The 115,343-nt window shown below is 71.5% G+C and carries 95 protein-coding genes and 4 pseudogenes (2 of these 99 cut by a window edge); 55 read left to right on the top strand and 44 right to left on the bottom strand.

Annotation, left to right across the window (positions count from 1 at the left end; all coding sequences use genetic code 11):
• Positions 1-910, top strand: the 3' portion of a protein-coding gene (locus tag RCR19_RS03580) for a phosphatase PAP2 family protein (protein ID WP_331263720.1). It extends 692 nt beyond the left edge of the window; only the last 910 of its 1,602 coding nucleotides appear in the window; its start codon lies off the left edge, out of view; the stop codon is at positions 908-910.
• Here the strand turns inward: RCR19_RS03580 and RCR19_RS03575 are convergent, their stop codons facing one another.
• Entirely contained in the window at positions 911-2,410 is a 1,500-nt protein-coding gene (locus RCR19_RS03575) for an MFS transporter (protein WP_331263719.1), read from the bottom strand.
• Between the two features lie 228 nt (positions 2,411-2,638).
• On the opposite strand from RCR19_RS03575, the gene RCR19_RS03570 reads away from it, so the two are divergent.
• On the top strand, positions 2,639-2,980 hold the full coding sequence (locus tag RCR19_RS03570) for a metalloregulator ArsR/SmtB family transcription factor (protein ID WP_331263718.1): 342 nt from the start codon (positions 2,639-2,641) through the stop codon (positions 2,978-2,980).
• Between the two features lie 6 nt (positions 2,981-2,986).
• Positions 2,987-3,514 carry an SRPBCC family protein gene (locus tag RCR19_RS03565; RefSeq protein ID WP_331263717.1) on the top strand — a complete coding sequence of 176 codons (528 nt, stop codon included), beginning with the start codon at positions 2,987-2,989 and terminating at the stop codon, positions 3,512-3,514.
• Positions 3,515-3,518: 4 nt separating this feature from the next.
• On the opposite strand, the gene RCR19_RS03560 is transcribed toward RCR19_RS03565, so the two are convergent.
• The 5 genes from RCR19_RS03560 to RCR19_RS03540 form a co-directional block, all read right to left on the bottom strand.
• Positions 3,519-6,335, bottom strand: a complete 2,817-nt coding sequence (locus tag RCR19_RS03560; protein WP_331263716.1) for an NHLP bacteriocin export ABC transporter permease/ATPase subunit — start codon at positions 6,333-6,335, stop codon at positions 3,519-3,521.
• Position 6,336: 1 nt separating this feature from the next.
• Entirely contained in the window at positions 6,337-8,571 is a 2,235-nt protein-coding gene (locus RCR19_RS03555; protein ID WP_079050326.1) for an NHLP family bacteriocin export ABC transporter peptidase/permease/ATPase subunit, read from the bottom strand.
• Positions 8,568-9,374: an HlyD family efflux transporter periplasmic adaptor subunit gene (locus tag RCR19_RS03550; protein ID WP_331263715.1), complete on the bottom strand. Its 807-nt coding sequence runs from the start codon at positions 9,372-9,374 to the stop codon at positions 8,568-8,570. Before RCR19_RS03550 ends, RCR19_RS03555 begins: the two co-directional genes overlap by 4 nt.
• A 90-nt stretch (positions 9,375-9,464) precedes the next feature.
• On the bottom strand, positions 9,465-9,680 hold the full coding sequence (locus RCR19_RS03545) for a hypothetical protein (RefSeq protein ID WP_059128011.1): 216 nt from the start codon (positions 9,678-9,680) through the stop codon (positions 9,465-9,467).
• A gap of 487 nt (positions 9,681-10,167) precedes the next feature.
• Positions 10,168-10,575 carry a PaaI family thioesterase gene (locus tag RCR19_RS03540; protein WP_331263714.1) on the bottom strand — a complete coding sequence of 136 codons (408 nt, stop codon included), beginning with the start codon at positions 10,573-10,575 and terminating at the stop codon, positions 10,168-10,170.
• A gap of 190 nt (positions 10,576-10,765) precedes the next feature.
• Between RCR19_RS03540 and RCR19_RS03535 the strand changes: the two genes are divergently transcribed.
• A complete protein-coding gene (locus tag RCR19_RS03535; protein ID WP_331263713.1) occupies positions 10,766-12,052 on the top strand; it encodes a S1 family peptidase in 1,287 nt (428 codons plus the stop codon).
• A gap of 85 nt (positions 12,053-12,137) precedes the next feature.
• Here the strand turns inward: RCR19_RS03535 and RCR19_RS03530 are convergent.
• Positions 12,138-14,194 (bottom strand): annotated as a pseudogene (locus RCR19_RS03530) (SpoIIE family protein phosphatase).
• A 203-nt stretch (positions 14,195-14,397) separates the two neighbouring features.
• Positions 14,398-15,360 (bottom strand): helix-turn-helix transcriptional regulator, encoded by a 963-nt coding sequence (locus RCR19_RS03525; protein WP_331263712.1) that lies wholly within the window; start codon positions 15,358-15,360, stop codon positions 14,398-14,400.
• 156 nt (positions 15,361-15,516) lie between these two features.
• Here RCR19_RS03525 and RCR19_RS03520 point away from each other — a divergent pair, with 156 nt between their 5' ends.
• Together RCR19_RS03520 and RCR19_RS03515 are read left to right on the top strand one after the other, a co-directional pair.
• Positions 15,517-17,967, top strand: coding sequence for a SpoIIE family protein phosphatase (locus RCR19_RS03520; RefSeq protein ID WP_331263711.1), 2,451 nt, complete (start codon positions 15,517-15,519; stop codon positions 17,965-17,967).
• Between the two features lie 40 nt (positions 17,968-18,007).
• The gene (locus RCR19_RS03515) at positions 18,008-18,529 is read left to right on the top strand and encodes a metallophosphoesterase (protein ID WP_331263710.1); all 522 of its coding nucleotides are present in this window, start codon (positions 18,008-18,010) and stop codon (positions 18,527-18,529) included.
• Between the two features lie 112 nt (positions 18,530-18,641).
• Here the strand turns inward: RCR19_RS03515 and RCR19_RS03510 are convergent, their stop codons facing one another.
• Positions 18,642-19,760: an XdhC/CoxI family protein gene (locus RCR19_RS03510; RefSeq protein ID WP_331263709.1), complete on the bottom strand. Its 1,119-nt coding sequence runs from the start codon at positions 19,758-19,760 to the stop codon at positions 18,642-18,644.
• Between the two features lie 507 nt (positions 19,761-20,267).
• Here RCR19_RS03510 and RCR19_RS03505 point away from each other — a divergent pair.
• Positions 20,268-22,256, top strand: a complete 1,989-nt coding sequence (locus tag RCR19_RS03505) for a translation factor GTPase family protein (RefSeq protein WP_331263708.1) — start codon at positions 20,268-20,270, stop codon at positions 22,254-22,256.
• Between the two features lie 104 nt (positions 22,257-22,360).
• Here RCR19_RS03505 and RCR19_RS03500 read toward each other — a convergent pair whose 3' ends face one another.
• Positions 22,361-23,608, bottom strand: coding sequence for a YncE family protein (locus tag RCR19_RS03500; protein WP_331263707.1), 1,248 nt, complete (start codon positions 23,606-23,608; stop codon positions 22,361-22,363).
• Between the two features lie 218 nt (positions 23,609-23,826).
• On the opposite strand from RCR19_RS03500, the gene RCR19_RS03495 reads away from it, so the two are divergent.
• The 4 genes from RCR19_RS03495 (at position 23,827) to RCR19_RS03480 (ending at position 27,505) form a co-directional block, all read left to right on the top strand.
• A complete protein-coding gene (locus RCR19_RS03495) occupies positions 23,827-24,486 on the top strand; it encodes a TetR/AcrR family transcriptional regulator (protein WP_331263706.1) in 660 nt (219 codons plus the stop codon).
• Between the two features lie 539 nt (positions 24,487-25,025).
• Complete coding sequence (locus RCR19_RS03490; RefSeq protein ID WP_331263705.1) at positions 25,026-25,322, top strand: hypothetical protein; 297 nt, start codon at positions 25,026-25,028, stop codon at positions 25,320-25,322.
• 168 nt (positions 25,323-25,490) lie between these two features.
• Positions 25,491-26,948, top strand: coding sequence for an aldehyde dehydrogenase family protein (locus RCR19_RS03485; RefSeq protein ID WP_331263704.1), 1,458 nt, complete (start codon positions 25,491-25,493; stop codon positions 26,946-26,948).
• Positions 26,949-27,031: 83 nt separating this feature from the next.
• On the top strand, positions 27,032-27,505 hold the full coding sequence (locus RCR19_RS03480; RefSeq protein ID WP_331263703.1) for a DUF4442 domain-containing protein: 474 nt from the start codon (positions 27,032-27,034) through the stop codon (positions 27,503-27,505).
• Positions 27,506-27,937: 432 nt separating this feature from the next.
• Here the strand turns inward: RCR19_RS03480 and RCR19_RS03475 are convergent, their stop codons facing one another.
• Entirely contained in the window at positions 27,938-28,741 is an 804-nt protein-coding gene (locus RCR19_RS03475) for an EamA family transporter (protein ID WP_331263702.1), read from the bottom strand.
• A 173-nt stretch (positions 28,742-28,914) separates the two neighbouring features.
• Between RCR19_RS03475 and RCR19_RS03470 the strand changes: the two genes are divergently transcribed.
• The 4 genes and pseudogenes from RCR19_RS03470 (at position 28,915) to RCR19_RS03455 (ending at position 31,996) form a co-directional block, all read left to right on the top strand.
• Positions 28,915-29,772: a LysR family transcriptional regulator gene (locus RCR19_RS03470; protein ID WP_331263701.1), complete on the top strand. Its 858-nt coding sequence runs from the start codon at positions 28,915-28,917 to the stop codon at positions 29,770-29,772.
• Between the two features lie 161 nt (positions 29,773-29,933).
• Positions 29,934-30,584 (top strand): GntR family transcriptional regulator, encoded by a 651-nt coding sequence (locus RCR19_RS03465; RefSeq protein ID WP_331263700.1) that lies wholly within the window; start codon positions 29,934-29,936, stop codon positions 30,582-30,584.
• 23 nt (positions 30,585-30,607) lie between these two features.
• A pseudogene (locus tag RCR19_RS03460) lies at positions 30,608-31,369 on the top strand (MFS transporter); the annotation flags it as partial.
• A 102-nt stretch (positions 31,370-31,471) separates the two neighbouring features.
• The gene (locus tag RCR19_RS03455) at positions 31,472-31,996 is read left to right on the top strand and encodes a MarR family transcriptional regulator (RefSeq protein WP_331263699.1); all 525 of its coding nucleotides are present in this window, start codon (positions 31,472-31,474) and stop codon (positions 31,994-31,996) included.
• 14 nt (positions 31,997-32,010) lie between these two features.
• Here the strand turns inward: RCR19_RS03455 and RCR19_RS03450 are convergent, their stop codons facing one another.
• Positions 32,011-33,771, bottom strand: coding sequence for an ABC transporter ATP-binding protein (locus tag RCR19_RS03450; protein WP_331269329.1), 1,761 nt, complete (start codon positions 33,769-33,771; stop codon positions 32,011-32,013).
• A gap of 429 nt (positions 33,772-34,200) precedes the next feature.
• Between RCR19_RS03450 and RCR19_RS03445 the strand changes: the two are divergent.
• From RCR19_RS03445 to RCR19_RS03415, 7 genes and pseudogenes are all read left to right on the top strand, one after another.
• Positions 34,201-34,719 (top strand): annotated as a pseudogene (locus tag RCR19_RS03445) (cytochrome P450); the annotation flags it as partial.
• Positions 34,720-34,768: 49 nt separating this feature from the next.
• Complete coding sequence (locus RCR19_RS03440) at positions 34,769-35,581, top strand: enoyl-CoA hydratase/isomerase family protein (protein ID WP_331263698.1); 813 nt, start codon at positions 34,769-34,771, stop codon at positions 35,579-35,581.
• A gap of 143 nt (positions 35,582-35,724) precedes the next feature.
• Positions 35,725-36,435: a DUF6215 domain-containing protein gene (locus RCR19_RS03435; protein WP_331263697.1), complete on the top strand. Its 711-nt coding sequence runs from the start codon at positions 35,725-35,727 to the stop codon at positions 36,433-36,435.
• A gap of 389 nt (positions 36,436-36,824) precedes the next feature.
• Positions 36,825-37,913 (top strand): S-(hydroxymethyl)mycothiol dehydrogenase, encoded by a 1,089-nt coding sequence (locus RCR19_RS03430; RefSeq protein WP_331263696.1) that lies wholly within the window; start codon positions 36,825-36,827, stop codon positions 37,911-37,913.
• Positions 37,913-38,542 carry an MBL fold metallo-hydrolase gene (locus RCR19_RS03425; RefSeq protein WP_331263695.1) on the top strand — a complete coding sequence of 210 codons (630 nt, stop codon included), beginning with the start codon at positions 37,913-37,915 and terminating at the stop codon, positions 38,540-38,542. Before RCR19_RS03430 ends, RCR19_RS03425 begins: the two co-directional genes overlap by 1 nt.
• Positions 38,543-38,635: 93 nt before the next feature.
• A complete protein-coding gene (locus tag RCR19_RS03420) occupies positions 38,636-39,550 on the top strand; it encodes an SDR family oxidoreductase (RefSeq protein ID WP_331263694.1) in 915 nt (304 codons plus the stop codon).
• 136 nt (positions 39,551-39,686) lie between these two features.
• Positions 39,687-40,655, top strand: a complete 969-nt coding sequence (locus RCR19_RS03415; RefSeq protein ID WP_331263693.1) for an aldo/keto reductase — start codon at positions 39,687-39,689, stop codon at positions 40,653-40,655.
• Between the two features lie 54 nt (positions 40,656-40,709).
• On the opposite strand, the gene RCR19_RS03410 is transcribed toward RCR19_RS03415, so the two are convergent.
• On the bottom strand, positions 40,710-41,261 hold the full coding sequence (locus tag RCR19_RS03410) for an RNA polymerase sigma factor (RefSeq protein ID WP_331263692.1): 552 nt from the start codon (positions 41,259-41,261) through the stop codon (positions 40,710-40,712).
• 46 nt (positions 41,262-41,307) lie between these two features.
• Between RCR19_RS03410 and RCR19_RS03405 the strand changes: the two genes are divergently transcribed.
• The 11 genes from RCR19_RS03405 (at position 41,308) to RCR19_RS03355 (ending at position 55,953) form a co-directional block, all read left to right on the top strand.
• On the top strand, positions 41,308-42,774 hold the full coding sequence (locus RCR19_RS03405) for a serine/threonine-protein kinase (protein ID WP_331263691.1): 1,467 nt from the start codon (positions 41,308-41,310) through the stop codon (positions 42,772-42,774).
• A gap of 150 nt (positions 42,775-42,924) precedes the next feature.
• Positions 42,925-43,650 carry a DUF4232 domain-containing protein gene (locus RCR19_RS03400; protein WP_331263690.1) on the top strand — a complete coding sequence of 242 codons (726 nt, stop codon included), beginning with the start codon at positions 42,925-42,927 and terminating at the stop codon, positions 43,648-43,650.
• 194 nt (positions 43,651-43,844) lie between these two features.
• Positions 43,845-45,110: a hypothetical protein gene (locus tag RCR19_RS03395; RefSeq protein ID WP_331263689.1), complete on the top strand. Its 1,266-nt coding sequence runs from the start codon at positions 43,845-43,847 to the stop codon at positions 45,108-45,110.
• 39 nt (positions 45,111-45,149) lie between these two features.
• Complete coding sequence (locus tag RCR19_RS03390) at positions 45,150-45,959, top strand: SDR family NAD(P)-dependent oxidoreductase (protein ID WP_331263688.1); 810 nt, start codon at positions 45,150-45,152, stop codon at positions 45,957-45,959.
• A 151-nt stretch (positions 45,960-46,110) separates the two neighbouring features.
• Positions 46,111-46,515 (top strand): hypothetical protein, encoded by a 405-nt coding sequence (locus RCR19_RS03385; protein WP_331263687.1) that lies wholly within the window; start codon positions 46,111-46,113, stop codon positions 46,513-46,515.
• Between the two features lie 305 nt (positions 46,516-46,820).
• Entirely contained in the window at positions 46,821-49,715 is a 2,895-nt protein-coding gene (locus tag RCR19_RS03380) for a bifunctional glycosyltransferase family 2 protein/CDP-glycerol:glycerophosphate glycerophosphotransferase (protein WP_331263686.1), read from the top strand.
• Positions 49,712-50,845, top strand: coding sequence for a glycosyltransferase family 4 protein (locus RCR19_RS03375; RefSeq protein WP_331263685.1), 1,134 nt, complete (start codon positions 49,712-49,714; stop codon positions 50,843-50,845). The genes RCR19_RS03380 and RCR19_RS03375 overlap by 4 nt, the downstream gene beginning before the upstream one ends.
• Positions 50,846-51,337: 492 nt before the next feature.
• Positions 51,338-52,654, top strand: coding sequence for a sugar ABC transporter substrate-binding protein (locus RCR19_RS03370; RefSeq protein ID WP_331263684.1), 1,317 nt, complete (start codon positions 51,338-51,340; stop codon positions 52,652-52,654).
• A gap of 14 nt (positions 52,655-52,668) precedes the next feature.
• Positions 52,669-53,667, top strand: a complete 999-nt coding sequence (locus tag RCR19_RS03365; protein ID WP_331263683.1) for a sugar ABC transporter permease — start codon at positions 52,669-52,671, stop codon at positions 53,665-53,667.
• Positions 53,660-54,559 (top strand): carbohydrate ABC transporter permease, encoded by a 900-nt coding sequence (locus tag RCR19_RS03360; protein ID WP_331263682.1) that lies wholly within the window; start codon positions 53,660-53,662, stop codon positions 54,557-54,559. The genes RCR19_RS03365 and RCR19_RS03360 overlap by 8 nt, the downstream gene beginning before the upstream one ends.
• Positions 54,560-54,588: 29 nt before the next feature.
• The gene (locus RCR19_RS03355) at positions 54,589-55,953 is read left to right on the top strand and encodes a GH1 family beta-glucosidase (protein ID WP_331263681.1); all 1,365 of its coding nucleotides are present in this window, start codon (positions 54,589-54,591) and stop codon (positions 55,951-55,953) included.
• Between the two features lie 63 nt (positions 55,954-56,016).
• On the opposite strand, the gene RCR19_RS03350 is transcribed toward RCR19_RS03355, so the two are convergent.
• Positions 56,017-56,241: a hypothetical protein gene (locus RCR19_RS03350; protein ID WP_331263680.1), complete on the bottom strand. Its 225-nt coding sequence runs from the start codon at positions 56,239-56,241 to the stop codon at positions 56,017-56,019.
• A gap of 186 nt (positions 56,242-56,427) precedes the next feature.
• Between RCR19_RS03350 and RCR19_RS03345 the strand changes: the two genes are divergently transcribed.
• From RCR19_RS03345 to RCR19_RS03330, 4 genes are all read left to right on the top strand, one after another.
• Positions 56,428-57,105 (top strand): response regulator transcription factor, encoded by a 678-nt coding sequence (locus RCR19_RS03345; protein ID WP_331263679.1) that lies wholly within the window; start codon positions 56,428-56,430, stop codon positions 57,103-57,105.
• A 4-nt stretch (positions 57,106-57,109) separates the two neighbouring features.
• Entirely contained in the window at positions 57,110-58,486 is a 1,377-nt protein-coding gene (locus RCR19_RS03340) for an ATP-binding protein (RefSeq protein WP_331263678.1), read from the top strand.
• A gap of 244 nt (positions 58,487-58,730) precedes the next feature.
• Complete coding sequence (locus tag RCR19_RS03335) at positions 58,731-59,426, top strand: L,D-transpeptidase family protein (protein WP_331263677.1); 696 nt, start codon at positions 58,731-58,733, stop codon at positions 59,424-59,426.
• Positions 59,427-59,548: 122 nt separating this feature from the next.
• On the top strand, positions 59,549-59,734 hold the full coding sequence (locus tag RCR19_RS03330) for a hypothetical protein (protein ID WP_059128044.1): 186 nt from the start codon (positions 59,549-59,551) through the stop codon (positions 59,732-59,734).
• A gap of 74 nt (positions 59,735-59,808) precedes the next feature.
• Here the strand turns inward: RCR19_RS03330 and RCR19_RS03325 are convergent, their stop codons facing one another.
• Entirely contained in the window at positions 59,809-61,206 is a 1,398-nt protein-coding gene (locus RCR19_RS03325) for a S1 family peptidase (RefSeq protein ID WP_331263676.1), read from the bottom strand.
• A gap of 117 nt (positions 61,207-61,323) precedes the next feature.
• A pseudogene (locus RCR19_RS03320) lies at positions 61,324-61,539 on the bottom strand (hypothetical protein); the annotation flags it as partial.
• A 248-nt stretch (positions 61,540-61,787) separates the two neighbouring features.
• Here RCR19_RS03320 and RCR19_RS03315 point away from each other — a divergent pair.
• From RCR19_RS03315 to RCR19_RS03305, 3 genes are all read left to right on the top strand, one after another.
• Entirely contained in the window at positions 61,788-62,429 is a 642-nt protein-coding gene (locus tag RCR19_RS03315) for an HAD family acid phosphatase (RefSeq protein WP_331263675.1), read from the top strand.
• A gap of 89 nt (positions 62,430-62,518) precedes the next feature.
• Positions 62,519-62,905 carry a PPOX class F420-dependent oxidoreductase gene (locus RCR19_RS03310; protein ID WP_331263674.1) on the top strand — a complete coding sequence of 129 codons (387 nt, stop codon included), beginning with the start codon at positions 62,519-62,521 and terminating at the stop codon, positions 62,903-62,905.
• Between the two features lie 410 nt (positions 62,906-63,315).
• On the top strand, positions 63,316-64,647 hold the full coding sequence (locus RCR19_RS03305) for an enolase C-terminal domain-like protein (RefSeq protein ID WP_331263673.1): 1,332 nt from the start codon (positions 63,316-63,318) through the stop codon (positions 64,645-64,647).
• 33 nt (positions 64,648-64,680) lie between these two features.
• On the opposite strand, the gene RCR19_RS03300 is transcribed toward RCR19_RS03305, so the two are convergent.
• Positions 64,681-65,145 (bottom strand): SLATT domain-containing protein, encoded by a 465-nt coding sequence (locus RCR19_RS03300; RefSeq protein ID WP_331263672.1) that lies wholly within the window; start codon positions 65,143-65,145, stop codon positions 64,681-64,683.
• 104 nt (positions 65,146-65,249) lie between these two features.
• A complete protein-coding gene (locus RCR19_RS03295) occupies positions 65,250-66,434 on the bottom strand; it encodes a permease (protein WP_331263671.1) in 1,185 nt (394 codons plus the stop codon).
• 217 nt (positions 66,435-66,651) lie between these two features.
• Here RCR19_RS03295 and RCR19_RS03290 point away from each other — a divergent pair, with 217 nt between their 5' ends.
• A complete protein-coding gene (locus RCR19_RS03290; protein ID WP_331263670.1) occupies positions 66,652-67,308 on the top strand; it encodes a peptidoglycan-binding domain-containing protein in 657 nt (218 codons plus the stop codon).
• A gap of 165 nt (positions 67,309-67,473) precedes the next feature.
• Here RCR19_RS03290 and RCR19_RS03285 read toward each other — a convergent pair whose 3' ends face one another.
• Positions 67,474-68,373, bottom strand: a complete 900-nt coding sequence (locus RCR19_RS03285; RefSeq protein ID WP_331263669.1) for a BadF/BadG/BcrA/BcrD ATPase family protein — start codon at positions 68,371-68,373, stop codon at positions 67,474-67,476.
• A gap of 336 nt (positions 68,374-68,709) precedes the next feature.
• On the opposite strand from RCR19_RS03285, the gene RCR19_RS03280 reads away from it, so the two are divergent.
• Both RCR19_RS03280 and RCR19_RS03275 read left to right on the top strand, forming a co-directional pair.
• Positions 68,710-69,807 carry an ROK family protein gene (locus RCR19_RS03280; protein ID WP_331263668.1) on the top strand — a complete coding sequence of 366 codons (1,098 nt, stop codon included), beginning with the start codon at positions 68,710-68,712 and terminating at the stop codon, positions 69,805-69,807.
• Between the two features lie 199 nt (positions 69,808-70,006).
• Entirely contained in the window at positions 70,007-71,836 is a 1,830-nt protein-coding gene (locus tag RCR19_RS03275) for a hypothetical protein (RefSeq protein WP_331263667.1), read from the top strand.
• Positions 71,837-71,852: 16 nt separating this feature from the next.
• Here the strand turns inward: RCR19_RS03275 and RCR19_RS03270 are convergent, their stop codons facing one another.
• On the bottom strand, positions 71,853-72,527 hold the full coding sequence (locus RCR19_RS03270; protein WP_331263666.1) for a nucleoside/nucleotide kinase family protein: 675 nt from the start codon (positions 72,525-72,527) through the stop codon (positions 71,853-71,855).
• A gap of 203 nt (positions 72,528-72,730) precedes the next feature.
• Here RCR19_RS03270 and RCR19_RS03265 point away from each other — a divergent pair, with 203 nt between their 5' ends.
• From RCR19_RS03265 to RCR19_RS03255, 3 genes are all read left to right on the top strand, one after another.
• A complete protein-coding gene (locus RCR19_RS03265) occupies positions 72,731-73,588 on the top strand; it encodes an ANTAR domain-containing protein (RefSeq protein ID WP_331263665.1) in 858 nt (285 codons plus the stop codon).
• 115 nt (positions 73,589-73,703) lie between these two features.
• Positions 73,704-74,444, top strand: a complete 741-nt coding sequence (locus RCR19_RS03260; RefSeq protein ID WP_331263664.1) for a beta-phosphoglucomutase family hydrolase — start codon at positions 73,704-73,706, stop codon at positions 74,442-74,444.
• Positions 74,441-76,798: a glycosyl hydrolase family 65 protein gene (locus RCR19_RS03255; protein WP_331263663.1), complete on the top strand. Its 2,358-nt coding sequence runs from the start codon at positions 74,441-74,443 to the stop codon at positions 76,796-76,798. Before RCR19_RS03260 ends, RCR19_RS03255 begins: the two co-directional genes overlap by 4 nt.
• Before the next feature lie 306 nt (positions 76,799-77,104).
• Here the strand turns inward: RCR19_RS03255 and RCR19_RS03250 are convergent, their stop codons facing one another.
• From RCR19_RS03250 to RCR19_RS03230, 5 genes are all read right to left on the bottom strand, one after another.
• Positions 77,105-77,875, bottom strand: a complete 771-nt coding sequence (locus RCR19_RS03250; RefSeq protein ID WP_331263662.1) for an SDR family oxidoreductase — start codon at positions 77,873-77,875, stop codon at positions 77,105-77,107.
• A gap of 187 nt (positions 77,876-78,062) precedes the next feature.
• A complete protein-coding gene (locus tag RCR19_RS03245; RefSeq protein WP_331263661.1) occupies positions 78,063-79,391 on the bottom strand; it encodes a CAP domain-containing protein in 1,329 nt (442 codons plus the stop codon).
• Positions 79,392-79,452: 61 nt separating this feature from the next.
• On the bottom strand, positions 79,453-79,758 hold the full coding sequence (locus RCR19_RS03240; protein ID WP_059128195.1) for a YkvA family protein: 306 nt from the start codon (positions 79,756-79,758) through the stop codon (positions 79,453-79,455).
• A 207-nt stretch (positions 79,759-79,965) separates the two neighbouring features.
• Positions 79,966-80,352: a hypothetical protein gene (locus RCR19_RS03235; protein ID WP_331263660.1), complete on the bottom strand. Its 387-nt coding sequence runs from the start codon at positions 80,350-80,352 to the stop codon at positions 79,966-79,968.
• A gap of 378 nt (positions 80,353-80,730) precedes the next feature.
• Positions 80,731-81,651: a MurR/RpiR family transcriptional regulator gene (locus RCR19_RS03230; protein ID WP_331263659.1), complete on the bottom strand. Its 921-nt coding sequence runs from the start codon at positions 81,649-81,651 to the stop codon at positions 80,731-80,733.
• Between the two features lie 185 nt (positions 81,652-81,836).
• Between RCR19_RS03230 and RCR19_RS03225 the strand changes: the two genes are divergently transcribed.
• Together RCR19_RS03225 and RCR19_RS03220 are read left to right on the top strand one after the other, a co-directional pair.
• Positions 81,837-82,226 (top strand): hypothetical protein, encoded by a 390-nt coding sequence (locus RCR19_RS03225; RefSeq protein WP_331263658.1) that lies wholly within the window; start codon positions 81,837-81,839, stop codon positions 82,224-82,226.
• A gap of 48 nt (positions 82,227-82,274) precedes the next feature.
• Entirely contained in the window at positions 82,275-83,390 is a 1,116-nt protein-coding gene (locus RCR19_RS03220; protein ID WP_331263657.1) for an alpha/beta hydrolase, read from the top strand.
• Between the two features lie 82 nt (positions 83,391-83,472).
• Here the strand turns inward: RCR19_RS03220 and RCR19_RS03215 are convergent, their stop codons facing one another.
• Positions 83,473-84,306 carry a hypothetical protein gene (locus RCR19_RS03215; protein ID WP_331263656.1) on the bottom strand — a complete coding sequence of 278 codons (834 nt, stop codon included), beginning with the start codon at positions 84,304-84,306 and terminating at the stop codon, positions 83,473-83,475.
• Positions 84,307-84,450: 144 nt separating this feature from the next.
• On the opposite strand from RCR19_RS03215, the gene RCR19_RS03210 reads away from it, so the two are divergent.
• Positions 84,451-85,434, top strand: a complete 984-nt coding sequence (locus RCR19_RS03210) for an aldo/keto reductase (RefSeq protein ID WP_331263655.1) — start codon at positions 84,451-84,453, stop codon at positions 85,432-85,434.
• Positions 85,435-85,492: 58 nt separating this feature from the next.
• Here RCR19_RS03210 and RCR19_RS03205 read toward each other — a convergent pair whose 3' ends face one another.
• Entirely contained in the window at positions 85,493-85,891 is a 399-nt protein-coding gene (locus RCR19_RS03205; protein ID WP_331263654.1) for a hypothetical protein, read from the bottom strand.
• Positions 85,892-86,167: 276 nt separating this feature from the next.
• Positions 86,168-86,455, bottom strand: coding sequence for a hypothetical protein (locus RCR19_RS03200; protein WP_059128067.1), 288 nt, complete (start codon positions 86,453-86,455; stop codon positions 86,168-86,170).
• Between the two features lie 250 nt (positions 86,456-86,705).
• Here RCR19_RS03200 and tgmA point away from each other — a divergent pair, with 250 nt between their 5' ends.
• Both tgmA and RCR19_RS03190 read left to right on the top strand, forming a co-directional pair.
• Positions 86,706-86,897: a putative ATP-grasp-modified RiPP gene (gene tgmA, locus RCR19_RS03195; protein WP_059128068.1), complete on the top strand. Its 192-nt coding sequence runs from the start codon at positions 86,706-86,708 to the stop codon at positions 86,895-86,897.
• A 13-nt stretch (positions 86,898-86,910) separates the two neighbouring features.
• Entirely contained in the window at positions 86,911-87,867 is a 957-nt protein-coding gene (locus tag RCR19_RS03190) for an MvdC/MvdD family ATP grasp protein (protein WP_331263653.1), read from the top strand.
• A 118-nt stretch (positions 87,868-87,985) separates the two neighbouring features.
• Here the strand turns inward: RCR19_RS03190 and RCR19_RS03185 are convergent, their stop codons facing one another.
• On the bottom strand, positions 87,986-89,560 hold the full coding sequence (locus RCR19_RS03185; protein WP_331263652.1) for a protein kinase: 1,575 nt from the start codon (positions 89,558-89,560) through the stop codon (positions 87,986-87,988).
• A gap of 162 nt (positions 89,561-89,722) precedes the next feature.
• Positions 89,723-90,955, bottom strand: a complete 1,233-nt coding sequence (locus tag RCR19_RS03180; protein WP_331263651.1) for a 4-hydroxybenzoate 3-monooxygenase — start codon at positions 90,953-90,955, stop codon at positions 89,723-89,725.
• Positions 90,956-91,126: 171 nt separating this feature from the next.
• Between RCR19_RS03180 and RCR19_RS03175 the strand changes: the two genes are divergently transcribed.
• Complete coding sequence (locus tag RCR19_RS03175) at positions 91,127-92,593, top strand: serine hydrolase domain-containing protein (protein ID WP_331263650.1); 1,467 nt, start codon at positions 91,127-91,129, stop codon at positions 92,591-92,593.
• Here RCR19_RS03175 and RCR19_RS03170 read toward each other — a convergent pair.
• From RCR19_RS03170 to RCR19_RS03150, 5 genes are all read right to left on the bottom strand, one after another.
• Complete coding sequence (locus tag RCR19_RS03170; RefSeq protein WP_331263649.1) at positions 92,559-93,365, bottom strand: PP2C family protein-serine/threonine phosphatase; 807 nt, start codon at positions 93,363-93,365, stop codon at positions 92,559-92,561. The two genes, RCR19_RS03175 and RCR19_RS03170, sit on opposite strands and share 35 nt — an antisense overlap.
• Positions 93,366-93,392: 27 nt before the next feature.
• Complete coding sequence (locus tag RCR19_RS03165; protein WP_331263648.1) at positions 93,393-94,352, bottom strand: threonine/serine dehydratase; 960 nt, start codon at positions 94,350-94,352, stop codon at positions 93,393-93,395.
• Positions 94,353-94,609: 257 nt separating this feature from the next.
• Positions 94,610-94,960, bottom strand: coding sequence for a UBP-type zinc finger domain-containing protein (locus tag RCR19_RS03160; RefSeq protein WP_331263647.1), 351 nt, complete (start codon positions 94,958-94,960; stop codon positions 94,610-94,612).
• The gene (locus RCR19_RS03155) at positions 94,957-96,483 is read right to left on the bottom strand and encodes an ATP-binding protein (protein WP_331263646.1); all 1,527 of its coding nucleotides are present in this window, start codon (positions 96,481-96,483) and stop codon (positions 94,957-94,959) included. Before RCR19_RS03155 ends, RCR19_RS03160 begins: the two co-directional genes overlap by 4 nt.
• Entirely contained in the window at positions 96,480-98,159 is a 1,680-nt protein-coding gene (locus RCR19_RS03150) for an FAD-dependent oxidoreductase (protein WP_331263645.1), read from the bottom strand. Before RCR19_RS03150 ends, RCR19_RS03155 begins: the two co-directional genes overlap by 4 nt.
• A 131-nt stretch (positions 98,160-98,290) precedes the next feature.
• On the opposite strand from RCR19_RS03150, the gene RCR19_RS03145 reads away from it, so the two are divergent.
• Positions 98,291-99,160 (top strand): universal stress protein, encoded by an 870-nt coding sequence (locus tag RCR19_RS03145; RefSeq protein ID WP_331263644.1) that lies wholly within the window; start codon positions 98,291-98,293, stop codon positions 99,158-99,160.
• Between the two features lie 137 nt (positions 99,161-99,297).
• Here RCR19_RS03145 and RCR19_RS03140 read toward each other — a convergent pair whose 3' ends face one another.
• From RCR19_RS03140 to RCR19_RS03115, 6 genes are all read right to left on the bottom strand, one after another.
• Complete coding sequence (locus tag RCR19_RS03140; protein WP_331263643.1) at positions 99,298-100,074, bottom strand: dienelactone hydrolase family protein; 777 nt, start codon at positions 100,072-100,074, stop codon at positions 99,298-99,300.
• A 165-nt stretch (positions 100,075-100,239) separates the two neighbouring features.
• Positions 100,240-101,499, bottom strand: coding sequence for a DUF4032 domain-containing protein (locus tag RCR19_RS03135; protein ID WP_331263642.1), 1,260 nt, complete (start codon positions 101,497-101,499; stop codon positions 100,240-100,242).
• Positions 101,500-101,657: 158 nt separating this feature from the next.
• On the bottom strand, positions 101,658-104,159 hold the full coding sequence (locus RCR19_RS03130) for a SpoIIE family protein phosphatase (protein ID WP_331263641.1): 2,502 nt from the start codon (positions 104,157-104,159) through the stop codon (positions 101,658-101,660).
• Between the two features lie 624 nt (positions 104,160-104,783).
• Positions 104,784-106,709, bottom strand: coding sequence for an AMP-dependent synthetase/ligase (locus RCR19_RS03125; RefSeq protein WP_331263640.1), 1,926 nt, complete (start codon positions 106,707-106,709; stop codon positions 104,784-104,786).
• Positions 106,710-106,969: 260 nt separating this feature from the next.
• Positions 106,970-107,920, bottom strand: a complete 951-nt coding sequence (locus RCR19_RS03120; RefSeq protein ID WP_331263639.1) for a TauD/TfdA family dioxygenase — start codon at positions 107,918-107,920, stop codon at positions 106,970-106,972.
• A gap of 122 nt (positions 107,921-108,042) precedes the next feature.
• On the bottom strand, positions 108,043-109,062 hold the full coding sequence (locus tag RCR19_RS03115; RefSeq protein WP_331263638.1) for an LLM class flavin-dependent oxidoreductase: 1,020 nt from the start codon (positions 109,060-109,062) through the stop codon (positions 108,043-108,045).
• 264 nt (positions 109,063-109,326) lie between these two features.
• Between RCR19_RS03115 and RCR19_RS03110 the strand changes: the two genes are divergently transcribed.
• Entirely contained in the window at positions 109,327-110,781 is a 1,455-nt protein-coding gene (locus RCR19_RS03110) for an aminotransferase class V-fold PLP-dependent enzyme (protein WP_331263637.1), read from the top strand.
• Between the two features lie 60 nt (positions 110,782-110,841).
• Here RCR19_RS03110 and RCR19_RS03105 read toward each other — a convergent pair whose 3' ends face one another.
• The 3 genes from RCR19_RS03105 to RCR19_RS03095 all read right to left on the bottom strand — a co-directional run bounded on the left by RCR19_RS03105 (position 110,842) and on the right by RCR19_RS03095 (position 114,401).
• A complete protein-coding gene (locus tag RCR19_RS03105; protein ID WP_331263636.1) occupies positions 110,842-111,657 on the bottom strand; it encodes an ABC transporter permease in 816 nt (271 codons plus the stop codon).
• Positions 111,654-112,598, bottom strand: a complete 945-nt coding sequence (locus RCR19_RS03100; RefSeq protein WP_331263635.1) for an ATP-binding cassette domain-containing protein — start codon at positions 112,596-112,598, stop codon at positions 111,654-111,656. Before RCR19_RS03100 ends, RCR19_RS03105 begins: the two co-directional genes overlap by 4 nt.
• A 75-nt stretch (positions 112,599-112,673) precedes the next feature.
• A complete protein-coding gene (locus tag RCR19_RS03095; protein ID WP_331263634.1) occupies positions 112,674-114,401 on the bottom strand; it encodes an ATP-binding cassette domain-containing protein in 1,728 nt (575 codons plus the stop codon).
• Between the two features lie 186 nt (positions 114,402-114,587).
• On the opposite strand from RCR19_RS03095, the gene RCR19_RS03090 reads away from it, so the two are divergent.
• Positions 114,588-115,343, top strand: partial view of an NPP1 family protein gene (locus tag RCR19_RS03090; RefSeq protein WP_331263633.1) — the 5' portion only. 12 nt of this gene lie beyond the right edge of the window; 756 of the gene's 768 nt are visible here — the first part of the coding sequence; its start codon is at positions 114,588-114,590; the stop codon falls past the right edge of the window.

Raw genomic sequence — 115,343 nt, 5'->3', positions numbered from 1 at the left:
GTGCGGCCCGGACGACGACTTCGCCGCACTGCTCGACCGTGCGGTGCGACGGGCAGTCGAGCGGGGTGGCGCGCTCGGGGTGTACGGCGGAGACGGCACGGTCAACTCGGCGGCCCGGGAAGCCGCCAGGAACGGGCTGCCCCTCGCGGTGTTCCCCGGCGGCACCCTCAACCACTTCGCCCTCGACGTCGGTGTGCCGCACCCCGAGGACACCGCGTCCGCGGTCGTGCGGGGCGACGCCGTCAGCGTGGACGTCGCGGTGGCCGCACCCGTGGCGGGCCGGGGCCCCGATGCGGAGCCCGTCGAGTTCCTGAACACCTTCAGCATCGGGCTCTACCCCGACCTGGTCCGCCTCCGTGAGCGGCTCGAGCGGCGCTGGGGCAAGTGGCCCGCGGCCGGCCTGGCGCTTGTGCGGGTGCTGCGTGACGCGACCCCCGTCGAGCTGTCCCTGAACGGCCGTTCCCGCCGGTTGTGGCTGCTGTTCGCCGGCAACTGCCGCTACGCCCCGGACGGCTTCGCCCCCGCTTTCAGGCCCCGCCTCGACGACGGACTGCTCGATCTGCGCGTCATCGACGGCGATCACCGGCTCGCTCGCACCAGGGTGGTGGTCTCGGCCCTCGCCGGAGCGCTCGGCCGCTCCCGGGTCTACCGGGCCGAGCGCGTGTCCTGGGTGCAGCTGGACGGCCTCGAGGGCGCGGACACGTTCGCGTACGACGGCGAGATCCACCCGGCCACCGGCGCGCTGCGGCTGGAGAAGCGGCCCGGCAAGCTCGTCGTGTACCGGCCCGCCGTTCGGGGGGACGAGATCGCCCAGCAGGCACGCCTGGCCGCCGCTGCCGCCCGTCACCACAACGGCGGGAGGGGCCGCCGTCTCCCTGCGGACGGCGGCCCCTCGGCCTCGGCGGACTGATCACATGTGGACGACCGGAGCATCGCCGGGGCCGGGCTGCGGTGTGCCGCGGCGGTAGAGCAGGAATGCGACGACCGCGCCCACGGCGAACAGTCCCGCCGACCACCAGAAGGCCGTGGTGTAGCTCTCGATGGTCGCCTGCGCCCGGGCCGCCCTGTCGGCCGGGTTCCTGCCGGCGAGGTAGTCGGTCGCGGCGCTCGCGGCGAGTGTGTTGAGCAGCGCCGTGCCGATCGAACCGCCCACCTGCTGCATCGCGTTGACGGTCGCGGAGGCGACACCCGCGTCCTCGGGCGCGACCCCGCCGGTGGCGAGCTGCATCGCCGTCGGCATCACCAGACCGAGGCCCACGCCGATCACGATCAGCTGCGGCAGCACCGCGCTCGCGTAGTGCGAGCCGAGTCCGATGCCGGTCAGCCAGGCCATGCCGACCGTCGCGATCGCGAAACCCAGCGGGATGACGGTCTTCGGGCCGATCCGCGGCAGCAGCACCGTGGTGCCGAGCTGGGCCGTCACCATCAGCGCGCCGACCATCGGCAGGAAGGCAACGCCGGTCTTCGTCGGACTGAAGCCCAGGTTCAACTGCAGGTAGTAGGTCAGGAAGAGGAAGACGCCGAACATGCCCGCGCCGGTGATCAGCACCGCGACGAACGACGATCCCCGGTCGCGGTCGAGCAGGACGCGCACAGGCAGGAGCGGGTGCGCGGCGCGGGTCTGCCACCAGGCGAAGGCCGCGAGCAGCAGGCCTCCGGCGGCCAGGTAACCCCAGGTCAACGGTGAACCCCAGTGGTGCGACTCGGCGTTGGAGAAGCCGTAGACCAGGGAGAAGAGGCCGCCCGCGACCAGGACCGTGCCCGGCACGTCCAGCTTGGAGTTCGCGGCGTCCCGGTGGTTGCCCAGCAGGATCCAGCCGCCGGCGAAGGCGACCACGGCGATGGCGACGTTCACATAGAGGGTCCAGCGCCAGTCGAGCGCGTCGGTGAGCACACCGCCGAGCAGCAGCCCGACCGCGCCGCCCGCGCCCGCGATGGCGCCGTACACGCTGAAGGCCCTCGCCCGCTCACGGGCGTCCGTGAAGGTGGTGTTCAGCAGTGACAGCGCGGCCGGTGCGAGGAGCGCGCCGAAGGCGCCCTGCAGGGCGCGGGCGGTGACCAGCATGCCGAAGCCGGTCGCGGCCCCGCCCAGCGCGGAGGCCGCCGCGAAGCCGACGACCCCGACGAGGAAGGCGGGCTTGCGTCCGAAGAGGTCGGCCGTCCGTCCGCCCAGGAGCAGCAGGGACGCGAACGCCAGCGCGTAGGCGGTGACGATCCACTGCCGGCTGGCGTCGGAGAAGCCCAGGTCCGCCTGGGCGGACGGCAGGGCGATGTTCACGATGGTGGCGTCCAGGACCACCATCAACTGGGCGATCGCGATGATCGCGAGGATCCACCACCGCTTCGGTGAAGCCGCCGGGGGCGCGTCCACGGCACTGGTGAGGGCGCCGTCCTTGACCGTCTGGGTCATCGGAGAACCACTCCAGGGAAAGTCGTCGCTCGGGTCACGGATTCGTAAACGAAACCGTTTCGTACACTTGGAGCGTAGGCGTGTTTCCGCGAAACGGCAACGTTTCGATAGGTGCGTGCGCCAGGTCACACCGGCCGGCCCCCGCCGCCTGCCTGCGGAGTGTGAGGGCGTGCGGGAAGCTCCGAACATGCCTTGACGGGAATATAACCGTTGGGGCATATTGAAGCGGTGTCCGAAGCCCCCTTGTGGAACGCACTCGCCGACCCCCACCGACGGGCCATCGTCGCTCTGCTCCTGGAGCGGCCGAGGACCGTGGGCGAGATCGTCGACGCGTGCGGTCTCAGCCAGCCCGGCACGTCCAAGCACCTGAAGGTGCTGCGCGACGCGGGCCTGGTCAGCGTGCGGCAGGACGCGCAGCGCCGGGTGTACACGCTCGAACCGGCCCCGATCGCCGCCCTCGACGCCTGGCTCGCCCCCTACCGCAGGCTCTGGAACAGCAGCCTGGACGCGCTGGGGCGGCGTCTCGACGAAACCTCGGACGACAACGACGAACCCTCTGCGAAGGACTGATCCGCCATGGCCGCCGAACTCACCGGCACCTATGTCACCCTCGACGACGGCCGCCCCGCCGTCCGCTTCAGCCGTGTCTACGACCACCCCGTCGAGCGCGTCTGGCGGTTTGTCACCGATCCCGACGAACTCGCCCAGTGGTTCCCCTCCCGCGCGGAGTTCGAGCTGCGCCCCGGCGGGACCGTCACCTTCAGCGGGGACCCGAACATGCCCGAGTCGACCGGCACGGTCGTGGCCGTCGACGCGCCCCGGCACCTCTCCTTCGAGTGGGGCGGCGACGAACTGCGCTTCGACCTGGAGGCGGTGGAGGAGAAGCGCACCCGGTTCACGCTCACCAACGTGCTGGGCGAGCGGAACACCGCCGCACGCAACGGCGCGGGCTGGGAGGTGTGCCTCTCCGCCCTGGACGCCAAGGCGCGCGGCGAGCGCTTCGAGGGCCCGCACGCCGGGACGAGCAGCCCCTGGAAGGCGTTCTACGAAGGCTATGTCGCGGCCGGGATCCCCTCGGGAGCTCCCGTCCCCGGCGGCTCCTGACGGATCACGCCATCTGACGGCGCACCAGCTCGTGCAGCCGCCCGGAGGTGTCCGCGAGGAGTTGCGCCGGCGGGCCCTGCTGGGCGACCTTGCCGTCCTCCATCACGATGACCCGGTCCGCGTCCAGCACCGTGGACAGCCGGTGGGCGATCACGATGCGGGTGGCGTTGAGGGCCCGGGTCGACTCGATGACCTTGCGCTGGGTCTCGTTGTCCAGCGCGCTCGTCGCCTCGTCGAAGAACAGGATGCGCGGCCGGCGGATCAGCGCCTGCGCGATCATCAGTCGCTGCCGCTGGCCGCCGGAGACCGCGCCGCTGCCCTGGACGATGGTGTGCAGGCCCATCGGCATCCGCTTGATGTCCTCGGCGAGGCCCGCCATCTCCGCGGCGGCCATCGCCTCCTCCGGCGTGTAGGGCTCGGTCCCGCAGATGACGTCGAGGATCGAGCCGGTGAACGGCTGAGCGTGCTGGAGCACCACTCCGCACTGACGGCGCACCGCCGACTGGTCCAGCGCCGAGAGATCCTGCCCGTCGTACAGCACACTGCCCGAGACGGGCTTGTCGAAGCCGATCAGCAGGCGCAGCAGGGTGGACTTGCCGCAGCCGCTCGGGCCCACGACCGCGACGAACTCGCCCGCCCTCACCGAGAAGGACACGTCGTCGAGGACCAGTGGGCCGTCGTCGGAGTACCGGAACGAGAGCTGGCGGGCCTCGACGGCGCCGGACAGCACACCCGGGCGCGTGCTCGCGGTGCGCACCTCAGGTGTGGCATCGAGCACCGGCCTGATCTCCTCGAACAGCGGCAGCGCCGCGACCACCGAGACGAACGCGCCGGTCAGCTGAGTGACCGAGGTGAGCAGCATGGTCACCGAGGTGGTGAAGGTGAGGAATCCCGCGGCCGACAGGGCACCCCTGGCCGGCCCGGCGAGCAGCATGAACAGCAGCAGTGAGCACAACGGCAGGTAGACGGCGCCCATCACGGTGGTCAGGTTCTTGATCCGGCCGACCTTCTGCTGGAGTTCGCGGCTGTGTGCGAACTCCCGCGCCCAGGCCGCGTACGCGTAGTTCTCGGCCGCCGCGACGCGCAGCTTCGGCAGACCGCGCAGAGTCTGGAACGCCTGGTTGTTCAGCTTGTTGCCGAGCCGCACCAACCGCCGCTGCCAGCGCACCTGCCACAGCCCGAGCCCCAGGAACACGGCCGTGATGACGACCAGCATGCCGATCGCGGCCAGTGCCATGGGCACGCTGTACCAGAGCAGCAGCGCCAGGTTCATGGCGCCCACCGTCACCGACTGGGCGACCACCGGACCGACCCCGGCGAGCAGCCGCCGGATGGCGCTGATCCCCATCGCGGCGCTGGCCAGCTCACCCGTGGAGCGCTCGGTGAAGAACTTCGTCGGCAACCGCAGCAGGCGGTCCCAGACCGCGGGTTGCAGCGTGGCCTCGATCCGCCCCTCCAGGCGCAGGATCGTCAGGTTCTCCAGCAGCATGAACGCCGCCGCCACCACGGCGCTGACCATCAGGGCGAGGCAGACCTCGACGATCAGCCCCTCCTGCGCCCGGGGCACGAACTCGCCGAGCACCTTGCCGGTGGCGATGGGCACCAGCGCGCCGATGGCGACGGTGACCAGCCCGCTGAGCAGCAGGGCCGACAGATCGCCGCGTGTGCCCCACACACTGAAGCGCAGCAGCCGGAGCGGGCTCAACCGCTGTTCGGGGAGCGGACGGTAGAACATCACGCCCCGGGGCTCGAACTCCGCGGCGTTCGCCTTCTCGATCGGCGTCTCCCGCCCCGACGAAGGCTGGACCGCGACATATCCGCCGCGCCGCCACAGCAGCGCGACGGGCGCGCCGGACAGGGCCCTCAGGCCCACCATCGGACCGACGTCCTCGTGCCACCAGCGCCCGTGCAGCCGGACGGTGCGGATGCGGACGCGGGAGGCCAGCGCGATGCGTTCCACCGGATCGAGCCGGTCGCTCTCCGTGCCGCTCTGCGCGGGCTCGGAAAGGGTGATCCCGGCGGCACGCGCCACCAGCCGGCAGGCCGAGTACGTGGCGTCGGTGTCGGCCGCCGTGGTGTTCTTCGCCGATGTCTTGCCGATCGAGGCGAGCAGTGTGCGGTCGGCCTGGGCGCGCACCGCCTCGCCCGCCTTGATGCCTGCGGCCGTGCGGGTCTCGTGGGTGCGCTCCAGTTGCTCGATCCACCGGTCGAGGGCGGCGAGGAGGCGGTACTGCTGGTCGACCATGCCCTGCCAGACCGCGGGGTCCATCAGCAGGTCGGCCGCGGCCTCCGCGCCGTACACGGAGCCGTACTGGACGCTGCCCGGCGGGACCTGCATCCAGAACACGTCGTCGTCGGTGATGTCGGCGGCCCGATCGGTGGCCATCGGCGCCTGGAAGAGGATCGACAGGCCCCGGCCGACCCCGAGCGCCAGTGCGTACTCCAGCGGGCTCGTCGTCGGCGGCACGTACTGGGGGTTGCCGTACGCGTCGTACGACCAGGTCTGGGTGTCGACGGGCTGGTACAGCTCGCGCAGCTGGATGCGGCGCACCACGCAGTCGCGCACCGGCCGGGCGACCATGGTGTGCTGGGGACCCGCGACCGGGCCCAGCAGCAGGGAGCCCGCCTCCAGACGGCCGAGATGGTGCCAGTGGCCCTGCACGGCCGCGTCCACGGCGAACAGGTCCAGGGCACCGGAGGCGACCAGCCAGAGCACCTGCGGGCCCTGCAGATCGAGCCGGCCCGTCCCGGAGCAGTCGACCGGTGCTCCCATCTGGCCGAGGGCATCAAGAACGAGGTCGCCCTCGTGAACCGCCGTCATGTCACCGCTCCCTGACCAGATCGGCGTACGCGCCGCCGGACGCCACCAGGGCGTCGTGCCGCCCGCGTTCCACGATCGTGCCGTGCTGGAGCACGACGATCTCGTCGCTGTCGCGCACCGTGCTGAGCCGGTGCGCGATCACCACACACGCGCAGCCGCGCTTGCGCAGGTTGTCGATCACGATCTGCTCGGTCTCCGCGTCCAGGGCGCTGGTCACCTCGTCGAGCACGAGGATGCTGGGGTCGCGCACCAGCGCCCGTGCGATCTCCAGGCGTTGGCGCTGACCGCCGGAGAAGTTCCGCCCGTCCTGCTCGACCCGGCTGTGGATGCCCCCCGGGCGCCGCATGACGACGTCGTACAGGGCCGCGTCCCGCAGTGCGGAGACCACCGCGTCGTCCGGGATCGACGGGTCCCACAGCGCCACGTTGTCGCGGACCGTGCCCTCGAAGAGGAAGACGTCCTGGTCGACGAAGGACACCGAGGCGGCGAGGGCGCCGCGCGGAATGTCCTCCAGGCGCTGGCCGTCGATGCGGATCACGCCCTCCCACGGGGCGTACAGACCGGAGATCAGCCGGGACACCGTGGACTTGCCGCTGCCCGAGCCACCGACCAGCGCCACCTGCTGACCCGGCCCGAGCGACAGGCTGAAGCCGCTCAACAGCGGCTTGTCCAGCGGGCTGTAGCCGAACGTGATGTTCTCCAGCTCCACATGGCCGTGCAGCCTGCGGGTCGAGTCCCCGGAGCCGGGGCGCCCGTAGAGCGGATCGGCCTGGAAGTTCTCCACGTCCTTCAGCCGCGCCACGTCCGCCGCGAAGTCCTGGATACGGCCCGCGACCCCGTTGAGGCGGGTGATCGGCGCGGTGAACCGGGTCACCAGGGCCTGGAAGGCGACCAGCAGACCGATCGAGATATGGCCCTCGACCGCCCGCAGACCGCCGATCCACAGGATGAGCGCGCTGTTGAGCGTGGCGAGCGTCGGCGCCACCACCCCGAGCCATGCGCTGGGCGCGCCGAGCCGTTGCTGCTCCTCCAGTGTGGTGGCGTGCTGGCCGGCCCACTTGCGGAAGTACCCGTCCTCACCGCCGGTCGCCTTCATCGTCTCGATCAGCTGCAGACCGGTGTACGCGGTGTTGGTGAGCCGGGCGCTGTCCGCGCGCAGCTTGGCCGTGCGGGTGGCCCGCAGCCGTACGACGACCCGCATGGCCACCACGTTGAGCAGTGCCACGCCGATGCCGACGAAGGTCAGTTGGGGATCGTAGGTGTACAGCAGCACCGCGTAGAGCACGACCACGACCGCGTCCACGCCGGCCGCCGCGAGGTCGCGGGCCAGGGTCTCGGCGACCGCGTCGTTGGACTGGAGCCGCTGCACCAGGTCGGCCGGGCTGCGCTGGGCGAAGAACGTCACCGGCAGCCGCAGCAGATGGCGCAGGAAGCGGGCGCTGGAGAGCGTGGAGGAGATGATGCGGCCGCGCAGCAGATTGGCCTGTTGCAGCCAGGTCAGTACGACGGTGAGCACCACGCATGCGCCCATCGACGTGAAGAGCACCCCCAGCAGCGAGGTCTGCCCGCCGATGAGGAACATGTCGATGTAGGTGCGGCTGAGCGCGGGCAGCGCCGCACCGACCACCACCAGGAGGAGGCTCGCGAGGACGGCGGCCGGCATCGTTCCCGAAGTGCCGCGCAGCCGTGCGGGCATCGCGCCCATGATGCCCGGCCGGCGGCCGCCCCTGGTGAAGCCCTCGCCCGGCTCCATGACCAGGACGACCCCGGTGAAGCTCGTGTCGAAGTCCTCCATCGGCACGAACCGGCGTCCCTTGCCCGGGTCGTTGATGTACACGCCCCGGCGGCCGAAGCGCCGGCCCATGCCGTCGTAGACGACGTAGTGGTTGAACTCCCAGAACAGGATCGCGGGCGACCTGACCTCGGCCAGCGCGACCGTGTCCATCTGCATGCCCTTGGCCGTCAGGCCGTAACTGCGGGCCGCCTTCAGCAGATTGCTGGCGCGCGAGCCGTCGCGGGAGACACCGCAGGCGATGCGCAGTTCCTCGAGCGGGATGTGCCGGCCGTAGTGACCGAGCACCATCGCCAGGGAGGCGGCGCCGCATTCGACGGCTTCCATCTGCAGCACGGTGGGTGTGCGCACGGTCTTCTGCCGGCCCTTGGGCACGGTGCGCCTGGGCGGTGCGGCACGGCGTCTGCCCCGCACCGGGGGCAATGTGTCCTGGGGAGCGGTCACGGCAGGAGCCAATCGACGGGACGCTGATCGGCCAGGCGGATCGAGCCAGTGGCCAGGGTCATGGAGGAGAGGGTGAACGGCGGGCCTTCCGCCGACGACCACTTGTAGCCGCTCTTCGTGCGGCTCGACGGGTCGAGGCGCACGAGGACGGCCACCGGTCGGCCCTTCCTGGTGAACTGCTCGCCCAGCTGGCTGTCCCCGAGGAAGGCGGCGATCTGCTGCGCCGACTGGGCCGTGCGGTCCACGGACCGCACATGGCCGCGCAGCACGCCGTACGACTGGGCGGGCACGGACTGGACGGTGAGGTCGACGGAGGCGTCGGCCGGGATGGAGGCGGCGGTCTCGGCGGGGACGTAGACCGTCGCGTACAGGGGATCGGAGGCGTGCGCGACCTTCTCCACGGCGGCGACGTTCGTCCCGGTCTGGATGATCTGGCCGATGGTGGCGGCAAGTCCCGTGATGCGGCCCGCGGCGACCGTGCGCACCACCGCGTCGCCCTCGTTCGTACGTACCTGGAGGACCGGGGCGTCGGCGGGGAGCCTTTGACCCTCCTTGGCCAGGACCGCGGTGACCTGTCCGGCCACGGGGCTCTGGAGGATGTAACTGCCTTCCCCGTGCGTGAGGATGGCGGGGGCGCCGACCGTGGAGGGCACCGAGCCGGTGACGGCCCACACGGACGCGGCGGCCATGGCGATCACCGTGACGCTCAGTACGAGCCAGCCCTGGGGGCGCGCGAAGCGCACCGGGAGGTCGAGCTCTTCGGGCGACTGCAGTTTGGCGAGGGCCTGTTGGCGGAACTGCACGGAACTTCCCTCACCTGTCGGAGAGATTTGGGCATCGGAGAGTCCCGGAGCCGGGGTACGGCTCCGGGACTCAACGGCACAGAAGTGCGATCAGAGGCCGGCGACCAGCTGGGTGACCGGGGAGGTGTTCAGGCCGGTGACACCCTCGACGGTGCCGACAGCCGTACCGACCAGGCCGGAAACCGGGGCGACGCCGTCCACCAGGCCGGTGACGGTGCCGACGGCGTTCAGCTGCAGACCACCGGAAACGGCGTCGAGCTCGGCGTCCGAGATCTCGGCGGTCTCAACCTGGGGGGTGGAGTTCATGTGGGAACTTCCCTTCATATGGGTACTCATAAGGGGAGAGCGGCCCGCCTCTGGGGAAAGGCGAACGGCCGCGGACCCGCGGGGGCGTGGACCCGTCGCCGGGCTCTTCGGCGGTCCCGCGGTGCAATGGATCAAAGCACGCCGGTGCGCGGCGATTCCACTCAACCACCGCTCTCACCAGGGCAATTGGCGGGCGGATTCGGCAATCCGTGCAGGCTTGCGCACGTCTTGGCGGCGACTTCTTCACATGCTGCGCGGGTTCGTCGCGAAAAAGTCCCTTGCCGCCCCGGAACCGAATGGGACAGTCCGCTCCAATGGCGCGGTCACCGGCGCGCGGGTGTGCAGATCCCTCGTGTGCGGTGACCTGGTTGCGCATTCGCTGTGCAGATTCCCTGAAAGTGGGATTCCGTTCGGAATCGGAGACGGACGGTCACCGGATGATGGCCCAGCGTGCGCACTTCGGATGTCGCGGTGACTTTCCGTGCGCTCACCCGAGCAGTGCGTACACAGTGCTCGCCCGTGCCGCGAACTCCGTCGAACCCTCCGCGGTCATCGTGATGTCGGCGAACGCCATGCGCCGTCCGAGCTTGCCGAGGACCGCCTCCACCAGAACGTCCGCGTCCGTGACCGCGCGCTGGAAGCTGGTGGACTGCTGCACCGTCGTCATCGGAACGAAACCGCCGCGCGCCGCCGACACGGCGATGACGGTCGCCGTGTCGGCGGCCGCCATCAGCGCTTGCCCCGACATGCCCCCGCCCTCCCGGGCGAGCCGCGCGGACCACGGCAGCCGCAGGACGGCCCGCCGGTCGTCCAGCTCCTCGACCGTCAGGCCCAGTTCGAGCACCCAGGGGGCGAAGTTGTCGGAGAGGAGCTTGTCGGCCTCGGCAGGTGTCATACGTGATTCCTGCCCGCCGCCGGCCTCCGGCAGACGCGTTTGCCACCTATTTCACATTTTGCATACGCCAACTCGGCCAGTTGCGGCGACGGTTGAACACCTCATGTGACGCGTGCGTATCAACAGGCATCCAGGCGCCCCGGTCAGCTGCCGGACGGCGGCTACGCACCCCGTCCCAGGAGGTCGAGAGTTGAGTCACAAACGCATACCCAAGCGCAAGGCCGCGATAGCGGCGGGCAGCGTGGCGGCGCTCGGAGCTGCGGCCCTTCTGCTGCCCAACGCCAACGCGTCACAGACGGACCCGTCCGGCGACACCGCCCCCAGGACGTTCGGGGCGAACGACGTACCGGACCTCGCCGGGCGGCTGGCCTCACAACTCGGTGATGCCTTCGCGGGCTCGTACTACAACGCGGACAAGCAGCAGATCGTCGTCAACGTCGTCGGTAACGACAGCAACGCCGTCAGTACGGTCAAGAACGCGGGAGCCGTCCCCAACCAGGTGCAGAACAGCACCTCCACGCTCCGGGCGGCCGCCGGGACGCTCAGGAGCCGGGCGACCATCCCCGGCACGGCCTGGTCCGTCGACCCGAGGACCAACGAGATCCGGGTCACCGCCGACAGCACCGTCACCGGCAACAGGTGGAACACTCTGGAGTCGACGGTGAAGAGCCTCGGCTCGGGCGTGGCCACCATCAAGAGGTCGGAGGGCGCGTTCAAGACGTTCGTGTCGGGTGGCGACGCCATCTTCGCCCAGGAGAACGGCGGAACCGTCCGCTGCTCCCTCGGCTTCAACGTCACCGCGAGCGACGGCAGTCCGGCCTTCCTGACCGCCGGGCACTGCGGTGTGGCCGCTGCCCAGTGGTCGGACAGTGCGGGCGGCCAACCCATCGCCACCGTCGACCAGGCGACCTTCCCCGGCGACGGCGACTTCTCGCTCGTGAAGTACGACGACCCCGCCACCCAGGCGCCGAGCGAGGTCGACGCCGGCAACGGGCAGACGGTCCGGATCAACCAGGCCGCGGACGCCGCGGTGGGCCAGCAGGTCTTCCGGATGGGCAGCACCACCGGTCTGCACGACGGCACCGTCACCGGTCTCGACGCCACCGTGAACTACCCGGAGGGCACGGTCACCGGTCTCATCCAGACCGACGTCTGCGCGGAGCCGGGTGACAGCGGCGGTTCCCTGTTCACCCAGGACGGCAGTGCGGTCGGACTGACCTCGGGCGGCAGCGGTGACTGCACGTCCGGTGGCGAGACGTTCTTCCAGCCGGTGACCACGGCGCTCCAGGCGACCGGCGCGACGCTCGGCGCGGGTGACGCGGCCGGCTCGGGCGATCGGAGTGTGGACCCCGGCAACACCGAGGACCCCGGTGACCAGGCAGGCGCCGGCGATCCGTCGGCCGGCGGAGCCGATCTGTCCGGCCGGACGGAGAACCCCGGGGCGGGCGGCGGCCAGGCGCCCGAGGCGGGCCACTGACCTACGGGGACACGACTCGGGTCCCGTCCGGGCGACAAACGGTCCGGCCCTCCGGAGGGAGGGCCGGACCGGCGCGCGGTCCGTGTCAGACGGGCCTCACCGCCCGCAGGAGGAGCAGAGCGACATCGTCCGGGCGCTCCACCGCCGTGGCGGTGTCCCGCACCAACTGGTCGGCCAGCGCCTCCAAGGGCTCGTCGCCGTACAGCGCGAGCAGTTCCCCCAGTTCCGCCAGCGCGTCCTCGATGTCCACGCCCGGGGACTCGATCAGCCCGTCGGTGTACAGGGCCAGCACCGATCCCGGAGGCAGGGCGAACTCGGACGTCGGATAACTGGCCTCCGCCTCGATCCCGAGCAGCGGCCCACCCGCCAGATCGAGCACCCGGACCTGCCCGTCGGGCCGGCGCAGCAGCGGAGGCGGATGCCCCGCCCTCGCCATGACGACCCGCCCGGGCCCGGGGTCGAGCCGCAGATACACACAGCTCGCCAACAACTCCACACCGAGGTCGATCAGCAGCCGGTTGGTGCTGCCCATCACCGCGGCCGGTGGCTGTCCGACGGTCGTGTAGGCGCGGACGGCCGTACGGATCTGCCCCATCAGTCCCGCCGCCGTCACGTTGTGCCCCTGTACGTCCCCGAGCACAGCGGCCGCCCGTACACCGGTGGGCACCAGGTCGTAGAAGTCGCCCCCGATCTCCATGCCCAGGGTGGCGGGCAGATACCGGGCGGCCGCCTCGATGCCGGGCAGCGACGGCAGGGAGTGCGGCAGCAGCGCCGCCTGCAACCCCTGCGCCAGCTGCTGTTTGGCGTCGTACAGCAGGGCCCGCTCCAGGGCCTGCGCGATCAGTCCGCACAGGCTTGTGAGCACCGCCCGCTCGTCGGCCGGGAAGGGATGGGGTTCGGCGTACGCGAGCACACATGTGCCCACCGGACGGCCGGAGGCGATCAGGGGGAGGAACGCCCATGAAGCCATCCCGTCCTGGGTCCCCTGCCGTTTGGGGTACAGACGCTCGAGCTGCTGCCAGGAGTCGAAGAAGGCGGGCACTCCGGTGGTCAGCACATGGGTCCCGGGGATCTGTTCGCTCAGTGGAACACCGTGCCAGCGCTCGATGACGTACTCGTCCGGGTAGCCGCGGTGGCCGAGCACATGCAGCCGCCCGCCGTGCGAGCCGAGGATGACCAGGGCCTTGCAGCCGACGGCGGGCGCTATCTGGTCCGCGACGAGCTTGACCACGTCCTGCACCCCCACCGTCTCGGTGAGCGCGGTGGCGAGGTTCAGCAGGTGCGAGATCGTCACCAGGCGCGCGGTGCCCCGGGCCGGCATGCCGGCGGTGTGGCCCGTCCCGGCGAGCGGGCGGGCCCGGGCGATACGCACGCTCAGCCCGTCGCTGCCCGGGTTCAGACGGAAGGAGAGCCAGTCGCCCGGGGGACGGAGCGCCACGAACGAGGTCACTTGCCCGCTGATCAGTGCAGCCCGGTAACGGTCCTCGTACATCGGATCGTTGAGCCAGGGCACCGCGGCCCACAACGGGGAGCCGATCAGGGCGCCGGCCGGTACGCCGAGCATCTCGGCGGCGGCCGGGTTCATGTAGGAGATGCTTCCGTGCAGGTCGAGCGCGCACAGCCCGTGCGGCAGGCGTGCCGCCATCCGGGCCGCCTCGGCGGAACCGGCGGTGCCCCCGGCGAGCGCGGTGCGCCGGGTGGTGAGCCGGCCGGGATCGGGGCCGAGCGGCAGATTTCCGGCGTCCACCCGCTCCAGGCGCCACGCCAGCCGTTCGCAGGCGGCGGTCAGATGCTCGCGCTCCCACTCGGCGAGCTCCGGCGGACGGGAACCGGGCCAGGTCACATAGATCGCGCCGTACACGGTGCCCGGTGTCGCCACCGGCAGGGCGGCCAGGGCGAAGGGATAGGGCAGCACCACGGCGATACGCGGGAAGCGGGCGGCCATCTGCTCCTCGCCGTTCACCCAGATCAGCCGCAGCTCCCTGAGGCCTGGGCGACAGGGAGCGGTGCGGAGAGGCCGACGCGCTCCCAGGGAGCGGTGAACGCGCGGGGCAGTCCCGCCTTGACCGCCATCTCCAGGACGGGCTCGTCGGGGGCCAGCAGATACACGGCGCCCGAGTGCGCGTGCACGTCGTCCAGCATGGCGGCCAGGGCCGACGACAGCAGTGGCCGCACCACCGGCGCCAGGACGGTGGGTTCCCGTGTCGGCGCCTGCCGCTGGGGCACGCCGACCACCTCCTCGTTCGGCCGCCCTACGGGACCCCGGGGTCAAGGCCCTCCCGGGGGGCGGCCGTGATCACGGACGCCCACAGGCCGGGGATCGGACTCGCGCCGCTCATGACCGGTCACCCTCCGTCAGAGGCGTGCCGGCCGGAAGGACGTGTGCGCGGTGCGGCATCCTCGGCACCCCGGCTCCCGGCGGAGGCCGCACCGAGGGCCGTGCCCGCAGCGGTTCCCGGCGCGCCCTGCCGCTCCGGTCGCTCGCCGGAGGCGTGCAGACTCGCCAGCAGCGCCAGCAGTTCGGCGCTGCGGCTGCCGGGCTCGGGGTGGAAGACGACGAGCGTGAGCCCGTCCGTACCGCCGACCTCGAACTTGTTCGAGTGCAGTTCCAGATCGCCGACCTGAGGATGGTTCAGCCTGCTGAGCCGGCTGCGGCGCGGCCGCACGTCGTGCCGGCCCCACAGCAGGCGGAAGCGCTCACTGCGCACCGACAGCTCGCCCACCAACTCCACCAGCCGTGGGTCGTCGACGTCGGCACCGGCGTGGGCGCGCAGACTCGCGACGCCTTCGGCGGTCGCCTCCTCCCAGTCACGGCGCAGGGCCTGCTCGGCCGGGTCGAGGAAGACGGCCCGCAGCAGGTTGACACCGGGCGCGTAGGCGGGGGAGAGGGCGGCGGCCAGTGCGTTGACCGCGAGGACGTCGGTGAACCTGTTCTGGACGTACGCCGGATTGCCCGTCCAGCCGTCGATGAGCTGACGGATGCTCAGGGGGACCTTCTCGGACCGCGTGGTCCTTCTGCGGGAGCCGGATCCGCCGGGCTGTGTCAGACCGATCAGGTGCGCGGTCGCGTCGTCGTCCAGCTGCAGCACCCGGGCGAGCGCCTGGAGGACCTGGACGGAGGGATGGCGATCGCGCCCCTGTTCGAGCCTCAGGTAGTAGTCGGAGCTGATGCCGGCGAGCAAGGCGACCTCCTCGCGGCGCAGACCCGGCACCCGGCGCAGTCCGCCACCTGCGATACCCGCGTCCTCGGGCCGGATCAGGGCCCGCCGGGCGCGCAGGAAGTCGCCGAGCGCGTTCGTGCCGTTCATATGACCACCGTATGGCCGGTCCCGGATTCCTGGGTGGCCCTGTCACTCCCAGGAACCGGCAGGCGGTGGGGCGCGCGGCGCTCCGCACCACCGACACGTGGGATCGGCACCTTCACAGGGGCTGCGCGAGCGTCTGCAAAGCGCTGTAATGGCCGAATGGGCAGTGACGGCGCTGCGGGACGCAGAACGAGAACACTCCGTGCCGAACTTGCCCTCAAGACCCTCAGCGCGGACCTCGATCCGCGCGAGCGCCTGCGCCGCACGCTGGAACAGGCGCTCGTCTTCGCCGGAGCGACGCTGGCGGCCGTCTACGTCCCGGCGGCCGACGGGGACCGGTTGTGCCTCACCGAGTCCGTCGGCGTACCGCGCGCGCTGTACGGACTCCGTGACGTCTACCCCCTGTCCGCCGGTGGCCCCGCGGCGGACGCGCACCGCTCCGGACGGCCCGTATGGCTGACCGCCGAGGACCTGGCCCGCTGTCCTGCCGCGCAGCGGCTCCCCGTCAGAGACTTCTCGCTCGCGGCCCTGCCGTTGCGGGAAGGCGGGTGCCTGGTCGCCGTCGGTGACGCCCTGGGGGGGTTCGACGCCGAGGAACGTGAATGTCTCCGCCTTCTGGCCGAGGCCGTCACCGGTCCCGTTCCCGCCGAGGACCAGGCCAAGGAGCTGTCGGCCGGCTTTTTCAGCCTCACGGTGGAAAGCGGCCGGGTCGAGGTCGACGACGAAATGCTGCGCCTGTTCGGCATCGAGCCCGAGGAGTTCGACGGCAGGGTCGAGACCCTGCTCTCCCGGACCGTGCCGGACGATCTGCCCTCGTTGATGTCCGTGGTGGAGGCCGACCACATGTCCATCGGCGACCGGGAACTGGAGTTCCGCATCCTCCAGCCGTCCGGCGAGCCCAAGTGGCTGCGGTTGCGCGGGCGGCTGCTGCCCGCCGGGCAGGGCCACCCGGCACGGCTGGTGGGAACGGTCGCTGACGCCTCCAAGCTGCGCCCCGCCGTCAGCGACGTCACCCGCATCCAGCGGCTCGCCGCGGCCCTCGCCACCGCGGGCACCGTCCGTGACGTCGGCCGGGCCGTGGTGTCCGCCCTGCGCAAACCGCTGCGGGCCGACCGCGTCGCCCTCGCCGAGCTGGAGGGCGACCGGCTCGTGGTGACCGTGCTCGACCCGCCCGAACCGGAGGCGTGGCCGGAGCTGTGGCGGACCGAGTGGCGTTCGGAGTGGCCCGACGCACCGGTGCGGGCGATGCCCACGCTCGCCGCGGCGCTGAGCGAGGGCCGCGCCGCGGTCTGGCCCGCCGGCTCCGAACTGGAGCCCGCGCTCGCGGACGTGGGTCCCGGCGGCCTCGCCGTGCTGCCGCTGACCGCCGGAGGCAGTACGGCCGGCGCCTGCCTGATCGGCTGGGACGAGCCGCACGACTTCGCACCCGACGAACGTGCTCTGCTCACCGCGGTGGCGGGTCTGGCCGGGCAGGCGCTGGTGCGCGCCCACGCCTTCGACGCCGAGCACGAACTGATCGGCATGCTTCAACGTGCCCTTCTGCCTCGCCGCCTGCCCCGGCTGCCCGGCGCGGTCGCCGTCGCCCGCTATCTGCCCACCACCGCGGGTCTCGAGCTCGGCGGAGACTGGTACGACGTCATCCCGCTGACCGACAACCACGTCGCGTTCGTCATCGGCGACGTCCAGGGGCACAACGCCGGCGCCGCCACGCTGATGGGCCAGATGCGCACAGCGCTGCGGGCGTACGCGGTCGAGGGCCACCCCCCGGACGTCGTCGTCTCGCACGCCAATCGGCTCCTCGTGGACATGGAGTCCGATCTGTTCGCCACCTGCTGCTACGTCGACGTCGACATGGAGGAGGGCTCCGCCTGGTGTGTCCGCGCCGGTCACCTCGCACCCGTACTGAGGTATCCGGACGGCCGCACGGAGATCGCCGAGTCGGAGGGCGGTCCGCCCCTCGGCGTCGTCGAACGCGCCGACTTCCCGATGAGCCCGCTGCGGCTGCAGCCGGGCACGGTCCTCGCGCTGACCACGGACGGCCTGGTCGAGTCTGCCGCCGTCGACATCGAGGTCGGTCTCGCGCGGCTGGCCGACGAGCTGTCCGCCTCCGATCCGGGCCACCTCGGGCTGGTCGCGGACGCCCTCCTCGCCGGTGCGAACCGCAGTGACGACGTCGCGCTGCTGCTGGTGCGCTACGACGGCATGGAGGCGCGCCCGCAGCGCGAGAGCTGGACGGTGTGGCGTGTCCCGGAGGCGGTCCGGCACGCGCGCCGCTTCACCCGGCGCACCCTGCGCACCTGGGGCGTCACCCAGGACGTCGACGTGGTGCTCCTCGTCGTCTCCGAACTCGTCACCAACGCACTGGTCCACACCGGCGGTCCGGTCCGCCTTCACCTCACCCTCTTCAACCACCGGCTGCGCATCGCGGTCTCGGACAACTCGGCGCGTACGCCCATCAAGCCGACGAGCATCGGCTGGGAGGCGACGGGCGGCCGCGGCATCCTCCTCGTCGAGGCCATGTCGGCGGCGTGGGGGACCGTCCCCGTCAGCGGCGGCAAGCAGGTGTGGGCGGATGTGTTCCTGGAGGAGGGGCCGTCGGCACGCCCCTGACCCGGAGGCCCGGGGCCCGGCGTCGTGACACCCTGACGTGGTGCGTCTGCTGCTGATGTCCGACACCCACCTGCCCAAGCGGGCCAGGGAGCTTCCCCCGGAACTGGTCGCCGAACTGCCGCGCGCCGACGTCGTGATCCACGCCGGCGACTGGGTGGACGTCGCCACTCTCGACCTGCTGGAGAGCCGGTCCGCGCGGCTGATCGGCGTCCACGGAAACAACGACGGGGCGGAACTGCGCGCCCGGCTCCCCGAGGTGGCGCGTGCCGAACTCGGCGGTCTGCGCCTCGGCGTGGTCCACGAGACGGGCGGCGCCCGGGGCAGGGAGCGCCGGTGTGCCGAGCGCTTCCCCGACCTCGACGTGCTGGTCTTCGGTCACAGCCACATCCCGTGGGACTCCGTCACGGACACCGGGCTGCGTCTGCTCAACCCGGGCTCCCCGACCGACCGCCGGCGTCAGCCGCACTGCACCTACCTGACCGCGACGGCGTCCGGCGGTGAGCTGACGGACGTGGTGCTGCACCGGCTGCCGCCACGCGCCGGCAGGACCACGCGGGCCTGAGCCCGGCTCGTCACACCCGACGGGGCGTGCGCACCCGGACCGTCGTAGGCATGGCCACGCCCGGGACCGCCACGACGAGGGCGCCGCCGTGTCCGTCGCCGTGGGACGGCCACTACAGCGACTCGCAGCGCACCCGGTTCGGATGGATAGCCCCCGAGGTCGCCGCCAGCGGTCCTCCGCTGCCGCCCCACCGCAGTGCGACGATCTCGGCGGCCACCGACACCGCCACCTCCTCGGGGGTGCGCGCCCCGAGATCCAGGCCGATGGGCGAGCGCAGCCGGGCGAGTTCGGCCTCCGTCAGTCCTGCCTCGGTCAGCCGTTTCATCCGGTCGTCGTGGGTGCGGCGGCTGCCCATCGCGCCGATGTACGCGGCCGGCCTGCGCAGTGCCTCCTCCAGCAGCGGCACGTCGAACTTCGGGTCGTGGGTCAGCACGCAGATCACCGTGCGGTCGTCGGTGGCGGTGCCGTGCAGATACCGGTGCGGCCAGTCCACGACGACCTCCGCACCCTCCGGGAACCGCTTCGCGGTGGCGAACACCGGACGGGCGTCGCAGACCGTGACCCGGTAGCCGAGGAAGTCGCCGATACGGGCCACCGCGGCCGCGTAGTCGATGGCGCCGAAGACCAGCATCCGCGGCGGTGGCGCGAAGGAGTGCAGAAAGACCGTGACGGCGTCCTCGCGTCGTTCGCCGTGCCGGCCGTAGTGCCGCCGGCCGGTGGCACCGAGTGCGAGTCCGCCGCGCGCGTCGGCGGTGACGGCGGCGTCCAGACCGCTCGAGCCGAGCGACCCCGACACCTCGTCGGGCCATACGGCGAGGGTGGCACCGCGCGGTGCGGGGCCGTCGACCACCGTGGCGACGGTGACCGGTCGACCGGCCGCCACCGACTCGGCCATCGCCCCGAACGAGACGTCCTCCGCCGGTGTCACCCGGCGCACCAGCAAAGTGATCTCCCCGCCGCAGGTGAGCCCCACGGCGAACGCGTCCTCGTCGCTGTAGCCGAAGGTCTCCACACGCATCTCGCCCGATTCGACGACCTCCCGGGCGAGTTCGAACACCGCCCCCTCGACACAGCCGCCCGAGACGCTGCCGACCACCTCGTCCCCGGGACCGACGGCCATCGCCGCCCCCGGCCCGCGAGGCGCGCTGCGGCTCACGGCCACGACCGTGGCCAGCCCGAAAGGGGATCCCGTCGTGTACCACCGGTGCAGCGCCGGGAGGATCTCACGCATCGCGCGTTCCCTCGATCACGCTTCCGCTCCTCTCACCACCGCGGCCAGGCGTTCCGGCGTGGCCGGAATCATTCCCTCGACAACAGCGTCCACGCTCGTCGGCGCCACCGCCATACCGGCCGCCGGCGACATGGCCCCCCGGGGCGGGCCTCGAGCCGCCCGGACCGGTGTCACCCGGTGCGAAAGCCGGTGTAGTCGGCGGTCCCGGGGCCCCGGCAACCGTGGGCCGGTCGCCTTCCCGGCCGTCCGACGGCGGCACCCGGTCGAGGGGGGCACGCGGGCGCGGCGAGTGCGCAGTGGACGGATCAGGATGCGGTCCGTGACCGCGGGCCGGGTGCGGTTGAGCGGACGGAGACGGAATTGGTTGACGCTTAATCCTTTGCCGTGCCCAAGGGGTCGCTGATCCACTGCGCGTGAGGAATCGTCGACCCATAGGAGCCGAAATGCGCACAGCGTCCATGTCCAGCCAGCAAGGAACCAGCCCCATTCCGAAGGACATGACGCTTCGTGCACACGCTGAACCTGGGAATCCTGGCGCATGTAGACGCCGGTAAGACGAGCCTCACCGAGCGGCTCCTGTACACGGCCGGGGTGATCGACGAAATCGGCAGCGTCGATGACGGCAGCACCCTGACCGACTCGCTCGCGCTGGAGAGGCAGCGCGGCATCACCATCAAGTCGGCCGTCGTCTCCTTCACGCTGGACGACGTCACCGTCAACCTGATCGACACCCCGGGTCACCCGGACTTCATCGCCGAGGTGGAGCGGGTGCTGAGTGTGCTCGACGGTGCGGTGCTGGTCGTGTCGGCCGTGGAGGGCGTGCAGGCGCAGACACGCGTGCTGATGCGGACCCTGCGGCGGTTGCGCATCCCCACGCTCGTGTTCATCAACAAGATCGACCGCGGCGGCGCGCAGCACGGCCGCACACTCGAGGCGCTGGCCCGCAGGCTGACCCCGTCGGTCCTTCCCATGGGGCGGCCGGACCGGATCGGCACGCGGACCGCGCACGTCACTCCGTACGACGCCGACGACCCCGCCTTCACGGGGCGGCTGCTCGACGTCCTCGCCGAACACGACGACGAGCTGCTGTCCGCGTACGTGGAGGACACGGTGTCCTACGACCGGTTGCACACCGCACTTCTGGAGCAGACCCGGCGTGCCCGGGCGCATCCGGTGTTCTTCGGTTCGGCCATCACGGGCGCCGGGGTGCCGCAGCTGATCGAAGGCGTCAAGCACCTGCTTCCGGCCGCCGAGGGCGACCCCGCGGGGCCCCTCTCCGGCACGGTCTTCAAGGTCGAGCGGGGACCGGCGGGGGAGAAGGTGGCCTATGCGCGGATGTTCTCGGGAACGCTCCGTGTCCGCGACCGGGTCCCTTTCGGCGACGGCCGTCCCGAGGGGCGGGTCACTTCCATCAGCGTCTTCGACCGAGGTACCGATGTGCGTGAGGACGCCGTGCCGGCCGGTCGCATCGGCAGGCTGTGGGGGCTCTCCGACGTCCGGATCGGCGACGACATCGGCGTGCGGCGGCATGCGCGGGAGCGCTTCTTCGCGCCACCGACGCTGGAGACCGTGGTCGTACCGGGGCCGGGTGTCGACAGAGGGGCCCTGCATCTGGCGCTCGTCCGGTTGGCCGAGCAGGACCCGCTGATCGACCTCAGACACGACGAGGTGCGTCAGGAGACCTCGGTGTCCCTCTACGGCGAGGTGCAGAAGGAGGTCGTCCAGGCCACGCTCGCCGATGAGTTCGCCCTGGACGTCACCTTCCGGGAGACGACCCCGCTGTGTATCGAGCGGCCGGTGGGCACCGGAGCTGCCGTGGAGTTCAACAAGAGGGACCCGAACCCGTTCCTCGCCACGGTCGGTCTGCGTGTCGACCCCGCTCCGCCGGGCGGCGGCGTGGACTTCCGCCTGGAGGTGGAGCTGGGTTCGATGCCGTACGCGTTCTTCAAGGCCGTCGAGGACACCGCGCGGGAGGTGCTCGGGCAGGGGCTGCACGGCTGGGAGGTCACCGACTGCACGGTCACGATGACCCACTCCGGCTACTCGCCCCGGCAGAGCCATGCCCACCAGGGTTTCGACAAGAGCATGTCGAGTACCGGAGCGGACTTCCGGGGCCTGACGCCATTGGTACTGATCGAGGCGCTGCGCCGCGCGGGCACCCGGGTGCACGAGCCGATGCACAGCTTCCGTATCGAGGCCCCGGCGGACACGCTCGGCGCGCTGCTGCCGGTGCTCGCCGCGGTGCGGGCGGTGCCACGGACGACCGAGACGCGAGGTTCCGTCTGCGTCCTCGAGGGCGCGGTCCCCGCGGCGTGGGTGCACACCCTGGAGCAGCAACTGCCGGGCCTGACGCGGGGTGAGGGCGAATTGGAGAGCGTCTTCGGGCACTACGCGCCGGTGCCGGGCGGATCGATCCCCGAGCGGCCGCGCACGGACCACAATCCGCTGAACCGCAAGGAGTATCTGCTGAAGGTGAGCCGCCGGGTCGGTGGCTGAGTACGGCTCGGGCCCGCAACCTTGCCGGGCGCAGGTCCCGACGGGGCACGGTTCCGTCCGCGCCGTGCCGCGCGCGGCACGGACGGAACCGTGGCGGAGGGCGGTCAGCCGGCGGACGGGCCCGTCCATCCCTCGGGGACGTGCGCCAGGCGTACCCGCTGCGGATGGTCGCCGACCTGCACCGAGGCGACCTTCTCGCCGGTCGCGAAGTCGATCGCGGTGACCCGGTCGGCGCCGCTCTCCGAGACGATGCAGTCCCTGCCGTCACCGCTGACGGTCGCCCAGTAGGGCTTGGACGCGCTCACCAGCGGACCTTCCTGGAGCGTGGTGCGGTCCACGACGGTGGCGTAGTCGTCCATCGTCCCCGCGACGCACAGCTTGGTGCCGGAGGGATTCATCGATATGCCGTGATGGCGCGAGTCGTTGACCCATGTGGTGCGATCCGGGCTGGTCGCCGGGTTCTTCGGCAGGGTCTTCACCCGGGTGATCCTGTCGGCCGCCAGGTCGTACTCCAGGAACCCGTTGAAGAACGACACCTGGAAGTAGAGCGTGGACTCGTCGGGGCTGAAGACGGCCGGACGCACCGCGTCGGAGAAGTCCTTCAGCCCGATCGCGTCCAGCCTGCCGCGCATGTCGAGGGTCTTGACCTGCTTGAACGTGGTGGCGTCCACGACCGTGATGTGGCGGTCGCCCTTCGTCCAGTCCCAGACGGGGTCGTCGAGCGCCGTGTTGACCTCGCCGATGGCCATGTTCCAGATGTACTTGCCGTCCTTGGTGAAGATGTTCTCGTGCGGCTTGTCCCCGGTGGTGAACTCGCCCAGTCCCCGGCCGGTGACGATGTCCAGCACCTGCACCTTGCCGGCGGTGGAGGCCGAAACGGCGACGCGGGTGCCGTCGGGCGAGACCGCCATGTGGTCGGCGCGGTAACCGGCCACGGGGTGGCGCCAGTTGATCCTGCCGGTGGTCAGGTCGATCGACACGACGTCGGCGAAGCTCGGCCGGGAGACGACCATCGATCTCCCGTCCGGAGTCGAGTACATGTCGTCGACGAACTGGTCGTGGCCCTCGCCGACGCTGTTGCGGATGGCCATGAAGTAGATCCACTTGATCGGGTCGGCGTTGATCTCCGCCATGCGCTGCGCCTTGTCGGGGATCACGTCGACACGGCCGAGCCGGGCGAAGTCGCCGGTGGACTCGATGACGTCGGCGGTGCCGTCCCAGTTGTTGCCCACGAACATCACCTCGCGCAGGGCGGCGGCGGTGTCCTGCGCGACAGCGGTCGCCGTGGTGCCCGCGGTCAGGGCGAGGGCGGCGGCGAGGGAGAAGAGGTGGCGGGATCGGAGGACGGACATGGCGGGTCCCTGTCTGTGGTGGTCAGCCGTGATGAGGACATGACAAGCCGGATCGTGCAGTCCGGCGGAACCGCCGGGTTGCGGCCCGCGAATCTGAATACGCTTGCGTTCAGATTGACTTACTGGAAAGTAAGGAAGAGTCGGACCCCTCCACAAGACTCCGTGCAGGACAAAATTGGCCGACCGTCGAACTGGCCGACGAAAGGTGAGGGATACGCGTGGCAGGCAGGCTCAGGCAGCCGACGGGCCGCTACGGGGGCAGGTCCGCCGAGGAGCGGCGGGCCGAGCGGCGCCGGAGGTTCCTGGACGCCGCGCTTCAGCTCTTCGGCGACAGCCCCGGTTTCCGGAGCACGACGGTCGCCGGGCTGAGCGAGGCGGCGGGTCTGTCGACGCGCCAGTTCTACGAGGAGTTCCGCACCCTGGAGGACGTGCTGGCCGCCCTGCACCTCCAGGTCAACGACTGGGCGGAGACCGCAGCCTCCGCCGCCCTCGCCGAGGCCCGTGACCTGCCGCTCGCCGAGCGCGCCACCGCGGTCTTCCGGGCCTACGCGGCGAACGTCACCTGTGATCCGCGCCGGATCCGCATCACCTTCGTCGAGATCATCGGGGTCAGCCCCGGGCTGGAGGAGCAGCGGCTCGAACGCCGTTCCCGATGGGTGGACTTCATCTGCGCCGAGGCCGCCGACGCTGCAGCGCGGGGAGAGGCGGCCCCGCGCGACTACCGGATCGCGGCCACGGCGTTCATCGGCAGCGTCAACGGTCTGCTGCACGACTGGCGGGCAGGCTGGGTGGACGCGACCCTTGACGAGATCGTGGACGAGTTGGTCCGGCAACTGCTCGCGATCCTGCGGCCGGGTGGATGGCTCCCGGGTGTTTGAGGAGACCGGGTGACCGCTTCCGGGCGCGGGGGCTCATCGGCGCCCGGGGCGCCGCCTTCGGGCGGCGCGGGCCGCCGGGGGGCAGGGGCGTGGACGGCCCGCCCGCAGTGCCGCCCGCACCAGGGCGGCGGAGGCGCGCAGGCCTGCCGCGCACGCCGAGGGCGGGGGCAGGCGTCGGCCCCGGCCGCCGAGTTCGGCCCCTGCCGAGAAGGTCCAGGAGAGCCGGGAGCTGATCCGGACCTTCAGACGGCGCTGCCCGCCTAGCCGTCCCATGCCTCGACGGGGAGCTGCCCGGCGAGCCTGTCGTCGGGCGGCGTCGACGGGGAACTGCGGCGCGCGGTGCGGGTGTCGGCGGCGGTGCCTGCCGCGGTGGCCATGGAGACCTCCTTCGAAGGCCGGGCCCGGCGGGCCGCGGGGCCTCTTCTTCGAGCCTCCCCCGGCGCGGGGTCCCCGGCAAGCGCAGCGGGAGCTGTGCGCCTGTCGAGTGAGGGCGGGGCCGGTCCCGTGACCGCCCGGTGTCCCGTCCCGTTGCTGAATGCATGATCTCAACACGACGTATCGTCGCCGCGGTCGGGCTCGCCATCGGGGTCACGGGCCTTGCGGTACCGATGGCCAGCGCGGCCCCCGCCGACAACTCGGACGCGAGCAGGCTGAACCCGGTCACCATGCTCGACTCGCTCTCCCACAGCGAGGTCCCGGAGCAGTACAAGGAAGACGTCCCGCTGCCGTCGAGGCAGCTCGGGGAACTGAACCGTGTCAACGACATCCAGCCGGTCCGGCAGGCCACCGCCAAGGTCGCGCCCGTGACGGGACTGGTGTCGGACGTCGCCTCCTAGAGCGACCCCGGGACGAGGACCCAAGGCCCCCGGCTGTGCATGCCGGGGGCCTTGACATTCGCGGGGGCCGGCCGGAGCATCGCAGCAGATCAGTGAATGACATTTCACCAGACGAACAAGGTTCGGTCCTCCGCGCACCGTCCCGGCCACGTACCGAAGGAAGCCGTCATGCCTGTCACCCGTGAACTCCTCATCGGCGGCAAGGATGTACCCGCCGCGTCCGGCCGCACCACCGTCGACGTCGCCCCCTACACCGGCGAGGTGTACGCGACGCTCGCCGCGGCCGGCCCAGAGGACGTGAAACGGGCGGTGGACGCCGCGGACGCGGCATTCCCGGAATGGGCGGCGCTCGCCCCCTTCGCCCGCCGCGCGATCTTCCTGAAGGCGGCCGATCTGCTGGACGCCCGGAGCGAGCAGGTGGCCGAGATCATGGCCCACGAGGCCGGTGCCACCCTGCCGTGGGCCCTCTTCAACGTGGGTCTGGGCGCCAACATCCTGCGCGAGGCCGCGGCCGCGATCACCGCGCCGCGCGGTGAGGTGCTCAGTGCGCAGGAGGAGGGGGTGCTCGGGCTGGCGGTGCGTGAACCGCTCGGAGTGGTCGCGGCGTTCGCTCCCTGGAACGCGCCGGTCATCCTCGGTGTCCGGGCCGTCGCGGCCCCGCTCGCCGCGGGAAACACGGTGGTCGTCAAGCCGAGTGAGGACGCGCCGATCGCGTGCGGACTGCTGATCGCCGACATCCTGCGCGAGGCCGGACTGCCCGACGGGGTGCTGAACGTGGTCACCAACGCCCGTGAGGACGCCGCGGCGATCGCGCAGGCGCTGATGGCCGACGAGCGGGTGCGCGCGGTGAACTTCACGGGTTCCACAGGGGTCGGGCGCATCATCGGCGAGCTCGCGGCACGGCATCTCAAGCCCGCCGTCCTGGAGTTGGGCGGCAAGAACGCGGTCCTCGTGCTGGACGACGCGGACGTGGACTACGCCGTCGACGCGGTGACCTTCGGTGTGTTCCTGAACGCCGGCCAGATCTGCATGTCCGGCGACCGTATCCTCGTCCACGAGTCGCTCGCCGAGGAGTTCACCCGGAAGTTCGTCGAGAAGACCGCCTCGCTGCGGTCCGGCGACCCCGCGCATCCGCACACCGTGATCGGTCCGCTGGTGAGCGCGCAGGCCGCGCAGCGGGTGGCCGGGCTGGTGAAGGACGCCGTGGGCAAGGGGGCCACGGTCCTCGTCGGCGGCGAGCCCGAGGGCGCGGTGCACCCCGCCACCGTCCTCATCGGCGTACCGCAGGACGCGGACCTGTACCGCACCGAGTCCTTCGGCCCCGTGTGCGTGGTGGCGACGTTCGCCGACGACGACACCGCCGTCGCCCTCGCCAACGACACCGAAAACGGGCTGACCTGCGGCATCATCACCGAGAACGCCACCCATGGACTGGCCGTCGCGCGTCGGGTCCGCACCGGCATCGTGCACGTCAACGACCAGTCGGTGGCCGACGAGCCCCAGGCTCCCTTCGGCGGGGTGCGGGCGTCGGGCTACGGCCGTTTCGGTGGGCGGTGGGGTATCGAGGCGTTCTCCAACACCCGCTGGGTCACCGTCGCCACCCAGCATGCGCACTACCCCTTCTGACGGGGCGACCGGACGGCGGCGTCCGGGCGTTGCCCGATGGACACCCGCGCGCCATCGCACCCTGCGAGGCTGGCGTGGTGGACATGACGGCACCGGCCCGAACGCTGCTCGAGGCCGTACCGGCGCATCGCACGGCCCGGATAGAGGTGGTCCGGGCCGTGGACGGCGAGGCCGAACTCGCGTGCGACACACCCATGGAGCTGACCAACGTCATCGGCTCGCTGCACTCCGGCGGGCTGGTCGCCCTGCTCGACGCGGCCGGGCTGGGCGCCCTCATCGCCTCGGGGTCGCATGCCGGGGCCCTGGAGCGGATCGTGCCGCTGGGAACCGCGGCCGCCGTGGAGTTCCTCGCTCCCGCCCGGGGGCGCCTGGTCGCCGCCTGCCGCCTCGACGAAGAGGCCCGGAGTGCCCTTGAGCCGCTGTGGACGGGCGAGACCGACCGGGCACGGATCTCCACCCGGGCCGAGATCACCGATGCGGCGGGCACCGTCGTGTGCCGGGGCCGCTTCGACTGGAGCGTACGGCGCACACCCGCCGGGAGCGCCGCCCGGTCCTGAGGCCGCGAAGGCGAGCGGTCGCCCGGCCCCTCGCGGGCCGGTCCGTCACCCGCCGAGGGGGCCGGCAGCACCCACCGCCTCACTCTCGAGGCCGGCGCCGATTCGAAGGACCGCCCTCCTGTGCGCGACAAGTGTCGCGAAAACGCTAACCCCCGTCGTCCTCGGGCCCGGCTCCGCACGGGATGAGTGCCGGTCCGGGCCCGAGGGCGCACCGCCCCCGTCCCCACGGGATGCGGCGCACGGGGGCCCGCCGCCGCTCATCGGCGGCCCCCGGTCCTGGGCGTCACGACCACCATGGCGGCCGGACGGTCCAGGTTGCTCGAGAGAGGCAAGCACACCGACTTACTTGAGTCAAGCAATCGAATTGTATGCCGAGGGTGTCCGGACGCGCGCTCCCCGTCATCGGGGCGTCGCCGGAGGCGGGCGCTGCTGTCAGCCACGTCGTGCGGCGATCCCGACCGTGTTCGCGGTCACGACGGCGCCGATGCCGGCCCAGGCCGTCCACCCCAGGTGCTGACCGAGGAGGAGGCGGCCGACCACGGCGGCCAGGACGGGGTTGACGCTCATGAAGAGTCCGAAGGCCGGGGCGGAGACCCGGCGCAGGGTGAACAGGTCCGCGAGGTAGGGCACCGCGGACGAGAGGAGCCCGGCGGCGATCGCGCAGGCGGCGGCCTTCGGGGTCGGCGGATGCTGGACGGCGACGGCCACGCCGACCGGAAGGAACACCATCGCCGACACCGCGGCGGCGGCCGCCGGTCCCTGTGCCCCGGGGATGCGCCGGCCGACGGTGCCGTTGAGCAGGATGTACGACGCCCAGCAGCCGGCGGCCAGCAGGCCGAGGCACATCCCGGCGTAGTCGGTGGACGGCTGAGGGCGCATCAGGACGACGACACCGGCCGTGGCGATCAGCGCGCAGCAGGCGTCGACACGCCGCCGTGTGGCGGCCAGGGCGATGGTGAGTGGGCCGAGGAACTCCAGTGTCACCGCCAGACCGAGGCCGATGCGGTCGATGGCGCTGTAGAGGGAGAGGTTCATGGTGCCGAACACCAGGGCCAGCAGCAGGACCGGCCACCACTGGCGCCAGGTGAAGGAACGCAGCCGTGGCCTGCCGACCGCGAGCAGGACAAACGCGGCGACGTACTGGCGCACCGCGACGACGCCGACCGGCCCGAACACCGGGAAGGCGAGCGAACCGATCGCGGCGCCGACCTGGTTGGACAGGCCGCTGCCGACCATGGTCAGGACTCCTGCCGGGCTCGTGCGGGCCGGCTTCGGTCCCGGGGATGCCGGACGGATCCGGCGTGCGGGTGATGCGGACGGGCGTGCCGATGCTCCGTGCATGGTCCGATCGTGCGAGAACCCGGCCCGTGCGGAAAATGCATCCACCGGGCCATTCATACGCTTGACTCATGCATGAAGTGGAACTGCGGCAGTTGCGCTGCCTTGTCGCCATCGTCGACGAGGGCACCTTCACGGACGCGGCCATTGCGCTGGGTGTCTCCCAGGCGGCCGTGTCCCGCACCCTGGCGTCGCTCGAACAGACGCTGGGCGTACGGCTGCTGCGCAGGACCTCCCGCGAAGTGGCCCCGACCGGCACCGGACTGCGCGTGGTGGCGCACGCCCGGCGGGTGCTCGCCGAGGTCGACGACCTGGTGCGCGGCGCCACCTCCGGCCCGGCCCGGCTGCGGATCGGCTACGCCTGGTCCGCGCTCGGCCGCCATACCCTCGCCTTCCAGCGGCGCTGGCGCGAACAGCACCCGCAGACCGAACTGCACCTCGTGCGGGTCAACTCGGCCACCGCGGGGCTCGCGGAGGGTGCCTGCGACCTCTCGGTGGTGCGCAGGCCCGTGGACGACAGGCGCTTCGACTCGGCGATCGTCGGGCTCGAACAGAGGCTGTGCGCGATGGCCGCGGACGATCCACTGGCCAGGCGCCGCTCGGTCCGACTGGCCGATCTCAGCGGACGCACGCTGCTGGTCGACCGCCGCACGGGCACCACGAGCGTGGAGCTGTGGCCCCAGGAATCGCGCCCGGCCACCGAGGAGACGCACGACGTGGACGACTGGCTGGCCGCGATCTCCACCGGCCGCCGTATCGGGGTCACGGCGGAGTCCACGGCCAACCAGTACGCCCGGCCGGGCGTCGTCTACCGGCCGGTGAGCGACGCCGAGCCCATCGCCGTGCGGCTCGCCTGGTGGCGGGACGGCCCGCATCCCGCCATGCAACCCGTGATCGAACTGCTTGTCTGCCTCTACCGCATGGGCTGACCGGCGGGCCGTGACGGCGGTGCCGCCGCCCCCGCGACCGGGGGCCCGCCGCCCCGCGACGGGGCCGGTGCATCCGCGCGGGCAAGATGGAGGACAAAATTGTTGACAATTTTGTTGGGCTGGATCTTGGTTCGACAGGTACTCACTCAGGGAGGGCAAGGATGCCGAAAGACGTCCGTCCGAGCAGCGGAGAGCAGGCCAAGCAGCATGCCCTGGAGCAGCTGCGGCAGGCGATCCTGCACGGTGAGATGGCACCGGCCCAGCGGCTGGTGGAGAACGAACTCGCCGAGCAGTTCGGTGTGACGCGGGCCAGCATCCGCGCGGCGCTGATCGATCTGGAGGCTCAGGGTCTGGTCGAGCGGATCCGCAACCGCGGTTCGCGGGTGCGGGTGGTGACGGTGGAGGAAGCGGTCGCCATCACCGAGTGCCGCATGGTCCTGGAAGGGCTGTGCGCGGCCAAGGCGGCCGTCGCGGCCAGCGACGAGCAGCTGACCGAACTGGCCGATCTCGGTGCGGAGATGACCAAGGCCGTCGCCGACGGCGAACCGGTGACCTACTCCGAGCTGAACCAGGAACTGCACGAGCGGATCAGGCGGTTCTCCGGCCAGCGGACGGCCGTGGAACTGCTGGAACGACTCAATGCACAACTGGTGCGCCACCGCTTCCAGCTGGCGCTGCGGCCGGGGCGCCCGCAGCACTCCCTGAACGAGCACCTGGCCATGATCGAGGCGATCCGGGCCAGGGACCCGCAGGCGGCCGAGACGGCCGTCCGCGCCCATCTCACGAGCGTCATCGAGGCGTTGCGCGACTGACTCGGGCGAGGCGGGCGCGCGCCCCCGTGCTCGCCAGGGCGATGCCCGAGTCGCTGAGTTTCCTGGTGGCCAAGGGACGCTCCGAGGAGGCCCGCGCGCCGGCCGGACGGTACGACGTCGAGCTGCCCCCCGCCCCCGGCGTCAAGGTCAGGGCCGACCGCTGGAACGCCCTCGCCGGTCTGTTCCGCGGCGGTGAGTGGCTCCATACCCTGCTGTACCGGCGGGCCTCCTTCGGCGGTCTACTGCTCGTCTACGGAGTCGCCACCTGGCTGCCGACCCGGATGCGGGGCGAGGGCTATCAGCTCGGCTCCGCCCTCACCTTCGTCGTCCTGTTCAATCCCGGAGGCATTGTGGGCATGCTGATCGCCGGTCGGGCCTCCGACCGCTTCGGTGCCCCGCGCATCTCGGCCCTGTGGTTCGCCCTGACCGCGGTCGGCGTCTTCCTGCTCAGTGTCCATATGCCGCTCGGAGTGACCCTCCTGGTCGTGTTCCTCACCGGCGTGTTCCTGAACAGCGCCCAGACGACGATCTATGCGACGGTCTCCGTCCGCGCCACCCCCGACAGCCGTGCCACCGCGGTCGGCTGGACATCCGGCATGGGCCGCTTCGGCGCCGTCTTCGGACCGTGGCTCGGCGGCCGGCTGCTCGCCGGGGGCCACGGCGACTGGGGCTTCACCGCCTTCGCGCCGGCGGGTGTGTCCTCCATGGTCGTCATCGGCATCGCGGCCATGCGCACCCGGCAGGCGTCGCCGGGCGGCACGCCTCAGGAGCTGCTCACCGCTCACTGGTCACGGAACGACGGCGTGCGCCGGGCGCACCCGGCCCGCATCCGTCTCCCGCGGCAGGTAGTTACTTGAGTCAGGCAACGATATGGTAAACTGGGCGGTATGCCCAACCCGCAGCCCCCTTCGGCCCCCGCGTCGCCGGAAGTGATCGACATCGAGCGAGCGCTCAGCCGCATCACCTATCTGAGCACGCGCGCGCGGCAGCACGAACGCCTGATGGCCCTCGCGGGTGTTCCGCTGGACCGTGCCGCGGTGGCCCTGCTGCGGCAGATCGCCGACTCCGAACCGCTGCGCCCCGGGGAGCTGGCCAACCGGCTCGGGGTCGAGGCCTCCCATGTGACCCGGCAGGTGCACCAGCTGCAGAAGTCGGGATACGTCTCCCGCGTACCGGACCCGGACGACGGCCGCGCCCAGCGTATCGAACTCACCGGGCTCGGCCGTGAGGCCATCCAGCGGATCCGCGACGCCGGGGTCCGCGGCATGCAGGCGGCCCTGGGCTCCTGGTCGCCGGAGGAACTCCGCCGGCTCGCCACCCTCTTCCACCGTATGGTCGACGACTTCCTCGCCTACGCCGCCGACGACGAGAGCGGCCAGGAGGTCCTCGAGGCGGCGGGCCCCGAATCCTGACCGGGATCCCGTTGTCAGTCGGCCGTGGCGAGGAACTGGGTCGCGGCCAGTTCGGCGTACAGCGGGTCGGCGGCGATCAGTTCGCGATGGGTGCCGACCGCGCGGACCCGGCCCGCGTCCATGACCACGATCCGGTCGGCCATGGTCACCGTGGACAGCCGGTGCGCGACCACCAGGACCGTCGTGGAACGCGCGACATCGGCGACCGTGTCCCGCAGCGCCGCCTCGTTGACGGCGTCCAGCTGTGAAGTCGCCTCGTCGAGCAGCAGCAGACGGGGACGGCGCAGCAACGCCCGCCCGATCGCGACACGCTGGCGCTCGCCGCCGGAGAGCTTGGTCCCGCGATGTCCGACCAGGGTGTCGAGACCTCGCGGGAGCCGCTCGACCAGCCCGTCGAGCCGCGTCGTCTTGAGTACACGTTGCACCTCGGCGTCGTCGGCCCCGGGATTGCCGAGCAGCAGATTGTCGCGCAGGGAGCCGGACAGCACCGGCGCGTCCTGCTCGACGTAGCCGATGGCCGCTCGGAGCAGGGGCAGCTCCCACTCGGCGACGTCCCGTCCGTCGAGCGAGATCGAACCCGACTCGGGATCGTAGAAGCGTTCTATCAGGGAGAACACGGTCGTCTTGCCCGCCCCGGACGGGCCGACGAAGGCGGTCATGCCCCGGGCCGGCACCGCGAAGGTCACGCCGTGGTGGACGTGCGGCAGGTCCTCGGCGTACCGGAAGCGCACGTCCTCGAAGGACAGCGAGGCGGGCTGCGCGCCCGGCGCCGGCAACTCCGCTTGCCTCGAGGGCGGTTCGGCGGGCAGTCGCAGAGCCTCCTGGATCCGGGCGAGCGCGGCGGCGCCCGTCTGGTACTGGGTGACCGCGCCGACGACCTGCTGGATGGGAGACATCAGATAGAAGACGTAGAGCAGGAACGCGACCAGGGTGCCGACGTCGACGGCGCCGGTCGCCACGCGTGCGCCGCCCACGGCCAGCACGGTGATGAAGGCGATCTGCATCGCGAGTCCCGCCGTGTTGCCCGCGGCCGCCGCCCACTTGGCGGCCCGTACGCTCTGCCGCCACGACTCCTCGGCCGCCGTGTGGACGGCCTCCTCCTCCCGGTGCTCCGCGCCGGACGCCTTGACCGTGCGCAGCGCGCCGAGGACCCGTTCCAGCGAGGCGCCCATGGCGCCCACCGCGTCCTGTGCCTGCCGGCTCGCCCGGTTGATGCGCGGCACGATGAGCCCGAGCACCAGTCCCGCGGCCAGGATCACCCCGAGTGTGACTCCCAGCAGCACCGCGTCGACCAGCCCCATCATCACCACCGTCGCGACCAGCGTGAGCCCGCCGGTGCCGAGTCCGACCAGTGAGTCCGTGGTGACCTCGCGCAGCAGCGTGGTGTCGGAGGTGATCCGCGCCATCAGATCGCCGGGCTCCGTACGGTCCACGGCGGAGATCCGCAGCCGCAGCAGATACGACGACAGAGCGCGCCGGGCGCCCAGCACGACCGATTCGGCGGTACGCCGCAGCACGTAGGAACCCAGCGCGCCCACGGCCGCGTTGGCGACCACCAGCCCCGACATGCCGAGCAGCGCAGGGGTGATGGACCGGTCGTGCGCGAGGTCGTCGATCAGACCGCGAGCGACCAGCGGCAGGAGAAGCCCGGTGCCGCCGGTGGCGAGCGCGAGGATCGCGCCCGCGAGCAGGGACCAGCGATGTGGTCGTACATATCCGAGGAGCAGCCGCCAGGCGGGCGGCACCGGTCCCGGTTCGGCTTCCGTCACTGCGATGCTCACGGTGTTCCTTGCGGAGTAGGGGCTGTTCCACCCCGGTTCCCGGGCCACGCCCGGCGGGGGTGGTCAGGACGGAGCCGAGGTCTACGCGGTCCGCATCCTAGAAGGGGGGACAGGTGCCGTCGGCGGGGCCCTGTGCAACGTTTCCTCGCTCGGGGTGCATTGTCGTGATCAGGTCCTTTTCTCCCGTTTCTGCCGGACCCATCGGCCGCAGCACGGCTCATGCGCCGACGTGTACCTGCGGGGTGCCCCGGAGGCTCCCTGGCCGGTTGTCAAGTGGGCTCGCCCGTGGGGCGGTTGGTGAGGATGAGACTGCGGCCCAAGGGTCTGTTCAGCCGCTTCCTGGCATGGACCAGGGGCGAGTGACGAAGGCAACTCTCCATGCGCATAGTCATCTTGTATGTATCAGTCATGCCTCGGGTATGCATGGCGACTGATACTCAGGAAGGAGTCGTCGTGGAGACAGCGGTAACTCCGCCGCCCGACAGGCGCTACGCCGTCTCGCTCTTCTCCCGTCTGCGGAGGGCGAAGGGCCAGGCCAACCTCTTTCCGATCTACGCGGAGCTACGGTCGAGGGGCGGAGTCATCGCAGCCCCCTGGGGTGGGCACCTCGTGACCACCTTCGATCTGTGCGACCAGGTTCTGCGCAACCGCAACTGGCCGGAGCCCGACTCACGTTGGCGCGAACGGCAGGGGAGCGGCACTCGCTGGACGGCACCCTCGTCCCAGGAGATGAGCAGGACCCTGCCGGCCCTGAACCCCCCGGAGCACACATGGGTGCGCCGGGCGGCCGGCATGTTCGACCGTTCCACCCTCCAGCAGATCGTCTTCACCCAGGAGTTGCTGCCCTCCGCCAGTCAGCTGGCGAAGTCCGACGCCGCCACGGCGGAGCTGCGCACCTATTTCATGGACCTGGTCCGCGAGCGGCGGGCCCGTCCCGGGGACCACGTGCTCTCCTGGTCCCCGGGCTCACGACGTCTTGGAAAGTGAAGAAATGACTGCCCCGCCACTGGCCGCCTACACCCGTCAGATTCCGAACACGCTGCGGATCGACCGGCAGGGCCCCGTCCTGTCCATCGAGCTGAACACCTCCGACCAGGGCAACGTTGTCACGGAGGTCATGCTCGACGAACTCCTGGCCGTGCTCGACGAGCACGATCCCGACCTCCGGGTCATCGTCCTGTCCGGAGCGGGCGAGGACTTCTGCCAAGGAGGCGACCGCACCGAGTACGCCGAGCAGTTGGCGCAGGACCCGACCGGAGCCGGCATACGCGGCTCCGGGACCAAGGCCCGCCGCGTGTGCGAGGCCCTGGCCAACAACCCGGCCGTCACCATCGCCCGGGTCCAGGGCAAGGTCATCGGAGCCGGCCTCGCCCTGGCACTCTCCTGCGACCTGCGCGTCGGCGCCGAGACCGCCACGTTCCGCCTCCCCGAACTCGCCCTCGGCCTGCCCACGGCCTGGGGAGGCATCCTTCCCCGGCTCCTCAACGAAGTGGGTGCCGCGACCGTCCGTGAACTCGTCCTCACCTGCCGGTCCTTCGACGCCCAGGAGGCACGGGCCCTCTCGATCCTCCAGAAGGTCGTGCCCGTCGACGAGCTCGACGCGGCGGTGAAGACGTGGGCAGCCCCCGTCATCCGCCGCTCTCCCACTGCCCTGCGCGTCACCAAACTCCTGTTCAACGCCCACGCGAACGCCACGCGACTGGCCGACATCACCGCTCTGGACCCCGAGTTGATGGCGTCCGTACTCGCCACCCGTGAACTGGCCCCCGCGGCGAACGGCCGCCGTAGGGGCCACCTGATCTGACGGCATGGGACGCGCGCCGGGGGACGATGGCGTCCGCCGGCCTCGCTGTAGACGCGAACGGGACGGGAGCTGCGTTGTCCCTGCGGTGATCACACGGGTTAGGGTGCCGGGGCACGAACCGGGGATCACGGCAGGTGGGGGACATGGCAGACGACAACGGCGTGCCCGAGAAGGGTGCCGGCCCGTGGGGGCAGGCCATCACGGCCGTGGCGTTGGTCGCCGCACTCGTCGTCGGTCTGTGGGCGTTCGCGAAGCCGTCGTCCTCGCAGAGCGGTCAGTCGCCCGCGAGGTGCCGGGGCGGGGAGGCAGAGAAGGCGTCCGGGAAGCCCGGCAAGGGACCTGATGTCGTCTCCGGGGCGCAGCTGTGCGAGGCGCTGAACCGTCCCGACCTCGCCCGGTTGCTGGGCACCCCGCAGGAGAGTGCGAAGAGTGCCAGTGGCGGCGGGGGTTCCGTCAGGCTCGCCGGTGGCGAGGAGATCCCCAATCCCTCGGCACGGGTGGAGTTCGGCACGTACACCGTGTCGCTGTCGGAGAGCTACGACCGTCTCCCGGTGTCCAGGGCCGCCGCACTTCTCGGCGACGGCGCGGGGAAGCGGACCGTTCTGGGCCGCTCTGCGGTCCTGTACGCGGACCGCACCATCAGCCTCAGCTTCCGCCTCGACGGCAGCGACAGCCACAGCGGCCCGGGGGTACCGGCCCGCGCTCTCACCGTGGCCCGGGACGCGAAGGACAGCGGTGGCTCCTTCGACGTCACCCTGTGGCGCACCGACGGCCTGGTTCCGGACGACGCGGTGCTCCTGCGCGTCGCCGAGACGGTACTCCCGACCGTTCCGGGGTGGACCGCCGACGAGTGACGGCCCCGTGCGGCGACCCGTTGTCCGGCGCTCCCGCCGCGCCCGGGAGGCGAGCGGCGGGACACCGCGCCGGGCCGATCGCCGAGTCGGGTCCTGTCACCGAGCCGGACCGGCAACCCGGGTCACCGCAAGGCCTGTCGAGCCGACCGCGGAGACCTGCACCGGGCGGCGGCCGGCACAGAGGTCCGGCCCTGTCGTAGGTCCGCCCACAGGTGACGTGGCGTCACCCGAAGGCCGGTCGGAAGGGGCGGCCGCGGGGCGATCCGAGAAGTTCCGCGCGGAATGCGTGCGCAACGCGTGCCCATCGCGCGAGGATCACGAGTGCGGGCCGCTGTGGCCCGCGCCGGGCGCGTGCGGCGCCCGCAGCACCGACGGAAGGCGGCAGCAGCATGGCGCAGGAAGTACGCGGCGTGATCGCTCCTGGCAAGGACGAGCCGGTCCGGATCGAGACGATCGTCGTACCGGACCCGGGGCCGGGTGAGGCGGTGGTGCGCATCCAGGCCTGCGGCGTGTGCCACACCGACCTGCACTACAAGCAAGGCGGTATCACCGACGAGTTCCCGTTCCTGCTCGGCCATGAGGCGGCCGGCGTCGTCGAGTCGGTCGGCGAGGGCGTCGAGGACATCGCCCCCGGCGACTTCGTCGTCCTCAACTGGCGTGCGGTGTGCGGCAAGTGCCGTGCATGCAGGCGTGGCCGCCCCTGGTACTGCTTCGACACCCACAACGCCAAGCAGAGGATGACGCTGGCCGCCACGGGTCAGGAGCTCTCCCCGGCCCTCGGTATCGGCGCCTTCGCGGAGAAAACGCTGGTGGCCGCCGGGCAGTGCACCAAGGTCGACCCGTCCGTCTCCCCGGCGGTGGCCGGGCTGCTGGGCTGCGGTGTGATGGCCGGACTCGGCGCCGCGATCAACACCGGAGGCGTCGGCCGGGGCGACACGGTCGCGGTCATCGGCTGCGGCGGGGTCGGCGGCGCGGCGATCGCCGGAGCGCGTCTGGCGGGCGCGTCGAAGATCATCGCGGTGGACATCGACGACCGCAAGCTGGGCACCGCGAGGGAACTGGGCGCCACCCACACCGTCAACTCCCGGGAGGCCGACCCCGTCGAGGCGGTACGGGATCTGACCGGCGGCTTCGGGGCCGACGTCGTCATCGAGGCCGTGGGGCGCCCGGAGACGTACCGGCAGGCGTTCTACGCCCGCGACCTGGCCGGCACCGTCGTCCTGGTCGGCGTGCCCACCCCGGAGATGAAGCTGGAGCTGCCGCTGCTGGACGTCTTCGGACGCGGCGGGGCCCTGAAGTCCTCCTGGTACGGCGACTGCCTGCCCTCCCGCGACTTCCCCATGCTCATCGATCTGCATCTGCAGGGGCGCCTGCCGCTGGAGAAGTTCGTGACCGAGACCATCGCGCTCGACGAGGTCGAGAAGGCCTTCGAGCGGATGCATCACGGAGACGTCCTGCGCTCGGTGGTGGTGCTGTGATGAGCGCACGCATCGACCGACTGGTCACCTCCGGCACCTTCTCCCTGGACGGCGGCACCTGGGAGGTCGACAACAACGTGTGGATCGTCGGCGACGACGACGAGACCGTTGTGATCGACGCCGCCCACGACGCCGACGCGATCGTCGCGGCGCTCGGCGGCCGGCGACTGCGGGCCATCCTGTGCACCCACGCCCACAACGACCACATCGACGCCGCGCCCGCGCTCGCCGAGCGGACCGGAGCGACGATCTGGCTGCACCCCGACGACCTGCCGCTGTGGAAGACGACCCACCCCGACCGCCTCCCGGACCACTGGCTGGCCGACGGTCAGGTCGTCGAGGCGGCCGGTGCCGATCTGACGGTGCTGCACACCCCCGGCCACGCACCCGGTGCCGTCTGCCTTTACGACCCGGGCCTGGGCACCGTCTTCACCGGCGACACCCTCTTCCAGGGCGGCCCCGGGGCGACCGGACGCTCGTACTCGCACTTCCCGACGATCATCGAGTCGATCCGGGACCGGCTGCTGACCCTCCCGCCCGAGACGGTGGTCCGCACGGGGCACGGCGAGTCGACGACCATCGGCGCCGAGGCGCCCCACCTCGACGAGTGGATCGCGCGCGGCCACTGATCCCGGGAGACGCCCGCAATAGGCGACAGGAGATGTCCGGCTTCCGCGTCATCCTCGGCGAGACGGTTCTACGAACGAGCGCGGAGGTCGGACATGCCGGGGCCGCTGACGGGCAAGGTCGCACTGGTCGCCGGGGCGACACGAGGGGCGGGGCGGGGGATCGCCGTGGAACTGGGCGCGGCGGGTGCCACGGTGTACGTGACCGGGCGCAGCACCCGCGAGCGGCGCTCGGAGTACGACCGGCCCGAGACGATCGAGGACACCGCCGAGCTGGTGTCGGCGGCGGGCGGGCACGGCATCGCCGTCCCCACCGACCACCTCGTCCCGGCCGAGGTGAGCGCGCTCGTGGAGCGTGTCGAGCGCGAGCAGGGGCGCCTGGACGTCCTCGTCAACGACATCTGGGGCGGCGAGAAGCTCTTCGACTGGGACCGCCCGGTGTGGGAGCACGACCTCGACAAGGGGCTTCGTCTGCTGCGGCTCGCCGTCGAGACGCACGCGATCACCAACCACCACGCGCTGCCCCTGCTGCTGAGGCACCCCGGCGGCCTGGTCGTGGAGATGACCGACGGAACGGCCGAGTACAACCGTGACACCTACCGGGTGTCCTTCTTCTACGACCTGGCCAAGGCGTCCGTGCTGCGGATGGCGTTCTCCCTCGGCCACGAGCTGGGGTCGCGTGGTGCCACCGCGGTCGCCCTCACCCCCGGCTGGCTGCGCTCGGAGCTGATGCTCGAGGCGTTCGGGGTGACCGAGGCGAACTGGCGCGACGCCCTGGAGCGCGAGCCCCACTTCTGCATCTCCGAGAGCCCGTACTACGTCGGCCGGGCGGTCGCCGCGCTGGCCGCGGACCCGCGGGTCTCCCGCTGGAACGGGAACTCGCTTTCCAGTGGGCGACTCGCACGGGAGTACGGCTTCACGGACCGCGACGGCAGCCGTCCCGACGCCTGGCGCTACCTCGTCGAGGTCCAGGACAAGGGCGGCACGGCGGACGCCACGGGATACCGCTGAGAGGACGCGCCCGTGCTTGGCCGCACTCAGGATGGGCAGGCATCACGTCGTCGGGGGCTGCGGCGCCACCGTACGAGGCCGTCCGAACTCGTGGTTCCCGGGCGCCCCGCCCCGCCCCGAGGGAAAGCAGGAGTACATGCAGTACGTGAAGCTCGGCGCAACGGGTCTCGATGTGTCCCGGATCTGCCTGGGCTGTATGAGTTTCGGCATCCCCGACCGAGGCACTCACCGCTGGAGCCTCGACGAGGAGGCGTCCCGCCCCCTGATCCGCCGGGCGCTCGACGCGGGCATCAACTTCTTCGACACCGCGAACGTCTACTCCGACGGCACCAGCGAGGAGATCGTCGGCCGGGTGCTCGCCGAACACGCCCGGCGTGACGAGATCGTGCTGGCGACGAAGGTGCACGGCCGGATGCGCCCGGGACCCAACGGCGGCGGCCTCTCCCGCAAGGCGATCATGACGGAGATCGACCACAGCCTGCGCCGCCTCGGCACCGACTACGTCGACCTCTACCAGATCCACCGCTTCGACCCCGTCACACCGATCGAGGAGACGATGGAGGCCCTGCACGACGTGGTGAAGGCCGGCAAGGCCCGGTACATCGGCGCGAGCTCGATGTACGCCTGGCAGTTCTCCAAGGCCCAGTACACGGCCCGCCTGAACGGCTGGACCCGGTTCGTTTCGATGCAGAACCACTACAACCTCCTCTACCGCGAGGAGGAGCGCGAGATGCTGCCGCTGTGCGCGGATCAGGCGGTCGGCACCCTGCCCTGGAGCCCGCTGGCCCGCGGCCGGCTCACGCGGGACTGGGACGAGACCACGGAGCGCAGCCGCACCGACGAGTTCGGCAAGGGGCTCTACCAGGAGGGCGACCGGGCCGTCGTCGAGGCGGTGTCGGCGGTCGCGGCCCAGCGGGGCGTTCCACGTGCCCAGGTCGCCCTGGCCTGGCTGCTGCGGCAGAACACCGTCGCCGCGCCGATCGTCGGGGTCACCAAACCGCAGCACATCGACGACGCGGTCGCGGCGCTGGACGTGGACCTCACCGACAAGGACGTCCAGTCACTGGAGGAGTCCTACCGGCCGCACCCCGTCAGGGGTCACTGACCCTCCTGCGCCCGCGCCGGGGCGGTACGCCCCGGCGCAGGGCGACGGGCGCGCTCAGACGGAGCCGGCCAGCCAGGGCCTGACCTGTCGGCGCGCCTCGTGAAGGCGGGACTTCAAGGTGCCCAGCGGGACACCGACACGTTCGGCGACCTCCGCGTACTCCAGTTGGCAGATGTCCCGGTAGACGAGCGGCGCCACCAGGTGCGGATGCTCGCGCTCCAGCCGCTCCAGGGCCTCCAGCAGATCGACGCGCGATCCAGCGATCACGCTGGTGGTCCGCGGATCCACATGCTGCGCGGCGTCGATCGGTCCGGGCTGCTCGGCCGCCCGCCGCTTCAGCTCGCGGTACTTCTGCCGGGAGCAGTTGGCGACCACCGTGTACAGCCAGGTGCCGAAGCGACTGCGGCCCTGGAACGTGCCGATCTTCCGGGCCACCTGCAGCAGCACGTCCTGTGCCGCCTCCTCGGCGTCCTCCCGGCACGGCAGGAAGCGCCCGCAGCGCCGTACGACCTCCGGCCGGATGTGGTGGAGCAACGCGTCCAGGGCTGCCGTGTCGCCCGCGGCCGCCCGCAGAGCCAGCTCTTCGGGGTCAGCGGCATCCCTCACTGGGAGCTCCCCTCGATGTGGATATCCGACCAGGCATGATAGTCCTATGCAGTCCCTGGAGCGGATCGACCGCTACCGCTTGGAACGACGCCTGGGCAGCGGCGCGTTCGGCGTCGTCTGGCTTGCCCACGACGACGTCCTCGAGGCGCCCGTCGCCGTGAAGGTGCTTGCCGAGAACTGGGCCCACCGGCTGGATGTCCGGGAGCGGTTCCTGTCCGAGGCGCGCCTGCTGCGCCGGGCCGGCTCGAGCCGGGTGGTGCAGGTCTACGACATCGGCGAGCTCCCCGACGGCAGACCCTACTTCGTCATGGAGTACGCCGACGGCGGCACGCTCGCCGATCGGATCACGGGCAGCCCGCTAGCCGTGGCGGAGGCCCTGCGCCTGACGGCCCTGGCCGCCCGCTCCGCGGCCGCGCTGCACGACGCCGGAATCGTGCACCGGGACATCAAGCCCTCCAACGTCCTCCTGCGGACCGCGCACGACGGCTCCACCAGGCTGCTGCTCGCGGATCTCGGGCTGGCCAAGAGCCTCGCCCAGGCCTCGGGCCTCACCATGGCTGCCGGTTCCGCCGGATACGCGGCGCCCGAGCAGTCCGAACCCGGCTCCGGCATCGACGCGCGGGCGGACGTCTACAGCCTGGGGGCCCTCGGCTATCACCTGCTCACCGGCACGGTCCCCGCACGTCCGGGCCGGGTGGAGCCCCCCGACCGGTTTCGCCCCGGGCTGCCGGCCGAGGTCCAGCGGGCGATCCTGCGGGCCATGGACCTCGAGCGCGAGCGGCGCTGGCCGACCGCCGAGGCCTTCGCGGACGCGCTCGACCGGCTTGCGGACGTCTCCGGCACCTCGGCGCCCGAGCAGCGCGGCCGCCGACGGGAGGCCGTCGACCCGGCGCCGGGGCAACCCGGCGGCCGACGGGAGGCGGTCGACTCGGGCCCCGAGCGGCCCGGCCGCCGCCGTAGCGCCCTGGTCCTCACCCTGGCCGCCCTGGTCGTCGCGGGTGCCGCCGCAGCCGGCACCACCGTGCTGCTGCGGCAGCATCCGGCGGCGGATGTGAAGGTCCAGGACTCCACCGGGCGTGTGCACGCGATCGTGCCCGCGTCCTGGGGGCGCCAGCTGCGCGACGCAGGCTGGAACCCGGAGTCACTGGGCCTGCCGACCGGGCATGAGCCCGCCCTCGCGGTCGCCGACGACCTCTCGCGCTGGCAGGACCTGGGCACCGGCGCGAACGGCGCCTTCATCGGGTTGAGCGAGCACGGGGACCTCACGGCCAAGGTGCGCGCGATCAACCACAAGGACTGCCACTACCAGGGCGGCCGTGACTACCGCGGCACCGACTGGCAGGGGGCCGTACGCACCTGGACCGACTGCGCGGGCGGCGGCGGGTCCGTCACGGAGGCCGCGCTGAAGCCCGTCGCCGGCACCGGTGGTTCGCAGATGTACGTACAGCTGCGCCAGGACGGCGGCACCGATGAGACCGACCGGGTTCTGGACTCCGTACGGCTCAGCGGGTGACAACCGTCACGCCGCGGCCGTCGGCGCGCCCGGAGGCCGGACAATGTACGCGAACTTTTCCGCACCGGAGCGCATCGGACAGAGAGGACGGGCAGACGGCACCGTCCCCACGCGCCCGGCGTGTGCGGTGAGTTTCGAGGAGCGACAGACATGGTGACCTTCCGACGCGCCACGGCGGACCAGGCCTCCGACGGCACGGCCCCCTTCCTGACGGCACGGCGTGCGGTGTCCGCGCTGGGCGCGCTCGCCGCCCTGGGCCTGCTCACCGCCTGCGGCGACGGCCATGCCACGAGCAGCGCCCCGGAGAAGCTGCCCGGGGCGGCACAGCCCGCCACCGGCGACCACACGCGCGCCGACGGCAGCGCGACGAGCACGGCCGGCACCGAGCCCACGACCACGGCATCGGACAGCCCCGACACGGCGGCCTCCGCGTCGAGCGACAAGGGCGCGGCCGCCGGCAGCCGCTGCCACACGTCCGAGCTGCGCGCCACGGTCGGCCGCAACAACCCGGGTGCCGGCCAGGAGAACTTCCCGCTCGTCCTCACCAACAACTCCGGGCGTACATGCACCGTCGACGGCTACCCGGGTGCCGCCTTCGTGGACGCCTCCGGCAAGCAGCTGGGCCCGGACCCCAAGCGCAGCACCGGGAGCCCCACGAAGATCACGCTGGCCCCGGGCAAGAGCGCCTGGGCCGGGCTGACCTTCTCCAACCCCGAGATCAGCGAGGCCGACAAGGCCACGCCCGCGGCGATCCTGATCACCCCGCCCGACGAGAAGGACTCCCTGAAGGTCAAGTGGTCCGGCGGTCCGGTCCCCGTCTCGGGCAACTCCTCCACGGTGTCCCTGACCGTCTTCAGCGCCGGTACCGGCGCCTGACCCCTCTTCCCCCGACCCCGCTGTCCGCTCGCCGGCAGCGGGGTTCGTCATGGAACCGCAGCGGTTGTCACAGGACGGCAACACGTCCCCGGCTCTGCGATCTTTCCGCCGCTCCCCGCTCATCGAACCCGTCGACCCACACCGCAGAGGGCTCCTCCTTCCGGGAGCCGCGCGACGAGGAAACGGGGACGACGATGAACGGCATCACACGCAGGCGTCTGCTGACGGCCGGGGCGACGGCGGGCGCCCTGGGCGCACTGTCCGCCTGTGCTCCCGGCGGCTGGTCGGTCGGCGGGGGGAGCACCGAGGGCGGCGGGGGCTCCGCCGGCGGCAAGGGCACCGTCGAGGCCCGGCCGCTGAAACCGATCGGCGACGGCTCCACCGCCGACACCGGCGCGCAGCCGCACCAGCCCACGGTGGAGCGGCTGAAGCCCGGTCAGCGGCCCCCGCAGTTCGTGGTGTTCTCCTGGGACGGCGCCGGTGAACTCAGCAACCAGCTCTTCTCCCGCTTCCGCAAGGTCGCGTCCGACCACGGGGCGTCGATGACCTTCTTCCTCAGCGGCATCTACACGCTGCCCGAGTCCAAGAAGGACCTCTACCGCCCGCCGCGGCACGCGGTCGGCGCCTCCGCGATCGGCTACCTCGCCGACCGGCACATCCACGCCACGCTTCAGCAGGTGCGCGCGGCCTGGCTCGAGGGGCACGAGATCGGCACCCACTTCAACGGTCACTTCTGCGGTGCCGACGGGGTGCGCAACTGGTCGCCGGCCGAGTGGAGGAGCGAGATCGACCAGGCGATGAGCTTCGTCACCGAATGGAAGACCAACACCGGCTTCACGGACCTCGACCCGCTGCCCTTCGACTACCGCAAGGAGCTGATCGGCGGTCGCACCCCGTGTCTGGAGGGCCAGGGCAACCTGCTGCCCACCGCGGCGGCGCTCGGCTGGAAGTACGACGCCAGCTCGCCCGGCGGCCTGCAGATCTGGCCCGGGAAGGTGCAGGGCGGGCGGATCTGGGACTTCCCCCTGCAGTCCATACCGTTCTCCGGCCACTCCTTCCAGGTCCTGTCGATGGACTACAACATCATGGCCAACCAGTCCGCCGGTAACCCTCTGGGCGACAGCGCGCAGTACGACGCCTGGCGCGTCCAGGCCCGCGACACGTATCTGGCCGGGTTCCGGCGCGCACACGACACCAACCGGGCGCCCTTCTTCATCGGCAACCACTTCGAGCGCTGGAACGGCGGTATCTACATGGATGCCGTGGAGGAGGCCATCGGGCGGATGGCGCAGTACGACGACGTGCGCTTCGTGTCCTTCCGGCAGCTGGTGCAGTGGCTGGAGGCGCAGGACCCCGCCGTCCTCGGGAAACTGCGGACCCTCAATCCGGGACAGTCGCCGACCGGCGGCTGGGAGGAGTTCCTGGGGGTGCCCGCGTCCCCGACGGCGACCCCGTCCTGACCGGCGCTCTCCGCCCGTCGGCGCTGTAGCGTCTGCGACATGGATCACATGGGGCGGTTCGAGGGGTACGGCATCCTGATCACCGGCGCGGCGCGCGGCATCGGCGCCGCGACCGCACGGCGCCTCGCTCAGGAGGGTGCCGCCGTACTCGTCGCCGACGTGGACGCCGCGGAGGGCGAGAAGACCGCGGGGGTGCTGCGCGAGCAGGGTGCGCGGGCCGAGGCGTTCCGGTGCGACGTCACGGACCGGGACGACGTGGAGGCGGCGGTCGCCCATGCCGTCGAGGTCTTCGGCACGCTGGACGTCCTGGTCAACAACGCCTACGGCTGCACCCCCGACGCCGCGCTCTTCGAGGACGAGTCCGACGAGGTGTGGGCCCGCGACATCGACCGGACCCTGACCGGCGCGTACCGCTGCAGCCGCGCGGCGCTGCCGCACCTCGTCGCGTCGGGGCGCGGAGCCATCGTCAACATCGGCTCGGTCAACGGCGCCCAGGACTTCGGCAACCACGCCTACAGCGCCGCGAAGGCGGGCCTTGCGTCCCTCACCCGCACTCTCGCCGGACACGCGGCCCCCCGCGGCGTCCGGGTCAACCTCGTGGTGCCCGGTACGGTCCGCACCACCGGGTGGGAAGGCCGTGACGCGGAACTGGACGCGGTGAGCCGGCTCTACCCGCTGGGCCGGGTCGGGGAACCGGAGGACATCGCGGCCGCCGTCGCGTTCCTCGCCTCACGGGACGCCGCGTGGATCACGGGAACGGCGCTGCACGTCGACGGCGGTCTGCTCGCGGTGAACACCGGGTTCCACCAGGCTCTGCGGGCCGTCGCGGAGAGCGGCTCCAGGCCCTAGGGAAACCGGTGGCCGCGCGGCTCCTCGGCACCGGCAGCCACCGACCCGGTCCGACGATCAGGTGAAGGGCTTGGTCCGCTCGGGCGTGCGGGAGGTACACGAGCGGGGCACGGGGAAGACAATGCAGTCCCCCTCCCTTCAGGACCGCACGATGACCCACCTCACCGGACAGCGCGCCGTTCACGGTGCCGGGCTCCCCGCCGACCCGCCGCCGGGCCAGGGCACGTCCCTGGCCCGGCGGGAGCGCGGGATGCCCGGCCCGGAAGGGCTGCCGCCCGTCGCCGGGAGCACGGACGGGACGGGCGCGCGCGCCCACCTGCCCTTCGGTGTGACCGGCCGTACGACGGTGATCGCCGTGTGTGCCGTCGGCCGGCCGGCTCCGGACGGGGCCGCCGGTCTCCGGGGACGGGGGGTCCCGCCGTCGCTGCGCGAGGCGGCACGGGAGAACGCGGTGGCCGCCGCCTTCGCGCACGGAACGGCCCCCCGGGGCTCGGGGGCGCCGTCGCGCAAGGCGGTCGCCACGGCGCGCTGCACCTGCGAACACCGGGCCCGCTGATGCCCGGCACACCGGCGCCCCGGCCGTCCGCCGCGCCGTTCCGGCGGGGCGGCGCCGCATCGGCACACGCCGACTGCGCCGCGGGATCTCCGTGGCCGCGTCCTCACGTAGCGTGGAAGAAAGGAGGTGGGGCACCGCTCTGGCCGCGGTGAGTCGCAACACGGCGACCCTGTAGGGTGCGGGGCCGCCGGCCCGTGCCGAACCCGGACGCACCCTGTCCGCGGGATGCCCTCGCGGAACGCCGCCGATCCGCGGCGGGGACAGGTCCGCCGTCCGGAGAGCCGAATCCGAGACGAGAGGTGGCCGTGTCGATCGATACCCCCGAGGCAGGCGCCGCGGTGCCGGACATCAGCGTCATCGTCATCGTGTACAACGATGCCCGGCGCCTCCCGGCAGCAGTGCGCTCCGTACTCGACCAGACACTGCGCAACGTCGAAGTGATCGTCGTCGACGACTGCTCGACCGACGGCTCCTACGGTGTCGCGCAGCAACTCGCCCTCGGTCACCCCGGCCGTGTGCGCGCGAGCCGGCTGGCGGAGAACAGCGGCGGCTGCGGAGAGCCCCGCAACCAGGGCTTGGCCGTGGCGCGCGGGCGCTATGTGATGTTCCTGGACAGCGACGACACCCTCGAACCCAATGCCTGCCGCAACATGCTCGAAGCGGCCGACCGCACCGGTGCCGATCTGGTCTCCGGACTCTGCGTCCGGGTGCACACCGACAGCAGGCACGACAAGAGGGTCCCCTGGTACCCGTGGCTGTACCGGTCCACACGGACCGTCGAGTCCATCGCCGAGCTGCCGGACCTGTTCGTCTTCGACACCCTGTCGACCAACAAGTGCTACCGGCGTGAGTTCCTCGTCGAGAACGAGCTCACCTTCCCGCGCGGCATCCACTACGAGGACCTGCTGTTCTCGGCACAGGCCTATCTGGCCGCCGGACGGATCACGCTGATCCCCAACACCGTCTACTTCTGGCATGTGGTGGAGAAGTCCACCACCAAGTCGATCAGCAACCGGCGCCACGAGATCAACAACTTCACGGACCGGCTGGAGATCCACCGCCGGATCGACGCCGTGCTGGACCGGCGCGGACTCGACGGGCTCAAGCTGCACAAGGACATCAAGTTCCTCAAGCACGACCTCGTCCTCTACCTGCGCGAACTGCCCTTCCTCGACGACGACTACCGGCACCGCTTCGCCGAGCTGGCGCGTGGCTACGTTCAGGACTTCCCGGAGGAGGCGTACGCCGAGCTGGACCGGGTGCACGCGATCTGTGCCCACCTGCTGATGCGGGAGGACTGGGAAAATCTGATGCCGGCCGTGGACACGCTGATCAACCGGAACAAGATCTCCGCTCCGCTCGTCCAGCGCGAGGGCCGCGTCTACTGGTGCGACCAGTACCTGGACGACCCGAAGGCGCGGGCGGTCATGGACGTCACGGGCCTCGGCCACCACGGCAAGCCGCTGGAGGGGATGTTCCTGCGCAATCTGCTCACCGGTTACGCCGTGCGCGGGGATCTGGTGGTGCTCGAGGGCGCGATGGTCAATCCACTGCACACGGTCGCCGCCGACGCGGACCTCACCGCCGAGTTGGAGTTCCGGGCCCGCCGCCGCAGTCTGCAGATGTTCCGGTTCCCGGTGCGGACGGTGCGTCATGAGGGCGAAAGGATCACGTGGCAGGCCGTCGTCCCGCTGTCGGCGCGGTTCCGGCCGCTCGGCGTCGTCGACGAGGTGTGGGACGTGCGGATGCATCTGACGGCCGACGGGAAGAGGACGACCACCCGGCTCACGGCCGGTCGCGTCGACCTGGAGAACGCCGCGTCCGTGCCCGTGCAGCCCCGGCTCAGCCGGCTCGTGGCCGACCGGCTCGAACCCCAGGTCTCCGCCAAGGGGCATCTCGCCTTCCGGCTCACCCAGCAGGGCACCGCGGCCCGGCACGGCCGGGCCGTCGTGGACCGGAACCTGCAGGGCCCGGCGGCGAGGACGGTCAAGGGCTCCTACCGCATGCTCCGGGCCGTCAGAAGGGACCTGGCCTCCGGCGCGCGCAAGGTCCAGGTGTACCACCGCATGCTCCGGCTGCTCCCGGTCCGCAAGGGCACCGTCGTCTTCGAGAGCCATCTGGGCCGGCAGTACAGCGACAGTCCGCGGGCCGTCCACGAGGAACTGCGCCGTCGCCGGCTGCCCGTCACCGCCATCTGGTCCTACTCGGGCGCGAGGCCCGAGGGGTTCCCCGAGGACGCCGAACTCGTCCGCCGGTGGTCCTGGCGCTACCTGAGGGCGCTGGCGCAGGCCGAGTTCTGGATCGACAACCAGGGCTTCCCGCTGCGGCTGGCCAAACGCCCGGAGACCACGTACATCCAGACGTGGCACGGTTCGGCCCTGAAACGGATGGGGTTCGACGAGCCCACCCACCGGGTGATGTCGGAGCAGGAACAGCGTTCCTACCAAGAGGCGCTGGACCGCTTCGACCACTTCGTGGTCCGCAGCGAGCACGATGTCCGCACCCTGGGCCGGGCCTACCGCCTCCCCGAGGAGAAGCTGCTGCGCACCGGGTATCCCCGCAACGACGTTCTTGTGCGGGCGGCCCGTGACCATCGCGCTCCGGACGCGGAACTGCGTCGGCTCGCCGAACGCCTCGGTGTCCGCCCGGACCGGCGTGTGGTGCTGTACGCGCCGACGTTCCGCGCCCGCCCCGACGGCGCGGTCAGAGCCTTCGAATTCCCCTTCGACGTGGAACGGTTCGCCGAGCGCTTCGGTGACCGGTACACCCTGCTGGTGCGTTCCCACTACCTGAACCGGGTCGCTCTGCCGCCGTCGGTGGCGGACCGGGTCCTCGATGTGACCGGTGAACCGGACATCACCCCGCTCCTGCTGCTCGCCGACGCCCTGATCACCGATTACTCCTCCGTGATGTTCGACTACGCACTGCTGCGCCGGCCGCTCGTGTTCTACGCCTACGACTGGGAGGAGTACTCCGAGGACATGCGCGGCACGTACTTCGACCTGCTTCAGGAGGCTCCCGGCCCGGTCGCGCGTACCGAGGACGAACTGTTCGCCGCGGTGTCGGACCTGCCCGCGGTGGTCACCCAGTACGAGGCGCAGCTCAAGGAGTTCGTGGACAAGTACGGTGAGTACGATCGCGGGGACGCGGCGGCTCGCATCGTGGACCGTTTCTTCGGCCCTGCGGGAGAGGCCCGATGACGCAGCGTGAGATCTTCTTCGTCGCCAACGAGGTCAACGAGCTCGGCGGCGTGGGCCGCTGGCAGGCCCAGATGGCCCGGCTGCTCGCGGAGCGCGGCCATCGGGTCCGGATCATCGGCATCGCCCCGCCCGAGGTGGCGATGGACCTCGGCGAGGATCCGCCGTTCGAGACGCTCACCCTGTACGACCGCCGGCCCCCGGGCCGGCGCAGGCCCCGCTTCCCCCTGGGCCGCATCGATCCGGCCGTCCGGCGCCAGGAGGCGGACATGCGCGTCGCCGCCGAACGCATGTCCCGGCTGTTCCGGGCCGCGGCCTCCGGAGCGGTGATCGTCGTGACGCAGGTCTGGGCGATGGAGTGGGTGGCGTTCGCGGACACCGCCGGGCATCCGGTGATCGGTATGAGCCATGAATCCTTCGACGCCTCCAGGCGCTCGTCGCGCTTCGCGCGTGTGCGCAGTCACTACAAGGACGTGGACCGGCTGCTGGTCCTCACCCAGGAGGACGCCGACCGCTGGGTGGCGGAGGGCCTCAACAACGTCGGCTTCATGCCGAATCCGCTGCCGCTGACGCCCGTCGCCCCCTCGCCGCGCACCGAGAAGGTGGTGGCCAGCATCGGCAGGCTCAGCCATGCGAAGGGCGTCGACCTGCTGCTGGACGTCTGGGCCGAGGCCGCACCGCGACAGCCCGGCTGGATCCTGCGCATCTACGGCTCGGGGGAACACGAGGGCGTGCTGCGGCAGCAGTGCACGGAGCTCGGGCTCGACGACTCGGTGGAGTGGGCGGGGCGGACCGACGATGTCACCGCGGCGCTCGCGCGGTCGTCGGTGTTCGTGCAGTCCTCGCGCGGAGAGGGCTTTCCGCTCGTCCTCCTCGAGGCGATGGCCTGCGGGGTGCCGTGTGCCGCCTTCGACTGTTCTCCCGGGGTGCGCGAGATCGTCGCCGACGGTGAGGACGGGCTGCTGGCCCGGCACGGCAACACCTCCGAACTCGCACGTCATCTGGTGCGGTTGATGTCCGACGAGAGTCTCCGCGACACGATGGGGGAGAAGGCGCGGCAGAACGTGCGGCGCTTCGCCCCCGAAGTGATCACCCGTCGCTGGGAGGAGCTCTTCGACTTCCTGGAGCGCTGACGGAGCGTGCCCCGGCGACGGCCGGGGCACGCTCCGTCAGCCGCGGGCACGCGGGTTCATGAAGTGAACGGTGTGAGGCCTGCTTCACCGTTCCGTCCGGGAGCCGTCTCAGCAGCTTGAAAGCAGCGCCGCGAGCGACGGTCGGAGATCCGTCAGAGGTTGCCGACGTGTTCCCGCCGGACGGCCCTCCCGGCCGAGCCGCGGCGGCGGCTCGGCCCAGGGTCCGTCGGCCCGTCGAGACCCAACCGTTGCAGTACGCCGGGTCCCTCCCTCCGTCGCAGGTCACATGCCCTGTGGAGGTCGAACCGCGCCCACCGGGCCGCCCGCGTCGCGGCCCGCCGGCGATTAACCCCTGCCGGATCCCTTGACGTGGGTTTCGCGCGGGGTTTAACTCACGTCCTAAATTAAGCCGTGAGGGTTTCGGAAGTCGAACGTGTGTCATCCGAAGCCTTCCTCGGCGTACACGACTCCCGGAAAGGGACACCAGGAGCCATGCGCAGCATCCGAGCCGCGGCCGTCGGCGCCGTCACCATGTCTCTCGCCCTTGCCGCCTCGGCCTGCGGAGGCGGTTCGTCTACGGGCGGAGGGTCGAACGACTCGCCCAAGACACTGACCTACTGGGCCTCCAACCAGGGCGCCAGCATCGAGGTCGACAAGAAGGTCCTCCAGCCCGAACTCGACAAGTTCGAGAAGCAGACTGGAATCAAGGTCAAGCTGGAGGTTGTCCCCTGGTCTGACCTGCTGAACCGGATCCTGACCGCAACCACCTCCGGTCAGGGCCCCGACGTGCTGAACATCGGCAACACCTGGAGCGCCTCCCTGCAGGCCACAGGCGCACTGTTGCCGTGGGACGCCAAGAACTTCGAGAAGATCGGCGGCAAGGACCGCTTCGTCGACTCGGCGCTCGGCTCGACCGGAGCCGAGGGCAAGGACCCGGCGGCCGTACCGCTGTACTCGATGGCGTACGCGCTCTACTACAACAAGCAGATCTTCGCCGATGCCGGTATCGCCAAGCCGCCGGTCACCTGGGACGAGCTGATCGCCGACGGCAAGAAGATCTCCGCCAAGGGCAAGTCGGTGCTCGGCGCCGAGGGCTCGAACCTGTCGGAGAACATCCACCACGTCTTCGTCTTCGGCAAGCAGCACGGCGCAGACTTCTTCACCCCCGACGGCAAGGCCGACTTCACCAGCGACGGCGTGGTGGCGGCCGTCAAGCAGTACGTCGATCTGATGGCCAAGGACAAGGTCATCCCGACGGGCAACGCGGAGTACGCGCAGAACCAGTCCGTGAGCGACTTCGCCAAGGGCAAGCAGGCGATGCTGCTGTGGCAGTCCGCGGCCGCCAACCTCAAGTCGCAGGGCATGAGCGAGGACCAGTACGGCATCGCCCCGGTGCCCGTGCAGTCCGGCACCCCCGGTACCGGCAACCAGGTCAACTCGATGGTCGCGGGCATCAACCTGGCCGTCTTCAAGAACAGCCACAACCTCGACGGGGCCACGAAGTTCGTGAAGTTCATGACCAGTGACGAGGAGCAGAAGGTCCTCAACACGGCCTACAGCTCCATCCCGCCGGTCAAGGCCGCGCAGGAGGACTCCGCGTTCACCTCGCCGTCCAACGCCGTGCTGAAGGACACCCTCGCCAAGAGCGCCTCGGCGCTCCCGCAGGTCGCCGACGAGTCCCAGTTCGAGACGGCGGTCGGTACGGCCGTCAAGGAGCTGTTCGCCGACGCCGCGGCCGGACGGCCGGTGACCACCGAGTCGGTGAAGGCCAAGCTCCAGAAGGCCCAGCAGCAGATGCCGACGAAGTGAGCACGGGCACCAACATGACCACCACGACCGCCTCGGCCGACACCGGCGAGCGGACGGTGCGCAAGAACTCCCCCGGTGCGGCGCGCAGCCCGCGCCGCACCGGGCGGATCCGCCGCATCGGACTGCCCTACCTGCTGCTCCTGCCCGCCCTGCTGCTCGAACTCCTGGTCCACCTGGTGCCGATGGTGATCGGCATCGTGATGAGTTTCAAGGAGCTCACGCAGTTCTACATCCGCGACTGGGGCACCGCGCCCTGGTCCGGCTTCGACAACTACAAGGTCTCGCTGGACTTCAACGCCCCCGTGGGCGACGCGCTGCTCCACTCGTTCCTGGTCACCGTGGGCTTCACCCTGCTCTCGGTGGGCCTGTGCTGGCTGATCGGCACGGCGGCCGCCGTCTTCATGCAGGACACCTTCCGCGGCCGGGGCCTGCTGCGCGCACTCTTCCTGGTCCCGTACGCGCTGCCCGTGTACGCCGCCGTCATCACCTGGGTGTTCATGTTCCAGCACGACAACGGCCTGGTGAACCACGTCCTGCACGACCAGCTGCACCTCACCGACAAGCCCTCCTTCTGGCTCATCGGCGACAACAGCTTCGTCGCGCTGCTCGTGGTGTCGGTGTGGAAGGGCTGGCCGTTCGCCTTCCTCATCGTCATGGCCGGCCTGCAGAACATCCCCAAGGAGCTGTACGAGGCCGCCGCACTCGACGGTGCCGGAATGTTGCAGCAGATCCGCCGCATCACGCTGCCGTCACTGCGCCCGGTCAACCAGGTGCTGATCCTGGTGCTGTTCCTGTGGACGTTCAACGACTTCAACACGCCGTACGTCCTGTTCGGCAAGGCCGCACCGGAGGCCGCGGACCTCATCTCGGTCCACATCTACCAGGCCTCGTTCGTCACCTGGAACTTCGGCACCGGCTCCGCCATGTCGGTCCTGCTGCTGCTGTTCCTGCTCGTCGTGACGGGCGTCTACCTGCTGCTCACCTCCCGCGGAAGGAAGACGGCCGATGTCTAGCACCACCAGGGCGCCGCAGCCGCCGCTCACCTCGCGGACACCGCGTTCGCCGATGGCCCCGCCCCGGTCCTTCCTGTGGTCCCGGGGGATCTTCCTCACGCTGCTCACGGTCTTCGTACTGGTGCCGGTCTATGTGATGATCTCCAGCTCGCTCAAGCCGCTGGCGGACGTCACGGGGAAGTTCAGGTGGCTGCCGAGCGGCCTCACCTTCCGCCCCTACATCGACATCTGGTCGACCGTCCCGCTGGCCCGGTACTTCGTGAACTCGCTGGTCGTGGCGGGCGCCGCGACGATCTGCTCGGTCATCATCGCGGTGTTCTCCGCGTACGCGGTCAGCCGCTACAACTTCCGCGGCAAGCGGGTGTTCACGGTCACCGTGCTGTCCACCCAGATGTTCCCCGGCATCCTCTTCCTGCTCCCGCTCTTCCTGCTCTACGTCAACATCGGCAACGCCACCGGAATCGCACTGTTCGGCTCCCGCGGCGGGCTGATCCTGACGTATCTCACCTTCTCGCTGCCCTTCTCGATCTGGATGCTCATCGGGTACTTCGACTCGGTGCCGCGTGATCTGGACGAGGCGGCACTGGTGGACGGCTGCGGGCCGCTCGGGGCCCTCTTCCGGATCGTCGTGCCGGCCGCGATCCCCGGCATCGTCGCCGTCGCCGTCTACGCCTTCATGACCGCCTGGGGCGAGGTGCTCTTCGCCTCGGTGATGACCAACGACACCACCCGCACCCTCGCCGTCGGGCTCCAGGGCTACTCCACGCTGAACGACGTCTACTGGAACCAGATCATGGCCGCCTCGCTCGTCGTGAGCGTCCCCGTGGTCGCGGGCTTCCTGCTGCTGCAGCGCTACCTGGTCACCGGGCTCACCGCCGGAGCCGTGAAGTGACCGACACGCCTATACCTGAAAGGGCTTCTGTGTCCGAACGCATCGACCTCGCCGCGCTCCCGCACGACTTCCTGTGGGGCACGGCCACATCGGCGTACCAGATCGAGGGGGCCGTCGCCGAGGACGGCCGTTCGCCTTCGATCTGGGACACGTTCTCGCACACTCCTGGAAAGATCGCGGGTGACGACAACGGCGACGTCGCCTGCGACCACTACCACCGCTGGCGCGAGGACGTCGGGTTGATGAAGCAGCTCGGCACCAACGCCTACCGGCTGTCCGTGGCCTGGCCCCGGGTGGTCCCGGGCGGCGACGGCCCGGTGAACGCCAAGGGCCTCGCCTTCTACGACGAGTTGATCGACGGTCTGCTGGAGGCGGGCATCACCCCCTCCGTCACCCTGTACCACTGGGACCTGCCGCAGGTGCTCCAGGACCGGGGCGGCTGGACCGAGCGGGACACCGCCGAGCACTTCGCCGCGTACGCCTCGGTGGTCGCGGAACGTCTCGGCGACCGCGTCACCCACTGGACGACGCTCAACGAGCCGCTGTGCTCGGCCTGGATCGGCCACCTCGAGGGCAAGATGGCCCCGGGCCTGACGGATCTGACCGCCGCGGTCCGTGCCTCGTACCACCTGCTCCTCGGCCACGGCCTGGCCACCGCCGCCATCCGCGCCGCCGTACCGGACGCGGCGATCGGCATCGTCAACAATCTCTCCACCGTGCACGCCGCCACCGACAGCCCGGAGGACCGGGCCGCGGCGCGCCGGATGGACGGCCATGTCAACCGCTGGTGGCTCGACCCGGTACACGGCCGCGGATTCCCGGCGGACATGCGCGAGTTCTACGGCGTCGAGCTCCCCGAGCGCCCGGGCGACCTGGAGACGATCGCCGCACCTCTGGACTGGCTGGGGCTCAACTACTACTTCCCGGCCACCGTCGCCGACGACCCGGACGGGCCGGTCCCGCACGCCCGCTCGCTGCGCCTGGACGGTGTGCCGCGCACCGGCATGGACTGGGAGATCGACGCGAGCGGCATCGAGACGCTGCTGCTGCGCCTCACCGAGGAGTACGGCGCGCGCAGGCTGTACGTCACCGAGAACGGCTCCTCCTTCCCCGACGTCGTGCGCCCCGACGGCACCGTGGACGACCCCGAGCGCCAGGACTACCTGGTGCAGCACCTCGCGGCATGCGCGTCGGCGGCAGGCAAGGGCGCGCCGCTGGCCGGCTACTTCGCCTGGTCGCTGCTGGACAACTTCGAGTGGGCGTACGGCTACGACAAGCGCTTCGGCCTCGTCCACGTCGACTACCAAACGCAGGTCCGCACGATCAAGGGCACCGGGCACCTGTACGCGGACATCGTGCGGGACCACCGGGGCCGGTCGCGACGGGCGGCCTGACGTGCCGGTGCCGGTTCGCGCGTCACGGCGCGAACCGGCACCGGGCGACGCATCGATGCGGTCCTACCGGCCGTAGCCGCGATGGTCGCCGTGGTGGCCGTGACCTCCGTGGTGGCCGTGGCCGCCGTAGTGTCCGTGGCCGCCATGGCCTCCGTGCTGGGCCCAGGCCGTCTGGACCGTGGTGGGCGCCGCCGTCGGGGTGCTCGCCAGGGCGACCCCACTGCTCGCCGCGCCGGCCAGCAGCATCGTGCCGGCGATCAGTGCGACCCTGCGTCGGACGTTCGTCATCGGGTCTCTCCTTCTCTGACAGGCGCGGAAGCCCTCGCGCTTCCGTCGGCTCAAGACTGCTGCAGCGCCGCTGAGAGGAGCCTGAGAGATCCGACGCCATCGGCACCGCAGTCGCCCCGAGATCGCCGCGGCCCGTCGGCGCGCGGCGTTGAGGACCTCTCCGTAGGGTGGAGGGGAGGTCGGCCCGTGCGAGTGCTGGTGATCGAGGACGAACGGGGGCTCGCCGAGGCGATCGTTGATGGGCTCGCCGAGGAGGGCTTCGTCGCCGATGTCGTGTACGAGGGCGTCGAGGGGCTCTGGCGGGCCGTGCACGAGCCGTACGACGTGATCGTCCTGGATCTCATGCTGCCGGGTATGTCCGGTTACGAGGTGCTGAAGCGGCTGCGAGCGGCCGACGTGTGGACCCCCGTCATCGTCCTCACCGCGAAGGACGGCGAGTACGACGAGGCGGACGCCCTCGACCTCGGCGCCGACGACTATCTGAGCAAGCCCTTCTCCTATGTGGTGCTGGTCGCCCGTCTGCGGGCGCTGCTGCGCCGGGGTGCGCCCGCCCGGCCCGCCGTGCTCTCGGCCGGCGACCTCGCCCTGGACCCGGCGGGCCACCGCTGCCACCGGGCGGGCCGTGAGATCACCCTCACCGCCCGGGAGTTCACGCTGCTGGAATTCCTGCTCCGGCACCCCGACGAGGTGATCAGCAAGACCGACATCCTCGAGCACGTGTGGGAGGAGGACTTCGACGGTGACACCAACATCGTCGAGGTCTACGTCGGCTATCTGCGGCGCAAGATCGACGCTCCCTTCGGCCGCAGGACGATCGAGACCGTGCGCGGCGCGGGCTACCGGCTGAGCGGCACCGGGAGGTGAAGGGGTGCGCGTCCGTGTCCCGGCATGCTGGGCCCGTCGCTCCCTGCGACTCAGACTGACCGCCGCGGCCGCCCTGATGATCGCAGCGGCGCTGGTCGGCGCGGCCTGTCTGCTGGCGGTGTGGCTGCGGATGAGTCTTCTGAGCGGGCTCGACCAGGCCGCGCTCCAGCAGGCCCAGGTCATCGCGGCGAACGCCGACAGCGGCAGCCTGCCCCGCATCATTCCGGCCACGGGCAACGGTGACACCGCGGTCCAGGTCGTGGGACGCGGGGGCGGGGTGCGGGCCAGTTCGGCGAATCTGGCGGGCCGACCCGCGCTGTTCTCGTTCGCCCCGACCTCCTCCGGCACGCCCGTGGCCCACAGCGTGCGCGGACTGCCGCTGAAGGGGGACGGCGGCTGGCGGGCTGTGGGTCTCGCGGCGGGCGGAGGCAGCGACCGGGCGACGGTGTACGTGGCCGTGCCGACCGCGGGAGTGGCTCACAACCTGGCCCTGCTCACGGTGGGGCTTGCCATCTCCGTGCCGCCGGCGGTCGCCCTGCTCACCGGAGTGGTCTGGATGCTGACCGGTCGGGCGCTGCGGCCCGTGGAGGACCTGCGCGCCCAGACGGCGGAGATCACCGCCGGCGACCTGGGCCGCAGGCTGGACGTCCCACCGGCCGACGACGCTCTGGGACGGCTGGCCCGGACCCTCAACGACCTGCTCGCCCGACTGGACGACTCGGCACGTCAGCAGCGCGGGTTCGTCGCGGACGCCGCCCACGAGTTGCGCAGTCCGCTGAGCAGCCTGCACACCCAGCTCGAGGTGGCGGTCCGGCATCCGGCCTCGGCGGACTGGAACGCCCGCGGTCCGGCCCTGGTCGAGGAGAGCGAACGGCTGTCCAGGCTCGTCGACAACCTGCTGCGGCTGGCCCGTCTCGACGCCCGGCCGAGGCTGCGCAGACGTCCGGTGGACCTGGACGAGGTCGTCTTCCGTGAAGTACGCCACGCGCGACTGCGCACACCGCTCGTCGTCGACCAGCGCGCCGTCGGCGCGGCCCGTGTGTGCGGCGACGGCGACGCCCTCGCCGGGGTCGTGCGCAACCTGCTGGACAACGCACTCCGCCACGCCGCCGGACGCATCGACGTGAGCCTGCGCGTCCGGGACGGACAGGCGTGCCTGGCCGTGGCCGACGACGGGCCAGGGATCCCGGCGGCCGACCGCAGCCGTGTCTTCGACCGCTTCACGCGGCTGGACTCGGCGCGCGCCCGGGACACGGGAGGCAGCGGCCTCGGACTCGCCATCGTGCACGACCTGGTCGCTGCGCACCACGGGCGGATCCGCATCGAGGACAACGATCCGGGGGCACGCGTCGTGGTCTGCATCCCTGCCACGGATGCGTGATCGAGGGGCCGGTCGGGCACCCCGGGCCGGGCGATCACGGTGCTCCACGCAGACCCCGGGTGGGGCACCGGGCCCAGGGGTCCGTCTCCGGCGGATTCCGGCGGAACGTCCGTGGTCGACGGAATGTCACCGTTTCGTCGCAGTGCCACCCGTCCTACAACCAGCGAGCCCCGTCGCCTGTCTATCTGGCAGGCAAGCTGGAACGCGCCGCACACGGGCGCGCAGATGAGGATGGAAGGCCGCCATGGGGGACATACGCCGACGGGGTGCCGTCGCACTGGGGGTCACCGCGTTGGTGACCCCGCTCACGCTCGCACTCGGCACCGCGCCTGCCGACGCCGCGAGTTGCACCACGCAGAAGGGGCCGTACCAGAAGCAGGTCGAGAAGTTCCTCGGCCGCCCGGTCGACGGCAAGCAGTCCGCCGCCGACTGCAAGGCGATCCAGGCCTTCCAGAAGAAGCACGGCATCACCCCGACCATCGGCTACGCGGGACCCGTCACCTGGGGGGTGATGGACCTGATGAACAAGCAGAAGGCCGTGGGCAAGCGTCCCAACAAGGACGGAAAGTGCCCGGTCAACAAGGGCCGTATCGCCTGCGTCAACCTCACGCTCCAGCTCAGCTGGATCCAGGACGGCAGCCGGCTCGTGTACGGTCCGGTCCCGGTCCGCACGGGCCGCAACGGCTACGAGACCCGAACCGGTCTGAAGAAGATCTACTGGCGTGACATCGACCACGTGTCGAGCCTGTACAACGTGGCCATGCCCTACAGCCAGTTCTTCGACGGCGGCCAGGCCTTCCACTCCGTCGGCCTGAGCATGTGGAACCCGCCCGGGTCGCACGGCTGCGTCAACATGACGAAGACCGACGCCAAGAAGTACTGGTCGCTGCTCAAGTCCGGCGACGACGTCTTCGTGTACGGCCGCAAGCCGGGCACCTGACACGGACCCGGTCCGGCCGTCCCGGGGACGGCCGGACCGGACGCGTACGGAGTGATCAGCTTCACGGTCCGGAATGCCGGGAGGTGCCTGATTGCTCACAGCGCCTTCACGCCGGGCCCCGTATGCTTCACGCCATGCCCACTACTCCTGAACCCGCAGCGGAACGCTCCGCCGACGAGGTCAACGAGGAGATCCGGGCCCTGTGGTTCCGCAGCGGCGGGATGCTGAACATGGACGAGCGGCGGGAGTACCAGCGGCTCGTCATGGAATGGGCGACGGTCTCCCCGGATCCCACCCGGGCGGCGTGAAGGCCTGACGGCGCGCACTGCGCGCCGTCCCCCGTCGACCGGCCGGGCGCCAGGGGGACCGTCCCCCCTCCAGTTCAGCCCCAGGTGCCGGAGTAGGCCCGGCGGTAGGCGTTGCGCTCGTGCTCCGAGCGGATGTAGCGGGTGGCCACCAGGGCGACCAGACTGCCCGCGATGACCAGCAGCCCCGGTCCTACGTTGCGTACGTCGGTGAGCCGCGTCACGAAACTGCCCTTGGTGCCGACCTCCTGGACCGCGCCGGGTGCCGCGGACCCCGGAGTCCCCGCACCGGGTGCGACGGCCGCACCCTGGGCGGCCGAGGTGGACGGTGCGGGGGCGGCGGGCGCCTGGTTCGTCGCGCCCCCCGAAGCCCCTGACTGCCCGGTGAGCCGCACCCCGAGCGCCGACATCGCCGTCGTCAGCGGCTGGAAGAACGTCGTGCCGCCCGACCGGCAGTCCCCGCTGCCGCCCGACGTCACCCCGAGCGCGATGCCCTCGGAGAACAACGGGCCCCCGCTGTCTCCCGGTTCGGCACAGACCGTGGTCTGAATGAGGCCAGTGACCGTTCCCTCGGGGTAGTTCACCGTCGCGTTGAGCGCGGTGACCTGGCCGTCGTGCAGGCCGGTGGTGCTGCCGCTGCGAAAGACCCGCTGCCCGACGACCGGGTCACCGGTCCCCGCGATGCGCACCCCGCGCCCGTCGCCGATGGCCACGACGTTCGCGCCGGGTGTCTCCTGACCGTTCTCGTACCGGATGAGCGAGAAGTCGCCCGAGCCGGGGAACTCCGACGTCACCGTCCGTCCCACCACCGTCCGGCCCGTGCTGTCGGAGAACCAGAGCGTGCCGCCGGGGCCGCAGTGCCCGGCGGTGAGGATGAACTCGCTCTGCCCGTTGGTCACGTTGTAGCCGGCCGAACACCGGCCGCTTGCCGAGATGACCGACTGGGCGCCGTTCACCCGGGTGGTGAACCTGCCCTCGGTGCGCTCCATGCGGACGAAGTCGCCCGTGTCGTGGGCGAGCCGGGTCATCCGGGACCAGTCGGAGGCGGAGACGGAGCTGTCACCCTGTACCACCACCTGGTTGGACCGGTAGTCCACGGACCAGGCGGTACCCGCCACCCTCGGCGCCGAACTCAGCGCGACGGTGGCCGACTTGAGTTGATCCATGCTGTGCCGCACCATCTCGGCCCGGGCTCCGGCGGCCGTGACCCGGCCGGCCGCGGCCCGGTCGGTCACGGCGACGACCGGTTTCCCGTCGGATCCGATCCAACTGCCCGCGGTGCGCGCCATGCCGAGCTGTGACATCAGCCCGGCAACCGTCCGGGAGGTGCCCTGCGCGGACGCGCCGCCGGGACTCGGCGCGCCGGACGGTTCGGCGGCCAGGGCCTGGGTGACCATCAGGCCTCCCAGGAGCACTCCGCCGACGGCCGCGATGCGCGCCCCCCGCCGGACGATCCGTCGTCGTGCATGCCTCATCCATGGCTCCCGAACCCCGAACGGCACGGCGTGACCACCGCGGAGCGCTCCGGTCGGCGAGCGCCCTCACTACATACGTGGGCCGGGGCGCGGGAGTTCACCGTCGGGCGGTGCGAGTCACCCCGTGGGCGACGCGGAGGACGGCATCAGTGAGTCACCGCTGCGCTCGTCGCCGCACAGCGAGTCGTCGTCCATGTAGGGCCGCAGCAGCGCGATGAGCCCACGGTCGACGCGCTCGTTCAGTTCGTCCGAGGCGATCTTCCGGGCGATCCCGGCGAGGAAGTCGGCGAGCTGCACCGTCGGGTCCCGTCGTGAGTCGACCGGCCTGAGCCCGGGGGTGCGGTGAACCGTCTGCCGGGCCCGGCGGCACGGATGCCATGAGCCCACTCCCGCCGGGCGATTGCGCACTCCCGTCGGCCGGCGGGCGCGCACGACGAGTCTACTCGCGAGTAACTGTCTACCGGGGAGTAACTTTTCGGTCGTCTGTCGTCCATCCTTGGACGTGAGCATGGCAAGCGGCGGCGACGGTCGAAGAACTGTCGCCGTTTTGGCGCGAGTTGGACCCTAGAGAAGGGACGGGCATGACAAGACCGGGTGTGGGACGCCGGATCGGTGCGGTCTCGGTGGTCGTGGCGCTGGGCCTCGGCGGCACGGTCACGGCGGCGCAGACCGCCTCCGCCGCGCCGGCGCGGACCGCTGTGAGCGCGGCGGCGACGCAGGCTTCCGAGGTCGACTACGGCACTTGGCAGGCGGACGTGAAGGCGGTCATCGACCAGGCGACGCCGTACGTCCAGCAGCGCACGGCGAACACCGCCGGGCAGAAGACGGCGATCGTCTTCGACATCGACAACACCACGCTGGAGACGGACTTCCACCCCTGGTACCAGCTCCCCACCCCTGCGGTGAAGCCCTCCCTGGAGCTGGCGAAGTACGCGAAGTCCCGCGGTGTCTCCGTCTTCTTCGTCACCGCGCGCCCGGGCATCATCGCGTCCGAGAGCAAGTGGAACCTCAAGGCCGTGGGCTACCCGGTCGACGGTCTGTACGTGCGCAGTCTGCCGGACCTGTTCGACGAGGTCAGTGAGTACAAGACGGGCAAGCGCGCCGCGATCGAGGACCTCGGCTACACGATCATCGCGAACGTCGGCAACAACGACTCCGACCTGGTCGGCGGACACGCCGAGCGCACCTTCAAGCTCCCCGACTACGACGGCCAGCTGTCCTGACGGACCTCTCGGGCACCAGGGTGCCGGTACGGCCGTGGGGTCGTACCGGCACCCTGCGCACGGCAGTGCTCCCCGCCTAGACTGCCCCCATGGACGAAGCCACGCTGGACCGGCTCGCAACCGGCAAGTATCTGCTGGTCACCAGCTACCGTAAAAACGGAACGGCGGTCGCCACCCCGGTGTGGGTGGTGCGTGACGGCGATGCGCTCGGCGTCTGGACCGCCGGGGACTCCTGGAAGGTGAAGCGGATCCGGTCCCGCGCCGAAGTCCTGGTCGGCCCCTGTGACGTGCGCGGCAACCCGACGGGTGATCAGGTCGCCGCCACCGCCGAGATCGGTGATCAGACCACCGCGGCTCGCTATCGGGACCTCATCGGGCGCAAGTACGGCATCCTCGGACGTCTCACCCTTCTCGGCAGCCGGCTGCGCCGGGGCCGGGAGGGGACAGTGGGTATCCGGGTCATGCTCTCGGTGTGACCCCTCGCCGCCCGGGAACGGCGGCGAATGAACAACACCCCGGCGGGACCGGGCGCGGCGCTCCGCTCCGGGTCGGCCCGAGCCCGCGCCGCCCTCCCGTGCGTTTCGCGCGCCTCCTGCCGACGACGGAACCCCCGGCCGTTCGGAGGACGACTCATGTCGCGCCCGGACGGCGGATCACAGTCCGTCGGTGCGCACCCGCCCTCTGAACTTCGCGACGCTGGTCCATCTCCATGTGTAGACGCTATCTTCATAGGGGGATGGCGTTCATGGACGCGGCCCGGTCCGCGCGGTCCCCGGACCGGGCGGTGTTCTGGCCACACGGAGTCGATCCTGGTTCCTGGACATCCTCGACGCCTGACACGCACGGACCGCTGCCGCCCCCTGCCACCGTCCGAGGAGTCCCGTCCATGAGCCGGCCCACCATCACCTCCTTCTCCGTGTATCCGGTCGCCGGCCGGGATTCCATGGCGCTCAACCTCTCCGGAGCCCACGGTCCCTACTTCACCCGCAACGTCGTCGTCCTGGAGGACTCCGAGGGGCGGACGGGACTCGGCGAGGTGCCGGGCGGGGAGAAGATCACCCGGACCCTGCGCGAGGCCGAACCGCTCGTCGTCGGTGCCCGTCCGGGTGATTACAAGCGCGTCCTGCGCGAGATGGGGCAGAGGTTCGCGGGACGGGACTCCGGGGGCCGCGGTGAGCAGACCTTCGACCTGCGCACGACCGTGCACGCGGTCACAGCCGTCGAGTCGGCGCTCCTCGATCTCCTCGGGCAGTATCTCGAGGTGCCCGTCGCCGCCCTCCTGGGCGACGGCAAGCAGCGCGACTCGGTCCGCGTCCTCGGCTATCTCTTCTACGTCGGCGATCCCGACCGCACCGACCTGGACTACGTCCGCGAACCCGACGCGAGCGTGGACTGGTACCGGATCCGCCACGAGGAGGCGCTCACTTCGGAGGCGATCGTCCGGCAGGCCGAGGCCACCTACGAACGCTACGGATTCCGCGATTTCAAACTCAAGGGCGGAGTCCTGCCGGGAGAGGAGGAGGTCCGTGCGGTGCGCGCACTCAAGGAGCGTTTCCCGCAGGCCCGGATCACCCTCGACCCGAACGGGGCGTGGTCGCTGCGTGAGGCCGTCGAGCTGTGTCGGCCCCTGGTCGGCACCCTCGCCTACGCCGAAGACCCGTGCGGTGCGGAGGAGGGCTACTCCGGCCGGGAGATCCTGGCGGAGTTCCGCCGCGCCACCGGGCTGCCCACGGCCACCAACATGATCGCGACGGACTGGCGCCAGCTCGCCCACGCGCTGGCGCTCCAGTCCGTCGACATCCCGCTCGCCGACCCGCACTTCTGGACGATGCAGGGGTCGGTGAGGGTGGCCCAGCTGTGCCACACCATGGGGCTGACCTGGGGATGCCACTCGAACAACCACTTCGACATCTCCCTCGCGATGATGGCCCACTGCGGGGCCGCGGCTCCCGGCGAGTACAACGCGCTGGACACCCACTGGATCTGGCAGGAGGGACTGGAGCGCCTCACCACGGCTCCACCGCGGATCAGCGGCGGCGAGGTCGTCCTGCCGGACGCCCCCGGACTCGGTGTCCGGCTCGACCGGGAGCGGCTCCTCGCCGCCCACGACCTCTACCGCAGCATGGACCTGTCGGACCGCGACGACGCCGTGGGCATGCGGTATCTGATCGAGGACTGGACCTTCGACAACAAGCGGCCGTGCATGGTGCGGGGTTGACGAGTCGTCAAACAGCGGGTGCGCAAGCGCCGATCAGGCTCCGACGGTCGGGGCGGGCGGCGCCGAACCACGCTGCGACTCGGCCCACTCGCGCAACTCGTTCTCGCCGACCTCCTCGATCGCCGTCCGCAGCGCCGCCCGAGCCGCCGTATCGCGCTCCGCCTCGGGGAGCAGCAGATAACGATCGACGGATCTGCGCAGAGTCTGACCGGACTGCGACGCCAGCACCCAGCGCGGAGCGGGGTTGAACAGCTGGCGCATACCGGTGAAGAAGACCGCGCTGCCGGCGATGAGGGCGGTCAGCCACGCCGGTGCGTGCAGTCCCGCCGCGACGACCGTGGACGACGTGGCCGCGAGGGCTCCGATCTCCGTGGCGTAGTGCTCCCGCCTCGCGCGATCACGCTGCCGGTCGTAGAACGCCAAGTCCTTCCGGGCGAGGGCCAGAAGGGGGTCAGGCTGTGTGGCCCAGTTCTCGTCCGGGTGTGCCCGTCGTCTCATCGCCCCATCATCGAGGTTCGGTCACGCGGGGGAAAGGCGGGAGGTGATCTTTCCGTGCGTCCACGTCGCGATCACCCCGCGACGGCCCTGCGGTGCCGTGCCGTTCAGTGGTGACCGCCGCTTCGGCTCGAGTCGTGCCCCTGGTGTCCGCCGCCGTCGGGTGTGCCGCCCATCATCCGAAGCATGGCGGGGCCCCCGGTGCGCAGGAAGCGTACGATCAGCGCCGCGGTCAGCAGCAGGAACACGATGTTGAGCAAGGTCGTGTAGTTCCAGGTGGGGCCCTCGTGGGGGATCCTGGCGTCGGACCGGTCGGGGATCAGTCCGAGTCCGCCGAAGGCGAACTCCACCACGTATCCGGCGATCGTCATCGCGACATAGAAGGTGGCCAGGAGGAACCCGGCCATGCGCATGCCGTAGTACTTCCGGTAGATGTTGAGGATCGGCAGGATCAGCAGATCCGCGTAGACGAAGGCGATCACGCCGCCGAAGCTGATGCCGCCCTTCCACAGCACCACCGCCAGCGGCACGTTCCCGATGGAGCAGACGAAGGCGGCGATCGCCACCAGCGGCCCGACGAGCGGCCCGACCAGCCTGGCCGCGAGCGGGTGGTCGGACAGGAAGAACGTGCGCCAGAAGCCGTCCGGCACCCAGGCGGCGATCGCGCCCGCGATCAGCAGGCCGACCACCAGGTCCCGCATGATCGCGGCCCACTCCATGACGAAGATGTGCGCCACCGACGTGAAGCCCTTGCCGGTCAGCAGCCGCCGTAGGAAGCCGCCCTCGCCCCGCACCGACATGTCCATCGCCGCGTGCCCCTCCATCGACCCCGCCCGCCCCCGCTCGGCCTGCTCGCGGGCCTCGCGCAGCAGCCGCTCGCGCAGCAGAACGCGGAACAGGACGGCGAGGATCACGATCATCAAAGGCCCGCCGACGAACTCCGCGAGGGTGAACTGCCATCCCATCAGCAGGGCGAGGATCACGCCGAGTTCGATCACCAGATTGGTCGAGGCGATCTCGAACGCCATCGCCGCCGTGAAGTTCGCCCCTTTGCGGAACAGCGAGCGCGCGAGGGCCACCGCCGCGTACGAGCAGGAGGAGGAGGCCACACCGAGGCCCGAGGCCAGGGCGAGCGTCCGCGGCCGGTCGTCTCCCAGCAGCCGGACGATCGTCGACCGGCGCACCACCGCCTGCACCACGGCGGACAGGGTGAATCCGAGGATCAGCGCCCAGGTGATCTCCCAGGTCATCGAGCCGGTGATGGACAACGCGTGCCCGATCGCATGCCACATGAGGGATGCCCTTCTCGCCGACCGTCCGGTTCCGCGTCCGCCTCACACCGTCACATCGCGTCGAACTTTACCCCTGGGGGGTATCGATGGCGGGCGAGGAACCGGAACCCCGCGACCGACCCCCACCGCGACCGGGCGTTCCCGGTGAACCGTGCGGCGGGCGGACACGTATCACTCTTCGGGGACGGCGGGAGACAGCGCACGGAAGGAGAGCAGTGTGGCGACACCGACCGAGCCGGGGCAGCCGCCGAAGCGCCCGGTGCTCGAACCCACCCACGTCGTGCGCCGCCGTCGCACCGAAGCGCTCGCCGAACTGGTGCGGGAGTTACGGGAACGCGAGTCCCGCGCTCAGGAACCGGTCCACGAAACCGTCGTCGTCCATGTCGCACCACCCATCACCGAGGACGCCACGCAGGAGCTGCCGCCCGTGCCGCCCGTCGCCGGTCGGGTTCCGTCCGACGACGGACTCACCCTGCGCCGCGCGGCGGTCGTGGCCGGTGTGACCGCGGCCGCCATCATCGGCTTCGGGGCCGCGCTGCTCCTCCCGGGCCCGCAGGACGAAGGTGCGGCGCGGCACCAGGCGGCGGTGCCGCCGAGTGTGCCCGCCACCGCCTCGAACCGGCAGCAGGGCACCGACCCCGACGGACCCGGCACGCTGCGCGAGGGCGACAGCGGACCGGAGGTGACCGAACTGCAGAAGCGCCTGTCACGGATCCCCGACGTCTACGCCCACGGCACGATCGACGGCCGCTACGACGCCACGCTCACCGCTGCCGTCGCCCGTTTCCAGCTCTGGTACGGCATTCGCGGCGACGAGACGGGGGTGTACGGCAACGACACCCGGCGCGACCTCGAGTCCCGCACCACGCTGTAGCGGGTGCGGCAGTGGGCACGGTGCGCGTACGGCGGCCGCTCACCCTGAGCCGTACGGCTCCGTGCCCTCCGGGGGACGGCGTGTCGCGTTTCCCCCGGCGCGACACGCCTGTCCTCCCGGGATGAGGGCTGCGGCCTCGACGTGAGGCGCGCGGCGGCGTCCCGGTCACAGGAGCGAACGGGCCAGTGCCACCGCGCCCTCGACGGGAGCGGCGTCCAGGGGCCTTGGCCGGGCCCCGGGAAGCAGGGTCCGGAGCGAGGCGGTGAGGGCGCCGTACAGGACGGGCTGGGCCAGTACGGTGCTGCCCGCGACCACGACGTCGTCGACCGGCACCCCGCGTTCGGCGAGCCGCACGACGAGCGCGGCGAGCGATCTGCCGCCCTCGGCGATCACCTCGCGGGCGAGGTGCGAACCGGCCTCGGCGGCCGCGAACACGGCGGGCGCATGCCGACCCCACTCCGCGGAGACGTCCGCCGCACCCTCCAACGCCGCGCCGAGCGCGGGTACCTCGCTCACCGCGAACTCGCCGATCAGCCGCAGCGCCAGCTCGTCCGGTGCCTCACCGCGGTCGTGCGCCGCCCAGACGGCCCGTGCGGCCTCCCGCACCAGACCCGCCGAACCGCCCTCGTCCCCGAGCACCGCGCCCCAGCCCCCGACCTGGACGGCCGTGCCGTCGCAGAGCCGGCCCACGGCCACCGAACCGGTGCCCGCGACAAGGCCGACGCCCTTGTCGAGACCTGCCGCGGGCACGAGGAGTTCGGCATCGCCCACCACCGACACGGGCACGCCCAGGCGCCGGTGGAGGGCGGCGCGTATGTGCTCGCACTGCCGCGGAGTCTCGCAGGCGTGCCCGCCGACGGCGATCGCCGAGGGAGAGGCGCCGTGCGGCAGGGCCTCATTGATCAGCGCGGTCAGCCAGTCGGCTGCCGCCGCCGGCTCGTGCGGCCGCCAGCCACTGCTCGGGCGGACGTGATCGGCGACCGTTCCACTCCCCGTCAGGGCGCGCAGATGCGTCTTGGTGCCGCCCACGTCGATGCCGACCACAAGGGGTGTGGAGTCCTGCACGGATCCTCTTTCCATCGTCGCGCCGTGGTACGGGCGGTGGGTGAACCGTGCCCGGGCGAACGGGAGTCGGGGACATCGAGTGCACCGGTACGGGCTTCCGGCGGAACACGGCAGATGAGTACCCTGATTTCGTTAGGAAATTAACTAACCAACTAGGGTGCGTCAAGACGGGCCGCGTACTCCCGACACCGGAGCGGCCGCGGTCCGGACGCACCGGACCCGAGATCCGTCGCCGTCCTTCCGCGGACCAGCGTCCCCGGGAGCGCGGCCGCGACCTGCGAGGGAATCGTGGAGCACGACGTTGCGGCAGGTCCTCGTCCGAGTACAGCGGGCGCGGTGTTCGCCGTGCTGGCCGGGGCAGGAAGTGCGACCCGTCCCCAACTGGCCCACCTGGCCGGCCTGTCCAAGCCGACGGTGTCCTCCGCGGTCGCGGAACTCGAGGGCACCCGTCTCGCCGCACGGTCCGGCACCGCGCACGGTGCGACCGGCCGCTCGGCCGCCGTCTACCGCCTCGGCCCGGCCGCGGGCACCGTTCTCGCCGTCGATCTCGGTTCCACCCACACCGCCGTCCGCGGTTGCGCACTCGACGGCACCGTTCTCGCCGCCCGTACCACCTACGGTGACCCGCGGCCCGCGGACACCGTGCGCGCAGTCCTCGGCGAACTGTCGACGGGGCCGCTGCGGGCCGCGGTGGTGGCCGTCCCGGACATCGCCGGGGATGCCGGCGGCTCGGGTGCACGCCCCGCGACCCCGGCCGTCGCCACCGCCGTGGACACGCTCGGCCTGCCGGCCGATCTCCCCGTCCGGATCGAGAACAACGTCAACTGCGCCGCCCTCGCCGAACTCCACGAGGGTGCGGCCCGGGGCCGCGACATCTTCTGCTATCTCCAGGTCGGCCACGGCATCGGGCTCGGCATCGTGGCCGGGGGCCGGGTGCTGCGCGGGGCCTCCGGCGCGGCCGGGGAGATCGCCCGTCTTCCCTATCCGTGGGGCCCGGGACACGAGCCGGTCCCGGAGGGCCTGGAGGAGTACGCCGGAGCCGGCTCCCTCGTCCGGCGCGTCACCACCGCCTGGACCGCCGCCGACGGCCCGGCGCCGCACGACGCCGTGGAACTCTTCGCGCTTGCTTCCGGGGGACACGCCAAGGCCCGTTCCTTCGTCGAGGAGCACGCCCGCGAGGTGGGCCGACTCGCCGCCGCGGTCACGGCCGTACTGGACCCCGGTCTGATCGTCCTCGGTGGCGGTATCGGCGCCAACCCGCAGTTGCTGCCCGGCGTGCGGGCCGAACTCGACCGCCTGGGACTGCCCACCGAGGTGGCCGGCTGCGCGGTCGGAGAGAGCGGCACGGTAGCCGGGGCCGCCCGCCTCGCCGTGGCCCGCGGCATCCACGCCGTCACCGGCGCACTCGCACCGCAACCTCCCGTGCCGCGGTGAAGCGCCGACGGCCCGTCCCGTCGGCGCCCGATCAAGCGGGCCGCCGCACGGGCCGACATGAGCGGCGGAAGGGAAGCTCCCGGGGCGCGATGTTCGCCGTGCCGACGCTCGCCCTCCTCCCGACGCTCATCTGCTCCCCGGCCCTCCGGCCGAAGCTGGTGGAAGGCCTTGCGACCTCCGGGATGAAGGGTTCACCGACGTGCATCTCCCTTACCAGCGCGGTCCGTTGCACGACCTGGCGGACACCCCGGTGGCGTACGACACCGTCCTCGCCGAGGTCACCGAGGAGGCTCTGGAACGCATCACACCGGAGGGAAACCTCGAACACCCCGGTGCCGTGCTCGACATCGGCGACACCTCGCTCGGCATCACCGCGCTGCTCGCGCTCGCATGGCAGCGCACACAGGACCCGCGGGTGCCCGAAGCGGTGCGCCGCAGCCTGGCCTTCCATCTGCGCGAGCGGGTCTACACACAGGACAACCCCGGCTACCCGAACCTGAGGGTCCGGAACTCGTATCTCCCGTACGCCCGTTACGTCCTCGAAGCGGGAGCCCACCCAATCGGCGACTGGCCGAGCACGGTGTGGGCGCTGCTCCAGGCGGTCAACGTCCTCGACGCGGCGGACGGGCTCCTGGACGGTCCGCAGCGCGACGATCTCCTCGTCGTGGCACACGGCTACTGGCGCTGGCTGACCGAGGCGACCTTCTTCAACCCGCAGCAGGCGGGCAACCAGGCGATCGGATGCGTCGTGGGCGGACTGATGCTCGCCCGGCACCTCCCGCCGGCCGAGGGCGAGCCGGTCCGCGCACGGGCGCTGGCCCTGTACGCGGACGAGATCCGGGCCCGCCGGGTACGGGACCGGGGCGCGCTGCTGCCGCCGGAGCACGGTGGCGCGTACGACAACAACTACGGCCCGATCTCCCTTTCCTTCCTCGCCCAGGCGCACCGGATCAGCGGCGAGGAGGTCTTCGCCCGGGACGGAGAGGCGCTGGCCCGCTACATCGACGCACGCCTGACGAACGGCGGTTTCGACCTCGGCGGCCCGCGCTACAGCGAACAGCACTCCGGTTTCGAATCCGTGCTGGGGCTGCGCTACTTCAGCCGGCGCATCGCCTCCGATCCGGGCCGCTACCGGGGCGACACCCGATGGGGACGGCACGCCGTCCATCCGGACGGCGGCATGGACGGCCACTTCGCCTTCATGCTCGTCTGGCAGATCCAGGACCCGACCCGCTGGCACCGCACACCCTCCAGCACAGTCGCCCGCCACCAGTTGCGCGCCGGCTCCGTGTCGGTCGCCTTCGACGACCGTATGACCCCGGCGCTGATCGAGGCGGCGGGCACATACTGCCTGGCGGGCGCGGTGGACCGGCAGCACGGCTTCGGACCGGTCGTCGACGGATTCCTGCTGTGCCGGCCGATGGGCGAGGTCCGGGTGCGGGACGTCCGTACCGCGGGCCTGGCGGCCAAACTGGTCACGAAGCCGGTCGTCGACCGCGAGCATGTCCTGCGCCATGTGCGGTCCCTGTACGTCACCGACGGCACGACCCTGTGGGTCACGGTCGCCGTCGAACGGCTCGGCGCGGAGCCCTACCTGCTCGCGGGGCTGCCGTACGCGACCGACGACGGCGACCGGGTGCGCAGGACGGCCGAGGCGGAGGTGGCCTCCGCGGGCGACCTGCGCCTGACCCACCCGCGGGGACAGGCACCGGACCACTTCGACGCCCGCACGGAGACCACTCAGGAGCAGGCGGCCTTCGCGCTGGCCGCCGACCCGCGGGGCTACGGCGACCCCGACGAGGGCTGGCGCCATCTGGTGTCCTCCTCGGCGCTCGAGGCCGGCCCCGCGGCCGGTGCACCGCAGGACCTGCACGTCTTCGCCGTGCGGTACGGCACGCAAGGCCCGTTCACGCCCGCCTTCGAGTCGGGCGCACAGGGTCTGACCGTACGGACCGAGGCGTTCACCGCGCTGATCGGCGGGATCGACGGCGATGCCCACGGGGTTCCGGAACTGACGCTGCACGGGTGAGAGCCCGTCCGGAGGATCAACGGAGCGGTTGGGGGCCACCGCTCGGAGCGCCGGGCGCGGGCAGCGCCGTGCCCGGAACGATGAGGTCCGCACGGTCCCTGGTCGTCGCCACCAGGACCGCGTTGCGCTGGTCGGTGCCCAGCACCCACGCCACCGCCGCTCCGTGGTCCTTGCCGAACTCCTCGTGGCGGGCCACCAACCGCCGGATGCGCTCCTCCTCGTCGATCTCGCAGAACCACACCTCGTCCAGCCGTGGGCGGACCCGGCCCCAGGCACCGCTGTCCAGCAGCAGGTAGTTGCCCTCCGTGACGACCAGCCGGACCGCCGGGAGCACCGGGACCGCGCCTGCGATCGGCTGTTCCAGCACGCGCTCGAAACCCGGTGCGTACACGGTCTCCTCGTCCCCGGTCCGCAGCCGATCGAGCAGCGCCGCGTACCCGGCGGCGTCGAAGGTGTCGGGCGCGCCCTTGCGGTCGCGACGGCCCAGGCGGTCGAGTTCCACGTCGGCCAGGTGGAAGCCGTCCATGGGCACGTACGCCACCCACGGCGGCCCGTCGCCGTTCAGCTCCCGCACCACCCGCCGGGCGAGCGTGCTCTTGCCCGCCCCCGGGCTGCCGGTGATGCCGAGGATCGCACGAGGGCCGGGTCCCACCAGGGACGCGGCCCGCTTCAGCAGGTCGTCGAAGTTCATCTGGGTGTGCCGCTCGCTGCCGGGGAGTTGGTCCTCGTCATTGGACCAGAGGCGGCGGCGGATGGCGAGAACGGCATGTCCCGGCCACGCGGTCCGGGATTCGCCGGCGTACGAGTGGGCGTACGGGGAAGGCGCGCTCCGTATGTCCTGCCCGAGTGGGCTCGGCGGCTCGAGAGGACATGAGAAGGAGACCGGGGCGTCGGATGAGCGACTTGCGATCACATCAGGACGACGAGGACACGGAGCTGGAACGTCTGCGGGCCGAGGTCCGGCATCTGCGGGCCCGGTTGCGGGCCCACCCGCTGATCTCCGAGGCCCAGGGGCTGCTGCGCGAACGCTATGTGCTGCCCGACGCGGAAAGCGGATTCGCCCTGCTCCAGCGCGCCTCCCAGCAGTACAACGTCAAGCTGCGGGTCCTTGCGGAAGCCTTGGTGCTCGCCCCGCGCCCGGACCCGCGGCAGGCGCTGTGGTTTCCCCGGAGGGTCCGGCGGCCCGAGCCCCGGCTCACCTTCGACACCGCCCACCGGGCCAGGGGCGGGAACCGGGGCGCGATGCTGAGTGCCGTGCTCAGCCAGACCCTCGCCGTGACGGACGCGGGCATGGGCAACGTCCAGACGGTCGACCGCACGGGAGGCGGTCTGCGGATGGAGAAGCACACCGGACTCTCCGCCGACTTCGTCGACTTCTTCGGCCATGTCGGTGAGGAGGGGACGTCCTGCGCCATGGCCGCCCGCAAAGTCGCACAGATCACCGTCGAGGACGTCGAGACGGACCCGGTGTTCACCGAACCCGCGCGCGAGGCGATCCTGCGGGCCGTCAGCCGCGCCTGCCACAGCGTGCCGTTGACGACGGTGTCCGGGGCGTGCGTGGGGATGGCATCGGCCCATCTCGAGCACCGTGTCCCGGAGCTGACGGCGGCCCAGTCCCGGATTCTCGACCTGGTGGGCCGCGAGGCAGGGGAGTGGCTGGTCTGGTACGACCGCACGGTGGTCATGGACGCCCTGGAGCACCTGCACGAGCTGGGCCGCGTCCTGGGCGGCAAACGGGTCAGACGTTCGTGAGACGCCCCGGCGGCGAGGTGTTCCAGCCACCGCCGTGGCCCGTCCGTGGTGCGCGAGCGTCGAAATGTGGCGCTCGCCACCCACTGTCCGGCCTTCTTCGGGGAAGCTGGCCCTTATGACAGAGCTCGGTCTTCCGGACGGCATCCAGGCCTGCCTCTTCGATCTCGACGGGGTCATCACCAAGACCGCCGTCGTCCACGCGGCCGCGTGGAAGCAGACGTTCGACGACTTTCTGAACCGGCGGGACGGGGACTCCTTCCGGCCCTTCGACGAGGTCGCCGACTACGACGAGTACGTCGACGGGCGCCCCCGCGCCGACGGGGTGCGCACCTTCCTGGAATCCCGGGACATCCACCTGCCCGAGGGCGACTCCGGTGACCCGCCCGAGAGGGAGACCGTCCAGGGTCTCGGCAACCGCAAGAACGAGTTGGTCCTCGAGCTGATCCGGACACGCGGCGTCGACGCCTACGACGGCACGATCAGGTACGTCGAAGCGGTGCGCGCCGCCGGTCTGCGCACGGCCGTGGTCTCCTCCAGCACCAACTGCCGGGACATTCTGCGGTCGATCGGCGCCGAGCAGCTCTTCGACGTGCGCATCGACGGAGTCGTCGCCGCCGAGCGGCAGCTGCCGGGCAAACCGCATCCGGACACCTTCCTCGCCGCCGCCCGGGATCTCGGCGTCGAGGCCAAGGCCGCCGCCGTCTTCGAGGACGCGCTCGCGGGCATGGACGCCGGGCGCTCGGGCCGCTTCGGGTACGTCGTCGGAGTGGACCGGGTCGGCCAGGCGGAAGCGCTGCGCGCCCATGGCGCCGACGTCGTCGTCACGGACCTCGCGGAACTGGGGGAGCGCTCGTGATCACGCACGCGTCCTACACCGTCGACCCCTGGACACTGCGCGAACGGGGACTCCATCTGGAGGTCCTGCCACAGAGCGAGTCCGTGTTCGCACTGTCCAACGGGCATGTGGGCTGGCGCGGCAACCTCGACGAGGGCGAGCCGCACGGGCTGCCCGGCTCCTACCTCAACGGCGTCCACGAACTGCATCCGCTGCCGTACGCGGAGGCGGGATACGGCTATCCCGAGTCCGGGCAGACGGTCATCAACGTCACCAACGGCAAGATCATCCGTCTGCTGGTGGACGACGAGCCCTTCGACCTGCGCTACGGGCTGCTGCGCTCCCACGAGCGAGTGCTCGATCTGCGGGCCGGGACGCTCACCCGTACCTGCGAGTGGACCTCACCGGCCGGCACGACGGTCCGGGTGCGCTCCACCCGGCTCGTCTCCTTCACTCAGCGCGCGATCGCCGCGGTCGCCTACGAGGTGGAGGCCGTCGGCGGTCCGGCCCGGATCGTCGTGCAGTCCGAACTCGTCGCCAATGAGCAACTGCCCGTGCGTGAAGGCGATCCGCGCGCCGCCGTGGTCCTGGACTCCCCGCTGGAGACGGAGGAGCACTTCGCCGAGGACGGCAGGCTGCGGCTGGTGCACCGTACGCGCAGGAGCGGCCTCAGGATCGGTGCCGCGGCCGACCATGTCGTCAGAGGTCCCGAGCCGACCACGACCCAGAGCGAGGCGACCGGTGACCTGGCCCGACTCACCGTCGCCTCCCCGCTGCGGGAGGGCGAGCGGCTGTGCCTGGAGAAGTTCGTCTCGTACGGCTGGTCCGGTACGCGCTCGCTGCCCGCGATCAGCGATCAGGTGGACGCGGCGCTGGCCGCCGCCATGAGCGTCGGCTGGTCCGGTCTGCTCGACGAACAACGCCTCTACCTCGACGACTTCTGGGCGCGCTCGGACGTCGAGGTCGACGGTGACGAGCAGATCCAGCAGGCGGTCCGCTTCGGCCTGTTCCACGTCCTGCAGGCCGGGGCCCGGGCCGAACAGCGCGCGATACCCGCCAAGGGGCTGACCGGCTCCGGCTACGACGGCCACGCGTTCTGGGACACCGAGATGTTCGTGCTGCCGTTGCTCACGTACACCTCGCCCGACGCGGTCGCCGAGGCCCTGCGATGGCGGCAGAACACACTGCCTGCCGCCCGGGAGCGCGCCGTGCAACTGGGGCTGCGCGGTGCGGCGTTCCCCTGGCGGACCATCGCGGGCTCGGAGGGTTCGGCGTACTGGCCGGCCGGCACGGCCGCGTTCCATGTGAACGCCGACATAGCGGATGCCGTCGTCCGCTATGTCGCAGCCACCGGCGACGAACGGTTCGCGCGCGACACCGGGGTCGAACTGCTCGTGGAGACAGCCCGGTTGTGGCGCTCCCTCGGACACCACGACCATCACGGCACGTTCCACATCGACGGCGTGACCGGCCCGGACGAGTACAGCGCGGTCGCCGACGACAACACGTACACGAACCTGATGGCTCGAGCGAACCTGCTGGCGGCGGCCGACGCCGTGGAGCGCCACCCCCGCCGGGCCGAGGAACTGGCCGTCGACGAGGAGGAGAGCGCGGCCTGGCGCGACGCGGCCGAGGCGATGCACGTGCCGTACAACCACGAACTGGGCGTGCACGAACAGCACGCCGGATTCACCCGATACCAGCGGTGGGACTTCGCCGCGACCCGCCCCGACCAGTACCCGCTTCTGCTGAACTTCCCGTACTTCGACCTGTACCGCAAGCAGGTGGTCAAGCAGGCCGACCTGGTGCTGGCGATGTACACCTGCAGCCCGTATTTCGACGCCGAGCACAAGGCGCGCAACTTCGCCTACTACGAGCCCCTCACCGTGCGGGACTCGTCTCTGTCCGCCTGCTGCCAGGCGGTCGTCGCGGCCGAGGCGGGTCATCTGTCCCTGGCCTACGACTATCTGCACGAAGCCGCACTGATGGATCTGCAGGACCTGGAGCACAACACCCGGGACGGTCTGCACATCGCGTCCCTGGCCGGCACCTGGATGGCGCTCGTCGCGGGCTTCGGAGGCATGCGCCACCACGGAGAGAGGATCGAGTTCGCGCCACGTCTGCCGGAGCGGTTCGGTCGTCTCGCCTTCACACTGGAGCTGCGGGGGCGCCGGGTGCGGGTGGACATCCGCAGCAGGGAGGCCACGTACACCCTGGTCGAGGGGGAGCCGCTGGAGATCCACCACCACGGCCAACCGCTCACGGTGGACGCGGACAAGCCGCACACCCGCGACGTCCCTCGCCTCACCCCTCGCCCCGCACCGGAACAGCCGCTGCACCGGCGGCCCAACGGGGCGACCGCCGCACAGAACTGAGGGCGTGGAGGGGCCGCCCACCGGGCCGGGACGACAGCAGGGTGAGCGGCCGCTCGTGACGCAGGAGGCCGCATCGGGCAACCGCCGGCGCCGGGCCCACGGCTCCAGGTGCATGCACAGGATCAGACATCGGACCGGGGTGTTCGTCGGGCAGTCGGCGTTGTTCGGCCGGCTTCAGGCGCGTTGCTGCGCCGTCGCGGTCGCGTTGTTCGCCGGTACGGCGGTCGCGAATGCTGCCGCCGCTGCCGTCGGCCTGAACCGGGGCTCCCGACCCGCGGCCCGGCCGGTGCACGCCGCCGCACCGGATCAGACGCTGTACCCGCCGTCGACCCCCAGCGCCTGCCCGGTGATGAACCCGGCCCGGTCCGAGGCGAGGAACGCGACGGCTTCCGCGACATCGAGGGCGGAGCCGAAGCGGTGCATCGGAATGTTGCGCCGGGCGATGTCGAGCGCTGCCTCGTCGAGTTCGCCGTCCGCGATCAGCCGCGCCGCGTTCCCGTCCGTCAGCATGCCGGGCGCCACACAGTTGACGCGCACGCCGTACCGGCCCTCCTCGGCGGCCAGTGCCCGTGCGACGGCCTCGACCGCGCCTTTCGTACCGGACGAGAGACCGTCGCGCACCGGGAACCGGCGGGTGGCCACCGTGGTGACCGCGACGATGCTGCCCCTGCTCTCCCGCAGCCTCGGCAGCGCGGGATGGACCAGATGGAAGAACGCCATGGCGTCCGCTTCCAGTTGTGCCCGGTACCGGGCAGGCGTGACCCGGCTCAGATGGACCATCGGCACATGCGGGCCCGCCGCGTACACCAGCGTGTGGATGCCGCCGAAAGCGTCCGCGACCTCGTTCACCGCCCGTGCCGTTGGCGTTTCCTCGGTCAGGTCCACTCGGACGGCCAGGCAGCGCCGCCCGCGCTTCTCGACCTCGTCGACGAGAACCGCCGCCCGCTCGTCGTGGGTGCGACAGGTGAACGCCACCTCGCTGCCCCGCTCGGCCAGGAGACCGACCAGTACCGCACCGATGCCTCCCGTTCCGCCCGCCACGAGCGCCGCGCCCGTCCTGCTGGAGAAGTCCGACACCGTACCGCCTCACAATCCGCTCGGTTACCTCAGCATGTAGCGGTGCCGGCCGAGGACTTGAAGACCCGCGGGGACGGGGAACGCACGGGCGGGGGCGTGTTCCCGTCCCTCGGGGCAGACAACGTGTGGGACCGCGGGATGCGGCGGCACGGCGTACGTGGTCCTGGCGAAGGAGTGGACGACGACGTCAGCCGCCGAAGAGCTGCGTCCAGTACGTCCCCGCCCGGCCGCCGCCCGCAAAACCGACGCCCAGGTGGGTGAAGGCCGGCTCGAGGATGTTCGCGCGGTGCCCCGGGCTGTTCATCCATCCGATGACGACCTCGGTGGGGGAACGCTGTCCGCAGGCGATGTTCTCGCCCACCGCGCGGTGCCGGGAGCCCGCCGCGGCGGCCCGGTCCCAGGGCTCGCGGCCCTCGGGCGAGGTGTGCGCGTAGAAGTCGCGGGCCACCATGTCGGCGCTGTGCGCCTGGGCCGCGGCCGTGAGCCGGCGATCGGCGGCCAGTGGGGGCAGTCCCGCGGCGGCCCGCTCGGCATTGGTCAGTGCGAGCACCTCGTCGGCCGTACGGGCCAGTCCGGCGGCTGTGAGGGGGCTGGCCCACAGCGCCGTCCAGTACATGTCGTTCGAGCGCCGTCCGGCGACCCAGGCCACACCGGCGTCGGTGAACCCTGGTGCGCACAGGGTTCGGCGCGACCGCTCGTCGCCGAGGCAGTACTCCACGAACTCGGCCGGGCTGCGGGGTCCGGACACGAGATGCTCGCCGACCGTCAGACAGGCGTAGCCGCTCGCGGTGATCCGCTGGTGCAGGGAGGTGCCGTCCGCGCTCTCGGCGGCGAGTGCGCCGCGGGCGGCCATGTCGGCGGTGTGCGCCCGCGCCGCCGCGGTGAGCCGCGCATCGAGCGTGACCGGAGGCGAACCGGCCCTGATGCGCGCCGCATTGACGAGGACCAGGTAGCCGTCGGGCCCAGGTGCGCCCGGGCCGGGGCGGCGGTCGAGTGCGGGCACCGGCGCCGAGGTGCGCGGTGCAGCCGTGGGCGGGTCCTCCACCACGTCCACCCCGAAGTCCCGGGCCACACCCGCCAGTCCGTCCGCATACCCCTGCCCCAGCGCACGGAGCTTCCAGACCGTGCCCCGCCGGTAGAGCTCGGCGAGCAGCAGAACGGTCTCCCGCTGCGTGCGCTGCGGGGTGAAACGGGCGACCTCGCGGCCGGCGGCGCCGCTGACGTGCAGTGTCGGGGCGGGCAGGGACCCGAGGTGCACGGACGGGTCGGCCGGGCTGACGATCACGGTGACGCGCTCGGCTCCGGCCCGCAAGGCGCCCGGATGCACGGTGAGTTCCCCGCCGGCCAGCCGGACGCCAGGCGCGGACGGCTGGTTGTAGAAGACGAAATCGGCGTCGCCGCGCACCTTTCCGCCGGTATCGGTGACGATCGCCGAGACGTCGAACGGGCCCGGCACGCCGATCGTCACAGAGCCCTCGGGCAGGGGCAGATTGCCGCCGGGAACCAGTTCGTTCATGGTGCCGTCCGCTCGTCCGTACCGCCGCCATGCCGGGTGCGGCCGCGCGGACCGGCACCCGTCAGTCGGACAACGCGCCGTCGCCGCGCCCGGGTTCCCGTACGGGGAGGGCCGAGCGCATCGACCTGAGGGCCAGCAGCAGCACGCCGATGTCGTCCAGATAGACGGGGTCGGGCAGCAGATCGGTCGGCAGCACGAGATACAGGACCGCGCCCCAGAAGACCCATCGGGGGCCGGTCGGCAGCCCGGCGCGACGGAGGTCGCGGCGGGTGCGGACCAGCCGCAGCAGCACGGCGAGCGCCATGCCCAGCAAGGCGGCGGCGAGGACCGCGATGACGGCGATCACGGTCCAGGTCGAGGAGTCCATGTGCAGTTCTCCGGGCATCCGTAGGAGTCGTCCTGATCCTACGGATGCCCGGCTTCGCGGCGGACACTGCCCGAGATCGTCCGAACGGCCCGTCCGGACGCGGAGGAAGTGGCCGCACCCCCAGGGCCTGTCGTTTGGATCATGCCGGTTCGATCGAACGGCTCGGTCGCTGCCGGCCGGCCTGATCCGAACGACGGACCCTCGCCGTCAACGGCACGCGCCCGCCGTGCTGCTCTCCAGCAGCGCCATGCTCACCGCCCGCACGCTGCGTGCGATGTGCTGGAGCTGCATGACCTCGGCGGCGTACAGCCTGATGGTGTGTTCGATGACCGCCTCGGGCAGACCGAGCGCGGGCAGTTCCACGCGGGCCGTCTGCAGCGCCGTCCGGGCCACCCGCATCTCGTGCTGCACCTGGATCCGGGCGTGCCGGGCGAGCAGGACGGGGTGGCGGATCAGCGCCGGATAGCCCGCGTAGCGCGCGGGCACGAGCTCGCGCAGCCACTTGGCGGCCGATCGCTCCCAGTCGTAGCTGCCGGGCGTCTTGACCTGGCACGGCCAGTCCGAGCTGATCGGCGAGTACGTAGTCAAGGCCATGGTCTTCGCTTCCGGGTCACGTCGGCTCGGGTCGGTGCGGCGACATCGGGGGCGGCTCCCGGCCAGGAGATGGCCGGAGCCGCCGCCATGGACACCCGCGCAGCGGGGCCCGGCCGGACACCCCGGCGCCCGTGGGTAGGAGCGGACGGCAGCGGGTGTCCGTACGGCGCGACCCGGAGCTCCGGGCTGCGATCCGCGAGAAGTATTTATATATGCCGCGTGATACGCAAGGACATGGAAAAATTCATTCGGGGTTTGTGGTGAAACGTCCCGCGTGCCAGTCGCCTCCGGGACGGTGGCGCGGACCTTTCGACGAGCCGGGCGGTGAACGAGGGACAGCGGGGCCGTACCGGTGTTCCGCGCTCCACGGGCGGGGCGTCAGTCCCTGAGGAAGAACTGGTGCTGTTCGGCGATCTGCTCGTATTCCTCGAGCCTCGCCTGCGTCCGCTCCGGATCGGCGTCCGTCATCGCCTGCAGAAGGGCCGCGGCCATCACACCCGGGGCGGCGTAGGAGTCGAAGACCAGACGAGAACCGGTGCCCGTCGCGAAGACGACGTCGGCCTCGTCGGCGAGCGGGCCCAGCCCCAGATCCGTGATCAGGGCGACCTTGAGCCCCGCACTGCGTGCCACCCGCACCGCGGTCAGAGTCTCCTGGGCGTGCCGGGGCATCCCGAAGGCCAGCACCCAGGTCCCGCCGGCCTCCCGGGACTGCAGCAGCGAGTCGTAGGCCACGCTGCCGCCGCGTGTGACCAGCCGCACGTCCGGGTGGATGCGCCGCGCCCCGTACGCGAAGTACTCGGCGAGCGAGCCGGAGATCCTCAGGCCCAGCACGGTCAGCGGCGTCGACTCCGACAGCGCGCGGCCGACACGGATCACCTCGTCCGGGTCGGCGAAGTCCCGGCGCAGGTTCTCGAGGTTCTCGATCTCGCCGTCCACGGCTGCCTGCAGTTCGTTGCCGCGATGCTCGGCGGGGGTGCCCGGGCTGCCCAGCGCGCTCAGGGCGATGGCCTGCAGTTTCTCCCGCAACGCGGGGTAACCGCTGAAGCCGACGGCCGTGGCGAAACGCGTCACGGAGGGCTGGCTGACGCCCACCCGCTCGGCCAGGTCCGTGATCGACAGGAAGGCGGCCTCGGTGATGTGCTCGATCAGGTACTGGGCGATCCGGCGGTGCCCCGGGGACAGCCGCGGACCATCGAACAACTCCCTGAGCTGGGACGTCGGTGCAGCGCCGGCCTCCGGGGCCGTCTTGCCCGCAGTGATCGCAGACGCCTGCGCACGTGCCTGCTGGGGCGATGACACCGGACCTCCTCCTGTGTGTCCCGAGAACCTTCAACATAGCTCACGGAAGGCGCTGACCAGGGGCCTTACCGCTCAGATCGCGACAGCTACGGCCGACAGGCGGGCCCGCCGCTTCGGCCGTACCGTCGTGCATGGGGGTATCTGGGGTGGGTACCCGCGTCGGTCACCTGATGAGAGGAGCGGCCGTGAACTCGCCCGTAGCACACGCACCACAGGTCGAAGTGGTGGTCAGCGGCTGTTCGGCGTCGGACGCCGGGAGCCTGTTCGCCGAACTGTGCCGGCATTTCCCCTCGGACCGCAGGGCCGAGGACACGCCCCACGAGACCGCTGGATCCCGGCCCACCATGTGGACCGGCACGTTCGACACCTCGACCCTCCCGGGTACGCCCGAGCGGCAGGTCCCGCCGCCGTCCCTGTCGGGTCCGGTCAAGGCCGAACTGCAGGGTGAGCCCCGCGCGGTGGAGCGGTTGCGCCACGCCCTGGACGAGACGTTCGTCGTCCACCAGCTGGGCGTGGTCGCCGGAGACCAGGAGGTCGACGTCGAGCTGCGGCTGGAGAGCCGGGGCGGGGACTGAACCTCGCTCAGGGCGGACAGAAGGAAGGCTGCCGGGGCCGGAGCGACGATGCGTACCGGGCCGCCCGCCGGTGAGCAGTGGTGCCAGGGCCCTGTCGGCACTCATCGACGCACAGGCCGCACGGGTGTGTGGCCCCGACCCGAGGGAGCAGCCCTGACCACCCAGCCGACCACCTCCCGGAACGCCGCGGACCGCGACGCCCCGTGCCCGCCGCCTCTCGACCCCGAGCTGGCGGCCGTCCTGGAGCCGATCGCCGACCGGCTGCCGCCGGGCTTCCCGCCCGAGGCGATCCCGGAGATCCGCGCGGGTCTGGTCGTGCCCCCACCCACGGACGAGGACCTGGGCCGCGGCGGGGCCTTCGAGATCGAGGAGCGGACGGTGCCGGGACCGCCCGGGGCGCCGGACGTCTCCCTGCTCGTGTGCCGGCCGGTACACGAGCGCGGACCGCTGCCGGCCGTCTACCACATGCACGGCGGGGGCATGATCACCGGCAACAACAGGATGGGCGTCGACGAGATGCTCGACCTGTCCGAGGAACTGGGCCTCGTCGTGGTCTCCGTGGAGTACCGCCTCGCCCCGGAGCACCCGCACCCCGCCCCGGTCGAGGACTGCTACGCCGGTCTGGTGTGGACGGCCGAGAACGCGAGGGAAATCGGCGTCGACCCGGCGCGGATCGTGGTGGCCGGGGGAAGCGCGGGTGGCGGACTCACCGCGGCACTGGCCCTGCTCGCCAGGGACCGGGGCGGTCCCGCCGTCTTCGGCCAGATGCTGCTGTGCCCCATGCTCGACGACCGCAACGACTCCTGCTCCGCCCGGCAGATGGCGGGGCACGGCGTCTGGGACCGCACCGCGAACGAGACCGCCTGGGGTGCGCTGCTGGGCGACGCCCGCGGCGGCCCCGATGTGTCGCCCTATGCCGCACCGGCCCGCGCGACCGATCTGTCCGGCCTGCCGCCCGCGTTCATCGACGTCGGTTCCGCGGAGACCTTCCGGGACGAGGACGTCGCCTATGCGGCCCGGATCTGGCAGGTGGGCGGGCGCGCCGAACTCCATGTGTGGCCGGGCGGGTTCCACGGTTTCGACGGCCTCGCCCCGAAGGCCTCCCTCTCCCGCGAGGCACGTGCGGCCCGGGAGAACTGGCTGCGCAGGCTGCTCAGCACCTGACGCGTCCGGGGCTGCGCCGTCCGGGGCCGGGCGAGCCGCCCGGCCCCGCGCATGACCTCAGCATGAACGGGGGCCGGAGACGTCAGACCGGCCGGACCCGCAGAAACCGCTGCAGCGAGGCCGTCATCGCCACGGCGAAGGACTCGCGGGTCGCCTCGGGCACCCGGTCCAGGGAGAGATACGGGTTCAGGTCCTCCAACTCGACCAGCAGAAGCTCTCCGTCCCGGGTGCGGCAGGCGTCGACGCGCTGGATGCCGTGGTCCAGGGTGTTCCAGTCGATGAAACCCCGGGCGAAGGAGAGGTCGGCCTCCGTCGGCTCGTAGGGTTCGAGGACCCAGCGCCGCTCCGGGTCGGGGGCGTGGAGGGCGTACTGGAAGGCGTCGTCCACGTAGTAGAACGAGACCTCGTAGCGGAAGTCGATCCGCGGCTGCACCAGGATGTCGCCCCAGGCCAGGTCCGGCAGCCGGTCCCACGGCACGAATTCGAGACCGATGGAGTCCGCCCCCGCCTTGGGCTTGACCGCGTACAGGTCGCTGGCGGGCAGCCGTAGAAGGTCCTCCACCCGGTCGACAGTGGGTATGACCGGGTGTCCGGCCCCGGTGAGGTCGAGCAGGTACTGCTTGCCGGCCATGTCCGCCCGGCCGGTGAGCGGGTTGTAGACACGCGTGCCGCGCGCCGTGGCCCGGGCGCGGAAATCGTCGTACTCCCGCTGGTAGTGCAGCACCGGCCCGCTGTTGCGCACCACGACGGCGTCGAAGCCGTCCATCAGCGCCACGGCCTCGAGGGGATGGCACAGGGCGATGTCGAAGTCCGCGCGCAGCCGTGAGGTGAGGGCGATGTCCTCGTCGCAGTAACGCCGGCCGCGGGCCGGGTAGGACAGATCGGTCACGTACAGCAGGCGGGGGCGGGCGGGCATGGGCGGGCTTCTCCTCGGTCGGCGGCCACCAATCTAGTCCGCGGGCCCCGCAGCCCGCTCGCCCCGGCCGGTGGTCGCCCGAAGCCACGGCGCGCAGGACGGGGCGTTCGCGGAACCGGCGGGTGCGGATGACAGACTGGCCGCATGGAAGAGCGAGAATTCGGCAGGTCGGGGCAGCACGCGTCGGTCATCGGCCTCGGTACATGGCAGTTGGGCGCGGACTGGGGCGACGTCGACGACAAGGACGCCCATGAGGTGCTGGAGGCGGCGGCCGAGTCCGGCGTGACCTTCTTCGACACCGCGGACGTGTACGGCGACGGGCGCAGCGAGCAGACCATCGCCGCCTTCCTGCTGGGCAGGCCCGATCTGCATGTGCTGGTGGCGACCAAGATGGGCCGCCGCCTGGACCAGATCCCCGAGAACTACGTCCTGGACAACTTCCGCGCCTGGAACGACCGCTCCCGGCGCAACCTCGGCGTCGACCGCATCGACCTGGTGCAGCTCCACTGCCCGCCGACCCCCGTGTACTCCTCCGACGAGGTCTACGACGCACTCGACACCCTGGTCGAGGAGGGCCGCATCGCCGCGTACGGCGTGAGCGTGGAGACCTGTGACGAGGCGCTGACCGCGATCGCCCGGCCGAACGTGGCGAGCGTGCAGATCATCCTCAACCCGTTCCGGATGAAGCCGCTGCGGGAGGTCCTCCCGGCCGCTCAGCGGGCCGGCGTGGGCATCATCGCCCGGGTGCCGCTCGCCTCCGGCCTGCTGTCCGGCAAGTACACCAAGGACACGGTCTTCGCCGCGAACGACCACCGTTCCTACAACCGGCACGGCGAGGCCTTCGACCAGGGCGAGACGTTCTCCGGCGTCGACTTCGCCACCGGTGTGGAGGCGGCGGCGGAGTTCGCCGCGCTCGCCCCGGAGGGCTTCACCCCGGCCCAGCTGGCGCTGGCCTGGGTCGTCCAGCAGCCCGGAGTGACCACGGTGATCCCGGGCGCGCGCTCGGCGGACCAGGCCCATGCCAACGCGGCCGTCGCCAAGCTTCCCGCACTCCCGCAGGACACCCTGGACGCGATCCGGGACCTCTACGACCGGCGGATCAAGGAGCAGGTCGAGAGCCGCTGGTAGGCGTGTACGGGAGACCGGCCGGCGGCGTGTCCCCGGCCGGTCGGCCCTTGGCCGGCCGTCATCGGCCGTCCGCCGGAAGCGACGGAGCGCGGGTGTTCCACATGGCGTCGTATCGTCCGACGACGACCCGGAGCTCGCGCGCGCTGCGGGGTGACATGGCGTGCAGCACGATCTCCAGGAGAGCGCGGGCTTCCAGGGGATCCTCGCAGCAGTACCAGTGCACATCGCCCGACTCGTGGTCGAGCCACAGCCGGCGCACCGGGAGCTTGACGTAGGCCCCCCACGCGCGAACGGCCCTGGTGACGTCTCCTGGTTGCAGATGGTTCCAGGTGTGCTCGAGGCGGGTGATCTCGGACAGCGCACGCTGTGACAGAGCGTCGACGACCGCCTTTGCGTCGCCGTTCCGGGGCCGCCGGGGAAGGGCGGCTCGGATGTGTCCCGGCCGTCTACGCGGCATGGGCCTTTCGAGTTGTCGTCATGCCGCACATGGTGCCACGACCCGGTTGGGTGCCTCGAACGAATTCCCCTGCCGGCCCGGACGGGTGCGGTTCCCCTCGGAACTGTGCGGGGCTGTCGCCAGGAGCCGCTCACATCATGGCGACGACCGGTGAGCAACTTCCCCCCGGAGCGGCCACCGTCACAGCGCAGGGGACGGTGCCGGCGCCCCGTGTGAGCATGACCGCTGATGCGGCACCGACGCCACGCCGGGGCGCGCATCCCCCGGCCTCGTCCGTCATGCCGTGAGGAAGGAGGCCGCCGTGCGGTATGTCCCGCGTGCGGCTGCCCTCACCCGGTAGGTCGTCTTGGCCCGGTCGACCACCGGGTCGCCGAGCACGATCCGTCCCGCCGCGTGCAGCGCGTCGCACTCCTCCGTGGGCAGCGCCACCGGACGCCCGTCGGACTGCCAGCGGCCCCAGCGGCGCCGCCCGTTGGCGTGCACCGTGAGGAAGACCGGCTCGCGCTGGTTCGTGATCAGGCGCAGCACGTCGGCGGCACGGGCACTGAGCCGAGGGCGCGTCATGGGCGGTCAGCCTTTCGGGGCACGGGCGGCGGCGTCCGGCCGGGGAGTGGCGGATGATCTTCGGTTCGCATTGTTGCCGAGGGCACTGACAGCGTGTGTCCGGCTTGTAGGGACGTCAGTCCGCGCCGTGCGGTTGTCTCCGGGCAATGTGACGACCTTCACCCTGATGTGGCGGAAAGAAGTGAATTCCTTACGCCGTGAAGACGTAAAGGTCTGGGAACAGGCATGCCGAAAAACGCGGAGGTTTCCCGTGCGACCGTTCACCCTCAACTACGCCCGGCCCAGGGTGCTTCCCGCTGTGGTGACGCCGTACCGCTACGACTCCTCGATGCAGTTGAACGTGCTGCCCGACGGCCGTCCCGCCGTGAGCGACCGCGAGCTGCTGCTGGCGGCCGGCACGACGACGTCCACCGCCGGTTCACAGACCCATTTCGACGACTGACGGCGGTACCCGGATGACGGTACTCATCCTCACATCGGAGCAGGACGTGACCGCCGACATGGTGGTGGCGGAGCTGCACCTGCGCAGCGTGCCCGTGATGCGCCTCGATCCCGCGGACGTCCCCGGCAAGGCGGTGCTGTCCGCCGACTACGCCCATGGCGACTTCGACGGCCATCTGTCGGTCAACGGACACGTCCTGAGCATGGGGGGCCTGCGTTCGGTATGGGTGCGCCGGCCGGGCGAGCCGGCTGCGCATGCGAGCGATTCGTCGTCATGGCTGACCGCCGAAACGCGGCAGGCCCTGTACGGCATGCTGTACTCCGCCCCGACACGATGGATGAACCACCCTCGCAACGCCGACCAGGCCCGCTACAAGCTGTGGCAGTTGCGGATCGCCCACCTCAGCGGCTTCGCCGTGCCGCCGACGGCCTTCACCACCGCCCCGAGGGTGGCCCAGCAGTTCGCCGAGGAGTACCGGGACGTGGTCGTGAAGTCGGCCTCGGGACCGCCGCCCGGCGACCCCGCATCGGCGCTGCCGACCACGCTCATCGGACCCGGCGCCGATTTCTCCACCGTCGCGGCCGGACCCGCGCTGCTCCAGCGCTACGTCCCCAAGCGTGCCGACATCAGGTTGACCTGTGTCGGGCCCAGGCTGTTCGGCGCCCGCAAGAGGTCGGCACCCGGACAGGTCGACGGACGGTACGGCGACACGGGGTACGCATGGGAGACCACGGCGGTGCCCGACCGCATCGCGAAGTCCGTGCAGGAGTACCTGGCGTTGTCCGGACTCGCCTATGCCGCCTTCGACTTCGCGGAGGACGAGGACGGACTGTGGTGGTTCCTCGAGTGCAACCAGGCAGGGCAGTTCGGCTTCGTCGAACTGGAGACGGGCCAGCCGATCGCGGAGGCGGTCGCACTGTGGCTCGCCGGGCGTACGGGGGAGCGTCGCGTCCCGGAGAGCCGTGGATGAACCGCCGGTCCGGCCTCATCGGTGATCGGCGTCCCGGCCCCCCTTGTCTTCTGTGGTCCGGTCCGCACGGGGGCGCGGACCGTGCCGCGGAACCGCGGGACGATCGGACGGCGTGGCCTCACAACCCCGTCGGGCGGAAAGTCCGCAGGAAAACCGTCAGCGCCTGCTGGTCGACCGTGCTCCGGGCGTCGGCGGCGGGGGTGGTCCAGCGCAGGGAGAAGCCGCGGCCGTCGCCGACGAGGAAGCCGCGGCCGAAAGTGTGCAAGCGGACCCCGTTCACCGTGGACAGCCACTCCATGTCCGCGCCCCTGTAGCCCCGGTAGGTGACGGGCCTGATGTCGCCCAGGCGTGCGTAGTCGGCGTACGTGCCCTTCAGCGACGGCTCCAGGCTCTGCCATACGGCCACCGGGTCCGGGGCGAGGCGCACGCCGGAGGTGACCGTCAGCGTGCGCGGATCCCCGCTCGCGCCGAACGTCACCCGGTAGGTGTCTTCAGCGGCGCTCTCCGTACGGATGCGTTCCCATCCCTGCGGCAGGTCGACGGAGAAGCCCTCCGGTGCCACGTGGCGGCCGAAGCCCGCGCTCGGATCCCCGGTGGCGCCGGAGGACGGGGGAGGCGTCCGCCGATCGGCGCCGCCGCCCGTCGGATCGGCAGGCACCGTGGGCGCTCCGGAGCGTGAAGGACCGGTACCGGCCGCCGAGGTGCCGCCGTCCGGTCGGCCCACCGCTACGAGGAGGGCCACGGAGGCCGCGACCACAAGACCGGCGCCCACCAGCACCGAGCGGCGCACCGACGGTCCGCCCCCTGCCCGCCCCGCTCGCCGGACGAACGGCCACGCGTTTCGAAGACGCGGCAGCGGCGTCTCGTGCGTGGGCTCGTCCGGTTCCTCGTTCAGGACGCGCGTGAGCGAGGCGCGCACGGCCGGTTCCGGCACCCGCTCCAGGGCGTCGCGGCGCAGCAGACCCGTGACGGCGGGAGCGAGCGGACCGGCGTTCACCGGGTGGCGGAACGGCAGCCGGTCGACCGCGCGCAGCGTCGACTCGACCGGCCCCCGGTCCTTGACCGGCGCACGGCCCTCCACCATCGCGTACAACAGCGCTCCCAGTGCCCACTGGTCCGCCGCCGGTCCCGCGCTCGACCCACGGGCCTGCTCGGGGGAGGCGTACGCGGGGGCGGTGACCCGCTGGGTGACAGAGGCGCCGATCAGCCCGAAGCCCGTCACCACGACGGTGCCGCCCTCCCGCACGAACACCTGGCCGGGGCTCAGGTCTCCATGGGTCGCCCCGCGGCGGTGGGCGGCCTCCAGCACATCGAGGATGCCGAGGCCGATCCTGGCGGCCCACACATGGTCGAGGGGGCCGCGGGCCAGGATCACCCCCAGAGGTGTGCCGTCGATCCGCTCGGTCACGGTCCACAGGTCGCCGTGGTCCTCGACGACGTCGAGCACCACGGCCACCCGGCCGGGACACAGCAGTTCCATGGCCCCCGAGTCGTGCAGGATCCGGGCGACGGTGCGCCGCACGGTGTCCTCGGACCGAACGGGTGCCAGGCGCGACCCCGTGAGCGACACCGGCCGTCCGGACTCCACGTCCTCACCGACCCAGACGGACCGTCCCTCCTCCTCGTGGACGGCCTCGAGCGCCCGGTACCGCCCGGCGATCAACTCTTGTGTGTGGAGCTGCCCGTGGTCCATCGTCATCCTTCGCTGCGCACCGGACTCTCCGTTTCCCGGTTGTACGGCGGACGTGACGGTGGGTGTTCAAAGAAAGGCGATTTCCACGGCGGTATTTTCCCCGGCGGCGCCGTCGTCCGCTTGTACGTGCGAAAACACGGCTCTTGACTACCCGTCAGTAGGTTACCTATGGTTACTGCCGCCACCCGCGCCGATGTACGACTCGGCGAACGCGGCCGCCGCGACAGGGGAGTCGAACAGCCGCCGCAGCCGGGCACCGGCGTTGCCGGCCCGGAAGGGGTCCTGCGAGGACGGCCCGTGCAGCAGCTCCGCGAACCACTCGGAGAACTCCTGGTATTCCCACACCCGGCGCAGACAGGCGGCGGAGTAGCCGCGCAGCCCGCCGGTGTCGCCCTCGTGGAAGTACGCGACGAGGGCGTCGGCGAGCGTCAGCGCGTCGTACAGGGCCAGGTTCATGCCCTTCGCGGCGATGGGTGCCACCAGATGGGCGGCGTCGCCCGCAAGGAACAGCCTTCCGTACGTCATGGGCTGCACCACGTAGTTGTGCATGTCCAGCACACGTTTCTCGATCAACCGCCCCTCGGTCAGCGGTGCGGCACCCGCCACGGACAGCCGCGTGCGCAGTTCGGACCAGACCCGCTCGTGCGACCAGTTCGCGGCGTCGTCGCCCGGTGGGCACTCGAGGTAGTAGCGCGTGACCTGCGGGCCGCGGGCCATGTGCGCGGCGAAACCGCGGGGATGGACCCCGAAGACCACGCAGTCCGACGACGGCGGGGCCTCCGCGAGCAGAGCCAGCCAGCCCACGCCGTAGTCCAGCCGCGCCGTGTGCGCGCGCTCGGGCGGCAGCGAGGCCCGGGTCACGCCGCGGGCGCCGTCGCAGCCGGCGATCACATCGCAGGTGATCCGGCGGCGTTCGCCCGAGTCGGGGTCCGTGTACGACACCGAAGGCGTCTCACCGTCGACGTCGTGCAACTCCACGTCGCGGACGCCGAACCGGATGTCGCCGCCCTTGACGTCCGCGTACTCCCGGACCAGGTCGGTGACGAGCAGCGGCTGCGGATAGACGAAGTGGCGGTGGCCGGACACCTGCGTGTAGCCGAACCTGTGGCGCTCGCCGCCGATGCGGAACTCGCACTCCGTGTGCGTCTGCGCCTGTTCCAGCAGGCGAACGGCCAGTCCGTGGCGCTCCAGCGCGTGGACCGCCCATTCCTCGATGAACCCGGCGCGGGGCCGTTGTTCGATGAACGGCCTGCTCTCGGCCTCGAGGACGACACAGTCGACACGGGCGCTCCGCAGGACGTTGGCGAGAGCCAGCCCGGCGGGTCCCGCACCGACTATGACGACGGGGACGTGCCGACCGGATGGGGGGAACGGTGTGGGGGAAGAGTCGATCACCCGATCATTATGGCGGTGCACCGTCAACCATCCCACGCCGCGGCCGAGTTGGGGCAGGCCCCGCGACACCGATCCGCGCTGTGGACAGGCCGGGCCCCCGGCGGAAGGATGGCGCGTACAGCGAACCGCTGTCGCGACCGTCCGACCGCAGCGTTCCAGGAGGCCAGCCGCATGAGGTCCCGCCCGTTGCCCGTCAGTACCCCCGCCGAGCAAGGGGTGGACGCCCGCGGGATCCAGGCGTTCCTCGATGCGGTCGAGACGGCTTCCGACATCGAGCCCCACAGCCTCATGATCCTGCGCCACGGCCACCTGGTCGCCTCGGGCTGGTGGGCGCCGTACACCGCCGGACGCCTGCAGTTGCTGTACTCCCTCAGCAAGAGCTTCACCTCGACTGCGGCCGGAGTGGCCGTCGCCGAAGGACTGCTCGATCTCGACGCACCCGTCATCTCGTACTTCCCGGAATTCCAGGCGGACATCACCGACCCGCGCAGCCGCGCGATGCTGGTCCGGCACATCGCCTCCATGGCCAGCGGGCACCTCGCCGAGACCGACACCGAGGCCTTCGGGCGTGACCGCGCCGAACCCGTGCGCGGCTTCCTGCTGATCCCCCCGGACCGCGATCCCGGTACCGTCTTCGCGTACAACCAGCCCACGACCTACACGCTGGCCGCACTCGTACAGCGGCTGTCCGGCCAGTCGTTGACCGAGTACCTGCGCCCGAGGATCCTCGACCCGCTGGGCATCGGCGAGATCTCCTGGATCCAGCATCCGAGAGGCCGGGACCTCGGATTCAGCGGACTGCACGCCACCACGGACGCGATCGCCCGGCTGGGGCTGCTGTACCTGCGGGACGGCGTCTGGGAGGGGAGGCGGCTGCTGCCGTCCTCGTGGGTGGCGCAGGCGTCCCGGTCGCACATCTCCAACGCCGACGGGACGGCCGAGGGCGCCGCCTCGGACTGGCAGCAGGGGTACGGCTTCCAGTTCTGGATGTCACGGCACGGGTACCGGGGAGACGGGGCCTACGGTCAGTTCTGCATCGTCCTGCCCGAGCACGACACCGTCATCGCGATGACCGCGGCGACCCGGCAGACGCAGAAACTCCTCGACGCGATGTGGCGTCATCTGCTGCCCGCCCTCGGCTCCGCACCGCTCGCCGGCCGCGCCGAGGAGGACAAGGTTCTCCAGGAGCGCCTCGACCGGCTGGCACTGCCACCGGTGGCCGCCGACCCCGGGCCGCCGGCCGCCCCGGGCTCCTGGCGGGACGCCCGTTTCACGCCCTCGGGCGGCCACTCGGCGGACCAGCCGACGCTGACGGAGGTCGAGGTCACCACCGCATACGGCGCCTGGACGGTGACACTCGTGGAAGGCGAGGAGCGTCTCGCCCTGCGCCTTCCCGACTCGGGATGGGCCGTCGACGAGGGCGCGATCCCCACGGCGGTGAGCGGTGGCTGGACCGCCCCGGACACCCTGCGAGTCGACGTCGTCTTCCTGGAGACGCCGCACCGTCTGACGGTGAAATGCGCACTGGACGACCGCACCTTCACGGCCCGTTGGCACACGACCCCCCTTCGCGGCGGCCCGCTGCGCCGCTGTCGGGCGCCCGTCATCTCCCGGGAGGGCTCGGCACCACGCGGATGACGGCGGCGGTGACGTTGTCCGCGCCGCCCGCCCGAAGGGCGTGGCCGACCAGTGTGCGGGCGTCTGTACACGCGTCCGGAGCGTGCCCTGCCAGAGCCGACCGAAGCCCGGCGGCATCGGGCAGACACCGCCACAGTCCGTCCGTGCAGAGCAGCAGACGACCGGCCACGAGGGGCCGGTAGCCCCGGACCTGTGGAGTCACCGGTCCCGCGTCCGCGCCCAGCCAGGCGGTCAGCGCGTCGTTCCGGCCGATGTCGTCCTCGGTCATCGCCATGCCCGGGCCCTCGTCGGGCAGCCAGTAGGCCCGGCTGTCACCGACCCAGGCGCTCCAGACGCCCTCGGGGCCGGCCACACCCGCGACGAACGTGCAGGCGGGTGCGTCCTCCTCGGACGAGGCCAGGGCGGTCACCGCCCGGCCCGCACGAACGGCTGCCTCGTGGAGCGCCACCTCCGGCAGCGCGTCCTCCCGCAACCGTGCGGCCAGGACCGATGCGGCGGTCTCGGTCGCGACCCGCGCCGCCCGCTCCGGCCGTGGAGACATGGACACCCCGTCGCACACGACCCCGACCGTCCACACACCGGCGCCCGCGAGCGCCACGGCGTCCGCGTTGATCTCCCGTTTCAGACCCCGGTCGCTGACCCCGGCCGCATCCCTGCCCGATGTGATCTCCACATGTGCGCGGAATGCGGGCTGCGCCGCGCCGCAGTGCCAGCAGACACCGTCGGGGGCCACCGTTCCGCCGCAGCGGACACACCCCATGTTCTCGACCATCGAGGGGGCATCCTGCCATGTCCCCGATCAGCGCAGCCCGAAGCGGTCGGCCCACCCCATGATGTCCGCGACGGTCGCGTTGCGGCCGCAGACCACCAGACCCAGCCGGGCCCCGTCGCCGACACGCTCCCGCACCTGCCGGGCCGCGGGGAGCAGGCAGCCCGCGGCGGGCTCCGCCCACACCCCGGCGTGCTCGGCCAGTTCCAGACTGCCGCGGACCGCGTCCCGGTCCGACACCAGCAGGACCTCGGTGACCAGGGTCGACGCATGGTCGTACGTCAACTGGGAGACCGAGGGTGCACTCAGCGTGGTCACGACCGAGGACAGCTCGACCGGTACCGGACCGCCCGCCGCCAGTGCGCGGGACATGGCCTGCGCACCCTCCGTCTCCACCCCCCACACACGGATACCGGGCCGCAGGGCGTGCAGCGCCGTGGCCACGCCCGTGATGAGCCCGCCGCCCCCGACACTCACCAGGACGTCGGTCAGTTCGCCGGCGTCCTCGGCGAACTCGAGGCCGACGGTGCCCTGTCCGGCGATCACCTCCGGGTCGTCGAACGGGTGCACAAGAGTGAGTCCTTCGCCCCGCAACCGCGCGGTGAGCGCGAACGCCTCGTCCATCCCGTCCGTCAGATGCAGCGAGGCCCCCGCCGACTCCACGATCTCGACCGATCGTGCGGGCGCGGTCCGCGGCATCACGACCGTCGCCTTCACCTCCAGGGCGGCTGCCATGACGGCGAGCGCGATCCCGTGGTTGCCACCGCTGACCGCCACCACTCCCGCGGCCCGCTCCCGCTCGCCGAGCGTGAGCAGCCGCGCCGTCGCGCCCCGCGCCTTGAAGGAACCGGTGCGCTGCAGCAGTTCGAGCTTGGCGGTCACAGGGGCGCCGAGCAGCGCGGTGAGCCCGGGGCTCTCCACCGTCGGCGTGCGTACGACGTGCCCGGCGATGCGCTCCGCGGCCGCGTGAATGTCCGAGATCCCGATCAACGCCCCTACCTCCCATGACAGTTCCATCCGCCACGATGCGGCTGTCGTTCCGCCTCCACCCTCGCATGTGCGGGCGCGGGAAATCCGGTGACCGCGACTTCCGGGCCCGCCGGCTCTCTGGAGAAGGGGGGGAACACCCTGTCGTGGCGCGGGAACCGCCGGGGCAGGCCGTGTGCGATCCACGGGCCTGCCCCGACCCGCTCGGATCGACCGAAAGACGCAGCCTCTCTCAGCCGATCCGATCCAGTCGAAAGGCCTTAGCGCAGCGTCTCCGCCCAGTCGGCCGGTACCCGGCCCTCCGGCCCGGGCACAGGCTGGTCCTCGGGGTGGCAGGCGGGTGGAGCCAGGTCCGGCCCGGACTCGTACAGCTGGGACGTGGTGAAGTCCCAGAACCAGCCTTCGTCCGGCTCGAAGCTACGGATCACCGGATGCCCGGTGGCGTGGAAGTGGGCAGTGGCGTGCTTGGCCGGAGAGTCGTCGCAGCAGCCGATGTGCCCGCACTGAGCGCACCGCCGCAGATGGAACCACCAACCGCCCGCCTCGTTGCACTCCACGCAGCCACTGCCGCTCGGCGGGACCCCGGGATCGATTCCGTTCACTGTGCTCATCTTGCCTCCGGTGACGATTCGGGAGCCGGCTGGGGTTCGGCGCTCTGCTCGGCGACGTCGGACTCCGCGGCGGTCAGTGGCAGCCGCACCTGGAACCGTGTGTCGCCCGGCACCGACTGGACGTCCAGGCTGCCGTGGTGCTTGTTGGCGATGATGCGCCAGGAGATGTCCAGGCCGAGCCCGGTTCCCTGACCCACCGGCTTGGTGGTGAAGAAGGGGTCGAAGATACGGTTGCGGATCTCCGACGGCACACCGGGGCCCGTGTCGCAGAACTCGACGAGCAGCCGGTCGCGGTCGCGCGAGGTCCGCACGGTCAGCGTGCCGTCACCGCCCGATTCCTCGATGGCCGAGACCGCGTTGTCGATGATGTTCGTCCACACCTGGTTGAGCTCGCCGGGGTAGGCGGGAATGCTCGGCAGGGTGCGGTCGTACTCCTTGACCACCGTGATCCGACGGCCGATCTTTCCGGAGAGCATCAGCAGGGTGCTGTCGAGAAGTTCGTGGACGTCGACGACCTGGTACGGCGCCCGGTCGAGCTGGGAGTACTGACGGGCGGCATTGACCAGGGTGGACACCCGGGTCGTGGAGTCCTCGATCTCGTTCATCAGCAGCTCGGTCTCGACCGTGTAGTTGAGCCACCGGATCGCGCTTTCCAGTGCACCCTCCTCGACGGCCGCCTCGACCTGGTCGAGCCAGTCGGTGTCGAGACCGGCCTGGACGAACGTGGGAGCCAGCTGCCAGCCGCCCTGGATGCCGTGGTCCTCGAGCCAGTCGCCGATCGCGTCCTCACGGTCGGACGCCTCCAGCGGACTGACCGGCATCGCCTTGGCGACCTGTTCCGCGGTCCGCTCCTGGATGTCGACCAGGGTCAGCAGCGCCTCCGGCTCGTACCGCCCGGCGGCGATCATGCCCAGCTTGTGCCGCATCCCGGCGACCCGCTCCCGCAGCGCCGCCGTCGCGCTCACGGCGGCCGCGGCAGGGTTGTTGAGCTCATGGGTGAGTCCCGCGGACAGGGAGCCGAGTGCCAGCAGCCGTTCCCGCTGGTTGATGATCTGCTGTGTGTTCTTGTTGCCGAAGAACAGGCCCTCCAGCAGATGCACCGCCATCGGGAACCAGTCCCGCATGACCGAGGAGAAGGTCTCGGAGGGCAGGACGAAGAACCGCGAGGGTTCGGTCACCCGCATCGATCCGTTGTACTTCGCCCCCCGGGCCCGCTCGCCCAGGTACGCCTGGAAGGCACCCGCGTACACCCCTCGCTGTGACGTCCGGGAGATCTCCACGTCGTCGGAGCCGACACGGCGATACATCACCACCGTGCCGCTCAGCAGGACGAAGAAGCACGTGGCCGGTTCGCCCTCGGTGTACACCGCGCCGGGTTCGAACAGTTCCACCCGGCCCTCGTGACAGAGCCGTGCCAACTGGTCGTCGGTGAGCTTCTCGAACAGGAAGAGTGTCTTGAGCTCCTCCTTGTCGCACGTCATCGTCCGGCCGCCCACGCACCGCTCCCCGTCCTGTGGATTCATGACTGCTCCAGATACCGGTGGACGAGCATCACCGCCATGGCCCCCTCGCCGACCGCCGATGCGACCCGCTTGGCGGACTCGGCGCGCGCGTCGCCCGCGACGAACACACCGGGGACATTGGTCTCCAGATGGTACGGGGGCCGTTCGAGCTCCCAGCTGGGCGGCGGCTGCCCGTCGCAGGTCATGTCGGGACCGGTCAGGATGAACCCGTGCTCGTCCCGCAGCACGGTCCCTTCCAGCCACTCCGTCAGCGGGGCGGCCCCGATGAACACGAACAGCCACTGCGCGTCGACGAGTTCGGTGTGACCGGTGACCACGTCGCGCAGTGTCAACTGCTCCAGGTGGTCGGTGCCGTGCGCCGCCTCCACCACGGTTCCGGTGCGCACCGAGATATTGGGGGACTCGGCGATCTGCTGGATCAGATAGTGCGACATGGACGCGGACAGCGACTCGCCCCGGACGAGCACGGTGACCGACTTGGCGCCCCGGGCGAGGTACATCGCCGCCTGCCCCGCGGAGTTGGCGCCGCCGACGATGTAGACGTCCTGGCCCGAACAGGCGGGGGCCTCCGTCAGCGCCGAACCGTAGAAGACACCGCACCCCGTCAGCTTCTCGAGGCCCGGGGCGTTGAGCTGCCGGTAGGTCACGCCGGTCGCCAGGATCACGCTGTGCGCCGAGATGGCCGGCCCGTCCGAGAACCGCACGATGCGTGCCGACCCGTTGACCTCCAGAGAGCACACCTCGCGTGCGGTGAGGATCTCGGCGCCGAACTTCTTCGCCTGACGGCGGGCCCGGTCGGTCAGTTGCGCGCCGGACACTCCGTCCGGGAAGCCGAGGTAGTTCTCGATGCGGGAGCTCTGCCCGGCCTGGCCGCCGGTCGCCGACCGCTCCACGAGCAGCGTCCGCAGACCCTCCGACGCCCCGTACAGCGCGGACCCGAGGCCGGCCGGACCGCCGCCGATGACGATCAGGTCGTAGAACTCCGCGGTGGGTGTCGTGGCCAGCCCGACGTGGGACGCGAGTTCCTGTTCACCCGGTTCGAGCAGGGGTGTGCCGTCCGGGGTGACGACGAGCGGCAGGCGGTCCCCGCTGTGTCCGGCTGCCGCCAGCAGCCGTTGGCCCTCGGGGGTGTCGACCGAGTACCAGCGGTAGGGAACCTGGTTGCGGGCGAGGAACTCCCGTACCTCCGACGACCGCGCCGACCAGCGGTGCCCCACCACCTTCGTGCTCGGTACCGGCCGGTAGTCCGAGGTCCGCCACGCCTCCAGCAGATCGTCCAGGACGGGGTAGAGCTTCTCCTCCGGCGGGTCCCACGGCTTGAGCAGGTAGTGGTCGAGGTCGATGACGTTGATCGCGTCGATGGCGGCGCTGGTGTCCGCGTACGCGGTGAGCAGGACCCGGCGCGCGCCGGGGTAGACGTCCAGGGCCTGTTCCAGGAATTCGATGCCGTTCATCTCGGGCATGCGGTAGTCGGCCATGATCACGGCCACCAGGTCGCCCCGCAGCTTCAACTCCCGCAGGGCATCGAGGGCGCTCTCACCGGACTCGGCGCGCACGATGCGGTAGGACTCGCCGTACCGGCGCCGAAGGTCGCGCGCCACGGCACGCGACACTCCGGGGTCGTCGTCCACGGTCAGGATGACGGTCCGTGCAGCTGCGCTGGCAGCCTGTGCCATAAAGTCTCCCACCCCGAACTCATCGGCGTCCCGCCCATCGTATGTTCGATCGTCCGGTTTCGCTCCGGAACCAGGTGAGCGCCCGGATCGGTAGCGTGTGCACGTCGGATCATGAACAGGGAGGCAGCCGTATGACCCGCCCCATCACCGTGGGAGTGGACGGATCACCGGAGAGCGTCGCCGCGGCGGCCTGGGCGGGCCGTGAGGCGGTGCGCCGGGGTCTGCCGCTGCGGATCGTGCACGCCTGGCACTGGGAGCCGTACGAGATCGTCCCGGCCGCGGACCGGGACGCCCAGGCGCGCTGGGCCCGGGAGACCGCGGAGGCGACCCGGCGGACGCTCACCGAGCGCCACCCGGAGCTGACCGTGACCGCCGAGGCCCTGGAGGGCCCGCCCGTCGAGGTCCTGGTGGAGGAGGCCGCCGCAGCGGAGCTCGTGGTGCTCGGATCGCGGGGCCACGGCGCGGTCGTGGGCTTCCTGCTCGGCTCCGTCGGGCGGCAGGTGATCGCCGAGTCCGCCCGGCCCGTGGTGCTGGTCAGGTCCGACGACCGGGCGGCGGCCGAGGCGGCGGGCCGCGAGATCGTCGTCGGCCAGCACGGGGAGCCGGACGACGGCGCCGCCGCGCTGGAGTTCGCGTTCACCACGGCGGCGGCCCGGGGGGCGGCGGTCCGTGTCGTGCGGGCCTGGACCCTGCCGCCCGTGTTCGCCTACAGCCCCGCATCGCTGAAGCTGCTCGACGAGGCCGGCGGTCTGGAGCCGTACGAGCGCAAGGCGCTGGACGAGGCGCTGCGGCCCTGGCGGGAACGCTTTGCGGACGTGCCGGTCACCGAGCACGTGGAGATGGGCAGCGCGGGTCAGGTGCTGCTCTCCGGGGCCGCTCGTGCGCAGCTCGTGGTGGTGGGGCGGCACTCCTCCCGCGTGGTGGGCCCGCGCATCGGCTCGGTGGCGCATGCGCTGGTCCACCACGCGCCCTGCCCGGTCGCGGTCGTCCCGCCGGCCTGACCCCTCAGGACGAGGCCCTGGGGCCCGCCGGGGCGGATTCCCTGGCCGCCGTACCTCGTGGACGGGCCTGTTGGATCTGCTGCGCCGGGCGGCCGCCGGGACGGCGGGCCCGATGGCCCGCCGTCCCGGCGGTGGACCTACGATGCGCCGTCGGTGCGCCGCAGGGTGCGGTCCAGGAGCGCGAGCAGCTCGCTCCAGTGGCGGTCCGCCGCCTCGGCGTCGTAGCTCGAGGTGTCGGCCTGGGTGTAGCCGTGGTGGGCGCCGGGGTACACCTCGCTGCGGTGGCGGACGCCCGCCTCCGTGAGCGCCTTGTCCAGCCGCTCGATCTGCTCGGGCGGCATCGAGGCGTCCTGGTCGGCGTGGCCGAAGTAGACCTCGGCGGTGACGCGGTCGGCCACCAGATGAGGGCTGTCCGGGGCGTCGGTCGCCAGCTGTCCGCCGTGGAACCCGGCCACGGCGGCGACCCGGTCGGGATGCGTACCGGCGGTGCGCAGTGCCAGCCGGGAGCCCATGCAGTAACCGGTGATGCCGATCGGACCGTCGGCGGCCTGGGGACAGTCGGCGAGCCAGCGCAGATAGGCGTCCGCGTCGCGTTCGACCACCTCGGGCGTCAGGGCCCGCACGAGCGGGCTGATCTGCTGCAAGATCTCCGGGCGCTCGGCCGTGTCGATGAACTCGGGCAGTTCGACGACGGGCGCCCGGCCGTGCCGGTAGAAGACGTTGGGTACGAGGACGGTGTAGCCGTTCCCGGCGAGGCGGTCGGCCATCTGCTTCAGGTTCGGGCGCAGACCGAAGGCGTCCATGTAGAGCAGAACCGCGGGGTGGGGGCTGCCGTCGTCCGGGTAGGCCAGGTAGGCGTCGGCAGTGCCGTCCTGAGTGGGGATGTCCACGGACGTCCCACAGGTGGAGGTCATGTGCTGTTCTCCTGACTTTCGTCATCCGGCCTATGGCGATCCGGCCGGGCCTTCGGGCGCCATCATCGCAACGCCGGCCGGCGGTCCCGCGCCCGGGGATCATCGGCGCGGCGGAACGGCACGCGGAACGAATCGCGTGGGGCGTTCGGGCGGAGGACGGTCCCGTCAGGCGGAGGGAGGTGTCGGCGTGTCCTCGTCCACGGCATCGGACAGCGTCCCGCGGACCCGGGGCAGGATGTTCGCGACGTAGTCCTCGACGGCGGTGTCCAGACCGATGTCGTGCTGGGCCCGCTCGGACAAGTACCAGCGGTGTTCGAGGAGTTCGTGGTACAGCTCGGCGGGATCCATCGAGCCCCGCAGTTCCGGCGGCACGGCGCGCACCGTGGGCCGGAAGACGTCCCGCACCCAGCGGTGGGCCAGTACCTCGGGCCGGGCGGCGAGGGGATCGCCGGGCGCGTAGTCGTCCTGCGTGGCCATCCAGCTCTCGAGGTCGGTGAGCAGCCGCCGGGCCTGGTTCTCCTCGGTGTCGAGTCCGGTCAGCCTGAGCAGCTGCCGCTGGTGGTGCCCCGCGTCGACGACCTTCGGGACGAACGTGACCGTGTCGCCGTTGCTGGAGTGCCCGATCTGCATCTCCGCGACGTCGAACCCGAGGTCGTTCAGCCGTCGGACCCGGCGGTCGATGTAGTGGTACTTGCCGGCCGGATACACCGATGTGCGGGTCAGCTCCTCCCACAGCCGGGTGTACCGCTCGCAGATCTCCGCGCCGAACTCGATGGCGTCCACGGACGGATGCAGCGCCCCGGACGCCTCCAGGTCCAGCAGCTCGCCGCTGATGTTGACGCGTGCGAGATCGAGGTCGTATTCGCGCTGTCCGGAGCTCAGCCTCGGATGCAGCTCCCCGGTCTCGGCATCCACCAGATACGCGGCGTACGCGCCCGCGTCCCGCCGGAACAGGGTGTTGGAGAGCGAGCAGTCGCCCCAGGCGAATCCGGCGAGATGCAGTCGCACAAGAAGCACGGCGAGCGCGTCCATCAGCCGGTGCATGGTGGCGGGCCGCAGCGTCGTCTCGAACATCGACCGGTAGGGCATCGAACCGCCCAGATGCCGGGTGATCAGCACCGGTTCGAGGGGTTCACCGTCCCCGTCGGCGCGGCCGGTGACCACGGCGAGCGGGTCCACCGCCGGGATGCCGAGCCGGTCCAGGTCCCGCAGCAGCTCGAACTCCCGCACCGCGGGCCGCTCGGCCAGTTCCTTGACCGCCACGACCTCCGAGCCGGCCCGCGCGTAGCGCACCACGTGCCGGGAGATGCCGCGCGGCAGCGGTACGAGAACCTGCTCGGGCCACTGCTCCAGAGGCAGTTGCCAGGGCAGGTCGAGCAGGAGCGCGGGGTGCTCCGGATTGGTCGCGCTGATCTGCAGAGCCATCGAAGGACTGTCCTCGCCTCATGGTCGGTCGTCGTGCCGAGGAGCATCACCGCACCCGTACGGCGCCCGCGTCAACATGCGGCCGGATCATGGACGGGAACGCCGGTGGCGCATGACGGAGGCCGGGACGGCGGGGCTGGACGAGAGGACGCCCGGCGCTACGCGTGGGCGGTGCCGGGAGGCTCGTGGCGACGTGTGGCGAGCAGGAGCGCGATGTCGTCCGGGCGGTCGGTGGCCCGCCGGGCACGTTCCATGAGCCGGTCCCCGATGTCCGACAGGGAGGGGCCGGGCCCGTGGGCCGAACTGTCGCCCGCGAGAGCCCTGCGCAGGGCCTCGACCCCTTCGTCGATGTCGTGTCCCGGTTGCTCGACGAGCCCGTCGGTGTAGAGCGCCAGGACGGCCCCGGGTTCCAGTCGCAGATGTGTCACCGGATAGCGGGCCTGCGGATCCACCCCGAGCACCAGCCCGCCGGGCAGATCGAGGACCTCCGCCCGGCCGTCCGGATGGCGCAGCAGCGGCTGCGTGTGCCCGGCCCGTACGGCGCGTGCGTACCCGGTGTCCGGGTCCAGCCGGATGTAGCAGCAGCTCGCGAACTGGCCGGGATCGAGGTCGATGAGCAGCCGGTTGGTGCCGCCCATCACCTGGTGCGGGGCGTTGTCGCGGAGCGCGAACGCCCGTACCGCGCTGCGCAGTTGGCCCATCGTGGCGGCCGCCTGAACTCCGTGGCCCTGTACGTCTCCGATGACCAGGGCCAGGCCGTCGCCGGCCTCGACGACGTCGTACCAGTCGCCGCCGACATCCATGCCCTGGGTGCCGGGAAGATAGCAACCCTCCGTCTCCACCTGCGGATGCTCCGAAAGCCGGTGCGGGAGCAGTGCCTCCTGCAGACCGCGCGCCAGTGCGGCTTCGGAGTCGTAGAGCCGGGCCCGCTCCAGGGCCTGGGCGATCAGACCGGCGAGCGCGGTGAGCACCGTGCGCACCTCGGCGCTGTAGGTGCGCGGCCGTTCGAAGCCGAGCACACATGCACCGACCGGCCGCCCGGAGGCGATCAGCGGCAGGAACGCCCGCGAGCCCACCGGCGTGTCGAGCGGCATGTCCGGATAGGCGGCCTCCAGTTGCTGCATCGATTCGAAGAACAGCGGTCGGCCGGAATTGAGCGTCTCCACGCCCGGCAGTTTGGCGTCGAGACCCACGCCGTCGAACTGCGAGAGGAACCGCGGCGGGAAACCGGTCTCCCAGGCCAGGTGCAGATGCCGCTCCTGCATCAGGTAGATGGCCAGCCGGGTCCCGCCGAAGGCGGGCAGCAACTCCCGCATCACCACCTCGGACACCTGGCGCGCGGTGACGGCCTCGGACAGGGCCATCGCCAGCACGATGGGCCGGTACACGGGGGTGGGGGTCTCCCCGACCGACAGCGGTCCCTCCGGCGCCGCGGGCTCACCCATGGAGGGCGGCTCCGCGGTGTGTCCGAGCGGCACCATCCGGCAGGTCAGGACGTCCGCGCCGGGATAGACCGAGAGGGTGAGCCAGTCCCCGTCCCCGCCCCGTACGGTGCCCGAGCCGGGGCGCTGCACATGGAAGTGCACCGGCTCCGGCGTGATCAGGGCCGCTCTCAGCCGTTCCTCGTAGGCGGGGCGCTCCAGCCAGGGGACGGCGTCCCACAGGGTCCGGCCGACGAGCTCGGCCTGCGGCCGGCCCAGCAGGTCGGCGGCGCTCGGGTTGGCGTAGGTGATCAGGCCGAGGCGGTCGAAGGCGAAGAGACCGTCGGGCAGCAGATCGGTGGCCTCCCGGGCCGCCTGCCCCGCCCCCCGGTCGATCACCAGTCCGCCGACGCGGTACCCACGCCGGGTCGATCCCTCGGTCCAGAACTCCAGCATCAGATGACCGCCGTTCTCGGTGCGCACACCGAGCGGACGCGACGGCGGTGAGCCGGCGGCGGTCTCCCGCAGCGCGCCGAGCACCAGATGCGCGTCGTCGGGGGAGATGGCCGAGGCGAGGGCCTCGGGTGAGCGGGCCGCGTCGTCCTTGGCGCCGCCGGTCATGTCCCAGAACGTGGCGTCGGCGGTGACCGAGGAGTCGCTGGGGTCCCAGACGAAGTGCCCGATGAAGCCCTCGGGCAGACCGCGGGAGGGCAGCCGTACGCCCATCGGGTCCCCGTCCCAGTGCAACGGGACCCCGTCCTGTTCCAGGGCGCGCAGGGCGCCCCCCAGGCGCTCCGCGACCGCCGTGACCCTGGCCCGGTGGGGCAGCGCCTCGGGGGCCTCGGGGAGCGGGGGTCTCAGCACAGCCAGGACGCCGTACGCCGTTGTACCGCTCATGACGGGCACGTACATCGAACCGAAGCGGAACGGCAGCCCGGCCGCCATCTGCGGGTAGCGCCGCATCGTGTCCTCGGCATCGGTGAGCACGACGGGTGTGCGGAGCCGGTAGGCGTCCGCGACGGGAAGCTGCCGGTCCATGTGCACTCGCGACCACGGCCGGAACAGCGGTCCCGGCAGCCCGGCGAGCACCGCGAGGCGCAGTACCGCGGGCGTGCCGGCGCGCAGGTAGACCCCGCCCGCGAAGCCGGCCACGGCCTGGATCGCGTCCGTCACGGCGCCGGTCAGCACAGCGGTCGGTGTCCCGGGTGCGCTGTCCACGCGCTCGGCGCTCCCTTGCATCGGTCTGCCTTCGTCCCGAGCCGTCGGGTGAGGTATCACAGCAAGAATGCGCCGTACTGCCCCCGACGCGCATCCGGACGGCTCGGTAAGGGGGCCGCGGCCGTCGCACCCGACACCTGCGGCGCGGCGAAGCCGGTCGCGGGGCAGCGCGGTCCGTAGTCCGCGGCGGGCGGTCCGGGAGTATGCGCCGGGGCGAGGGCCCGGGCCTGGCCGTGCCGGGCCCGGCAGCGTGTCGTGCGGGCCTGCCGATTCCGTTTGCGACGCGTGGGGCCGCGGAGGCGGGACCGCCGTGTGCGGAGGGTGACCACGGTCGGCCGGTGGGCGCGCCGGTGGTGAGCGTCGGCCGCATGACCTGCCGGGACCGGCAGGTGTCGGGCGGGCGCTGCCGGGGTCGCCGTCCGCGGGGGCACCGCCGACCGGTCGGCGCGGTGGCGGTGGCCACCCGCCATACCGGCCCCCGGGCGTGACCGGCAGCGCGCCGGGCGGCGTCGCCGCTGCCGGCTCACGACGTAGGGGGCCGCCGAAGCCGGATTCGCCGTCCGAGGGGGCGCCTACGGTCGGCCGGTCGGCGCGGCGGCGGTGCGTGCCCGCCCCACGACCCGCCGCGCAGCGGCTGACACCCGCTCACCTCGTGCGTCGGAACACGTCGTCGGAGTCGTCCCACAGGGGAAGTTCCTCGGACCTCCGCTCCCGTGGAACCCGCGACGCGGAGTGGTACATCCCGTCGATCTCGACCGCGTACCGGTGCGCGATGGCGTCCCTGCGCAGCTTCATCGACGGGGTCAGGAGTCCGTTGGACACATCGAAGGGCTCCGGAAGGACGCGGAAGACCCGGATGGACTCGGACCGCGACACCGTGGTGTTCGCGGCGGCCACGGCACGGGCGACCTCCTGGCGCAGCGCGTTCGCCTCCCGCGCCTCGCCCGCCGGGGCTTCCCCCGGCATGAACAGCGAGCCGCGCCAGTGCGCCACGAACTCCGGGTCCAAGGTGATCAGGGCACCCACGCAGGGCCGGTTGTCGCCGACGACCACCGCCTGGTGGATGAGCGGGTGCATGCGCAGCCGCTCCTCGAGGGCCGCCGGGGCGACGCTCTTCCCGCCGCTCGTGACGATGATGTCCTTCTTGCGGCCCGTGATGGACAGGTATCCCTCCGGATCGATGTGCCCGAGGTCGCCCGTCGCCAGCCAGCCCTCGCGCAGCGCCGCGTGTGTGCCCAGATCGTCGTTCACGTACCCCTGGAAGACCGAGGGGCCGCGTACGAGGATCTCCCCGTCCGGTGCCACCTGCACGTCGATGCCCGGCAGCGGGAGCCCGACGGTGCCGGACTTCTCCCGCCCGAGCGGCTGGGCAGTGATCCCTCCGCCCGTCTCGGTCAGTCCGTACCCGTCGTGCACGTGGATGCCGATCCCCTCGTAGAACAGGGCGAGTTCACGGCTGAGCGGCGATCCGCCGGACACGGCGCCGCACACCCGCCCGCCGAGGGCGGCGCGCACCTTCCGGTAGACCGCCTTCTCGTAGAGGCTGTGCTGGAGCTTCAGGTCGAGACCGGGTCCGGGCCCCGTGCCCAGCCGCTGCCGCTCCGTCGCCAGGGCGTAGTCCTGCGCCGTGCGCACGGCCCGCTCGAACAGGGCTCCCCGGCCCGCCTGCTGGGCGGCGCGGAGGGCGTTCTTGTAGAGCTTCTCGAAGACGAACGGGACCGCGCACAAGTAGGTGGGACGGAAGGTCAGCAGGGACTCGGCGAGGACGTCCGCGCGGAGTTCGGGTTCGTGGCCCATGAGCAGACCGCCCCGCAGGCAGAGCACCTGGACCATCAGCCCGTACACATGGGAGAAGGGCAGGAACACGACGGTGGACGGCTGCTCGCCGGGCGGAGCCCAGGTGTGACCCCAGCCGGCCAACCTCGTGTCGCCGGCGCCGGCCAGATTACGATGGCTGAGCGCGCATCCGCGGGGGTGTCCGGACGTGCCCGAGGTGTAGGCGATGACCGCCGTCGAGTCGGGCAGCACGATCCGGCGCAACGAGTCCACGGTCGTGGCCGGTACCGGACGGCCGCGCTCCACGAGTGCCTTGAGCGCGCCGGTGTCCAACTGCCAGACGTGGCGCAGCCGGGGCAGCGAGGCGCACACGGACCCCACGGTCATCACTCCGTGCTCGTCCTCGACCAGCACGGCGACCGAGTCCGAGTCCCTGAGGATCCACTCGACCTGTTCGTGCGAGGACGTCGGGTAGATCGGCACGACCTCGGCCCCGACCGCCCACAGGGCGCAGCTGAGCACGGTCCACTCGTAACGGGTGCGCGCCATGATGGCCACCCGGTCGCCGGGACGGATGCCCGAGGCGACGAGTCCCTTGGCCAGATCGACCACTTCGTCCCGCAGCTCGATCGCGGTCACCGTCGTCCAGGTGCCGTCGGCGCCACGACGGGCGATCTGTGGCAGAAGCGGGTCCCGGGCCGCCCGGTCGAAGACGCTGTCGGCGAGCCCTCCGGTCATGACGGGCCATCCGGTGGTGTCCTGGGCGGCCGCCCGGACGTTCCCCAAGTCGCGCATGCGCCGCCCCCGAGTCTCTCTGCGACGTCGCCGATGGATGCGGGATCGGCGGTGCTCGAATCTAGCCCAGGTTGCCGCCGGGTGCGGCGGAATACGACAAGGAACTCACGGGAAGTGGCAGCAGGAGGTTCCGGTCGCGGACGGAGGATTCGCCGCAGCGAACACCCCCCGGTCCACCGCTCCGTCCGTGCGCGGGGCGTCTGCGCGGCGACGACGCCTTGAACGGCCGGCTCGGAGCGCCGGCGGCCTCCCGCGCCGCGTCACCAACGGCCGGGCTCCGTACCGGTGATGGGCGCCGAGGGCTTGCCGTCGGGCCCCACCGGTACGTCTCCGGCGAGCATCACGCGGTGCATGATCCGGGGATGCCCGGGGGTGACCAGATCCCCGGGGGCGAGGTGGATGGTGGCCCGGTTGTCCCAGAAGGCGACGCTGCCCGGTTCCCAGCGGAAGCGGACCGTGTACTCGGGACGCGTGGCCTGCTCCAGGAGCAGTTGCAGGACGTGTGCGCTCTCGGCGCGCGAGAGGCCCGTGATCTGCTCGAGGTAGTAGCCGTTCACGAACAGCACCCGTTCGCCCGTCTCGGGATGCACTCGTACGAGCGGGTGCTCCGTCGCCACCTGATGGTCGAGGAGATGCCGCAGATAGGCGTCGTCGCCGGGCCGCGCCTGGTAGCCGACGCCCAGCCGGTGCTCGGCGCGCAGCCCGTCGGCGAAGGCCCGTAGCGGCTCCGAGAGCCCGGCGTAGGCGGCCGCCAGGTTGGACCACTGGGTGTCCCCGCCGTAGGGCGGCACCGTCTCGGCGCGCAGGATGGTAGCGGCGGGCGGATCGACACGGGCACCGTGGTCGCAGTGCCAGCCCCTCAGCAGCGAGTGCCGCCTGCGGCGCAGCCATTCGTCGTGATCCATGCCGTAGCGCCCGCCGAGCTCCAGCCGGTCGGCCGTGGTCTCCACCTCGGGGTGGTCCTGCGGTGAGGCGCTCCCGCGCTTGCCCAGGATCACCGGTTCGCCGAACCGACGGGCGAGCGCGATGTGTGCGGCGTGGTCGAGCTCCTGGTCCCGGAAGAACACGACCTTCCAGCGCAGCACGGCGGACCGGATGGCGGCGACCGCCGCGTCGTCCAGGTCGCCGGCCAGATCGACCCCCGTGATCTCGGCGCCGATATGGCCCGCGACGGGCCTCGGCTCGATCTCCGTACCGCTGTCCCCGGTCATGCCGGCTCCGTCCGTCGTTCGTGCGGACCTCTCGGGGCAAGCATCGCCTGTCGGCCGCCCGTGCGAAAGATCGCACGGGCGGTCCGGCGGGACGTGACCGGGGCCGCGCCGCCGCCCGGGGCTCAGAGGGCCGGCCGCCAGCCGAGCGCCGGTCCCAGCCGGGTGGCGATGTCCGTGAGGATCTGTACGTAGTCCTCGTGCTCGAACGTGAACGGCAGGGCGAACGCCACCTCGTGGACCTCCCGGAACGCGGTGTGCGCATACAGCTGTTCGGCGATCTGCCCGGACGGGCCGACGAGGTCGGGCGCGAACATCAGCCGGCCGGGGCCCTGCGGCGTTGCCGTGCGCGCCATCCGCTTCGCCGCGAACTCCTCGTACCTGGCGCGCTGTTCGGACGTCGCACTGTCGGTGGGGATCACGACGAGCCCCTGCGAGACCCGGGCGCGCTCGCCCTCGGGGTGATGGGCGCGGAACGCGCGGATGTGCGAGAGCTGCACCTCGGCGAAGTCCTCCGACTCCTCCGCCTTCACGACACTGCTGGTCAGCAGGTTCATCCCGTGTTCGCCCGCCCACCGTGCCGAGCGGAGGCTCCCGCCGCCGTACCACATGCGCCTGCCCAGGCCGGGGGAGTGCGGCTGGACCCGCTCGGAGAACACCTCGAAGCCCTCGACACCGCTGAAGTCGGTGGCCGGCTTCCCGCGCACGAAGTCCAGCAACCGCTGCACGCGTTCGTAGCCGAAGTCCTCCATGCCGGCGGTGTCCGGGTGGAGCGCCTGCTTGACCTGGTCATAGTGCATCGGGGGGCCGACGCTGATGCCGGGGTTGAGCCGGCCGCCGGACAGGATGTCGACGGTGGCCAGGTCCTCGGCGAGGCGCAGCGGGTTCTCCCAGCCCAGTGGTATGACCGCGGTCCCGAGCTCGATCCGCTGCGTACGCTGGGTGGCGGCCGCGAGCACGGCGACCGGCGAGGAGATCCCGAACTGCAGATGGCGGTGGCGCACCCAGGCGCTGTCGAAGCCGAGCCGCTCGCCCAGTTCGATGATCTCCAGCGTCGACTCGTGCCCGCGACGGGGATCGGCCTCGTCGAACAGGCCGATGGTGAGGAATCCCAGCTTCTGCAGCGGTTGCGAGGTCGGCGGCACAGGGCTCCTCCAGGATCCGTGGCATGTCTGCCGTACGGCGGTGCTGTGTTCGATTCTCGCAGGTGATCGTTGCGGGGGTGTGACAGGGCCGTGGTGCCGTAGGGGCCACAGTGACGGACGTGAAGCGTGGCGGCCCGGGGAAGGCTCCGCGGGGGCGGACACCGCTTGCGCCGGGCGGGTGGTCCCGTCGCCGGCCGGGCGGAAGATGCCGAAGACAAGGGCACGGCACGCGACGGCCCGGGCAGGCAGGACACAGGGGGGATCGTGGCGGACGTACGGACCATCGACGGCACGCACGGCGACGGGTACGAGGAGGCGCGGGACTTCGCACGCTTACGTGCCCGCGAGTTCGGCTACCTCGACGCCGGGGGGCACACCTATCTGGACCACACGGGGGCCGGCCTGCCCCCGCGCTCCCTCGTCAGCGGGAGCGCGGCGCGGATCACCGGTGCCCTCTTCGGCAACCCGCACTCGGAGAGCCCCGCCTCACGCGCCTCGGGCCTGCTGCTCTCGGAGGCCCGGCAGGCGGTGCTGCGCCACTTCCGCGCGGACCCCGGCGAGTACGCGGTGATCTTCACACCGAACGCGACGGGCGCGCTGCGCCTGGTGGGCGAGGCCTATCCGTTCGATCGGCGCAGCAGGCTGGTGATGGCGCTGGACAACCACAACTCCGTGAACGGCCTGCGCGAGTACGCCCGTGCGAGGGGAGCGGCCACCGCGTACGTTCCCGTGGCAGGACCCGCCCTGAGGCTCGACGAGCAGCGGCTCGAGGCCGCGTTGACCACCGCCGGGCGCGGGCTGCTGCCCGGACGCGCTCGCCGGCGCGGGCTGCTGGCCTATCCTGCGCAGAGCAACTTCACCGGAGTGCAGCACTCGTTGGAGTGGATCGCCCGCGCCCGGGAGCGTGGCTACGACGTGCTGCTGGACGCCGCCGCCTTCGTCCCCACGAACACGCTGGACCTGAGCCGGTTCCATCCGGACTTCACCGTGGTCAGTTGGTACAAGGTCTTCGGTCACCCCACCGGCGTGGGCAGCCTGATCGCACGCAAGGAGGCGCTCGCCCGGCTGCGCCGCCCCTGGTTCTCGGGCGGCACGATATACGCGGTCAGCGCACAGGCGCAGTGGCACGTCCTGGCCTCCGACGAGGCGGCGTTCGAGGACGGCACCGTCAACTTCCTCTCCATACCGGATGTCACCGCCGGACTCGACTGGATCGACCGGATCGGAGTGCACCGGGTGCACACGCATGTGGCCGCGCTCACGGACCGGTTGCTCGCCGGCCTCGGCGGATTGCGCCACAGCGACCGTTCGCCCCTGGTCAGGGTGTACGGCCCCGGGGCCGGAGAGCCGGACCGCGGCGGTACCGTCGCGCTGAACGTGCTCGGGGCGGACGGCCGTGTCGTGGACGAGCGGATCGTCACACGGGACAGCGCGGCCCGCGGGATCTCCCTGCGTACCGGTTGCTTCTGCAACCCCGGAGCCGGTGAGGCGGCCTTCGCGCTGCCGCTGCCCCGTCTGCGGGCGGCGGCCCGCACCCGTCCGCGGTCCCTCGAGGACTATCTGGAGCTGCTGCACCTGCCCTCGGCGGGCGCCGTCCGGGTCTCCCTCGGCCTGTCGTCGCGGCCGGAGGACGTGGACACGTTCCTGCGGTTCGTCGAGGAGACCTACCGGGACAGGACACCGGGCACGACCGGGCTGACCGCCCGCGTGGGCTGCTGAGAGGTCCGTCGGCCGGGGCCGGGCCGGCCGTGAGGCTGCGCAGGCCGGCACCGCGCCGGGTCAGGCGTCCCTTCGTCCGAGGGCCAGCCCGGACCCGGCCAGTGCCACCAGTGCGTACAGGCAGAACACCGCGAAGCCGGTCCAGGGCGCCAGGGTGTGGGGCATCTGCTGGACGTGGATCAGGCCCTGCCCTGCGGTGTTGGGCAGATACGGGTTGACCTCGTCGAGCCACGACGACGGGAGCGCCTGGGCGAGCACGGGAAGCACCATCAGGAGGCCGAAGAGGGTGGCGATCCCACCCGCCGTGTTGCGGAACAGCGCGCCGAACGCCACTCCGATCACCCCCACGACAGTCAGATACAGACCGGCTCCGAGGACCGCGCGCAGCACCCCGGGTTCGCCCAGCGACGTGTTCAGATGCCGGCCGGAGAGCGCCGCCTGCCCCGCCAGGAACGCCGCGAGCGAGGCGATCGTCATCAGACCCCAGGCCACGGACGCGTACACCAGGGCCTTGGCCCACAGCACCGGCAGGCGACGCGGCACCGCGGAGAGCGAGGACCGGATCATTCCCGTCGTGTACTCGCCGCTGATCACGAGGACGCCCAGCACCCCGACCGCCAGCTGGGCCAGGTAGATGCCGCGCAGACTGACCAGCGTCGGATCGAAGGCGAGCCGCTCCTGCGGTGGCAGACGGTCCCAGCGTGCCGAGGTGAAGTAGCTGAACAGACAGCCGAGTCCCACCATGGCGAGGACCGCGGCCAGCAGTGTGAAGAGGGTGGAGCGCAGCGACCGCAGTTTGATCCACTCGGAACGGATCACCTTCAGCTGGGTGACCCTGCCCCGCTCGGCGGCGGGGATCGCCGATGCCGTGGTCATGCCGCCAGTCCTTTCCCGCCCGTGCCGATGAGCCGGGCATCGGGTGCCTGGTACTCCACGGCGTCCCGGGTCAGTTCCATGAACGCCTCCTCGAGCGAGGCCTGCTGCGGAGTCAGTTCCGCCAGCGCGACACCGTGCTCCGCCGCGAGGCGTCCGATCCGGTCACTGCTCAGCCCGGTCACCTGGAGCACGCCCGCCTCCTGCGCGGCGACCGTCACGTCCGGTCCGGCCAGCAGCGCGCGCAGCCTGTCCGACTCGTCGGTGCGCACGCGCACCACGTCTCCGGCGGCCCGGGCGACGAACTGAGCCACCGAGGTGTCCGCGATCAGTCGTCCCCGCCCGATCACGATCAGGTGTTCGGCCGTCAGCGCCATCTCCGACATCAGGTGTGACGAGACCAGGACCGTGCGCCCCTCGCCGGCAAGCCCTTTGAGCAGATTGCGGATCCACAGGATCCCCTCCGGGTCCAGGCCGTTGACGGGCTCGTCGAGGATCACCGTCGCCGGGTCGCCCAGCAGCGCGCCGGCGATACCGAGCCGCTGGCCCATGCCCAGGGAGAAGCCGCCGACCCGTTTCCCCGCGACCGCGCTCAGTCCGACCAGGTCGATCACCTCGTTCACCCGGCGCCTGGAGATCCCGGTCGTAGCGGCGAGTGCCAGCAGATGGTGGTAGGCGCTGCGCCCGGTGTGGACGGCGCGCGCTTCGAGCATCGCGCCCACCTCGTGCAGCGGTGCCCGGTGCTCGGCGTACTTCCTGCCGTTGACCGCGGCCCGGCCCGAGGTGGGGGCGTCCAGGCCGAGGAGCATCCGCATCGTGGTGGACTTCCCCGCTCCGTTCGGCCCGAGGAATCCCGTGACCACGCCGGGTCGTACGGTGAAGCTCAAATCGTCGACGGCGGTGTGCTCGCCGTAGCGCTTGGTGAGGGAATGGGCCTCGATCATGCACTCCACCCTCGTACGCGCCCGTGCGCCTGTCGCGCGGGACTGCTCCGGCCGGAGGGTCCGTGAGTCCCGCGCTCAGCCTCCGGCCCGGCTCCGTACGGCTCCCTCCCGGCACTTGCGGGCGAGGACGGCCCAGGTGACGCCGAGGAGGAGCAGCGCGAACCCGGCGAGGACCAGCCAGCCGCGGGCCGCCGGATGCGCGAAGGTGTCGCCGTACGAGCGCAGCAGCGGCGGCCCCAGCGGTGAGGCTCCCCGGCGCCACAGCGGCTCCAGACCGACCCCGCTGCCGAGCGCCTCGAAGGCCCAGCGGTTGGTCATGGCCCAGCTGATGACCTCGCCGGGCAGCGGCATTCGCGGCACCGGCACGAACGCGCCCGAGAACAGCACCTGCGGAAAGCACAGCAGGGGCAGCATCAGCGTCGCCTGTCCGGGTTCGCCGACCGCGGCAGAGGCGAGCAGTCCGAGCGCGAGGGCGGCAGCCGAGGCCAGGACCGCTGAGGTGAACAGCGATCCGTACACCTCCCATCCGGCCGCGGGCAGCCGGTCCAGGGCGCGCAGCACGGCCAGCAGGGTTGCGTCCGCGACCGCGAGCAGCGGCAGCACGGTGGCGACCTTGGAGGCCAGATAGGGGCCGATCCGCACTCCTGCGATCCACTCCCGGCGTACCACGGGGAGTTCCGTGCAGATCTGGAGCAACCCGTACGTCAGCCCGAAGAAGAACGCGCTGAACGCGATCCAGAACATGATCATCGCGGTGGTGCCCGGATCGGGTGAGGAGGCGTCGAAGGCGCCCGGCCGGAACAGGACCACGAACATCGCCACGATCATCACGGGTGATCCGGCCAGCACGGCCGCGGTCAGCCGGTTCCGCCACATCAGGGCGCCGGCCCGCCGGGTCAGCAGCAGCCACTGACGCACGGCACCGGAGCGCGGCCGGGTGGGGGCCGCCGCGGAGCCGGGCGCGGAGTCGGAGACGTCCATGGCCCCCGCCTCCGACGTCATGGAGTCCTGCGCCCGGGAGCCGCCGGCCACGGCCTCGTAGACCTCCTCCACCGTGCCGACGCCGAACGCCGCGCACAGATCGGCGGGTTCGCCCGTGTAGGCGAGCCGGCCCGTGGGGGAGAGGAAGACGACCCGGTCGCAGCGCGGCAGGTCGGCGAGGACGTGTGTGGTGAGCACGACGGTCGTGCCGTCCTCGGCGAGTGAGCGCAGTGTGCGCAGCAGCCCCGCGGCCGTCACCGGGTCCAGACCGGAGGTCGGCTCGTCGAGGAAGAGCACGCGCGGCCGGGTGAGCAACTCGGCGGCGATACTGGCCCGTTTGCGTTCGCCTCCGCTGAGCGCGCCGACGGGTGTGTCCGCCCGGTCGGTGAGTGAGAGGACGTCCAGCACACGGTCCACGCGTTCGTCGATGTCCCCGGGAGCCGTGCCCGGTGGCAGGCGCAGCCCCGCCGCGTACACCAGCGTCCGCCGCAGGGGGAGCTCGCGGTGGATGACGTCGTCCTGCGGCACGAACCCGAACCGGGGCCCCGGCCGTCCGGGCGGTGCGCCGTCGTGCAGCACCCGCCCACCCGTCGGCGCGCGCAGGCCCGCGAGCGTCTGCAGCAGCACGCTCTTGCCCGCCCCGCTGCTGCCGACGATCACCGTGATGCGCCCCGGGTCGGCGTCGAAGGACACCTCCCGCAGGACGCGCCCGGCGCCCCGAACGTCCTGGTCCACCCGGTGCGCCCGGATCCGCAGTCCGTCGATGCGTTCGGACGATGCGGTGGCCGTGGGGGCGGAGCGCGGGCGCATGGGGGTCGGCATGCGGGCAGCATGCCAGGGCACAGGCCGTTCGTCTCCAATTCGACCTGAACGCCTACTCGTTGAGCGCCCATCACGCGGCGGGGCGCCGTTGTTCACCTGATGCACGGTGTGTCACGAGATTGTTCCGGGCATGCCAACGGTGCTCCGCGTACCCCCCACCACCGTGCTCAGGAGGACGCAGTGAAAATGCAGAAGCGCTCGAGATTCCGCAGAACGTCGGCCGTCGTCGCGGCCGCCGCCGCGCTCGTGGTCGCCTTCCCGGGCGTCGCGCTGGCCGCCCCGCCGAAGGGTCTGCCCGCCAACGCGGACGCACTGGAGCAGACGTTCCAGCCGGCCTACGACTACGACACGGACGGCTGCTACCCGACACCCGCCATCGGCCCCGACGGAACGCTCAACGGCGGTCTCAACCCGACCGGTGCGCTCAACGGGAACTGCCGCGACGCCTCGGATCTCGACAACACCAACGGGTACTCCCGTTACAAGTGCAACAACGGCTGGTGCGCCATCATCTACGGGCTGTACTTCGAGAAGGACCAGGCGCTCCCCGGCACGAGCCTCGGCGGTCACCGTCACGACTGGGAGCACGTGGTCGTCTGGGTGCAGAACAACCAGGCGCAGTACGTCTCCACCTCGGCTCACGGGGACTTCGACATCTACGGCCGCGACCAGATCCGCTGGGACGGCACCCACCCGAAGGTCGTGTATCACAAGGACGGCATCGGCACCCATTGCTTCCGTCCCGCAAACAGCAACGACGAGCCGCCGGAGAACCACTACCACGCCTGGCAGTTCCCCGCCCTGGTCGGATGGAACGGCTACCCCGCGGGAGTCCGCGAGAAGTTGAGCCAGGCCGATTTCGGCAGTGCCCACTTCGGCCTGAGGGACGACAACTTCGCTTCCCACCTGGCCAAGGCCAAGCCGTCCGGGATCACGTTCGAC

The organism is Streptomyces sp. WAC07094 (assembly GCF_036320405.1).
Taxonomy (GTDB): Bacteria; Actinomycetota; Actinomycetes; order Streptomycetales; family Streptomycetaceae; genus Streptomyces; species Streptomyces lannensis.
This window is presented reverse-complemented; position numbering and strand designations above follow the sequence as displayed.

Excerpts from the sequence above, each read along its gene's own strand:
- RCR19_RS03575 (WP_331263719.1), bottom strand. The coding sequence starts at position 2,410 with ATGACCCAGACGGTCAAGGACGGCGCCCTCACCAGTGCCGTGGACGCG.
- RCR19_RS03565 (WP_331263717.1), top strand. The coding sequence starts at position 2,987 with ATGGCCGCCGAACTCACCGGCACCTATGTCACCCTCGACGACGGCCGC.
- RCR19_RS03560 (WP_331263716.1), bottom strand. The coding sequence starts at position 6,335 with ATGACGGCGGTTCACGAGGGCGACCTCGTTCTTGATGCCCTCGGCCAG.
- RCR19_RS03545 (WP_059128011.1), bottom strand. The coding sequence starts at position 9,680 with ATGAACTCCACCCCCCAGGTTGAGACCGCCGAGATCTCGGACGCCGAG.
- RCR19_RS03540 (WP_331263714.1), bottom strand. The coding sequence starts at position 10,575 with ATGACACCTGCCGAGGCCGACAAGCTCCTCTCCGACAACTTCGCCCCC.
- RCR19_RS03525 (WP_331263712.1), bottom strand. The coding sequence starts at position 15,360 with ATGAACGGCACGAACGCGCTCGGCGACTTCCTGCGCGCCCGGCGGGCC.
- RCR19_RS03520 (WP_331263711.1), top strand. The coding sequence starts at position 15,517 with ATGGGCAGTGACGGCGCTGCGGGACGCAGAACGAGAACACTCCGTGCC.
- RCR19_RS03510 (WP_331263709.1), bottom strand. The coding sequence starts at position 19,760 with ATGCGTGAGATCCTCCCGGCGCTGCACCGGTGGTACACGACGGGATCC.
- RCR19_RS03500 (WP_331263707.1), bottom strand. The coding sequence starts at position 23,608 with ATGTCCGTCCTCCGATCCCGCCACCTCTTCTCCCTCGCCGCCGCCCTC.
- RCR19_RS03490 (WP_331263705.1), top strand. The coding sequence starts at position 25,026 with ATGATCTCAACACGACGTATCGTCGCCGCGGTCGGGCTCGCCATCGGG.
- RCR19_RS03485 (WP_331263704.1), top strand. The coding sequence starts at position 25,491 with ATGCCTGTCACCCGTGAACTCCTCATCGGCGGCAAGGATGTACCCGCC.
- RCR19_RS03480 (WP_331263703.1), top strand. The coding sequence starts at position 27,032 with ATGACGGCACCGGCCCGAACGCTGCTCGAGGCCGTACCGGCGCATCGC.
- RCR19_RS03475 (WP_331263702.1), bottom strand. The coding sequence starts at position 28,741 with ATGGTCGGCAGCGGCCTGTCCAACCAGGTCGGCGCCGCGATCGGTTCG.
- RCR19_RS03470 (WP_331263701.1), top strand. The coding sequence starts at position 28,915 with ATGCATGAAGTGGAACTGCGGCAGTTGCGCTGCCTTGTCGCCATCGTC.
- RCR19_RS03465 (WP_331263700.1), top strand. The coding sequence starts at position 29,934 with ATGCCGAAAGACGTCCGTCCGAGCAGCGGAGAGCAGGCCAAGCAGCAT.
- RCR19_RS03455 (WP_331263699.1), top strand. The coding sequence starts at position 31,472 with ATGCCCAACCCGCAGCCCCCTTCGGCCCCCGCGTCGCCGGAAGTGATC.
- RCR19_RS03440 (WP_331263698.1), top strand. The coding sequence starts at position 34,769 with ATGACTGCCCCGCCACTGGCCGCCTACACCCGTCAGATTCCGAACACG.
- RCR19_RS03435 (WP_331263697.1), top strand. The coding sequence starts at position 35,725 with ATGGCAGACGACAACGGCGTGCCCGAGAAGGGTGCCGGCCCGTGGGGG.
- RCR19_RS03430 (WP_331263696.1), top strand. The coding sequence starts at position 36,825 with ATGGCGCAGGAAGTACGCGGCGTGATCGCTCCTGGCAAGGACGAGCCG.
- RCR19_RS03425 (WP_331263695.1), top strand. The coding sequence starts at position 37,913 with ATGAGCGCACGCATCGACCGACTGGTCACCTCCGGCACCTTCTCCCTG.
- RCR19_RS03420 (WP_331263694.1), top strand. The coding sequence starts at position 38,636 with ATGCCGGGGCCGCTGACGGGCAAGGTCGCACTGGTCGCCGGGGCGACA.
- RCR19_RS03415 (WP_331263693.1), top strand. The coding sequence starts at position 39,687 with ATGCAGTACGTGAAGCTCGGCGCAACGGGTCTCGATGTGTCCCGGATC.
- RCR19_RS03405 (WP_331263691.1), top strand. The coding sequence starts at position 41,308 with ATGCAGTCCCTGGAGCGGATCGACCGCTACCGCTTGGAACGACGCCTG.
- RCR19_RS03400 (WP_331263690.1), top strand. The coding sequence starts at position 42,925 with ATGGTGACCTTCCGACGCGCCACGGCGGACCAGGCCTCCGACGGCACG.
- RCR19_RS03395 (WP_331263689.1), top strand. The coding sequence starts at position 43,845 with ATGAACGGCATCACACGCAGGCGTCTGCTGACGGCCGGGGCGACGGCG.
- RCR19_RS03390 (WP_331263688.1), top strand. The coding sequence starts at position 45,150 with ATGGATCACATGGGGCGGTTCGAGGGGTACGGCATCCTGATCACCGGC.
- RCR19_RS03385 (WP_331263687.1), top strand. The coding sequence starts at position 46,111 with ATGACCCACCTCACCGGACAGCGCGCCGTTCACGGTGCCGGGCTCCCC.
- RCR19_RS03375 (WP_331263685.1), top strand. The coding sequence starts at position 49,712 with ATGACGCAGCGTGAGATCTTCTTCGTCGCCAACGAGGTCAACGAGCTC.
- RCR19_RS03370 (WP_331263684.1), top strand. The coding sequence starts at position 51,338 with ATGCGCAGCATCCGAGCCGCGGCCGTCGGCGCCGTCACCATGTCTCTC.
- RCR19_RS03365 (WP_331263683.1), top strand. The coding sequence starts at position 52,669 with ATGACCACCACGACCGCCTCGGCCGACACCGGCGAGCGGACGGTGCGC.
- RCR19_RS03360 (WP_331263682.1), top strand. The coding sequence starts at position 53,660 with ATGTCTAGCACCACCAGGGCGCCGCAGCCGCCGCTCACCTCGCGGACA.
- RCR19_RS03350 (WP_331263680.1), bottom strand. The coding sequence starts at position 56,241 with ATGACGAACGTCCGACGCAGGGTCGCACTGATCGCCGGCACGATGCTG.
- RCR19_RS03335 (WP_331263677.1), top strand. The coding sequence starts at position 58,731 with ATGGGGGACATACGCCGACGGGGTGCCGTCGCACTGGGGGTCACCGCG.
- RCR19_RS03330 (WP_059128044.1), top strand. The coding sequence starts at position 59,549 with ATGCTTCACGCCATGCCCACTACTCCTGAACCCGCAGCGGAACGCTCC.
- RCR19_RS03325 (WP_331263676.1), bottom strand. The coding sequence starts at position 61,206 with ATGAGGCATGCACGACGACGGATCGTCCGGCGGGGGGCGCGCATCGCG.
- RCR19_RS03315 (WP_331263675.1), top strand. The coding sequence starts at position 61,788 with ATGACAAGACCGGGTGTGGGACGCCGGATCGGTGCGGTCTCGGTGGTC.
- RCR19_RS03310 (WP_331263674.1), top strand. The coding sequence starts at position 62,519 with ATGGACGAAGCCACGCTGGACCGGCTCGCAACCGGCAAGTATCTGCTG.
- RCR19_RS03305 (WP_331263673.1), top strand. The coding sequence starts at position 63,316 with ATGAGCCGGCCCACCATCACCTCCTTCTCCGTGTATCCGGTCGCCGGC.
- RCR19_RS03300 (WP_331263672.1), bottom strand. The coding sequence starts at position 65,145 with ATGAGACGACGGGCACACCCGGACGAGAACTGGGCCACACAGCCTGAC.
- RCR19_RS03295 (WP_331263671.1), bottom strand. The coding sequence starts at position 66,434 with ATGTGGCATGCGATCGGGCACGCGTTGTCCATCACCGGCTCGATGACC.
- RCR19_RS03270 (WP_331263666.1), bottom strand. The coding sequence starts at position 72,527 with ATGAACTTCGACGACCTGCTGAAGCGGGCCGCGTCCCTGGTGGGACCC.
- RCR19_RS03265 (WP_331263665.1), top strand. The coding sequence starts at position 72,731 with ATGAGCGACTTGCGATCACATCAGGACGACGAGGACACGGAGCTGGAA.
- RCR19_RS03260 (WP_331263664.1), top strand. The coding sequence starts at position 73,704 with ATGACAGAGCTCGGTCTTCCGGACGGCATCCAGGCCTGCCTCTTCGAT.
- RCR19_RS03245 (WP_331263661.1), bottom strand. The coding sequence starts at position 79,391 with ATGAACGAACTGGTTCCCGGCGGCAATCTGCCCCTGCCCGAGGGCTCT.
- RCR19_RS03240 (WP_059128195.1), bottom strand. The coding sequence starts at position 79,758 with ATGGACTCCTCGACCTGGACCGTGATCGCCGTCATCGCGGTCCTCGCC.
- RCR19_RS03235 (WP_331263660.1), bottom strand. The coding sequence starts at position 80,352 with ATGGCCTTGACTACGTACTCGCCGATCAGCTCGGACTGGCCGTGCCAG.
- RCR19_RS03220 (WP_331263657.1), top strand. The coding sequence starts at position 82,275 with ATGCGTACCGGGCCGCCCGCCGGTGAGCAGTGGTGCCAGGGCCCTGTC.
- RCR19_RS03215 (WP_331263656.1), bottom strand. The coding sequence starts at position 84,306 with ATGCCCGCCCGCCCCCGCCTGCTGTACGTGACCGATCTGTCCTACCCG.
- RCR19_RS03210 (WP_331263655.1), top strand. The coding sequence starts at position 84,451 with ATGGAAGAGCGAGAATTCGGCAGGTCGGGGCAGCACGCGTCGGTCATC.
- RCR19_RS03205 (WP_331263654.1), bottom strand. The coding sequence starts at position 85,891 with ATGCCGCGTAGACGGCCGGGACACATCCGAGCCGCCCTTCCCCGGCGG.
- RCR19_RS03200 (WP_059128067.1), bottom strand. The coding sequence starts at position 86,455 with ATGACGCGCCCTCGGCTCAGTGCCCGTGCCGCCGACGTGCTGCGCCTG.
- RCR19_RS03190 (WP_331263653.1), top strand. The coding sequence starts at position 86,911 with ATGACGGTACTCATCCTCACATCGGAGCAGGACGTGACCGCCGACATG.
- RCR19_RS03185 (WP_331263652.1), bottom strand. The coding sequence starts at position 89,560 with ATGGACCACGGGCAGCTCCACACACAAGAGTTGATCGCCGGGCGGTAC.
- RCR19_RS03175 (WP_331263650.1), top strand. The coding sequence starts at position 91,127 with ATGAGGTCCCGCCCGTTGCCCGTCAGTACCCCCGCCGAGCAAGGGGTG.
- RCR19_RS03170 (WP_331263649.1), bottom strand. The coding sequence starts at position 93,365 with ATGGTCGAGAACATGGGGTGTGTCCGCTGCGGCGGAACGGTGGCCCCC.
- RCR19_RS03160 (WP_331263647.1), bottom strand. The coding sequence starts at position 94,960 with ATGAGCACAGTGAACGGAATCGATCCCGGGGTCCCGCCGAGCGGCAGT.
- RCR19_RS03155 (WP_331263646.1), bottom strand. The coding sequence starts at position 96,483 with ATGAATCCACAGGACGGGGAGCGGTGCGTGGGCGGCCGGACGATGACG.
- RCR19_RS03150 (WP_331263645.1), bottom strand. The coding sequence starts at position 98,159 with ATGGCACAGGCTGCCAGCGCAGCTGCACGGACCGTCATCCTGACCGTG.
- RCR19_RS03145 (WP_331263644.1), top strand. The coding sequence starts at position 98,291 with ATGACCCGCCCCATCACCGTGGGAGTGGACGGATCACCGGAGAGCGTC.
- RCR19_RS03140 (WP_331263643.1), bottom strand. The coding sequence starts at position 100,074 with ATGACCTCCACCTGTGGGACGTCCGTGGACATCCCCACTCAGGACGGC.
- RCR19_RS03135 (WP_331263642.1), bottom strand. The coding sequence starts at position 101,499 with ATGGCTCTGCAGATCAGCGCGACCAATCCGGAGCACCCCGCGCTCCTG.
- RCR19_RS03130 (WP_331263641.1), bottom strand. The coding sequence starts at position 104,159 with ATGCAAGGGAGCGCCGAGCGCGTGGACAGCGCACCCGGGACACCGACC.
- RCR19_RS03125 (WP_331263640.1), bottom strand. The coding sequence starts at position 106,709 with ATGCGCGACTTGGGGAACGTCCGGGCGGCCGCCCAGGACACCACCGGA.
- RCR19_RS03120 (WP_331263639.1), bottom strand. The coding sequence starts at position 107,920 with ATGACCGGGGACAGCGGTACGGAGATCGAGCCGAGGCCCGTCGCGGGC.
- RCR19_RS03105 (WP_331263636.1), bottom strand. The coding sequence starts at position 111,657 with ATGACCACGGCATCGGCGATCCCCGCCGCCGAGCGGGGCAGGGTCACC.
- RCR19_RS03100 (WP_331263635.1), bottom strand. The coding sequence starts at position 112,598 with ATGATCGAGGCCCATTCCCTCACCAAGCGCTACGGCGAGCACACCGCC.
- RCR19_RS03095 (WP_331263634.1), bottom strand. The coding sequence starts at position 114,401 with ATGCCGACCCCCATGCGCCCGCGCTCCGCCCCCACGGCCACCGCATCG.